General features: G+C 70.9%; 92 protein-coding genes and 1 other RNA gene (1 of these 93 running past the window's edge). 58 read left to right on the top strand and 35 right to left on the bottom strand.

Translation table 11 applies throughout. From position 1 onward, the window contains the following. Positions 1–402: 402 nt before the first annotated feature. The 6 genes from mtrA (at position 403) to ACIQVL_RS42480 (ending at position 8117) form a co-directional block, all read left to right on the top strand. Positions 403–1092 carry a two-component system response regulator MtrA gene (mtrA, locus tag ACIQVL_RS42455; RefSeq protein WP_015659998.1) on the top strand — a complete coding sequence of 230 codons (690 nt, stop codon included), beginning with the start codon at positions 403–405 and terminating at the stop codon, positions 1090–1092. Position 1093: 1 nt separating this feature from the next. Beyond that, positions 1094–3145: an MtrAB system histidine kinase MtrB gene (gene mtrB, locus ACIQVL_RS42460; RefSeq protein WP_403478147.1), complete on the top strand. Its 2052-nt coding sequence runs from the start codon at positions 1094–1096 to the stop codon at positions 3143–3145. After that, a complete protein-coding gene (locus tag ACIQVL_RS42465) occupies positions 3135–4979 on the top strand; it encodes an LpqB family beta-propeller domain-containing protein (RefSeq protein WP_403478148.1) in 1845 nt (614 codons plus the stop codon). Before mtrB ends, ACIQVL_RS42465 begins: the two co-directional genes overlap by 11 nt. 229 nt (positions 4980–5208) lie before the next feature. Continuing rightward, positions 5209–6153 carry a ComF family protein gene (locus tag ACIQVL_RS42470; RefSeq protein WP_403478149.1) on the top strand — a complete coding sequence of 315 codons (945 nt, stop codon included), beginning with the start codon at positions 5209–5211 and terminating at the stop codon, positions 6151–6153. Positions 6154–6467: 314 nt separating this feature from the next. Next, positions 6468–7160 (top strand): ribosome hibernation-promoting factor, HPF/YfiA family, encoded by a 693-nt coding sequence (gene hpf / locus ACIQVL_RS42475; RefSeq protein ID WP_403434902.1) that lies wholly within the window; start codon positions 6468–6470, stop codon positions 7158–7160. 207 nt (positions 7161–7367) lie between these two features. Beyond that, the gene (locus tag ACIQVL_RS42480; protein ID WP_403434901.1) at positions 7368–8117 is read left to right on the top strand and encodes a response regulator; all 750 of its coding nucleotides are present in this window, start codon (positions 7368–7370) and stop codon (positions 8115–8117) included. A 22-nt stretch (positions 8118–8139) separates the two neighbouring features. On the opposite strand, the gene ACIQVL_RS42485 is transcribed toward ACIQVL_RS42480, so the two are convergent. After that, positions 8140–9330, bottom strand: coding sequence for a winged helix-turn-helix domain-containing protein (locus tag ACIQVL_RS42485; protein WP_403478150.1), 1191 nt, complete (start codon positions 9328–9330; stop codon positions 8140–8142). 49 nt (positions 9331–9379) lie between these two features. Beyond that, positions 9380–9955 carry a GNAT family N-acetyltransferase gene (locus ACIQVL_RS42490; RefSeq protein ID WP_403434899.1) on the bottom strand — a complete coding sequence of 192 codons (576 nt, stop codon included), beginning with the start codon at positions 9953–9955 and terminating at the stop codon, positions 9380–9382. 291 nt (positions 9956–10246) lie between these two features. Here ACIQVL_RS42490 and secA point away from each other — a divergent pair, with 291 nt between their 5' ends. Then, positions 10247–13087 (top strand): preprotein translocase subunit SecA, encoded by a 2841-nt coding sequence (secA, locus tag ACIQVL_RS42495; RefSeq protein ID WP_403434898.1) that lies wholly within the window; start codon positions 10247–10249, stop codon positions 13085–13087. 106 nt (positions 13088–13193) lie between these two features. On the opposite strand, the gene ACIQVL_RS42500 is transcribed toward secA, so the two are convergent. Beyond that, positions 13194–13655, bottom strand: coding sequence for an Rv3235 family protein (locus tag ACIQVL_RS42500; RefSeq protein ID WP_403434896.1), 462 nt, complete (start codon positions 13653–13655; stop codon positions 13194–13196). Positions 13656–13992: 337 nt separating this feature from the next. Between ACIQVL_RS42500 and ACIQVL_RS42505 the strand changes: the two genes are divergently transcribed. The 3 genes from ACIQVL_RS42505 to ACIQVL_RS42515 all read left to right on the top strand — a co-directional run bounded on the left by ACIQVL_RS42505 (position 13993) and on the right by ACIQVL_RS42515 (position 20797). After that, positions 13993–14508, top strand: a complete 516-nt coding sequence (locus tag ACIQVL_RS42505; RefSeq protein WP_403478151.1) for a DUF6912 family protein — start codon at positions 13993–13995, stop codon at positions 14506–14508. A gap of 92 nt (positions 14509–14600) precedes the next feature. Continuing rightward, positions 14601–15266: an HAD family hydrolase gene (locus tag ACIQVL_RS42510; protein ID WP_403478152.1), complete on the top strand. Its 666-nt coding sequence runs from the start codon at positions 14601–14603 to the stop codon at positions 15264–15266. Positions 15267–15859: 593 nt separating this feature from the next. Beyond that, complete coding sequence (locus ACIQVL_RS42515) at positions 15860–20797, top strand: NAD-glutamate dehydrogenase (protein WP_403434893.1); 4938 nt, start codon at positions 15860–15862, stop codon at positions 20795–20797. A gap of 98 nt (positions 20798–20895) precedes the next feature. On the opposite strand, the gene ACIQVL_RS42520 is transcribed toward ACIQVL_RS42515, so the two are convergent. Both ACIQVL_RS42520 and ACIQVL_RS42525 read right to left on the bottom strand, forming a co-directional pair. Further along, the gene (locus ACIQVL_RS42520; RefSeq protein WP_403434951.1) at positions 20896–21759 is read right to left on the bottom strand and encodes an ABC transporter ATP-binding protein; all 864 of its coding nucleotides are present in this window, start codon (positions 21757–21759) and stop codon (positions 20896–20898) included. Between the two features lie 22 nt (positions 21760–21781). Next, positions 21782–22699: an ABC transporter permease gene (locus tag ACIQVL_RS42525; protein WP_403434892.1), complete on the bottom strand. Its 918-nt coding sequence runs from the start codon at positions 22697–22699 to the stop codon at positions 21782–21784. A gap of 380 nt (positions 22700–23079) precedes the next feature. Between ACIQVL_RS42525 and ACIQVL_RS42530 the strand changes: the two genes are divergently transcribed. The 3 genes from ACIQVL_RS42530 to ACIQVL_RS42540 all read left to right on the top strand — a co-directional run bounded on the left by ACIQVL_RS42530 (position 23080) and on the right by ACIQVL_RS42540 (position 25169). After that, entirely contained in the window at positions 23080–23706 is a 627-nt protein-coding gene (locus tag ACIQVL_RS42530) for a TetR/AcrR family transcriptional regulator (protein WP_383706698.1), read from the top strand. An 80-nt stretch (positions 23707–23786) separates the two neighbouring features. Further along, positions 23787–24164, top strand: coding sequence for a DoxX family protein (locus ACIQVL_RS42535; RefSeq protein WP_403478153.1), 378 nt, complete (start codon positions 23787–23789; stop codon positions 24162–24164). 78 nt (positions 24165–24242) lie between these two features. Then, positions 24243–25169 (top strand): RNA polymerase sigma-70 factor, encoded by a 927-nt coding sequence (locus tag ACIQVL_RS42540; RefSeq protein WP_403478154.1) that lies wholly within the window; start codon positions 24243–24245, stop codon positions 25167–25169. A gap of 7 nt (positions 25170–25176) precedes the next feature. Here the strand turns inward: ACIQVL_RS42540 and ACIQVL_RS42545 are convergent, their stop codons facing one another. From ACIQVL_RS42545 to ACIQVL_RS42555, 3 genes are read right to left on the bottom strand one after another with little or no spacing between them, the layout of a single operon-like run. Then, complete coding sequence (locus ACIQVL_RS42545; RefSeq protein ID WP_403478155.1) at positions 25177–26115, bottom strand: ADP-ribosylglycohydrolase family protein; 939 nt, start codon at positions 26113–26115, stop codon at positions 25177–25179. Positions 26116–26132: 17 nt separating this feature from the next. After that, entirely contained in the window at positions 26133–27113 is a 981-nt protein-coding gene (gene galE, locus ACIQVL_RS42550) for a UDP-glucose 4-epimerase GalE (protein WP_403434885.1), read from the bottom strand. A 53-nt stretch (positions 27114–27166) separates the two neighbouring features. Then, positions 27167–28384: a glycosyltransferase 87 family protein gene (locus ACIQVL_RS42555; RefSeq protein ID WP_403434949.1), complete on the bottom strand. Its 1218-nt coding sequence runs from the start codon at positions 28382–28384 to the stop codon at positions 27167–27169. Positions 28385–28739: 355 nt separating this feature from the next. Between ACIQVL_RS42555 and ACIQVL_RS42560 the strand changes: the two genes are divergently transcribed. Further along, on the top strand, positions 28740–30350 hold the full coding sequence (locus ACIQVL_RS42560; protein WP_403478156.1) for a glycosyltransferase family 39 protein: 1611 nt from the start codon (positions 28740–28742) through the stop codon (positions 30348–30350). Positions 30351–30420: 70 nt separating this feature from the next. Here the strand turns inward: ACIQVL_RS42560 and ACIQVL_RS42565 are convergent, their stop codons facing one another. Continuing rightward, complete coding sequence (locus ACIQVL_RS42565) at positions 30421–30921, bottom strand: MarR family winged helix-turn-helix transcriptional regulator (RefSeq protein ID WP_403434882.1); 501 nt, start codon at positions 30919–30921, stop codon at positions 30421–30423. A gap of 135 nt (positions 30922–31056) precedes the next feature. On the opposite strand from ACIQVL_RS42565, the gene ACIQVL_RS42570 reads away from it, so the two are divergent. Further along, entirely contained in the window at positions 31057–31473 is a 417-nt protein-coding gene (locus tag ACIQVL_RS42570) for an organic hydroperoxide resistance protein (RefSeq protein WP_403434880.1), read from the top strand. Here ACIQVL_RS42570 and ACIQVL_RS42575 read toward each other — a convergent pair. From ACIQVL_RS42575 to ACIQVL_RS42615, 9 genes are all read right to left on the bottom strand, one after another. Beyond that, entirely contained in the window at positions 31463–32932 is a 1470-nt protein-coding gene (locus ACIQVL_RS42575) for a hypothetical protein (protein WP_403478157.1), read from the bottom strand. The genes ACIQVL_RS42570 and ACIQVL_RS42575 overlap by 11 nt on opposite strands. Before the next feature lie 72 nt (positions 32933–33004). Next, complete coding sequence (locus tag ACIQVL_RS42580; protein WP_403478158.1) at positions 33005–34375, bottom strand: hypothetical protein; 1371 nt, start codon at positions 34373–34375, stop codon at positions 33005–33007. After that, positions 34372–36624 carry a CDP-glycerol glycerophosphotransferase family protein gene (locus ACIQVL_RS42585; protein ID WP_403478159.1) on the bottom strand — a complete coding sequence of 751 codons (2253 nt, stop codon included), beginning with the start codon at positions 36622–36624 and terminating at the stop codon, positions 34372–34374. Before ACIQVL_RS42585 ends, ACIQVL_RS42580 begins: the two co-directional genes overlap by 4 nt. A 2-nt stretch (positions 36625–36626) precedes the next feature. Next, positions 36627–38819, bottom strand: coding sequence for a bifunctional glycosyltransferase family 2 protein/CDP-glycerol:glycerophosphate glycerophosphotransferase (locus ACIQVL_RS42590; RefSeq protein WP_403478160.1), 2193 nt, complete (start codon positions 38817–38819; stop codon positions 36627–36629). A gap of 124 nt (positions 38820–38943) precedes the next feature. Continuing rightward, entirely contained in the window at positions 38944–41241 is a 2298-nt protein-coding gene (locus tag ACIQVL_RS42595; protein ID WP_403478161.1) for a CDP-glycerol glycerophosphotransferase family protein, read from the bottom strand. Positions 41242–41398: 157 nt separating this feature from the next. Then, positions 41399–42238 (bottom strand): carbohydrate ABC transporter permease, encoded by an 840-nt coding sequence (locus ACIQVL_RS42600; protein WP_403434869.1) that lies wholly within the window; start codon positions 42236–42238, stop codon positions 41399–41401. Next, positions 42235–43566, bottom strand: a complete 1332-nt coding sequence (locus ACIQVL_RS42605) for a carbohydrate ABC transporter permease (RefSeq protein WP_403434867.1) — start codon at positions 43564–43566, stop codon at positions 42235–42237. Before ACIQVL_RS42605 ends, ACIQVL_RS42600 begins: the two co-directional genes overlap by 4 nt. 7 nt (positions 43567–43573) lie before the next feature. Then, complete coding sequence (locus ACIQVL_RS42610) at positions 43574–44950, bottom strand: ABC transporter substrate-binding protein (RefSeq protein WP_403434866.1); 1377 nt, start codon at positions 44948–44950, stop codon at positions 43574–43576. 173 nt (positions 44951–45123) lie between these two features. Further along, positions 45124–48927 carry an FHA domain-containing protein gene (locus ACIQVL_RS42615; RefSeq protein ID WP_403478162.1) on the bottom strand — a complete coding sequence of 1268 codons (3804 nt, stop codon included), beginning with the start codon at positions 48925–48927 and terminating at the stop codon, positions 45124–45126. A gap of 432 nt (positions 48928–49359) precedes the next feature. Here ACIQVL_RS42615 and ACIQVL_RS42620 point away from each other — a divergent pair, with 432 nt between their 5' ends. The 4 genes from ACIQVL_RS42620 (at position 49360) to ACIQVL_RS42635 (ending at position 55028) form a co-directional block, all read left to right on the top strand. Next, positions 49360–51111 carry a serine/threonine-protein kinase gene (locus tag ACIQVL_RS42620; RefSeq protein WP_403434862.1) on the top strand — a complete coding sequence of 584 codons (1752 nt, stop codon included), beginning with the start codon at positions 49360–49362 and terminating at the stop codon, positions 51109–51111. Positions 51112–51235: 124 nt separating this feature from the next. After that, positions 51236–52471: a serine/threonine-protein kinase gene (locus tag ACIQVL_RS42625; protein ID WP_403434861.1), complete on the top strand. Its 1236-nt coding sequence runs from the start codon at positions 51236–51238 to the stop codon at positions 52469–52471. A gap of 292 nt (positions 52472–52763) precedes the next feature. Then, positions 52764–53870: a peptide chain release factor 2 gene (gene prfB / locus ACIQVL_RS42630; RefSeq protein ID WP_403434860.1), complete on the top strand. Its 1107-nt coding sequence runs from the start codon at positions 52764–52766 to the stop codon at positions 53868–53870. A 303-nt stretch (positions 53871–54173) separates the two neighbouring features. Further along, complete coding sequence (locus tag ACIQVL_RS42635) at positions 54174–55028, top strand: hypothetical protein (RefSeq protein ID WP_403478163.1); 855 nt, start codon at positions 54174–54176, stop codon at positions 55026–55028. Positions 55029–55138: 110 nt separating this feature from the next. Here the strand turns inward: ACIQVL_RS42635 and ACIQVL_RS42640 are convergent, their stop codons facing one another. Continuing rightward, positions 55139–55333: a hypothetical protein gene (locus ACIQVL_RS42640; protein ID WP_089106595.1), complete on the bottom strand. Its 195-nt coding sequence runs from the start codon at positions 55331–55333 to the stop codon at positions 55139–55141. A gap of 257 nt (positions 55334–55590) precedes the next feature. Between ACIQVL_RS42640 and ftsE the strand changes: the two genes are divergently transcribed. The 6 genes from ftsE (at position 55591) to ACIQVL_RS42670 (ending at position 60388) form a co-directional block, all read left to right on the top strand. Then, entirely contained in the window at positions 55591–56280 is a 690-nt protein-coding gene (gene ftsE / locus ACIQVL_RS42645) for a cell division ATP-binding protein FtsE (RefSeq protein ID WP_187749347.1), read from the top strand. 22 nt (positions 56281–56302) lie between these two features. Next, positions 56303–57220 (top strand): permease-like cell division protein FtsX, encoded by a 918-nt coding sequence (gene ftsX, locus ACIQVL_RS42650; protein WP_351486726.1) that lies wholly within the window; start codon positions 56303–56305, stop codon positions 57218–57220. 68 nt (positions 57221–57288) lie between these two features. Beyond that, positions 57289–58458 (top strand): S41 family peptidase, encoded by a 1170-nt coding sequence (locus ACIQVL_RS42655; protein ID WP_403434856.1) that lies wholly within the window; start codon positions 57289–57291, stop codon positions 58456–58458. A gap of 83 nt (positions 58459–58541) precedes the next feature. Next, entirely contained in the window at positions 58542–59084 is a 543-nt protein-coding gene (smpB, locus tag ACIQVL_RS42660; protein ID WP_355717281.1) for an SsrA-binding protein SmpB, read from the top strand. A 111-nt stretch (positions 59085–59195) separates the two neighbouring features. Then, positions 59196–59582: a transfer-messenger RNA gene (ssrA, locus tag ACIQVL_RS42665) on the top strand. 170 nt (positions 59583–59752) lie between these two features. Beyond that, the gene (locus ACIQVL_RS42670; protein WP_403478164.1) at positions 59753–60388 is read left to right on the top strand and encodes a hypothetical protein; all 636 of its coding nucleotides are present in this window, start codon (positions 59753–59755) and stop codon (positions 60386–60388) included. 77 nt (positions 60389–60465) lie between these two features. Here ACIQVL_RS42670 and ACIQVL_RS42675 read toward each other — a convergent pair whose 3' ends face one another. From ACIQVL_RS42675 to ACIQVL_RS42700, 6 genes are all read right to left on the bottom strand, one after another. Continuing rightward, positions 60466–61479 carry a LacI family DNA-binding transcriptional regulator gene (locus tag ACIQVL_RS42675; protein WP_403478165.1) on the bottom strand — a complete coding sequence of 338 codons (1014 nt, stop codon included), beginning with the start codon at positions 61477–61479 and terminating at the stop codon, positions 60466–60468. Further along, positions 61479–63731 carry an alpha-xylosidase gene (yicI, locus tag ACIQVL_RS42680; protein WP_403478166.1) on the bottom strand — a complete coding sequence of 751 codons (2253 nt, stop codon included), beginning with the start codon at positions 63729–63731 and terminating at the stop codon, positions 61479–61481. Before yicI ends, ACIQVL_RS42675 begins: the two co-directional genes overlap by 1 nt. A gap of 11 nt (positions 63732–63742) precedes the next feature. After that, complete coding sequence (locus ACIQVL_RS42685) at positions 63743–64564, bottom strand: carbohydrate ABC transporter permease (protein WP_403478167.1); 822 nt, start codon at positions 64562–64564, stop codon at positions 63743–63745. After that, positions 64561–65460: a carbohydrate ABC transporter permease gene (locus ACIQVL_RS42690; protein WP_403478168.1), complete on the bottom strand. Its 900-nt coding sequence runs from the start codon at positions 65458–65460 to the stop codon at positions 64561–64563. The genes ACIQVL_RS42685 and ACIQVL_RS42690 overlap by 4 nt, the downstream gene beginning before the upstream one ends. Beyond that, positions 65457–66782, bottom strand: coding sequence for an ABC transporter substrate-binding protein (locus ACIQVL_RS42695; RefSeq protein WP_403478169.1), 1326 nt, complete (start codon positions 66780–66782; stop codon positions 65457–65459). Before ACIQVL_RS42695 ends, ACIQVL_RS42690 begins: the two co-directional genes overlap by 4 nt. Before the next feature lie 118 nt (positions 66783–66900). Continuing rightward, the gene (locus ACIQVL_RS42700) at positions 66901–68220 is read right to left on the bottom strand and encodes an MFS transporter (RefSeq protein WP_403478170.1); all 1320 of its coding nucleotides are present in this window, start codon (positions 68218–68220) and stop codon (positions 66901–66903) included. 84 nt (positions 68221–68304) lie between these two features. Here ACIQVL_RS42700 and ACIQVL_RS42705 point away from each other — a divergent pair, with 84 nt between their 5' ends. The 5 genes from ACIQVL_RS42705 (at position 68305) to ACIQVL_RS42725 (ending at position 74722) form a co-directional block, all read left to right on the top strand. Then, positions 68305–69285 (top strand): LysR family transcriptional regulator, encoded by a 981-nt coding sequence (locus tag ACIQVL_RS42705; protein ID WP_403478171.1) that lies wholly within the window; start codon positions 68305–68307, stop codon positions 69283–69285. Positions 69286–69442: 157 nt separating this feature from the next. Continuing rightward, positions 69443–70537, top strand: a complete 1095-nt coding sequence (locus tag ACIQVL_RS42710; protein ID WP_403478172.1) for a hypothetical protein — start codon at positions 69443–69445, stop codon at positions 70535–70537. 125 nt (positions 70538–70662) lie between these two features. Further along, on the top strand, positions 70663–72765 hold the full coding sequence (locus ACIQVL_RS42715) for a glycosyltransferase (protein ID WP_403478223.1): 2103 nt from the start codon (positions 70663–70665) through the stop codon (positions 72763–72765). After that, entirely contained in the window at positions 72762–73961 is a 1200-nt protein-coding gene (locus tag ACIQVL_RS42720) for an acyltransferase (protein WP_403478173.1), read from the top strand. The genes ACIQVL_RS42715 and ACIQVL_RS42720 overlap by 4 nt, the downstream gene beginning before the upstream one ends. Positions 73962–74062: 101 nt before the next feature. Further along, positions 74063–74722, top strand: a complete 660-nt coding sequence (locus tag ACIQVL_RS42725) for a hypothetical protein (protein WP_403478174.1) — start codon at positions 74063–74065, stop codon at positions 74720–74722. Between the two features lie 86 nt (positions 74723–74808). Here the strand turns inward: ACIQVL_RS42725 and ACIQVL_RS42730 are convergent, their stop codons facing one another. From ACIQVL_RS42730 to ACIQVL_RS42750, 5 genes are all read right to left on the bottom strand, one after another. Then, entirely contained in the window at positions 74809–75276 is a 468-nt protein-coding gene (locus ACIQVL_RS42730; RefSeq protein ID WP_403478175.1) for a hypothetical protein, read from the bottom strand. Between the two features lie 127 nt (positions 75277–75403). Next, positions 75404–75736 carry a hypothetical protein gene (locus ACIQVL_RS42735; RefSeq protein ID WP_403434834.1) on the bottom strand — a complete coding sequence of 111 codons (333 nt, stop codon included), beginning with the start codon at positions 75734–75736 and terminating at the stop codon, positions 75404–75406. A gap of 467 nt (positions 75737–76203) precedes the next feature. Continuing rightward, on the bottom strand, positions 76204–76626 hold the full coding sequence (locus ACIQVL_RS42740; protein ID WP_403478176.1) for a DUF3592 domain-containing protein: 423 nt from the start codon (positions 76624–76626) through the stop codon (positions 76204–76206). Positions 76627–76693: 67 nt separating this feature from the next. Next, on the bottom strand, positions 76694–77125 hold the full coding sequence (locus tag ACIQVL_RS42745) for a hypothetical protein (RefSeq protein ID WP_403434832.1): 432 nt from the start codon (positions 77123–77125) through the stop codon (positions 76694–76696). 12 nt (positions 77126–77137) lie between these two features. Then, positions 77138–81742 (bottom strand): DUF6531 domain-containing protein, encoded by a 4605-nt coding sequence (locus ACIQVL_RS42750; RefSeq protein ID WP_403478177.1) that lies wholly within the window; start codon positions 81740–81742, stop codon positions 77138–77140. A gap of 372 nt (positions 81743–82114) precedes the next feature. Here ACIQVL_RS42750 and ACIQVL_RS42755 point away from each other — a divergent pair, with 372 nt between their 5' ends. The 8 genes from ACIQVL_RS42755 to ACIQVL_RS42790 all read left to right on the top strand — a co-directional run bounded on the left by ACIQVL_RS42755 (position 82115) and on the right by ACIQVL_RS42790 (position 88225). Then, positions 82115–82780 (top strand): hypothetical protein, encoded by a 666-nt coding sequence (locus ACIQVL_RS42755; protein WP_403434829.1) that lies wholly within the window; start codon positions 82115–82117, stop codon positions 82778–82780. Further along, the gene (locus ACIQVL_RS42760; RefSeq protein WP_403478178.1) at positions 82768–83805 is read left to right on the top strand and encodes a hypothetical protein; all 1038 of its coding nucleotides are present in this window, start codon (positions 82768–82770) and stop codon (positions 83803–83805) included. The genes ACIQVL_RS42755 and ACIQVL_RS42760 overlap by 13 nt, the downstream gene beginning before the upstream one ends. Before the next feature lie 40 nt (positions 83806–83845). After that, positions 83846–84169, top strand: a complete 324-nt coding sequence (locus ACIQVL_RS42765) for a hypothetical protein (RefSeq protein WP_403478179.1) — start codon at positions 83846–83848, stop codon at positions 84167–84169. Further along, positions 84169–85602 carry a putative T7SS-secreted protein gene (locus ACIQVL_RS42770; RefSeq protein ID WP_403478180.1) on the top strand — a complete coding sequence of 478 codons (1434 nt, stop codon included), beginning with the start codon at positions 84169–84171 and terminating at the stop codon, positions 85600–85602. The genes ACIQVL_RS42765 and ACIQVL_RS42770 overlap by 1 nt, the downstream gene beginning before the upstream one ends. A gap of 19 nt (positions 85603–85621) precedes the next feature. Then, on the top strand, positions 85622–86224 hold the full coding sequence (locus ACIQVL_RS42775) for a hypothetical protein (RefSeq protein ID WP_403434823.1): 603 nt from the start codon (positions 85622–85624) through the stop codon (positions 86222–86224). Between the two features lie 3 nt (positions 86225–86227). Further along, complete coding sequence (locus tag ACIQVL_RS42780; RefSeq protein ID WP_403434822.1) at positions 86228–86821, top strand: hypothetical protein; 594 nt, start codon at positions 86228–86230, stop codon at positions 86819–86821. 238 nt (positions 86822–87059) lie between these two features. Then, positions 87060–87608, top strand: a complete 549-nt coding sequence (locus ACIQVL_RS42785) for a hypothetical protein (protein ID WP_403434820.1) — start codon at positions 87060–87062, stop codon at positions 87606–87608. Further along, on the top strand, positions 87596–88225 hold the full coding sequence (locus tag ACIQVL_RS42790; protein ID WP_403434818.1) for a hypothetical protein: 630 nt from the start codon (positions 87596–87598) through the stop codon (positions 88223–88225). Before ACIQVL_RS42785 ends, ACIQVL_RS42790 begins: the two co-directional genes overlap by 13 nt. A 22-nt stretch (positions 88226–88247) precedes the next feature. On the opposite strand, the gene ACIQVL_RS42795 is transcribed toward ACIQVL_RS42790, so the two are convergent. The 3 genes from ACIQVL_RS42795 to ACIQVL_RS42805 are packed head-to-tail and all read right to left on the bottom strand — an operon-like array spanning position 88248 to position 89932. Then, positions 88248–88883, bottom strand: coding sequence for a hypothetical protein (locus ACIQVL_RS42795; RefSeq protein WP_403478181.1), 636 nt, complete (start codon positions 88881–88883; stop codon positions 88248–88250). Between the two features lie 4 nt (positions 88884–88887). Beyond that, a complete protein-coding gene (locus tag ACIQVL_RS42800; RefSeq protein WP_403478182.1) occupies positions 88888–89073 on the bottom strand; it encodes a DUF397 domain-containing protein in 186 nt (61 codons plus the stop codon). Positions 89074–89080: 7 nt separating this feature from the next. After that, positions 89081–89932: a helix-turn-helix domain-containing protein gene (locus ACIQVL_RS42805; RefSeq protein WP_403434813.1), complete on the bottom strand. Its 852-nt coding sequence runs from the start codon at positions 89930–89932 to the stop codon at positions 89081–89083. Between the two features lie 227 nt (positions 89933–90159). On the opposite strand from ACIQVL_RS42805, the gene ACIQVL_RS42810 reads away from it, so the two are divergent. From ACIQVL_RS42810 to ACIQVL_RS42835, 6 genes are all read left to right on the top strand, one after another. Then, entirely contained in the window at positions 90160–90630 is a 471-nt protein-coding gene (locus ACIQVL_RS42810; RefSeq protein ID WP_403434812.1) for an ATP-binding protein, read from the top strand. Between the two features lie 84 nt (positions 90631–90714). Then, positions 90715–91647: a hypothetical protein gene (locus ACIQVL_RS42815; protein WP_403478183.1), complete on the top strand. Its 933-nt coding sequence runs from the start codon at positions 90715–90717 to the stop codon at positions 91645–91647. A gap of 183 nt (positions 91648–91830) precedes the next feature. Further along, positions 91831–93198 (top strand): nitrate/nitrite transporter, encoded by a 1368-nt coding sequence (locus ACIQVL_RS42820; protein WP_403478184.1) that lies wholly within the window; start codon positions 91831–91833, stop codon positions 93196–93198. 88 nt (positions 93199–93286) lie between these two features. Then, entirely contained in the window at positions 93287–94450 is a 1164-nt protein-coding gene (locus tag ACIQVL_RS42825) for a uroporphyrinogen-III synthase (RefSeq protein WP_403434807.1), read from the top strand. A 522-nt stretch (positions 94451–94972) separates the two neighbouring features. Next, entirely contained in the window at positions 94973–95821 is an 849-nt protein-coding gene (locus ACIQVL_RS42830) for an alpha/beta fold hydrolase (RefSeq protein ID WP_403434805.1), read from the top strand. Between the two features lie 534 nt (positions 95822–96355). Beyond that, positions 96356–96931 carry a helix-turn-helix domain-containing protein gene (locus ACIQVL_RS42835; RefSeq protein ID WP_403478185.1) on the top strand — a complete coding sequence of 192 codons (576 nt, stop codon included), beginning with the start codon at positions 96356–96358 and terminating at the stop codon, positions 96929–96931. Here the strand turns inward: ACIQVL_RS42835 and ACIQVL_RS42840 are convergent. Next, positions 96882–97418: a peptidoglycan-binding protein gene (locus ACIQVL_RS42840; protein WP_403434801.1), complete on the bottom strand. Its 537-nt coding sequence runs from the start codon at positions 97416–97418 to the stop codon at positions 96882–96884. The genes ACIQVL_RS42835 and ACIQVL_RS42840 overlap by 50 nt on opposite strands. Positions 97419–97732: 314 nt before the next feature. Between ACIQVL_RS42840 and ACIQVL_RS42845 the strand changes: the two genes are divergently transcribed. The 6 genes from ACIQVL_RS42845 to ACIQVL_RS42870 all read left to right on the top strand — a co-directional run bounded on the left by ACIQVL_RS42845 (position 97733) and on the right by ACIQVL_RS42870 (position 105019). Continuing rightward, complete coding sequence (locus ACIQVL_RS42845; RefSeq protein WP_403434800.1) at positions 97733–98335, top strand: CGNR zinc finger domain-containing protein; 603 nt, start codon at positions 97733–97735, stop codon at positions 98333–98335. 630 nt (positions 98336–98965) lie between these two features. Then, positions 98966–99487 carry a sigma-70 family RNA polymerase sigma factor gene (locus ACIQVL_RS42850; RefSeq protein ID WP_010039908.1) on the top strand — a complete coding sequence of 174 codons (522 nt, stop codon included), beginning with the start codon at positions 98966–98968 and terminating at the stop codon, positions 99485–99487. Then, a complete protein-coding gene (locus ACIQVL_RS42855) occupies positions 99487–100308 on the top strand; it encodes an anti-sigma factor family protein (RefSeq protein ID WP_403434798.1) in 822 nt (273 codons plus the stop codon). The genes ACIQVL_RS42850 and ACIQVL_RS42855 overlap by 1 nt, the downstream gene beginning before the upstream one ends. A gap of 60 nt (positions 100309–100368) precedes the next feature. Then, entirely contained in the window at positions 100369–102720 is a 2352-nt protein-coding gene (locus tag ACIQVL_RS42860) for a HelD family protein (protein WP_403478186.1), read from the top strand. A gap of 350 nt (positions 102721–103070) precedes the next feature. Beyond that, positions 103071–104474 carry an NAD-dependent malic enzyme gene (locus tag ACIQVL_RS42865; RefSeq protein WP_403434795.1) on the top strand — a complete coding sequence of 468 codons (1404 nt, stop codon included), beginning with the start codon at positions 103071–103073 and terminating at the stop codon, positions 104472–104474. Between the two features lie 263 nt (positions 104475–104737). Continuing rightward, on the top strand, positions 104738–105019 hold the full coding sequence (locus tag ACIQVL_RS42870; RefSeq protein ID WP_089106629.1) for an HU family DNA-binding protein: 282 nt from the start codon (positions 104738–104740) through the stop codon (positions 105017–105019). 157 nt (positions 105020–105176) lie between these two features. Here ACIQVL_RS42870 and murA read toward each other — a convergent pair whose 3' ends face one another. Beyond that, positions 105177–106517, bottom strand: coding sequence for a UDP-N-acetylglucosamine 1-carboxyvinyltransferase (gene murA, locus ACIQVL_RS42875; RefSeq protein WP_089106630.1), 1341 nt, complete (start codon positions 106515–106517; stop codon positions 105177–105179). Between the two features lie 308 nt (positions 106518–106825). Here murA and ACIQVL_RS42880 point away from each other — a divergent pair, with 308 nt between their 5' ends. From ACIQVL_RS42880 to ACIQVL_RS42915, 8 genes are all read left to right on the top strand, one after another. Continuing rightward, positions 106826–107398, top strand: coding sequence for a YqgE/AlgH family protein (locus tag ACIQVL_RS42880; protein WP_217545775.1), 573 nt, complete (start codon positions 106826–106828; stop codon positions 107396–107398). A 52-nt stretch (positions 107399–107450) separates the two neighbouring features. Beyond that, positions 107451–107729 carry a DUF3039 domain-containing protein gene (locus tag ACIQVL_RS42885; RefSeq protein WP_351718250.1) on the top strand — a complete coding sequence of 93 codons (279 nt, stop codon included), beginning with the start codon at positions 107451–107453 and terminating at the stop codon, positions 107727–107729. A 234-nt stretch (positions 107730–107963) separates the two neighbouring features. Then, positions 107964–109256, top strand: a complete 1293-nt coding sequence (locus tag ACIQVL_RS42890) for an extracellular solute-binding protein (RefSeq protein WP_403434793.1) — start codon at positions 107964–107966, stop codon at positions 109254–109256. Then, a complete protein-coding gene (locus tag ACIQVL_RS42895; protein ID WP_403434791.1) occupies positions 109253–110212 on the top strand; it encodes a carbohydrate ABC transporter permease in 960 nt (319 codons plus the stop codon). The genes ACIQVL_RS42890 and ACIQVL_RS42895 overlap by 4 nt, the downstream gene beginning before the upstream one ends. Before the next feature lie 5 nt (positions 110213–110217). Next, positions 110218–111063: a carbohydrate ABC transporter permease gene (locus ACIQVL_RS42900; protein WP_403434789.1), complete on the top strand. Its 846-nt coding sequence runs from the start codon at positions 110218–110220 to the stop codon at positions 111061–111063. 10 nt (positions 111064–111073) lie between these two features. Next, positions 111074–112705, top strand: coding sequence for a beta-N-acetylhexosaminidase (locus ACIQVL_RS42905; protein ID WP_403434787.1), 1632 nt, complete (start codon positions 111074–111076; stop codon positions 112703–112705). A 302-nt stretch (positions 112706–113007) separates the two neighbouring features. Further along, positions 113008–113901 (top strand): xanthine dehydrogenase family protein subunit M, encoded by an 894-nt coding sequence (locus tag ACIQVL_RS42910; protein ID WP_093502377.1) that lies wholly within the window; start codon positions 113008–113010, stop codon positions 113899–113901. Then, positions 113898–115343 carry the 5' portion of a 2Fe-2S iron-sulfur cluster-binding protein gene (locus ACIQVL_RS42915; RefSeq protein ID WP_403478187.1) on the top strand. The gene runs 318 nt beyond the window's last position, so only the first 1446 of its 1764 coding nucleotides appear in the window; the start codon lies at positions 113898–113900; the stop codon falls past the right edge of the window. The genes ACIQVL_RS42910 and ACIQVL_RS42915 overlap by 4 nt, the downstream gene beginning before the upstream one ends.

Genomic DNA, 115343 nt, shown 5'->3' on the forward strand with positions numbered 1-115343 from the left:
GAGGCCCTGTTCTCATGCCCGCGGCCAGCTGCGATCACCCGATCGAGACTCCCGTTCGACGCACACCCCTCAAGATCGGAACGACAACAGCGTCTCAGACGCATCGTTGCCGGCGCTCCCCTGCTCTGTGGAGCGTTGCTCGGCGCGCGGGAACTCCAGCGGCAGGCTTCCAATGGCAGCGGGAAGAAGAGCCTGATGGGGCTTGCGTTCGCTCTGTGCGCTGTCGGCGTGCTGATCAGCCAGACATAGAGGCACTCCTCGTTGGCACGGCTCGGTATCCCGCGGCGGGTCAAGAGGAGCAGGTGTTCACGGACGGGGGCAGACAGTGACGGCCCCCTGCGACTATGGTCACTGGCCGGTGACCCTGGTCACCTGCGGAACCTTCACTGTTATGAGAATGGGATGATGTCGTTTATGAAGGGACGAGTCCTTGTCGTCGACGACGACACCGCACTGGCCGAGATGCTCGGCATCGTGCTGCGTGGTGAAGGTTTTGAGCCGTCTTTCGTAGCCGACGGCGACAAGGCGCTGGCCGCTTTCCGTGAGACCAAGCCCGACCTGGTGCTCCTGGACCTGATGCTGCCCGGTCGGGACGGTATCGAGGTGTGCCGTCTGATCAGGGCGGAGTCCGGGGTGCCGATCGTGATGCTCACGGCGAAGAGCGACACCGTCGACGTGGTCGTGGGCCTGGAGTCGGGCGCGGACGACTACATCGTGAAGCCGTTCAAGCCGAAGGAGCTGGTCGCCCGGATCCGGGCCCGGCTGCGGAGGTCGGAGGAGCCGGCGCCGGAGCAGCTCGCCATAGGTGACCTGGTCATCGACGTGGCCGGGCACTCGGTGAAGCGGGACGGGCAGTCGATCGCGCTGACCCCGCTGGAGTTCGACCTGCTGGTCGCGCTCGCCCGCAAGCCGTGGCAGGTGTTCACGCGTGAGGTGCTCCTGGAGCAGGTCTGGGGCTACCGGCACGCGGCGGACACCCGCCTCGTCAATGTTCACGTCCAGCGGCTGCGCTCCAAGGTCGAGAAGGACCCGGAGCGGCCGGAGATCGTGGTGACCGTCCGTGGTGTCGGATACAAGGCGGGACCGAGCTGACATGTCCGGTGACAGTGCCGCTTCGGCCCCCGGCCGGTCCGGGGACCGTCCGGAGCGGCCTGTCGGCGGGAAGCGGTTCGGTGCGCGCTGGCGGCTGCTCTTCGAGGGCGGACTGCTCCAGGGCGGGGTTCAGGGCAGTCCGGTGCTGCGCCTGTTCATGCGCTGGGTACGGCGGCCGCTGCTGCCGGTCATGCGGCTGTGGCGGCGCAACATCCAGCTCAAGGTCGTCGTCACGACCCTGCTGATGTCGCTGGGCGTCGTCCTGCTGCTCGGCTTCGTCGTCATCGGGCAGGTCCGCAACGGCCTGCTGGACGCCAAGGTGAAGGCCTCGCAGAGCCAGGCCACCGGTGGGTTCGCGGTGGCCAAGCAGAAGGCCGACGAGGCCGCGACCGGCACCGGTGACACGGCGCAGTCGGCGGACGGGCGGCAGTCGCAGAACGTCACCTCGTGGATGAGTGACCTCGTCGAGTCCCTCTCCAGCGGCGGCCAGGGCGCCTTCGACGTGGTCACGCTGCCTGCGGGCGACAACAACAGCGGCGGCGGGCGCACCCGCGCCTCCGGGCAGGTCGACCCGACGGCCAGCGTGCCCGACGACCTGCGCACGCGGATCAACGGCAATACGACGGCCGCGCAGAGCTATACCCGGATCATCTACACGGACGACAAGGAGTCGCAGCCCGCGCTGGTCATCGGCAAGCAGGTGAGCGATCCGAACAACGACCCGTACGAGCTGTACTACCTCTTCCCGCTCACCCAGGAGGAGAAGTCCCTCAGCCTGGTCAAGGGCACGCTGGCGACCGCCGGGCTGTTCGTCGTCGTTCTCCTCGGGGCCATCGCCTGGCTCGTCGTACGGCAGGTCGTGACGCCGGTGCGGATGGCGGCCGGGATCGCCGAGCGGCTGTCGGCCGGGCGGCTCCAGGAGCGCATGAAGGTCACCGGCGAGGACGACATCGCGCGGCTCGGCGAGGCCTTCAACAAGATGGCGCAGAACCTCCAGCTGAAGATCCAGCAGCTGGAGGACCTGTCGCGGATGCAGCGGCGGTTCGTTTCGGACGTCTCGCACGAGCTGCGCACGCCGTTGACGACCGTCCGGATGGCGGCCGACGTCATCCACGAGGCCCGTGAGGACTTCGATCCGGTGACCGCTCGGTCCGCGGAGCTGCTCGCCGACCAGTTGGACCGGTTCGAGTCGCTCCTCGCCGACCTGCTGGAGATCAGCCGTTTCGACGCGGGCGCGGCGGCGCTGGAGGCCGAGCCGATAGACCTCAGGGAGGTCGTACGGCGGGTGGTCAGCGGGGCCGCGCCGCTCGCGGAGCGCAAGGGCACGCACATACGCGTGCTGGGCGACCTGCAGCCCGTGGTGGCCGAGGCGGACGCCCGGCGCGTGGAGCGGGTGCTGCGCAACCTGGTCGTCAACGCCGTCGAGCACGGCGAGGGCAAGGACGTCGTCGTCAAACTGGCCTCGGCCGGCGGGGCGGTCGCGATCGCGGTGCGCGACTACGGTGTCGGGCTCAAGCCCGGCGAGGCGACCCGGGTCTTCAGCCGCTTCTGGCGGGCCGACCCGGCACGCGCGCGTACCACCGGCGGTACGGGCCTGGGGCTGTCGATCGCCCTGGAGGACGCGCGGCTGCACGGCGGCTGGCTGCAGGCGTGGGGGGAACCGGGTGGCGGCTCGCAGTTCCGGCTGACACTGCCCCGGACGGCGGACGAGCCGTTGCGGGGCTCGCCGATACCCCTGGAGCCCAAGGACTCCCGGCGCAACCGGGGGCTCGGCGAGACCGGTCTGCCGGGCACCGGCGAGGACAAGCGGGCCACCGTGCCGGTGCAGCCCGGTGGCGGCCACGCGTCGTCGCTCGCCCCGATGACGCAGCGGATGGCGGCCGTGGCCCCCACCGCCGACCCGACCGCGCTGCCCGGCAACGGCGCGCGCGTGGTGCCCCGGCCGGCCCAGGGTGTTCAGGGTGTTCGGCGTCAGGAGGGCCCGCCCGCGGCGGGGCAGGGCGACGGGGCGGACGAGTCGAACAAGCCAGGGGAGGCATTTCGTGGGCGCTGACCGCGAGGGGAGCGCCCGGCGCAGGCCGGCGCGTGCGGTGGCGTACGCCGCCTGTGGGGCCGTGGTTCTGGCGGGGTGTGCCTCCATGCCGGACAGCGGCGACCTGCGGGACGTCGAGTCGACGCCGCGACAGGACACGCAGGTGCGGGTCTTCGCCATGCCGCCGCAGCAGGACGCCTCGTCCACGGAGATCGTGCAGGGTTTTCTGGAGGCTCTGACCAGTGACGATCCGAACTACGACACGGCACGCAAGTACCTGACCAAGGCCGCCGCGAAGACCTGGCAGCCGGAGTCGCAGGCCATGGTGCTGGCGAACGGGCCGAGCATCCAGACGGACCCGCGGCCGGTCGGCCGCGAGGGCACCAGCAGCATCACCTACACGCTCCAGGGCAGCCGGGTGGCCAGCGTCGACGCGCAGCAGGCGTACACGCCCGCGGACGGGTCGTACCGCAGGAGCGTGCATCTGACGAGGGACGCCAAGAGCGGGCAGTGGCGCATCGACTCGCTGCCGCAGGGTGTCGTGATGGGCAGGTCCGACTTCCAGCGCAACTACACGTCGGTCGACAAGTACTACTTCGCCTCGGACACGTCGGCCGGGGAGACCGGCCAGCCGGTGGCTGTCGCCGATCCCGTCTTCGTGCGCAGCCGGGTGGATCCGACGACCCAGCTGGTGCGTTCACTGCTCAGCGGCCCCACCACCTGGCTCGGCCCGGTGGTCCGGTCGAGTTTCCCGACCGGTACGGCGCTGAAGAAGGGCGTGTCCGGGCTGACACCGGACGACCAGAACCGGCTCACGGTGCCGCTCAACGTCAAGGCGTCCCGGATCGGCTCCGCCAAGTGCGGCGAGATGGCGACCCAGTTGCTGTTCACGCTGCGCAACCTGACGCCCACCGTGGACTCGGTCGCGCTGCGGTCCGTCAACGGCGCCCACATGTGCGACGCCACCGAGGAGCAGGCCGAGGCGACCGCCTGGCGTGCCTCCACCAAGCGCCCCGACTACCTGTACTTCCTCGACGGCAAGCACCGGCTGGTGCGGATGGCGACCGGCGGCACCGGTACCGGCACCGGCGCGGTCGCGGTGCCGGGCCCGTTCGGCGCGGGCACCAAGCCGCTGCGGTCGGTTGCGGTCGCCCGTGACGAGCGGACGGCGGCCGGGGTCACCGGCGACGGCAGGGCGCTGTACGTCACCTCGCTCGCGTCGGACGGTTCGCTGGGTGACGCCGTGCTGACCAGCCACGGTGCCACCGAGGACGACCGGCTGACGGCGCCGAGCTGGGACGCCCGCGGTGACCTGTGGGTGGCCGACCGCGACCCTGCCAAGCCGCAGCTGTACATGCTGGCGCAGGGCGTGGGCCAGCCGGTGGCCGTGCAGATGCCCGAACTGGACGGCCGCATCGAGGACGTGCGGGTCGCCGCGGACGGGGTGCGGATCGCGCTCGTCGTCGAGAAGGACGGCAAGCAGTCGCTGCTCGTCGGGCGCGTCGAGCGCACCAAGTCCGACGACCAGCAGGAGGTCTCGGTCCTCGAACTGCGCTCCGCGACCCCCGGATCCGAGGAGGTCACCGCGATGTCCTGGGCCGGGGACAGCAGGCTCGTGGTGGTCGGGCGTGAGCAGGGCGGCGTGCAGCAGACGCGGTACGTCCAGGTCGACGGCTCGACGCCGGACGGGCCCTCGCCCGCGGCGCTCACGGGTGTCCTGGCGATCGCCGCGTCCGAGGACGACCGGGTGCCGCTGGTGGCCGACTCGCAGGACGACGGGATCGTCCGGCTGCCGTCCGGGGACCAGTGGCAGAAGGTCGTCAAGGACGGGTCGGCGCCGGTCTATCCGGGCTGAGCCCGCGCGGTCGGTGAGCGGCCGTCCCGGTCCGGCGTGGAGCCGGCGGGGCGGCCGTTTCCGTGGGCGCCGGACGAGAGCCGTCGGGTTGCCCCGGTCAACCGTTCTCCGGCGCGACAACGGTCCTTCTCACCCGTGTGGGTGACGGGCCGTGCTTCTCTCATGGAGTTGTCCACAGGCAGTCGTCCACAGGGTGGCCGGGCGGGCCGCCCGTTGGCACAGTGGGCACATGCGGGGGTGGTGGCAGGACCTCACCGACCTGGTGCTACCGGCCGAGTGCGGAGGCTGTGGGACGCCTCGCACGGTGCTCTGCGACGGGTGCCGTGCCGCCCTGAGCGGGGCCGTACCGCGCCGGGTGCGACCGGTGCCGGAGCCGTCCGGGCTGCCGGCGGTGTACGCGGCGGCGCCTTACGCGGACGAGGTACGGGCGGCTCTCCTCGCCCACAAGGAGCGCGGTGCGCTGGCGCTCGCCGGGGCGCTGGGCGCGGCGCTGGCGGGAGCCGTGCGGGCCGGGCTCCGGGACGGGCCGGGGGACGCGCTCCAGGACGGTCCGGCCGGGCTTCGGGACGGTCGGACGGTCCGGATCGTCACCTCGTGGAGCAGCGGTACGGCGGGTGGCGCCGGCGCGTCCGGGCCCGTGCTGCTCGTCCCCGTGCCGTCCGCGCCGTGGGCCGTGCGGGCACGTGGACATGATCCGGTGCGGCGGATCGCCCTCGCCGCGGCCGCGGAGCTGCGGCGGGCCGGGACCTCGGCCCGGGTGGTTCCGGCGCTGCGGCAGCGGCGGGCCGTCGCCGACCAGTCGGGGCTCAACGCCCGGCAGCGGTACGCGAATCTCGCGGGCGCGCTGGCGGTGACCGCGGGTGGTGCCCGGCTGCTGGCCGAGGGCCGGGTCGTCCTCGTCGACGACCTCGTCACCACGGGCGCCACCCTCGTGGAGGCGGCGCGTGCGATCCGGGGGATGGCAGGGGCCGAAGGGGCAGGAGAGAGGGCAATGGCTGTGTATCGGCGCGCGCCCTGGGAAGGAAGGGAGGAACGGAAGACCGGACCGGCGGAAGAGCGGGCGAAGTGGGCACGGAACGCATCGGGAATGGCCGAGGTGAACGGCCTGGCAGGGCCGGTCCGTGCCGCTGTGGTCGCGGCCGCATCGGATTCTTTCGAAATGAACCGGAACTGACCGTGGACGTACATCGTTGCAGGTAGTGACGGGGTCAATTCACCTGAATGGAGGTACGCATCAGTAGAGGGTGACGACATCCGTCCGGGCGAGATATGTTCGGTTGTGAGGGAGAAAGCCGCAGGCCATGTCTCCCCTATCCGAATGCCGTGCCGCGGGTTTTCCGCAATCATCGCGGTGCTGGGGTGCAGATCTTGCCCATGGGGGAGGAGGAGGTGAAGTCGCCGAGTCCGAGGCTCCGGGGTTCACCGGAGCTGGGTGCAAAAGGGAGATGCTCCGCAGTGCAGCGGAGTGATCCGGGAACGGAGTTCTGCGTGGACATCGTCGTCAAGGGCCGCAAGACCGAGGTGCCCGAGCGGTTCCGCAAGCACGTGGCCGAGAAGCTGAAGCTGGAGAAGATCCAGAAGCTCGACGGCAAGGTGATCAGCCTCGACGTCGAGGTGTCCAAGGAGCCCAACCCCCGACAGGCCGACCGCTGCGACCGGGTGGAGATCACGCTCCGCTCCCGCGGTCCGGTGATCCGGGCGGAGGCAGCGGCCAGTGACCCGTACGCGGCGCTCGACCTGGCGGCGGAGAAGCTGGACGCGCGGCTGCGCAAGCAGCACGACAAGCGGTTCTCCCGCCGCGGTGCGCGGCGGATCTCGGCGGCCGAGGTCCCCGACCACGTCCCGGGCGCGGCGACGCTCAACGGGAACGGCAGCCCCGTCCACCCCGAGGACGCGGACGGAGTGCCCACCAAGAAGATGGGCTCCCTCGAGGTGCAGGGCGAAGGCCCCCTCATCGTCCGCGAGAAGACGCATGTCGCCGCCCCGATGACCCTCGACCAGGCTCTCTACGAGATGGAACTGGTCGGACACGACTTCTACCTGTTCGTCGACTCCGAGACCAAGGAGCCGAGTGTCGTCTACCGGCGGCACGCGTACGACTACGGTGTCATCCATCTCAACACGGACCCGATGGTCGCCCAGGCGCAACCGCCCGCGGCCGGAGGCACGTTGGGCGGCTGACCGGCCCGGCCGGCAGGTGAGCCCGTGCCCCTGGAAGCGCTCGTGCGCCCCCAGGGGCACCGGTGTGCGACCACTTCGCGCCCCGCTCGGTCACCCCGTTGTCGCCCGGACATGGAATCATGGCCAGGGCGGCCCAACCGGTGGGCTGCTGCCTTGGGTTGGCGGATGGCACAGCACCACAGGCCACAGCCTTCAGGGGGAGGAACGATGGCGGACAGCTTCGGACCGATGCGGGACGGTGATGCCGACGGCGGCGTCGTCGGCATGGGCCCGGACGCGGGCGGTGCTCCACGCAAGGAACCGATCAGGGTCCTTGTCGTCGACGACCATGCCCTCTTCCGCCGCGGACTGGAGATCGTGCTCGCCGCCGAGGAGGACATCCAGGTCGTCGGGGAGGCGGGCGACGGCGCGGAGGCCGTCGACAAGGCAGCCGACCTGCTGCCCGACATCGTGCTGATGGACGTCCGGATGCCCAAGCGCGGCGGTATCGAGGCCTGTACCTCCATCAAGGAGGTCGCGCCCAGTGCGAAGATCATCATGCTGACGATCAGCGACGAAGAGGCCGATCTCTACGACGCGATCAAGGCGGGCGCGACCGGATACCTCCTCAAGGAGATCTCCACCGACGAGGTGGCCACCGCCATTCGCGCGGTGGCCGACGGGCAGTCGCAGATCAGCCCGTCCATGGCGTCGAAACTCCTCACCGAGTTCAAGTCGATGATCCAGCGCACCGACGAGCGCCGGCTGGTGCCTGCGCCGCGGCTGACCGACCGTGAACTCGAAGTGCTCAAGCTGGTCGCCACGGGGATGAACAACCGCGATATCGCGAAGGAGCTGTTCATCTCCGAGAACACCGTGAAGAACCATGTGCGCAACATCCTGGAGAAGCTGCAGCTGCACTCCAGGATGGAGGCGGTGGTCTACGCGATGCGGGAGAAGATCCTCGAAATTCGCTGAATCCACCGGGTGTCGGCAGAGGTCAGCGCAGCGCGGCGATCAGAGCGCGGGTCACTTCCTTGAGGAGCGGTTCGCGCAGCTCGGGGGAGTCCACGCGTTCCACGCGCACGGTCGTGCAGTCCACCCAGCTCGCCGCCTCGACCAGCGCCTCCGCCACCGCCGGGACCGCCTTCGGGCCGTCCAGCGTGACCTGGCGGGCCACCAGGACGCCGCCCGCCTCGCGCGCCGGGTCCACCCGGCCCACGAGCCGGCCGCCGGCCAGTACCGGCATCGCGTAGTAGCCGTGCACCCGCTTCGGCTTCGGGACGTAGGCCTCCAGGCGGTGGGCGAAGCCGAAGATCCGCTCCGTGCGCGCCCGGTCCCAGATCAGGGAGTCGAACGGCGAGAGCAGCGTCGTACGGTGCCGGCCGCGCGGAGGTGCGGCCAGGGCCGCCGGGTCCGCCCAGGCGGGCTTCCCCCAGCCCTCCACCTCCACCGGGACCAGACCCGAGTCGGCGATCACCGCGTCGACCTGCTCGCCCTTGAGCCGGTGGTAGTCGGCGATGTCCGCGCGGGTGCCGACGCCCAGCGACTGCCCGGCCAGCCGGACCAGGCGGCGCAGGCACTCGGCGTCGTCCAGCTCGTCGTGGAGCAGCGCGCCCGGGACCGCGCGCTCGGCCAGGTCGTACACCCGCTTCCAGCCGCGCCGCTCGACGCACACCACCTCGCCGTACATCAGCGCGCGCTCCACGGCGACCTTGGTGCCCGACCAGTCCCACCACTCGCTCGTCTTCTTCGCGCCGCCCAGCTCCGTCGCGGTCAGCGGGCCTTCGCCGCGCAGCTGCTTGATCACCTGGTCGTAGACGCCGTCGGGGAGGTCGTGGCTCCAGTGCGGGCGGTCGCGGTAGGCGCGGCGGCGGAAGGCGAAGTGCGGCCACTCCTCGATGGGGAGGATGCAGGCGGCGTGCGACCAGTACTCGAAGGCGTGCGTGTCCGTCCAGTAGGCGGCCTCGACCGCTCTGCGGCCGACGCGGCCGAGGCGGGCGTACGGGATCAGCTCGTGGGAGCGGGCGAGGACCGAGATGGTGTCGAGCTGGACCGCGCCGAGGTGGCGGAGCACGCCCCGGACGCCGGAGCGGCGGTCGGGGGCGCCGAGGAAGCCCTGTGCCTTCAGCGCGATACGGCGGGCTTCGTCCGCCGAGAGAGCGGCGGCGGGGCGCGGGAGGGTCGTCATGGGTCGGACGATAGAGGGTGGCACTGACAGCCCGGCACGAGCCGGGGTCTCAGCCCTGCGAGGGGGCCGGCAGGTAGGGCGCCGCGGACGGCAGGTCCAGGTCCGAGGGGAGCAGGGAGCCGACCCAGCAGTCGCGTCGTACGCCCTTGTTGTTGAGGGAGGAGCGGAGGGTGCCCTCGACGGTGAAGCCGGCGCGTTCCGCGACCGCGCGGGAGGCGTGGTTGCCGACCTCGGCGCGCCATTCGACCCGGTCGATCGCCATCCGCGTGAACGCCCAGCGGGCGGCCGCGAGGGTGGCCTCGGCGGTGTAGCCGTGGCCGCGGTGCTCCTTGGCGGTCCAGAAACCCACCTCGGCCGTCCCCAGGGAGCGCATGGTCAGGGCGAGCATCCCGGCCAGCCCGCCCGTCGGCAGGAAGACGCCGAAGGTGAACATCGAGCCCTCGGACCAGCCGTCGGGGACCATCTGCTCCGTGAAGCTGCGGGCGTGCTCGGCGAGGTAGGGCGAGGGAATCGTCGTCCAGCGCTGGATGTCGGGATCCTGGACGGCCGCGTACACCGCGTCGGTGTCCTGCGGGCCGACCGCGCGCAGCAGCAGACGAGGGGTGGTGAGCGTGACGGGTTCCATCGGCTGATTCTGCTCGCCAGGCCGCCCGGTACGCCATCGATTTCGCTCTCCGTGAGCAAGTGATCACATTTCGCGCAATTCCTCGCTCCGGCGCGGCACTATCCGTGTGCCCCGGCCGTTGTCCCGGGTGAAGCGTGAAACGGGCTCGCGGGGCCCGCAGGAAGGCGGCGGACGGTCGTCGGGCCGACAGGCCTCCCGACACGGCCGGGTCCTCGCATACGATGGCCGTTGCTCAGTACGTCAAATGGAAACCGACCCTCCCAGGCCCGACCGGCAAGGAGACTAACCCCCGTGTCCGTCCTCTCGAAGATCATGCGTGCAGGCGAAGGCAAGATCCTGCGCAAGCTGCACCGCATCGCGGACCAGGTCAACTCCATCGAAGAGGACTTCGTCGACCTCTCCGACGCCGAGCTGCGGGCCCTCACCGATGAGTACAAGCAGCGCTATGCCGACGGTGAGAGCCTCGACGACCTGCTCCCCGAGGCGTTCGCCACCGTCCGCGAGGCCGCCAAGCGCGCCCTCGGCCAGCGCCACTACGACGTGCAGATCATGGGCGGTGCGGCCCTCCACCTCGGCTACGTGGCCGAGATGAAGACCGGTGAGGGCAAGACCCTCGTCGGCACCCTGCCCGCGTACCTCAACGCGCTGGCGGGCAAGGGCGTCCACCTCATCACGGTCAACGACTACCTGGCCGAGCGCGACTCCGAGATGATGGGCCGCGTCCACAAGTTCCTGGGCCTGTCCGTCGGCTGCATCCTCGCCAACATGACGCCGGCCCAGCGCCGCGACCAGTACGCGTGCGACATCACCTACGGCACGAACAACGAGTTCGGCTTCGACTACCTGCGCGACAACATGGCGTGGGCCCAGGACGAGCTCGTCCAGCGCGGCCACAACTTCGCCATCGTCGACGAGGTCGACTCCATCCTGGTCGACGAGGCCCGTACGCCGCTGATCATCTCCGGCCCGGCCGACCAGGCCACCAAGTGGTACGGCGACTTCGCCAAGCTGGTCCTTCGCCTGAAGAAGGGCGAGGCCGGCAACCCGCTCAAGGGCCAGGAGGAGACCGGCGACTACGACGTCGACGAGAAGAAGCGCACCGTCGCCATCCACGAGTCCGGCGTCTCCAAGGTCGAGGACTGGCTGGGCATCGACAACCTCTACGAGTCGGTGAACACGCCTCTGGTGGGCTACCTGAACAACGCCATCAAGGCGAAGGAGCTCTTCAAGAAGGACAAGGACTACGTCGTCATGGACGGCGAAGTCATGATCGTCGACGAGCACACCGGCCGTATCCTCGCCGGCCGCCGGTACAACGAGGGCATGCACCAGGCGATCGAGGCGAAGGAAGGGGTGGACATCAAGGACGAGAACCAGACCCTCGCCACGATCACCCTGCAGAACTTCTTCCGCCTCTACAAGCGTCACGACCACAACGACAAGGAACAGCCCGGCCTGTCCGGCATGACCGGTACGGCCATGACCGAGGCCGCCGAGTTCCACCAGATCTACAAGCTCGGCGTGGTCCCGATCCCGACGAACCGGCCGATGGTCCGCAAGGACCAGTCGGACCTCATCTACCGCACCGAGGTCGCCAAGTTCGAGGCGGTCGTCGACGACATCGCGGAGAAGCACGAGAAGGGCCAGCCGATCCTGGTCGGCACGACCTCCGTCGAGAAGTCGGAGTACCTCTCGCAGCAGCTCTCCAAGCGCGGCATCCAGCACGAGGTGCTCAACGCCAAGCACCATGAGCGCGAGGCCTCGATCGTCGCCCAGGCCGGCCGCAAGGGCGCTGTCACGGTGGCCACCAACATGGCCGGCCGTGGTACCGACATCAAGCTCGGCGGCAACCCCGAGGACCTCGCCGAGGCGGAGCTGCGTCAGCGCGGCCTCGACCCCGAGGAGCACATCGAGGAGTGGGCGCAGGCGCTGCCCGCCGCCCTGGAGAAGGCCGAGCAGGCGGTCAAGGCCGAGTTCGAGGAGGTCAAGGACCTCGGCGGGCTCTACGTCCTCGGTACCGAGCGGCACGAGTCGCGCCGGATCGACAACCAGCTGCGCGGCCGTTCCGGCCGTCAGGGCGACCCCGGCGAGTCCCGCTTCTACCTCTCCCTCGGCGACGACCTGATGCGCCTGTTCAAGGCCCAGATGGTCGAGCGCGTGATGTCCATGGCAAACGTGCCGGACGACGTGCCGATCGAGAACAAGATGGTCACCCGCGCGATCGCGTCCGCGCAGTCGCAGGTCGAGCAGCAGAACTTCGAGACGCGTAAGAACGTCCTGAAGTACGACGAGGTGCTCAACCGCCAGCGCGAGGTCATCTACGGCGAGCGCCGCCGCGTCCTGGAGGGCGAGGACCTGCAGGAGCAGATCCAGCACTTCATGGACGACACGATCGACGCATACGTCGGCGCGGAGACCGCCGAGGGCTTCCCGGAGGACTGGGACCTCGACCGCCTGTGGGGCGCCTTCAAGCAGCTCTACCCGGTCAAGGTCACCGTCGACGAGCTGGAGGAGGCGGCCGGCGACCGCGCGGGCCTGACCGCCGAGTACATCTCCGAGTCCATCAAGGACGACATCCACGAGCAGTACGAGTCGCGTGAGACGCAGCTCGGCTCCGAGATCATGCGTGAGCTGGAGCGCCGGGTCGTGCTGTCGGTCCTGGACCGCAAGTGGCGCGAGCACCTCTACGAGATGGACTACCTCCAGGAGGGCATCGGCCTGCGCGCGATGGCCCAGAAGGACCCGCTGGTCGAGTACCAGCGCGAGGGCTTCGACATGTTCACCGCCATGATGGACGGCATCAAAGAGGAGTCCGTCGGCTACCTGTTCAACCTGGAGGTCCAGGTCGAGCAGCAGGTCGAGGAGGTCCCGGTCGAGGACACCGAGGCGGCGGAGGGCGTCCAGGACGCGGTGCCGGCCCAGGCGGGCTCCCGTCCCGAGATCCGTGCGAAGGGTCTTGAGGCGCCGCAGCGCCGGGGCATGCACTTCTCGGCGGCCACGGTGGACGGCGAGGGCGGCCTCGTCGAGGGCGACTTCGACTACGACGACGAGCCGGCCCGTTCCGAGGCCGACGGCCTGACGCGCGCCGAGCGTCGCAAGCAGGCGAAGAGCCGCCGCGGTCGCAGGAAGTAGTCCGGCGCCGACGAGCGCTCGCGAGGGCCGGTCACCCTGGAGAGGGGTGGCCGGCCCTTCGGCATGGGGTGTGGTCACGGCGGGCGGCCCGGCCGGGAACCGGCCGTCAGGGGCCGTGCGACGGGCGTGGGCCGCCCATCTCCACCGCCGTGCAGCGCCAGCGCAGGTCCGTGTCCTGTTCCAGGCGGAAGGCCAGCGCGCGCAGCCGGTCGCCCGCGGCGATGCGGGCGAAGACCTCCAGGGCGCCGGAGCGGGGCACGTAGTAGCCGATGTCGCGGACGACGGGGTCGGTGCCGCGGGCGCGCAGGGGGCCGCGTTCGGCGAGGCGGGCCAGGTCGTCGTAGGCCTGTCCCGCGGTGTGCCGGAGCATCCAGTGGACGGGGCGGCGGCCGCTCAGGACGGCCAGCAGACGCTCCGCGAAGAGGTCGGTGGGACGGGGGCCCGGCGGGGCCGCCGGAGGCGTGAGCGGCCGGCGGGAGGAGGGGGCGCCGGGACGGCGGGAGTCGCGGCGGCCGGGGGGCCGGGTGGCCGGGCGGAGCTGGGCGGTCCTGGTCATGACCTTGTTCATGGGGGTCCCCGTTCGGCGGGCCCGGCGGGTACCGGGCGGTAACTTTCGGTTACGGATCTTGTACGGGGGCCGGGACGGCGACAGCAAGGCGGTGGCGGTCCGTGCCGGGGGTCCGGGAATGTTCACCTATCCGAGTGGCCGGGGGTGCCGGAAACCCGCCGGGCGGGCGGCCGTACCGGGTGAATCCCGGGGCGTCGGGTGGACGCCTCCGACGTCACGGGCCGGGACTCGAAAGGGGACGCCCGCACGTATCCTGAAGGCCCTCCGGAAGGCGCCAGGCCTTCTCCGGAGGTCATGCCGAAGCAGAGTGAAGAGCCCGGAAGAGAGCGGCCCAGCCATGCGCGTCTACGTTCCCCTGACCCTCCCCGGGCTTGCCGAGGCGCACAGGACGGGCGAGCTGGGGACCGGTCCTTTCGTCGCCTACGCCGTCACGCCCGCGCTGCGCGAGTGGTACCTCTCCGACGACATGGAGGAACTGGAGTACGCCGCGCTCAGCCGGGCCGCGCTGGCTTCGGTGCGGCTGCTGGCCGCCGAGCCGGACGCGGTACGGCGCCGGGTCGTGGTCGCCGTCGACGTGCCCGACGGCGCGGCCGCGGCCGACCCGGACCGCGGGCTCGACCCGGCGGCGCTGGGCGAGGTCCGGGTGACCGGGACGGTGGCGCTGGCCAGGGCGGCCTCGGTGCACGTCGACTCCGACGACGCCGAGGAGGACGTGACGGCGGCCGCCGGGGCGCTGGCGGCGGCGGACGGCGGCGACGACGACGCGCAGTTCGTCGTGGACGGGGCCGAGGACCACGAACTGCTCTGGTACGCGACGCAGGAGATCCCGAACCTGGTGGGGTTCGGCGGCTGAGGCGAGGCCGACGAGGCCCGACGAGACAGCTGTGACCTGCGGTGATGCGCAGGCGGCCTTGATTGTCAGTGGGGGCGGGTAGCGTTTTTGGCATGGGGAAGCACGAAAGCGCACACATTGTCTGGGACTGGAACGGGACGCTGTTCCACGACAACGACGCGATCATCGGCGCGACGAACGCGGCCTCGGCCGAGCTGGGCCTGGCGCCGATCACGCTGGAGCAGTACCGGGCGCTGTACTGCGTGCCGGTGCCGAAGTTCTACGAGCGGCTGATGGGGCGGCTGCCGACGGAGGCCGAGTGGGAGGTCATGGACGTGATCTTCCACCGGTACTACGCCGAGCACCGCGCCAGGTGCGGGCTGACCGAGGGGGCGGCCGAGCTGCTGGCCGGGTGGCGTTCGGCGGGGCGCAGCCAGTCGCTGCTGAGCATGTACGTGCATGACGAACTGGTCCCGCTGGTCCGGGGGTTCGGGATCGAGCCGCACTTCACACGGGTGGAGGGGCGGGTCGGGCCGTCGGGGGGCAGCAAGGCCGAGCACATGGTGCGGCACCTGCGGCACCTGGCGGATGTGCGGCCGGGACGGACCGTGGTGATCGGGGACGCGGCGGACGACGCGGTGGCGGCACGGGCGGCGGGGGCGCAGGCGGTGCTGTACACCGGGGGGTCGCACGGCAGGGCGAGCCTGGAGGAGGCCGGGGTGCCGGTCGTGGACTCGCTGGCGGAGGCGGTGGAGGAAGCGGAGCGGTTGGTGGCGTGAGCCGGTGCCGATGGGCTGGGGCCGGTGGGTGGGGACGCTCACCGGCGCCGGCCGGGTGCCTGCCCGCAGCTGAGGAGGGCCCCGTAAGGGGCGCGGGGAACTGCGCGACCATCCCCCACGCACCCGCACCGTCACCACCTGTTTTCGGCCACCCCACCCCCTGTGTCAGCCAGGGCCGCGCAGCGCCCTGTGCAGAACGTCAAAGTTCCACCCCCTGTTTTGTACACATACGGCTCATGACGACCCCCCGGTCGGGAGCGATAGCCTTGGTGGCGTGATCAGCGCGATAGTTCGCGGGGGCATCGGTGCCCCTGCCCTGCGCCCGGTGAGCACGGAACACCTCCGTGACCGGGCGGCGGTCGCTGGTCTTCCCGGGCGGAGGGCGCCGAAGGCGGCCCAGGCAGGAGCGCTGCCGAGAGCAGCATCACACCTGCGGAGCAGCTCAAATATGGCTCAATACCCCCCGCTCGTCTCACCTTGCGGCATAGCGTCGGAGCAGACCGGAGAACCCGGCCGTGGCGTCGAGCCGCAGGGGGAAGAGCCCGTACTTCCTTCTACGTCACGCAATGGCGCGCGACAGGAGCCAGAGGACAATGCAGACCAAGCTGGACGAAGCCAAGGCCGAGCTGCTCGATCGGGCCGCCCGGGTAGCTGAGAACAGCCCGGCCGGGGGGCACCTACCGACTGGGACGACGGGAGAGGCGGACCAGGAGTCCGTCTTCGCGTTCCTCCAGCGCTACTACCTGCACACCGCACCGGAGGACCTGGCCGACCGCGACCCGGTCGACGTCTTCGGCGCGGCCGTCTCGCACTACCGCCTCGCCGAGACCCGCCCCCAGGGCACCGCGAACGTCCGGGTGCACACCCCGACCGTCGAGGAGAACGGGTGGACCTGCACCCACACCGTGGTGGAGGTCGTCACCGACGACATGCCCTTCCTCGTGGACTCGGTCACCAATGAGCTGACCCGGCAGGGGCGCGGGATCCACGTCGTCATCCACCCCCAGATCGCGGTCCGCCGCGACCTCACCGGCAACATGATCGAGGTGCTGCCCACCCCGGCCGTCGGCGAGGAACTGCCGCACGACGCGTACATCGAGTCCTGGATCCACGTCGAGACCGACCGCGAGACCGATCGCTCCGACCTCAAGCAGATCACCGCCGACCTGCTGCGCGTGCTCTCCGACGTCCGGGAGGCCGTCGAGGACTGGGAGAAGATGCGGGAGGCGGCCGTCCGCGTCGCCGAGGACCTCGGCGCGGAGCCGGTCCCCGCCGACCTGCCGCGCCCCGAGGTCGAGGAGGCCCGCGAGCTGCTGCGCTGGCTGGCCGACGACCACTTCACCTTCCTCGGCTTCCGCGAGTACCAGCTGCGCGACGACGACTCGCTGGCCGCCGTACCCGGCACCGGCCTCGGCATCCTGCGCTCCGACCCGCAGCACTCCGGCGAGGAGGGCCACCCGGTCAGCCCCTCCTTCGAGCGGCTCCCGGCCGACGCGCGCGCCAAGGCCCGTGAGCACAAGCTCCTCGTCCTGACCAAGGCGAACAGCCGGGCGACCGTGCACCGGCCGTCGTACCTGGACTACGTCGGCGTCAAGAAGTTCGACGCGGACGGCAACGTGGTGGGTGAGCGGCGCTTCCTGGGCCTGTTCTCGTCGGCCGCCTACACCGAGTCGGTGCGCCGGGTGCCGGTGATCCGCCGCAAGGTCGACGCCGTGCTGGAGCGGGCGGGCTTCTCGCCCAACAGCCACGACGGCCGTGACCTGATGCAGATCATGGAGACCTACCCGCGCGACGACATGTTCCAGACCCCGGTCCCGGAGCTGGAGTCGATCGTCACGAGCGTGCTCTACCTCCAGGAGCGCCGCCGGCTGCGGCTGTACCTGCGCCAGGACGAGTACGGCCGCTACTACTCGGCCCTCGTCTACCTCCCGCGCGACCGCTACACCACCGGCGTCCGGCTGCGGATCATCGACATCCTGAAGGAGGAGCTCGGCGGCATCAGCGTCGACTTCACCGCCTGGAACACCGAGTCGATCCTCTCCCGGCTGCACTTCGTCGTGCGCGTCCCGCAGGGCACCGAGCTGCCCGAGCTGTCCGACACCGACAAGGACCGCATCGAGGCCCGCCTGGTCGAGGCGGCCCGCTCCTGGGCCGACGCGTTCGCCGAGGCGCTCAACGCCGAGTGCGGCGAGGAGCGCGCGGCCGAGCTGCAGCGCCGCTACACCAACTCCTTCCCCGAGGGCTACAAGGCCGACCACACCCCGCGCGCGGCGGTCGCCGACCTGGTCCACCTGGAGCGGCTCACCGAGGAACCGGGCAACGACTTCGCGCTCAGCCTCTACGAGCCGGTGGGCGCCGCTCCCGGCGAGCGCCGCTTCAAGATCTACCGCAAGGGCGCGGCGATCTCCCTGTCGGCCGTGCTGCCGGTGCTGAACCGGCTGGGCGTCGAGGTGATCGACGAGCGGCCGTACGAGCTGCGCTGCGCGGACCGGACGACCGCGTGGATCTACGACTTCGGGCTGCGCATGCCGAAGGTGTCCGGCGGCGGCAACGGCGACTACCTCGGCGACGACGGCCGGGAGCGTTTCCAGGACGCGTTCGCGGCGACCTGGACCGGCCTCGCGGAGAACGACGGCTTCAACGCGCTGGTGCTGAGCGCAGGGCTGACCTGGCGGCAGGCGATGGTGCTGCGGGCGTACGCGAAGTACCTGCGGCAGGCCGGTTCCACGTTCTCCCAGGACTACATGGAGACGACGCTCCGCAACAACGTCCACACCACCCGGCTGCTCGTCTCCCTGTTCGAGGCGCGGATGTCGCCGGACCGGCAGAAGGCCGGCCTGGAGATCACCGACGCCCTCCTGGAGGAGCTGGACGCGGCCCTCGACCAGGTGGCGAGTCTCGACGAGGACCGCATCCTGCGTTCCTTCCTGACCGTCATCAAGGCGACGCTGCGCACCAACTTCTTCCAGGAGACGGCCGAGGGCAAGCCGCACTCCTACGTCTCCATGAAGTTCGACCCGCAGGCCATCCCGGACCTCCCGGCGCCCCGCCCGGCGTTCGAGATCTGGGTGTACTCGCCGCGGGTCGAGGGCGTGCACCTGCGCTTCGGCAAGGTCGCGCGCGGCGGTCTGCGCTGGTCCGACCGGCGTGAGGACTTCCGTACCGAGATCCTCGGCCTGGTCAAGGCGCAGATGGTGAAGAACACCGTCATCGTGCCGGTCGGCGCCAAGGGCGGCTTCGTCGCCAAGCAGCTGCCCGACCCGGGCGTGGACCGGGACGCGTGGCTCGCCGAGGGCATCGCCAGCTACAAGACGTTCATCTCGGCGCTGCTCGACATCACCGACAACATGGTGGCCGGCGAGGTCGTGCCCCCGCAGGACGTGGTCCGGCACGACGAGGACGACACCTACCTGGTGGTCGCGGCCGACAAGGGCACGGCGACGTTCTCCGACATCGCCAACGAGGTCGCCGGCAGCTACAACTTCTGGCTCGGCGACGCCTTCGCCTCCGGCGGCTCCGCCGGCTACGACCACAAGGGCATGGGCATCACCGCCCGCGGCGCCTGGGAGTCCGTGAAGCGGCACTTCCGGGAGCTGGGCGTCGACACCCAGACCGAGGACTTCACGGTCGTCGGCATCGGCGACATGTCCGGTGACGTGTTCGGCAACGGCATGCTGCTCAGCGAGCACATCCGGCTGGTCGCCGCCTTCGACCACCGGCACATCTTCATCGACCCGAACCCGGACGCGGCCACCTCCTACGCCGAGCGCCGCCGCCTGTTCGACCTGCCCCGCTCCAGCTGGGGCGACTACAACACCGACCTGCTCTCGGCGGGCGGCGGGATCTTCCCGCGCAGCGCCAAGGCCATCCCGGTCAACAGCCACATCCGCGAGGTCCTCGGCATCGAGGAGAAGGTCGCCAAGCTGACCCCGGCCGACCTGATGAAGGCGATCCTCGGGGCACCGGTCGACCTGCTGTGGAACGGCGGCATCGGCACCTACGTCAAGGCGTCGACCGAGTCCAACGCGGACGTCGGCGACAAGGCCAACGACGCCATCCGCGTCGACGGCGCCGGCCTGCGCGTCAAGGTCGTCGGTGAGGGCGGCAACCTGGGCCTGACCCAGCTGGGCCGGATCGAGTTCGCCCGCCAGGGCGGCAAGATCAACACCGACGCCATCGACAACAGCGCCGGCGTGGACACCTCCGACCACGAGGTGAACATCAAGATCCTGCTCAACGGCGTGGTCGCGGACGGCGACATGACGGTCAAGCAGCGCAACAAGCTGCTCGCCGAGATGACCGACGAGGTCGGCGCCCTGGTGCTGCGCAACAACTACGCGCAGAACGTGGCGATCGCCAACGCGCTGGCCCAGTCCGGGGACATGCTCCACGCCCAGCAGCGCTTCCTGCGCCACCTGGTCAGGGAGGGTCACCTCGACCGGGCGCTGGAGTTCCTGCCCACCGACCGCCAGATCCGCGAGCGCATCGGCACCGGCCAGGGCCTGACCGGCCCGGAGACGGCCGTCCTGCTGGCGTACACGAAGATCACGGTCGCCGACGAGCTGCTGGCCACCACGCTGCCGGACGACCCGTACCTGAGCAGCCTGCTGCACGCGTACTTCCCGACGGCCCTGCGCGACCGGTTCGCCGCCGCGCTCGCCACCCACCCGCTGCGCCGCGAGATCACCACCACGGTGCTGGTCAACGACACGGTCAACACCGGTGGCACGACCTACCTGCACCGGCTGCGCGAGGAGACCGGGGCCTCCCTGGAGGAGATCGTCCGGGCGCAGACCGCGGCCCGCGCGATCTTCCGCTCGGCCCCGGTGTGGGACGCGGTCGAGGAGCTGGACAACAAGGTCGACGCGGCCGTCCAGACCCGGATCCGGCTGCACTCGCGTCGCCTGGTGGAGCGCGGCACCCGCTGGCTGCTGAACAACCGGCCGCAGCCGCTCCAGCTCCTGGAGACCGTCGACTTCTTCTCCGAGCGGGTCGAGCAGGTCTGGCAGCAGCTGCCGAAGCTGCTGCGCGGCGCGGACCTGGAGTGGTACCAGCACGTGTACGACGAGCTGTCCGCGGCCGGCGTGCCCGCCGAGGTCGCCACCCGCGTGGCCGGCTTCTCCTCCGCCTTCCCGGCGCTGGACATCGTCTCGGTGGCCGACCGCACCGGCAAGGAGCCGCTGGACGTCGCCGAGGTCTACTACGACCTCGCCGACCGGCTCGGCGTCACCCAGCTGATGGACCGCATCATCGAGCTCCCGCGGGCCGACCGCTGGCAGTCGATGGCCCGCGCCTCCATCCGCGAGGACCTGTACGCGGCCCACGCCATGCTCACCGCCGACGTGCTCGCCGCGGGCAACGGCACGTCGACGCCCGAGCAGCGCTACCAGGCCTGGGAGCAGAAGAACGCCGCGATCCTGGGTCGGGCCCGCACCACCCTGGAGGAGATCCGCAGCTCGGACTCCTTCGACCTGGCCAACCTGTCGGTGGCCATGCGGACGATGCGGACGCTGCTGCGCACGCACTCGTAGCCGCGCAGCCGTAGTCGCAGCCGCACGACACGAAAGCGCCCCGGGCCGGTGAGGCTCGGGGCGCTTTCTTTCCTGCTCGTGCTTGTTCCTGCCGATGTTCAGGAGGGCTGGGCGGCCTTCGGCTGCGGCTTGGGCTTCGCCTTCGTCTTGTCGGACCTGTCGCCGGTGAAGGCCTCGTACTCGGTGAGGACTTCCTCGGTCGGCCCGTCCATGCGCAGCACACCCCGCTCCAGCCACAGCACCCGCTCGCAGGTGTCGCGGATGGACTTGTTGTTGTGGCTGACCAGGAAGACCGTGCCCGCGTGCTGGCGCAGCTCGCGGATCCGCTCCTCGGACCGCATGCGGAAGGACGCGTCACCGGTGGCCAGGGCCTCGTCGATGAGGAGGACGTCGTGGTCCTTGGCGGCGGCGATGGAGAAGCGGAGCCGGGCGCCCATGCCGGAGGAGTAGGTGCGCATCGGCAGGGTGATGAAGTCGCCCTTCTCGTTGATGCCGGAGAAGTCGACGATGTCCTGGTAGCGCTCCTTGATCTCCTCGCGGGACATGCCCATGGCGAGGCCGCCGAGGTAGACGTTCTTCTCGCCGGTCAGGTCGCCCATCAGGGCCGCGTTGACGCCGAGGAGGGAGGGCTGGCCGTCGGTGTAGATGGCGCCGTTCTCCACCGGGAGCAGGCCGGCGACCGCCTTGAGCAGGGTCGACTTGCCGGAGCCGTTGGTGCCGATCAGGCCGATCGCCTCGCCCTTGTAGGCGACGAAGGAGACGTTCTTGACCGCGTGCACCTTGCGGACGCCGGCCGCCTGCTCCGCGTGCTTGCGGCGCAGCATGCGGTTGAGGGCGGCGGTGGCGGAGCCGCGTCCGGCGCCGGTGCCGTTGACCCGGTAGACGATGTCGACGCTGTCGCAGACGACGGTGGGGACGTCGCTCACGCTGCGGGCCTCGCCCACGGTGGGGGTGTCGCTCATGCTGGGGGTGTCGCTCACGTTCTCAGCCACGGCCGTACGTCTCCTCAGCCTTCCAGAAGTAGATGAACCCGCCGACGCCGACGACCAGGGCCCAGACGGTCGCGACGATCCACACGTGCGGCGGCAGCTGGCTGCCGTGGAAGCTGTCGATCAGGGCGAAGCGCATGAGGTCGATGTAGACGGCGGCCGGGTTGTCCTTGAGTACCGGGTTCACCCAGCTCGGCAGACCGTGGTGGTTCTTGGTCAGCTTGTCGATGTTCCACATGACGCCGGAGATGTACATCCAGGTGCGCAGGATGAACGGCATCAGCTGGGCGATGTCCGGGGTCTTGGCGCCCCACCGGGCCATGATCATCGCGAAGCCGGCGTTGAAGGTGAACTGCAGGATCAGCGCGGGGATCGCCAGCAGCCAGGAGGCGGCCACCGGAACGCCGAAGCAGAGCAGGATGACGACCAGGGCGGCCATCGAGAACAGCAACTGCTGCAGCTGCTGGAGGCAGAAGGAGATCGGCAGTGCGGCGCGCGGGAAGTGCAGGGCGCGGACGAGGCCCAGGTTGCCGGAGATCGCGCGGGTGCCGACCATGATCGAGCTCTGCGTGAACGTCCAGATGAACACGCCCGTGACCAGGAACGGGATGTAGTCCGGCACGCCGCGCTTGGTGCCGAGCAGGACACCGAAGATGAAGTAGTACACCGCCGCGTTCAGCAGCGGGGTCATGACCTGCCAGACCTGGCCGAGCTTCGCCTGTGCGTACTGGGCGGTCAGCTTGGCGGTGGCGAAGGCGATGATGAAGTGCCGTCGCTCCCACAGCTGGCGGATGTACTGGGGCAGGGAGGGACGGGCGCCGCTGACCGAGAGACCGTGCCGGGCGGCGAGCGCCGCGAGGTCGTCCTCGGCCGTGACCGGGGCCGGGGGCGGTGTGTGGAGAACCTGGGTCACATCCGCTGCTTTCACTCGGAGGGTGGGGGTGCGGCGCCCGGCTGGGCGCCGGGCCCGTCATCCGGCGTTTCCTTACGCTTCTCTTTACGTTTTCTCACGTCGGAACGGGACCGTATCGTCGCAACGGGAGCGTAGGCCGAGTTGGCGTCGGAACGCAACCGTTTCGTCGTCACGGACGGATGTGTGCCGTAACACTTTCGAGGTCGGGGCGCGACCGATTCGTTGTGGTGTGCTGTGGGCGCCTGTTCGGTACGGCGGTGAGCTGGGAGGTGTTCAACCGGACCGCGTTGCGGGTGCGTTGCGGCGTTCGGGTGGCGGCTCGGTGTCGGTGCGTCGTCGGAACGCAACCGTTTCGTCGTTACGCCCCTATGCTGGGAGGCATGACGACGAACGCCGAGGAGTCCCAGACGCGTCCGCGCCGACGAGCCCCCGCCGGGGCGGCCGTCCTCCGTGAGGACGTGACCGAGGCCATCCGGGCCGCCGTCTTCGAGGAACTCGCGGCGGTCGGGTATGCCCGGATGTCCATCGAGGGCATCGCGCGCCGCGCCGGCGTCGGCAAGACCGCCGTCTACCGCCGCTGGCGCTCCAAGCTGCACCTGGTCCTCGACGTCGTCTCCGCCCTCGCCGTGCTGGGCCTGCCGGTGCCCGACACCGGCTCCCTGGAGGGCGACCTGCGGCTGCTGTACGAGGTCACGTCCCGTGCGCTGCGCCATCCGGTCGCCTCGCAGATCATCCCGGACCTGCAGGCCGAGGCGGCCCGCAACCCCGACATCGCCGAGGCCATGCAGAAGACGCTGCGCGAGGGCCAGGAGGGCGTCGCCAGCAAGATCATCGAGGCGGCGCAGCGGCGCGGCGAACTCGCCGAGGGCCTCGACGACGACCTGGCGATGGACCTGATCTCCGGCCCGCTGTACTGGCGCTCGGTGGTGATCCGCACCCCGAAGCTGCCCAAGGGGTACCTGGCGGCGCTGGCCCGCGGGACCACGGAGGCGCTCAAGGCGCTGTGACCACTCGGGCCGGGGATGTCACAGGCCGCGCGGCCGTCTCGTCGTAGAGGGCACAGGCATCCTCGAACAGGGAGTGGACGATGAACCTCGCGCTGTGGATCACCGCCGGGCTGCTCGCCGCGGTGGCACTGGCCGGCGGGATCAGCAAGACGTTCGTACCGAGGGAGAAGCTGGCCGCGGCGCACGGCGGCGGCTGGACCGGTGACGCCGGCGACGGTCTCGTGCGGACGCTCGGCGTCCTCGAACTCCTGGCCGCGGCGGGCCTGGTCCTGCCCGCCGTCACCGGCATCGCGCCGGTGCTGGTGCCGGTGACCGCCACCGCCTGGGTCCTGCTGATGATCGGCGCGATGATCACCCACGGGCGGCGCGGAGAGCGGGCGTTCGTGGCACTGAACCTCTGCTATCTGGCCCTCGCGCTGGTCGTCGCGGCGGGCCGGTTCGGCCCGGCCTCCTTCTGAACCTCCGACACTTCTGGCACTTCTGGCACTTCTGACACTGGACGGGGACACGGGGACATGGGGCACGGGGGAGTGGACATGAAGAACAGGACCGAGGAGTTCCAGGAGCTGCGGCCGCTGCTGTTCTCGATCGCGTACCGGCTGCTGGGCAGCGTCGCCGAGGCCGAGGACGCCGTACAGGAGGCCTGGCTGCGTTTCGCCGGGTCACCGACGGACGTCAGGTCGCCGAAGGCCTTCCTGTCGGCCGCCGTGACCCGGATCTCGATCGACGTACTGCGCTCGGCCCGGGTCCGGCGCGAGGAGTACGTCGGCCCGTGGTTCCCCGAGCCGCTGCTCGCCGACCCCTACGAGGATCCGGTCCGGTCGGCCGAGCTGGCCGACTCGGTGTCGATGGCGGCCCTGCTGCTCCTGGAACGGCTCAGCCCCCTGGAACGCGCTGTCTTCGTCCTGCGCGAGGTGTTCGACTTCGGCTTCCCCGAGGTCGCGTCGGCGGTGGGCCGCTCGGAGGCGGCCTGCCGCCAGCTGGCGGTCCGGGCCCGGCGCCACATGGCCGAGGGCCGCCCCCGCTTCGAGGCGGACCGCAGGGAACGCGAGGAACTGGCCGCGCGCTTCTTCGAGGCCCTGCAGGAGGGCGATGTCGCCGCCCTCCAGGACCTGCTCGCCGGCGACGCGTCGCTGGTCGGCGACGGCGGCGGCAAGGCCCCGCAGCTCGCCCGCGCGGTCCTGGGCGCCCAGCACGTGGCCCGCCTCCTCGCCGCCGTCTTCCCGGTGCTGGCCCGCATCGAGGTGACCACCGAGCGGCACGAGGTCAACGGCCAGCCCGGCGCGGTCCTCCACGACCGCGACGGCAAGGTCCTCCAGACCTTCTCCCTCGACATCCTCGACGGCCGCATCCAGACCATCCGCCTCGTCCTCAACCCCGACAAGCTCGCCCACATGGGCCCGGTGGCCGACGCCTGGGCCGTCTCCGAGGAACTCAAACAGGCCCGCAGGACCGCGGAGTGACGGGGCCTCAGGCCCCGAGGCGCCGGGCCAGCGCCGACAGGTCCGCCGCCCGCAGCACCCGGTCGCCGAACCCGGGCAACGGCACGTGCAGGACGTCCGTCCACCGTTCCGGCACGGCCCCGACGCCGTGCACGGCACCGGCCAGGGCGCCGGTGACCGCCGCGACGGTGTCCGTGTCGCCGCCCAGGTCGACGGCTGCCCGGACGGCTTCCTCGTAGGAGGAGGTGGTCCGCAACGCCCAGACCGCGGAGCCCAGGCAGGGCCACACGGCGCCGTTGTACTCGGTCGCGAGGTCGGGGTGCCAGCGGGGGGCGAGGACGGTGGCGTACCGGTCGCGGTGGCCGGGGTGGACCGCCGCCAGCGCTTCCGGAACGGCGGTCAGCGGGTCGGCTCCGGACAGGGCGACCCGCAGCAGCTCGTGCAGGATCGCGGTGCCCTCCCAGGCGGCCCGGTCCCCGTGGGTGAGCGCGGCCAGCCGGCGGCCGGCGTCCATCGTGCCGTCCCGGCCCAGGGGCGCGAAATACACCCCGGACGTCGCGGCACGCATCAACGCCCCGTTGCCCGCGGCGCGCTGACTGATCTGGAAGTGCAGGGCGGCGGCGAGATCCCACGGGTCTCCGCTGCCCAGCACGGCCTCGGTCTGCAGGCCGATGTCCTTCGGCTCGGCCGCCGCCCACCGCTGGAACCGCCCGAAGACGTCCGGGAGTTCCAGCCCGCCCCGTTCCACCAGGGACTCCCCGACCAGCACGGCCATCTGCGTGTCGTCGGTCGCCTCGCCCGGCTCCCAGCCGCCGCCTCCGCACATCTCACCCCCGTGACCCGCCCTCGGGAACCGCGCGGAGAAGGCCCCCTCGGGGCCGAACTCGAAGGGTGCGCCCAGGGCGTCACCGACGGCGGAACCGATGACGGCGCCCAGGACACGGTCGAGGCGGGACAGGCGAGGCATCTCCGCAGGGTACGGGGTCAGTCGCGGCCTGCCTCCGGGTGCAGGCGTACCCAGCCGGACCAGGCCGAGGTGATCATGTCGTGGACGTCGTGTTTGGCCTTCCAGCCGAGTTCGGTGGTGATGCGGTCGGCGGAGGCGACGACGCGGGCCGGGTCGCCGGGGCGGCGGGCGGTGACGGCCGGGGGGAGGTCGTAGCCGGTGACGGTGCTGATGCGGTCGATCATCTCGCGGACCGAGACGCCCTCGCCGCGCCCGATGTTGAGGGTGAGCGCGCGGCCCGGCTCGGCCTGGAGGGCGCGGGCCGCGGCCACGTGGGCCTCGGCGAGGTCCACCACGTGGATGTAGTCGCGGACGCAGGTGCCGTCCGGGGTCGCGTAGTCGTCGCCGAAGATGCGCGGCGGGGCGTTCTCCGTGAGCTTCTCGAACACCATCGGGACCAGGTTGTAGACGCCGACGTCGGCGAGTTCGGGGCGGGCCGCGCCGGCCACGTTGAAGTAGCGGAGCGAGGCCGTGGCGAGTCCGGTGGCCCGGCCCGTGGCGCGGACCAGCCACTCGCCCGCCAGCTTCGTCTCGCCGTACGGCGACATCGGCAGGCACGGCGTCTCCTCCGTCACCAGCTCGACGTCCGGCATGCCGTAGACCGCCGCGGAGGAGGAGAACACGAAGGACGGGACCCGGGCCTCCGTCACGGCCTGCAGCAGGACGCGCAGGCCTTCGACGTTCTCGTGGTAGTAGTGCAGCGGGCGGTCCACCGACTCGCCGACCTGCTTCTTCGCCGCCAGGTGCACGACCCCGGTCACCTCGTGCTCGGCCAGGACCCGGGCGACCTTCTCACCGTCGAGCGTGGAGCCGACCACCAGCGGCACGTCCTCCGGCAGGCGCTCCGCGATGCCGGTGGACAGGTCGTCGTACACCACCGTCCGCTCGCCCGCCTCCGCCATCGCGCGTACGACATGCGCCCCGATGTAACCGGCGCCGCCGGTGATCAGCCAGGTCATGTGTGGCCGTCCCCTCCGTGAGTTGGCCCGTGGTGTTCGTCAGCCGCGGGTCGTCAGCCGCGGTCACTCCTCAGTGAACCAGGTGCCGCCGACATCCGCGGACGGGCGAGCTGACGCACCGCGGTCATGCGGACACCGGCCGTGTCCTCGCGGCGGCGGGTGGCGCGCCACAGCCGGGTCAGGGAGAGCACGGCGGCGGTGGCCAGCAGGCCGTTGCGGGCGAGCATCAGCAGGCAGCCGGTCCAGGTGCAGTGGACGACCTCGGCGTAGAACGCGGGATAGGCGACGGCACTGAGCGCGGTCGCCGCCAGGACGAGCGCGGCGACCGGCCGCTGGGTGGTGTGCCGCGAGGTCAGGCAGACGGCGGCCAGGCCCAGCAGCCAGATCATGTACTGCGGGCTGATCACCCGGCTGGTGACGGTGAACAGGAGCACCGCGCTCAGTGCCGCGTCGTACGGGGTGGCCGGGGTCCAGTGCCGGGCCCGTACCCGCCACACGAGCAGCAGTGCGAAGGCGGCCGCGGTGAGCGCGAGGGACGCGGTCGCGACCGCGTGCACGTGCGGGCCGACCAGTTCGATGGCGCCGTACCGGTACCGGGTGGTGCCCCGCCAGCCGGCGTGCCGCGCGAGGCTCAGCGCGGTCCCGCCGAGCGACTCGACCTGCACGCCCCGGCCGCCCTGCTGGCGGAGGAACGCGAGCGGGTTGCGGAAGGACACCACGAAGACGGCCAGGGTCACGGTCCCTGTCAGGGCCGCGGTCAGCCACGCCCTGCGGGTCGGACGCCCGCGCTCCAGGCCCAGCAGCACCAGCGCCGGCCACACCTTCACCAGCGCGCCGAGCGCCGCGAGCGCACCGCACGCGCGCGTGGAGCGCTCCAGCGCCAGCAGGGAGAGCACGGCGAAGGCGGTGACCGCCACGTCGTAGCGGGCCAGCGGGAGGTGCAGCAGGAGCGGCAGGCCGCCGGTCCACAGGGCGGCGCCGAGCAGGGTGCGGCCGGGGCGCCGGCCGGCGCGGGCGAGTGCCGCCGTGACCAGGGCGTCGGTGGCCAGGGTGAGCGCCACGAACGCCTGGAAGTAGCTCAGTTCCGGCACCAGCCCCGGCGCCAGCAGCACCGCGCCGGCGCCCGGCGGGTACTGCCACAGCGTGTCGTGCGCCGGGAACGCGCCGTGCGACAGCACCCCGTACCAGTGGAAGTACAGCCGCCACACCTCGCGCGCGACCGATCCGTGTCCCAGCAGCCGCTCGTTGTTGTGGGCGAGGAGCCACAGCATCAGCGCGCGCGTGGCGGCCCAGGCGACGGCGAGGCGGAGCAGCGGTGGGAAGCGGCGCGCGGGGAGGCGCGGGGGGAGACGCGAGCCGCCGGACGGGCGGCGCAGCCGCGGGAGTCGAACAGCCGGGGCGAACGGGAGACGCGGAAGCGGAGTGCACGGGTGGCGATTCATCGACCGCGAGCGTAAGCCGCGCGGATGGTGTATCCATGCCGATACGCCGTCATTACCCGGCAAAGGTTGGCTAATCGCAAAAGATCGGGCCGTGGTGAGTATCGGGCCTCTCGTAAAAGCACATCCGCGAACGACGCGAACAGAAGACGACAGCCGGCCGGCTCCACGGAGTCGGCCGCGCCCGTTGGGCGGCCCGCCCCGGTGGCCGCGGGCCGCCCGGTTCCTCGCCGTGGCCGTCCCGGCCGCGGTGATGCTCGCCCTCGGGTTCTGGAGGCTGCGCCGCGGCGGCATGTGGCGCGACGAGGCCGTCACCTACCAGGTCGCCCGGCGCACGGTGCCGCAGATCTGGCGGCTGCTGCACGAGGTCGACGCGGTCCACGGCCTGTACTACCTGCTGATGCACTTCGTCCTCGGCGCCGACCCCGGCCACCCCGGCGAGGTCGTCCTCCGGCTGCCCTCGGTGTGCGCGGCGGCCAGCACCGCGGGCCTGGTCGCCGCCCTCGGCATGCGCCTGGCCCGGCCGCGCGTCGGCCTGTGGGCCGGGCTGCTGTACGCGGTCACCCCGCTGGTCGGCCACTACGCGCAGGAGGGCCGCTCGTACGCCCTGGTCGCCGCGGGCGCCACCGGCGCGACGCTGCTCCTCGTCCGGGCGGTGCGGGAGGAGGGGCGCCGGGTCTGGTGGTGGTACGGCGCCGTCCTCGGACTCACCTGCTGGCTGCACGAGTTCGCCGTCCTGCTGCTGCTCGCGCACGCGGGAACCCTGGCGCTGGCCCGTTCGTCGGGAAGGGTGTGGCGGAGGTGGGGCTGCGCGGCCGGGGGCGTGGTGCTGTCGCTGCTGCCGATGGTCGTGGTCTCGCACGGGCAGTCGGCCCAGGTGGCGTGGTTGCGGGAGCCGGACGTGGAGACCGCGCAGGAGTTGCTGCGCCAGTACCTCGGTCCGACCGACGGGGTGTACTGGGCGTGCCTGGCGCTCGGACTGCTGGGGCTGACGCGGCTGGTGGGCCGGCGCGGCGAGGTGACCCTCGCGGCGGTCGCGCTGCCGCTCGCGGTGCTGCCTCCGGTGGCGCTGATGCTGGCCTCGCAGTTCACACCGCTGTACGTCGACCGGTACGTGCTGTACGCGCTGGCCGGGGCGCCGTTGCTGGTGGCGCTCGGCGCGGACCAGGTCGCCCGGGTGCTCGGCCGGCTCTGGTCCCACGGCACGCAGACGGCGCCCCGGTCGCCCGCGCTCACCCTGGCCGGGGTGCTGGCGGTCCTCCTCGCCTTCACCCACCAGGTGCCGCTGCTGCGGGCGGACCGGGTGCCGGGCACCCGTCCCGACGACCTCGGGGCGGTCGCGGCGGCGGTGGCCCGGGTGCTGCGGCCCGGCGACCCGGTGCTGTTCCTGCCGGCCCACGCGCGCGGGGCGGAGCTCGCGTATCCCGCCGACTTCAAGGGCACGCGGGACGTCGCACTGGCCGAACCGGGGGCGGAGTCAGGGACGTTGTACGGGCGCGAGGCGGGGGCGGGGGTGCTGCGGCGGCGGTTGGCGGGGACCGACGAGGTGTGGGCCGTGATGGAGAAGTACGCGCTGGTGAGCGGGTATCGGCCGCGGCTGGGGACGGAGCGGGCCAAGTTCGCCGTGCTGAACCAGCAGTTCGTGCTGCGGGAGGAGATGGTGATCGACCGGATTGCGCTTCGGTTGTACGTGCGGCCGATCCGGGTGGGGGCTGCCGAGTCCGGGCTGCGAGCGGGTGGGGGCTGGTCGCGCCCAGGCGGCGGCAGCCGCACGTCGACAACAGCCCCGCGCCCCTAAAGGAATCGACGACAGCCCCCGCCCCTAAAGGAATCGACGACAGCCCCGCGCCCCTGGAAGAAGGGGCGCGTCAGCACGAGCCTTCTTCCAGAGCCGCCGCATCCAGCGTCCCCGTCAGTTGGTCGAGCCGCGTCTTCAGGTCCCGGATCTCCTCCACGTCGAAGCCCGTCGCCGCCACGATCCTGCGCGGTACCTCCAGCGCCCGCTCGCGCAGCGCGGTGCCCTCCTCCGTGAGCCGTACCTCCACCGAGCGTTCGTCGCGCGTGCTGCGTTCGCGGCGCACCAGGCCCGCCGCCTCCAGGCGCTTGAGCAGCGGGGAGAGGGTGCCGGAGTCCAGGCGGAGGTGTTCGCCGAGCTTCTTGACCGGGAGGTCGCCCTGTTCCCACAGCACGAGCATCACCAGGTACTGCGGATAGGTGAGCCCGAGGTCCTTGAGGATCACGCGGTAGACGCCGTTGAAGGCGCGGGACGCCGCGTGCAGGGAGAAGCAGATCTGGCGGTCCAGGCGGAGCCACTCCGCCTCGGGGGCGGGGCCCGGCGCGGGGCTGGGGGTCGGGGTCGTCACGGTCATGGCTCAAGCGTAGCGCTTGCGGGTCATTTAGTTGTGTGCAATTGAATTGTGTGCTCTACTTGTGGTCGTGAGGGCGGCGGGAACGGGAGCCGCCGGACACCGATACTTCGAGTACTTCGAGAGGGATGGTCTTCCATGGACGCCATCTACACCGCAGCCGCCACCGCCACCGGCCGGGAAGGACGGGCGGTCAGCTCGGACGGCCAGCTGGACCTCACGCTGGCGTTCCCGCCCGCGCTGGGCGGCAACGGCCAGGGCACCAACCCCGAGCAGCTCTTCGCCGCCGGCTACGCCGCCTGTTTCGCCAGCGCCCTCGGCGCCATCGGCCGCCAGGCCAAGGTCGACACCGGCGAGATCTCCGTCACCGCCGAGGTCGGCATCGGCAAGGACGAGTCCGACGGCGGCTTCGCGCTCAAGGTCACCCTGCGCGTCGAGCTTCCCGAGACGCTCGCCAACGAGACCGGCGAGAAGCTGGTCCACCAGGCCCACGCCTACTGCCCCTACTCCAAGGCCACCAAGGGCAACATCCCGGTCGAGCTCGTCATCGAGTAACCGATCGGGTGACCGGCGGTACCGGGGACGCATCCCCCGTCCGGGTGAGCCGCGCGAGCACCTCCCCCGTTCGCCGGCTCCAGTCCACGACCACCGCCCCCGCGGGCAGCCGCTCCTGCCGCGTCAGCAGCAGCCAGCGCACCCGGGGGCGGTGGTCGTGGCCGTCGGCCAGGGCGATGCCGTACCCGGGGAGCAGCCGCACGGCGTAGTAGCCGTCCGTGGCCACCGGTTCCCCCGGGCCGATGTGCCGGGCCGCCCAGTCGTACGACGGCCAGCGCGGCGGCTGGACGAAGCCGACCGGGTCCACCGAGCGCGGTACGACCGCCCCGGCCTGCGCGGCCAGGAAGCCCACGCAGACCCCGCCGGCCGCGGCCCAGCCCAGCACCCGCCGCCACCCGCACCAGGGCCGCTCCGCCGCCAGTTCCACGGCGAGCGCGCACTGCGGTGCCAGCAGCACGAGCCCGAGCAGCCCGGCGAGCCGCCCGCACGCCAGCACCAGGCACTCCATCGCGAACAGCAGCACCAGCGGATCACGCCAGGCCCCGGGCCCCACCGCCCCTCGCACCGGCGCCCCGCCCGCGCGCCGTGCCCGCAGCCACAGTGCCGGGAGCCCGAGCAGAGCCAGCCAGCACTGACCGGCCCACTCACCCGGCCCGGCGTACCACCCGTGAGCCTCCGGCGGCAGTACGCGCGCGTGCGTTCCGAACGCGAGCGCGGCCGCCGTCACCGTGCACAGCAGCGCCCACCGCCCCCATACCGCGGCCCGCCAGCCCCGCTGCCAGCCCGCCGCGAACGCCACCGCCCCGGCCGCCGCGCCCACCCCGGTCACCGGGTCGACCAGCGCCACCGTCCCGTAGAGCAGCCCGAGCGCCGCATACCCGGACAGGCTGCGCAGGCCGCTCGGGCCGACATAGCGCACCCGGCGCAGATCACGGGCGCGGGCGCCGGTCAGGGCCCAGGCCCAGAAGGTCAGGCCGAGGGCGAACGCGGACGGATAGCCGAGGCTGCCGGTCAGCGGCAGCAGGGCCAGCGAGCCCCCGCCCCACGCCGGCCGTGTGCCCCACAGCACGGACAGGAAGCCCAGCGCCAGCACCGGCGCCCACGCGCGCGGGGTGAGGACGCGGACCAGCCGGCCGAGGCCCGTCAGCAGCACCAGCAGGTTCAGCGGGCCGCTCACCCGCAGCAGCAGCCACCCCGTCAGCCCGGTCAGCCGGGCGAGCGCACCCTGGGCGAGTACGTAGGGGGAGACGGCGGTGTCCGTCAGGCCGGCCCGCAGCCGTGCCACCGCCGCCGCGTGCAGTCCGGCCTCGCAGCACGGCGGTACCCGCCAGTAGGCCAGGGTCATCAGCAGCCAGAACAGCAGGCCGAAGACCTGGTACGGGGTGAGTCTGCGGACGCGGCCGCCGCGCAGGGCGGTGGCGCCGGCCGTGGCGCGCCGGAGCAGGGCGCCGGTGCTCACCGGAGGAAACGGACGGGACGGACCATTTGCCAAGTGTTCCCGTCCGCCCCGACCGCGCTGCCGTCCGTCACCTCATCGAGTGACGCCGACCACCCTGGCCGTCCCCTGCACGGGAACCGGGACCGGGCGGCGCACCAGCGGTTCGAGGAGCAGCGGCACGCCCACCACCGGCAGCAGCCACGCCAGGACGATCAGCCGGTCGCCGTAGACGGTGATGTCGGGGTGCCCGGCCTGGGTGAGGATCCCGGTTCCGGCGGCCGCCAGCAGGAAGACGCCGAAGGCGGGCCGCCGCCGCGCTCCGCACGCCCCGGCCGCCAGCGCGGCCGGGAACAGCGGCTCTGTCAGCTGCCGCCGCAGCCACTCCACCCAGAAGTCGAATTCCAGATGGAGGAACTCCCGCCACGGGTGGGCCCGGTCCGGGTGGGTGTAGTGGCCGGTCAGCAGGTCCTGCACGCTCTCCGCTTCGGAGGGGTAGCGCAGCAGCCGGGCCAGGAGCAGGGTGCCCGCCACCGCCCCGCACCCCACCACCGCGATCGCGGCCACCCCGCGTCCGGGGCTCTGCCCGCGTCCGGGGCGCTGCCCGCGTCCGGGACTCCGCCCGTCACCGGGACTCCGCCCGTCACCGGGACTCCGCCCGTCACCGGGACTCCGCCCGTGCCGGCGGCGCCGCCACAGTGCGACCACCGCCGCGGCCCCGGCCAGGCACGCACCGAGAAAGAGCGTCTGCGAGTGCTTCACGGCGAACAGCGTGAGCAACGCGCCCGCCACCGAAGCCGCCCCCGCCCCCGCCCGTCCGGTGAGGACCAGCGCGCACCCCCACAGCGCCGTCAGGGTCAGGGCCAGCATCAGGCCCTCCGTCATCGGCCGCATCGCGGTCGTGCCGACCGGCAGGACGTAGTACAGGGCCTGCCCGGTCAGCGCGAGCGGCACCGGTACCGACACCGTCCGCAGCACCAGGAAGACCAGCACTCCGCCCGCGCCCGCGACCAGCACACTCGCCAGCCACACCCCCCACGTCACCCCGAACACGCCGACGAACGGCGCCAGGAACACCGGGTACCCCGGCCGCACCTCGAAGATCCCGCGCAGCCGCGGGGCCACGAACGGCACGACGTACCCGTCCGTCTGCGCGCCCCCGGCCCGCAACCGCCGCTCCACCCGCCGCAGTTCGCCGTCCCGGCACTCCGCGAACACCCGGCCCGCCGGACTGGGCGCATGGAAGCGCAGTACGTCCACGCGCTGCGCGCGCTCCGCCGCCGACGCCTTGCCGGCGCACACCCAGTCCACCGTCTCGGCCGCCGCCTCCCGCTTGCCCGCCCCGGCCAGGGTCAGCGCGTACGACACGTAGTTCTTGGAGTCCGGCGTGTCCCGGCCGGTGACAGCGGCGAGTTGCAGCACCGCGAAGACGGCGGCCAGCACCAGCACCCAGGTGCGCGGTCTCACGTCGACGCCAGCAGGTCACGCGCGCCGGCCGGACCGGGGACCCGGCCCGGCGGCTCCGGCATCGGCTCGCCGAGCAGCAGCGTCCGTACGACCCGTTCGGCGGCCCTGCCGTCGTCGAACTCGCAGAACCGGGACCGGAAGTCGGCACGCAGCCGCGCCGACTCCGCGTCCCGCCAGCCGCCCGAGCCGAACAGCCACGCCAACTCCCGGTAGGAGTGCGAGACATGGCCCGGCGCCTCGGCGGTGATGTCGAGGTAGGCGCCCCGGCTCGCGGTGTACGCGGCCCAGTCGTCGGCGTGCACGACGATCGGCCGGTCCAGGTTGGCGTAGTCGAACATGAGGGAGGAGTAGTCGGTGACCAGAGCGTCCGAGGCCAGCATCACCTCCTCGGCGTGCGGTTCGCCGGTCGCGTCGACCACGATGCCGCGCCGGTGCAGCTCGGCCAGGCCCAGCCCGCGCGCCGGACCGGTCGCGAGGGCCGGATGCAGGCGGACCACCAGGGTGTGCCCCTCGCCGAGGTCGGCGGCGAACCGGGCCAGGTCGATCCGGTCGACGTGCCCGCCCCGGACGTAGTCGCGGCGGGTAGGTGCGTAGAGCACCACGGTGTGGTCGGCCGGAATGCCGTGCCGGGCCCGGAAGTCCGTCGGGCCGCCGGTGACCAGGACGTCGTTGCGCGGGCTGCCGGTGCGGGCCGACGCGAAGTGGCAGGGGTAGGCCCGCTCCCACACCAGTTCCGAGTGGCGGTTGGCGACCAGGCTGTGGTCCCAGCGGTCGGCCCGGCGCAGCATCTGCGGCACGTCGAAGCCGAGCCGGGCGCCGGGCTTGCCCAGCAGGTCGGCGCCCAGGTACTTGAGCGGGGTGCCCCGGTGGGTGTGGACGTGCACGCTGCCGGGCCGTTTCACCAGCGTGCCGGGCCAGTTGACGTCGTTGACGAAGAACTTCGCGCGGGCGGTCAGCCGCAGGTACTCCGGGGAGTCCAGCAGTACGTGGTCGACGCCGGCCGGCAGTTCCGCGGCGACCTCCGCGTCCCGCACCACCCAGACGCCGCGCAGCTGCGGGGCGAGCTCCCGGGCCGCCCGGTACACGGCGGCCGGATCGCCGCGCAGCCCCTGGTGCGAGGCCGCCGAGTACAGGACCAGGTTCTCGTCCGGCGACCGCAGGCCGCGGAGCCCGGTCAGCGCCCGCCGGGCCCGGCCCTGCGCCGCTTGCCGCACCCGTTGCGCCTGCCGCCCGCCCGCCCGTGCGGCCCGCCCGGCCTGCTCCCGCAGCCGGTACGACGCGTACGACCCGCCGAGCACACCGAGGTCGGCCCCCGCGGCCCCGACAGTCCCGACGGCGTCCGTGGTCTCCGCGGTCGCCGTGGCCTCCGTGGTCTTCTCCGGCCGGAACGCCCGGTACAGCTCCGCCGTCCGACGGAAGAACTCGGCCCTGGCGGCGGGCGGCAGCCGGTCCGGTTTGGCGAGGATGTCCAGGCAGTGCTCGCCCATCTTCCGGTGCAGGCAGGGCCGCCAGCCGGCCAGCTCCGGGCGGCCGTCGAGGAAGGCGAAGACCCGCTTGTACTGCTCGTGGACGTCGAAGTGCTTGCGGCTGGTGGTGGAGAGGATGCTGCCCTGCCGGCGCTGGCGGTAGCTGACGCAGATCCGGTCGAGGGTGGCGATCCGGGCCGCGCTGAGCAGGACCGGGAAGGTCCAGGGGGTGTCCTCGTAGTAGCCCGGCGGGAACCGGAAGCCGTTCTCCTCGACGAAGTCACGCCGGTAGGCCTTGTTCCACACCACCATCAGCAGGTCGAGGATCTCCGGGCGTTCGGCTGCCGTGAAGACGCCGTCGGTGGCGCTCAGCACCTCCGCGAGGGCGTTGCGCCGGGTCCCGCCCCACCAGTAGGTGCGGGCGTAGTCGAAGACCAGCACGTCCGGGTCGCCGGTCTCCGCGAGCCGGTCGGCGACCGCGCGCAGCGCGCCCGGCGTGAGGCTGTCGTCACTGTCGAGGAAGAGGAGGAAGTCGCCGGTGGCGTACGGGAGTCCGGCGTTGCGGGCGCGGCCGAGGCCGACGTTCTCCGGCAGGTGCAGGACCTTCACGCGCGGGTCGCGGGCCGCGTACTCGTCGAGGATCGCGCCGCTGCCGTCCGGGGAGCGGTCGTCGACGGCGATCACCTCGATGTCGTGGAAGGACTGCTCCAGGACCGAGTCGAGGCACTCGCGGAGGAAGCCCTGCACCTTGAAACAGGGGACGATCACACTGAGTCGGGGCACGGTCAGCTCCTGACGAGGGTCGCGGCCGGGGCGGGCAGGCGTTCGGCGAGCGGGATCACCGTCGGGATCTCCTCCGGCGGCCGGCCGAGGAAGACCCGCCGCACGACCCGCTCGGCGGCCAGGCCGTCGTCGAACTGGCAGTACCGGGCGCGGAACTCGGCCCGCAGCCGCCGGGACTCCGGTCCCCGGTAGGAGCCGTCGCGGAAGATCCGGGCCAGCTCCTCGGGGGTGTGGGCGACCGGGCCCGGCGGCTCGGCCATCAGGTCGAAGCAGACGCCCCGGGTCTGTCGGTAGACCTCCCAGTCGTCGGCGTAGACCACGATCGGCCGGTCCAGGTTGGCGTAGTCGAACATGATGGAGGAGTAGTCGGTGATCAGTGCGTCCGCGGCCAGGCAGACGTCCTCGGCGGAGCGGTGCGCGGTGACGTCGATGACCCGGCCGGTGCCCGCCGCACGGCCCCGGTCGTAGAAGTAGTGCGCGCGCAGCAGCACCACGACGTCCTCGCCGGCCGCCTCGCAGAAGGCCTCCAGGTCGAGGCCGGACTCGAAGCCGGTGTGGTGGTCGCGGTGGGTGGGGGCGTAGAGCACGGCCGTCCTGCCGTCGGGGATGCCCAGCCTGCGGCGGGCCCGGACCACGTCGTGGGCGGACGCCGTGTAGTAGACGTCGTTGCGCGGATAGCCGTACTCCAGGGTCAGGTAGGAGCCGGGGAAGGCGCGTTCCCAGGTCTGGGTGGAGTGGCGGTTGGAGGAGAGGTTGAAGTCCCAGCGGTCGACGCGGCCCAGCAGCTTGGTGAAGCTGCCGGTCCGCGCGGCGACCACCGGGTACGTCGACTGGTCGACGCCCATCTTCTTCAGCGGGGTGCCGTGCTGTGTCTGGAGGTGGACGCTGCCGGGCCGCTTGACGACGCCCTCGGCGAAGTTGGCGTTGTTGACCAGGTACTTGGCGCGGGCCAGCACCTCCCAGTACCGGCGGCTGCCGATCACCACGGACTCGACGTCGGCCGGCACGCTGTCCTCCTGGCCGGCCTCGACCAGGAACACCGAGCGGAGGTGCGGGGCGAGTTCGCGGGCCACCGCGTGGATCGCGGCCGGGTTGCAGACGTACCCGCGCCCCCAGTACGCGCAGTACACGGCGAGGTTCGCATCCAGCGGGCGGCGCAGGTCGAGGGCGTACCGGAGCCGGGTGAGCGGCATGCGCGGGCGGGGCAGCCGCCCGGTGGCGCCGGACGCGATCCGGTTGGCGCCGCGCAGCATGCGGAACGCCGTGTACGCGCCCGCCGCGAGCAGCCGGTGCTGGACACCCACGCTCCCGCCCGGCATCCGGAACCCCTCCGGCCGGTGCGCGCGGTGCAGCCGGGCCGCCCGCCGGAAGAACGCCCGGTGCCCCGACGGCATCCGTTCCGGCCGCGCGGCCGTCCGCAGCACCACCGCGAAGACCTGCTCGAACAGCGCCCGCGCCCGGTCGCCCGGCAGTGCGGCGGCCCGTTCGAGGACCAGCTCCGCCTGGTCGAGGAGTTCGTGCTGGTGCGGTCCCGGCAGGTTCAGCCGGCTGCCCTGCCGGCGCAGCCGGTGCCGTACGACCACCGAGCGCAGCACCGCGATCCGCTCGGCGGCGACGGTGGTCAGGCCGCCCCAGCCGAGGTCCGTGAAGTGCCCGTCCGGAAAGCGCAGCCGGCGCTCGGTGAGGAAGGACCGGCGGTAGACCGCGCTCCAGGCCGGCAGGGCCACGCCCGTCAGCCGCGGCGCCCGGTCCGGGGCGAACGCGCCGCTCGGGGCGCCCGCCAGCACGGGGGCCGCCGGGTTGGTCGGCTCGCCCTCCCACCAGGGGGTCCGCTCGTGCTCGGCGTACAGGACGTCCACGTCACCGGTCTCGGCGAGCCGGGCGTCGAGCAGCGCCAGTGCGCCCGGGACCAGCACGTCGTCGCCGTCGAGGAAGAGCAGGTACGTGCCGTGCGCCGCCCGCATCCCGGTGTTCCGGGCTCCGCCGAGCCCGGCGGACGGCGGTGAGTGCACCGGCGCCACCCGGGAGTCCCGCTCGGCGTAGGCGGCGGCGACCTGGGCGGCCGGGGCGTCGGGCGCGTCGCAGACCGGGATCAGCTCCAGGTCGCCGAAGGACTGGGCGAGGACCGAGTCCAGCGCCTGGGACAGCCGGCCGGCGACCCCGTGGGACGGGACGATGATGCTGAAGCGGGGCATGCTGCTCTTTCTCAGGTGTGCATGCGGCCCGGCCTTCCCGTCGGCCGCCAGGTGGACGGCCGGGACGGAGTGGGCCGCGAGGTGTTGGGGGGCATGAGGGAACTCCCTGCAAGGCAAACGGCGATCAACGGCTCTCGGTGACGGGCAGATGTCCGGAAGGTTGCGGAACGGTGGCCAGCGGGGGGTGGGTGAGCCCGGCGGCCGCCGAGGGCACGGGGTGCCGTTCCGCCGGCGGAATGAACTCCGGCAGCCCGGCCGTCTCCCCGAGCACCACGTGCCGTACGACCCGCTCGGCGGCGCGTCCGTCGTCGTACCGGCAGAACCGGTCGCGGAACGCGGCGCGCAGCTGGGCGGAGCGGGAGCCGCGCCAGTGGCCGCTGGCGAAGATGTCGATCAGCTCGTCCTCGGTGCGGGCGACCGCGCCCGGCGGACTGGAGCGCAGGTCGAAGTAGGTACCGCGAGCCGCGCTGTAGGCCTCCCAGTCCCCGGTGTGCACGACGATCGGCCGGTCCAGGTTGGCGTAGTCGAACATCAGCGAGGAGTAGTCGGTGACCAGCGCGTCCGCGGCCAGGCAGAGCGACTCCACGCTGGGGTGGTCGCTGACGTCGATCACCCGGGCGCCGGAGGCGAGCGGGCCGCCGTGCCAGTAGTGGGCACGGGCCAGGATCACGAAGCGCGGGCCGAGGCGGCGCACGATCCGGTCCAGGTCGAGGGCGGGCCGCTGGGTGCGCCGGTAGTCGCGGTGGGTGGGGGCGTACAGCAGGGCGACCGCGCCCTCGGGGACGCCGAGCGACTCCCGGATCCGGGTGACGTCGGCCGAGGTGGCCTGCTGGAAGACGTCGTTGCGCGGGTAGCCGTACTCCAGCGTGCGGTAGCCGCCGGGGTAGACCCGCTCCCAGGTCAGGGTGGTGTGGCGGTTGGCGGACAGGACGTAGTCCCACTTGTCGACGCCCCGCAGCAGCTCCTCGAAGTCCATGCCGGCGGCAGCGGCGGGATGCTCCTGGAGGTCCAGGCCCATGTGCTTGAGCGGGGTGCCGTGCTGGGTCTGCACGAACACCTGGCCGGGACGCTTCTTCAGCCGCCGGTCGAAGTTGACGTTGTTGACCAGGTACTTGGAGCGGGCCAGCGCCGTCCAGTAGCCGAAGGTGCCCGGCCGCAGCCGGCGCGGGCCCGGCGGGATCGTGTGGTGGTGTTCCGGGCGGGCGATCCAGGCGGTGCGGACGTGCGGGGCGTGGGTGCGGAACGCCGCCTCCAGCGCGCCCGGGTTGCAGCCGTGCCCGCGGTTCCAGTAGGCGGCGAAGACCGCGCGGTCGGCGCGCAGCGGGAGCCGCAGCTGGATCCGGTAGTGCAGCTGGAGCAGGGCCGAGCGCAGGCCGCGGACGGTCTTCGCGCCGGCCTTGACCGTGCGGCGGCGGGCGGACATCGCCCACTGCAGGGCGCGGTAGGTGCGGTGCAGGCCGTAGCGGACGAGGCCGTGGCGGAGCCGGGTGCGACGGGGATACCCCCGCTCGAACGGAACCGAGAGTGCGGGAGGGGTCTTCGCGCCGTCCGTGTGGTAACGCCGGTAGTGGGCACGGGCCGTGCGCAGGAACTCCCCGCGGCTGCCCTTCGGAAGCCGGCCCGGACTGGTGAACACCGTCGTGAAGTGGTCGATCATGCGGCGGAACAACACCGGGCGCCAGCACGCCAGTTCGGGCCGCTCGTCGAGGAACGCGAAGACCCGGTCGTACTGGTCGAAGAGGTCGAAGTGCCTGCGGCTGGTGGTGGAGAGGATGCTGCCCTGCCGCCGCTGCCGGTAGTGCACGCAGACCCGGTCGAGGGTCGCGATCGACCCTGCGGTCATCAGGGCCGGGTAGGTCCACGGCGTGTCCTCGTAGAAGCCGGGCGGGAAGACGAGGCCGTTCTCCTCGACGAACTCCCGCCGGTACGCCTTGTTCCAGGCCACCATGAGCACCCGGAGCAGACCGGGCCGGTCCGCCAGCCGGAAGGGCGCCGGACCCTCTTCGGTCAGCTGCGGCGCGACCTTGTTGCGCTCCGCCCGGCCCGTCCAGAACGTCCGCGCGTAGTCGTACACGAGCACGTCCGGATCGCCCGTCTCCTTGATCCGGTCGGCGATCGCCCGCAGCGTGTCCGGCGTCAGCGTGTCGTCGCTGTCCAGGAAGATCAGGTAGTCGCCGCGCGCCTGGGCCGTCCCCGCGTTGCGGGCACCGCCCAGGCCCTGGTTCTCCGGCAGGTGCAGGGCCCTCACCCGTGCGTCCCGGGCCGCGTACTCGTCGATGATCGTGCCGCAGGCGTCCGGCGAGCAGTCGTCCACGGCGATCAGTTCCAGATCGGGGTACGACTGCGAGAGCACCGAGTCCAGGCACTCGGGCAGATACGCCTGGACCTGGTACGCGGGGACAATGACACTGAACCTGGGCAAGGGACATCCATGGGTCGGTCGGCGCGGGCGTTCTGCCCGGGAACGGCCAATGGAATGATTTGGTTACGGTTCGTTACGTCATGTGGGTTACGTTCCGTGAACGGGCGCGGGGGCGAGCCGGTGGCCGACCCGCCCCTCCCGGCGGCCCGTTGTGCGGTTACTTGACCGCGCCCGCCATCACCCCGGACACGAACTGCCGCTGGAACGCGAAGAACACGGCCAGCGGGATCACCATCGAGATGAAGGCGCCGGGCGCGAGGACGTCGACGTTGTTGCCGAACTGGCGTACCTGGGTCTGCAGCGCGACCGTGATCGGCTGGGTGCCGGACTTCGTGAACACCAGCGCGACCAGCATGTCGTTCCACACCCACAGGAACTGGAAGATGCCCAGGCTCGCGATCGCCGGCCCGCCGAGCGGCATCACCACCCGGGTGAACAGCCGCAGTTCACCGGCGCCGTCGAGACGGGCCGCCTCCAGCAGCTCGCGCGGGATCTCCGCGAAGAAGTTCCGCAGCAGGAACACCGCGAACGGCAGCCCGAAGCCGACGTGGAACAGGATCACCCCGAAGATCGTCCCGAACAGGCCGATCTTCCCGAAGAGTTCGGCGATCGGGATCAGCGCCACCTGGACCGGCACGACCAGCAGACTGACCACGACCAGGAACCACCAGTCCCGGCCCGGGAACTCCATCCACGCGAACGCGTAACCGGCCAGCGCCCCGATGATCACGACCAGGACCGTCGCAGGGACGGTGATCAGGACCGTGTTCCACAGGGAGTGGGTGATGTCGCCGTTCTCCAGGAGCTTCTGGTAGCTGTCGAACGTCAGCTGGGACGGCTTGCTGAAGACGTGCCACCAGCCGTTCGCGCTCATGTCCTCCGGGGAGCGGAGGGAGGACGCGAGCAGGCCGATCGTCGGCACCAGCCAGAACAGGGCGACGACGATGAGGAAGACCCGGACCAGACCGCTGTTGAGCTTCTCCAGCACCCAGCTCATCGCCGCTCCTCCCGCCGCAGCCTGCGCACGTTGAACCACATCACCGGGATGACGAGCAGCAGCAGGAACACCGCGATCGCGCTCGCGATGCCCGGCTGGCCCTCCGAGAAGCCCTTGCGGTACAGCTCCAGGGCCAGCACGTTCGCGTCGTCCTGCGAGGAGCCCGGCGCGATGATGTACACGAGGTCGAAGACCTTCAGCACGTTGATCATCAGGGTGACGGTGACCACCGCCAGGACCGGGGCGAGCAGCGGCACGGTGACCTTGCGGAACACCTGCCACTCCGTCGCCCCGTCGACCCGCGCCGCCTCCAGGAGCTCCCGGGGCACCCCGGCCAGCCCGGCGGCGATCAGCACCATCGCGAAGCCGGCCCACATCCACACGTACGACCCGATGATGGCCGGGGTGACGAGGGACGGGCCGAGCCAGTCGACGCCGTTGTAGGGCTGCTTGAAGTTGCTCGCGGGGAGGCGCAGTTGCGCGCCGTCCGCGGCGGCGGGCAGGGTGAAGGTGCCGTCGGCCGCGGCCTTGGCGGACGCCACCACCTCGCCGTTCTTCACCGCCTCGATCCGCATCCCGTCGTAGCCGAGTTCGGACGGGTCGGGGGCGCCGAGGGTGCCGACGCCCTTGCCGCGGGTGAAGTCCTGCCAGGCGGTGCCGGTGATCTTCCCCGGGTCGGCCTTCGCCGCCACCGCCTTCCTCGCGCCGTCGGGCATCTGGTCGGGGGCGACGCCGACCAGCGGGAGGGCGACGGTCTGCCCGGTGTGGACGGTCGCCGTCGTGATGAAGCCGCCCTGGTCCGGTTTCAGGGGCGACTCGCGGCCCGGGTGGGCGTTCGGGAACGCGGAGGACTGCGCGAAGGTGTCGTGGATGCCGACCCAGACCGCGTTGGCGACGCCCTTGTCCGGGTCCTGGTCGTAGACGAGGCGGAAGATGATCCCGGCGGCCAGCATCGAGATCGCCATCGGCATGAAGACGACCAGCTTGAACGCCGTGCCCCAGCGGACCCGTTCGGTCAGCACCGCGAAGATCAGGCCGAGGGCCGTGGAGACGGTCGGCGCGAACACCACCCAGATCACGTTGTTCTTCAGGGCGGTGCGGATGCCGTCGTCCGTGAAGATCGCCTTGTAGTTGTCGAAGCCGGCGAACCCGTCCCCGTTCGCGGTGTAGAAGCTGCGGATCAGCGAGTACCCGATCGGGTAGACCACGAGCGCGCCGAGCAGCACCAGGGCGGGCAGGAGGAAGAGCACCGCCACGCTCCTGCGGGTGCCGGTCACGCTTCTGCGGCGGCCCGGTGGAGCGGGGGCCGTGGTCGAGGGTGCGGCCATCGCCGGGTCAGCTTCCGCTGCCGTAGGCGGCCGCCGCGTCCTTCTCCAGTTTCGCCTGGGTGCCCGCGACGTCCGTGGGGTTCTGCAGGAAGTCCTGGAGGTCCTTCCACTCGCCCTTGCCGGGGGTGCCGCCGAACGCCTGCGGGGCCTGGTCGGACATGTCGAAGCGGAAGTCGTCACCGGACGCGATCAGCGACTTGGCGATCGTGCGCTGCACCTCGTTCGGGTAGGCCGAGTTCGGCACGCTCTTGTTCGGCGAGAGGTAGCCGCCGAGCTTCGCCTGGATCGTCGCCGCGTCCGGGGAGGCCAGGAACTTCGCCAGCGCCTGGGCGCCCTTGGAGTCCTTGAAGATCACCGCCGCGTCGCCGCCGGAGACCACGGGGGCCGTGGAGCCGACCGCCGGGAACGGGAACACCTTGGCGTCCGTGCCCACCTTCGCCTTGGTCTCGCCGATGTTGACCTGCACGAAGTCGCCCTCGTACACCATGGCCGCCTTCGGCTGGTCGCCGCCGGTGAAGGTCTGGGTCACCGAGGCCGGGAACTCCGTCTGCAGCGCGCCGGACGCGTTGCCCGCGACGTACCCCTTCTTGCCCCAGACCTGGGCCAGCGTGGTCAGGGCCTGTTTCACCGACGGGTCGGTCCACTTGATCTTGTGCTGGGCGAGCTGGTCGTACTTCTCCGGGCCGGCCTGGGAGAGGTAGACGTTCTCGAACCAGTCGGTCAGCGTCCAGCCGTCGGCGCCGCCGACCGAGAACGGGGTGACGCCCGAGTCGTACACCGCCTGCGCCGTCGTCAGCAGCTCCGGCCAGGTCTTGGGCTCCTTGGCGCCCGCGTTCTCGAAGACCTTCGCATTGTACCAGACCAGCGACTTGTTGGCGGCCTTGTAGTAGACGCCGTACTGCTTCCCGCCGACCTTGCCGATGTCCTGCCAGCCCTGCGAGTAGTTCTTCTGCACTTCCGTGATCGTGTCGGCGCTCAGCGGTTTCGCCCAGCCCTTCTGGACGGCCTGCTTGATCGCGCCGGGCTGCGGCAGCAGCGCGATGTCCGGCGGCTGGCCGCCCGCGATCTTCGATCCCAGGAAGTTGATGATCGGGTCCTGGGCGGGCACGAAGGTGACCTTCGCACCGGTGCGCTTCTCGAACTCCGCGAGCACCTGCTTGAAGTTCTTCTGCTCCTGCCCGGTCCAGACGGCGGCCACCTCGAGGGTGGTGCCGTCGAGCTTCGGGAGGCTGAGGGTGCTGGTCCCGGTGGCACCGGTGCTGGTGTCGCCGCCGGACTTCTTGTCGTTGCTTCCGCACGCGGCGAGCGCGAGGGATCCCGCCAGCAGGGCGGCGAGTGTGGCGAGGGCCCTGTGTGTCCGGATGGTGCTGCTGTTACCGCGCATCACTTCCCCGTTCGTCGTTCCTCGTTGAACGTCAGAACTCTGTCCCGTGCGCTCCGGTGTACGCGGGGGCCGCGTACGCGGCAAGTGGGCCGACAGGTCAGCGCGGGGGATCGTGATCGCGTTGTGATCAGCGACCAGGGGGACGCGGGACGGGCCGAAGGAGGTTTCCCCGCTCACAGAAGCGAAGGAACCTCCGCTGCAGAAACCTCCTTCGCCGCCCGCTCCACCGCGCTCGCCAGCAGGGCCAGGTCGGTCGGGCCGTTGCCGAGTTCGCGGATCGGGCGGCGGGTCGGGGGGTCGCCCATGCGGTGCCAGTCGAGGGGGACCACGGTGGGGCGCTGGGTCGCCGTGCGCGGGATGCGGCCGGTGACCCGGCCGGTCTGGAACGCCGTGGTGCGGCCGTCCGGGGTGGTCAGACGGCCGCGGCCCGGCGCCGGTTCGTCGGGGCCGTCGGCCGGGGTGTCCAGGGTGATGCGCAGGGTGGCCTGCCGGGCCGGTTCCGTCTCCGCGGTACGGCCGCCGGTGCCGGCCGCCGCGGCCAGATGGACGCCGAGCCGCTCGCCCTCCTTCGCCACCGCCTCCAGCGCCCGCATCACGGAACCGGCGGCCGGACGGCCCGGTGAACCGAGCGCGGGGGCGACCAGGGCGTCCAGGTCGTCGACCACCACCACGAGCCGGGGGAGCGGGGGCGGCGGCGCCTCCGTACGGCCACGGGCCGCGGCACCGGACGACGGGCGCAGCCGGAGCGTCGAACTCGGCGGGGCGTCTATGTCGGCGGCGCCCGAGGCGGCGGGGCGGGAACGCTGCGGGACGATACGGCCGGAGACCTCCCGCCGGGCGTGCCAGTCGGTGAAGTCGGAACGGCCCAGCAGCTCGGCCCGCCGCTTCAGCTCGGCGCTCAGGGACTGCGCCAGCTCCCGCATCCGCACCGGGTCGTTGGCGGTCAGGTGGGTCGTGACATGCGGTATGTCCGTGCAGACCCGCAGGCCCTCGCCGTGCCCGGCGCCGGTGCCGACGCCGTCACGGCCGTCGATGAGGACGATCCCGAGCCGGTCGGGGCGCTCGGCGGCGGCCAGCGAGGCGACCACCGCCCGCAGCAGCTCCGTACGGCCGCTGCCGGGCGGGCCCTCGATCAGCAGATGCGGTCCCTCGGCCACCAGGTCGGCGGTGAGCGGGCCGCGCGGTCCGGCGCCGAGTACCGCCCGGGCCCGGCCGCCCAGCGACTCGGTGTCGTCGGCCGCGTCCGCCCAACGGGCCATCAGCGAGGCCGGGGTGGCCCTCGCCAGCCCCAACTCGTCCAGCAGCCGGGCGGACTGGGGGAGGGGGGCGGCCATGCGCGTGTGCCGGTCGGCGCCGGGGCCGTCGGGGCGCAGCGGGGCCAGCGCCCGCGCGAACCGCTCGGCCCAGGCGGGGGAGACGGCGTCCACCGCGGCCAGGGTGCCGGGACCGACCGGGCCGACCGGATCGGCCTGGCCGGGGCGGCCGCCGGCGGAGACCCGCATGAGGTGCAGCGCCGTCGCCACGTCGCCGCTCAGCAGGGCCACCGCCCCGCACTCCCGGAACGTCGGCGTCACCGCGCACGCCTCCTCGTAGGTCCGGTCGACCGGGGAGGTGGGCGAGGTGGGGGCCGTCTCCGCCAGACAGACGACGTGCACTCCGGCACGCGGTCCGGCCACGGTCAGCCGCGCCACCGCCTCGCGCAGTGCGGAGCCGCCGGGATCGCCGTCCACGACGACGACCGTGTACGGGCCCGGGAAACCGCCCTTGCCGTCGTCGTCGGCGCCCAGGTCGTGGCGGGCCCAGGAGGGGCCCCTGGCGGCTTCGGGGGACGCGGCGTCCGCTGCCGTACGTGCCGGGGCGGGGACCGGCGCGGATGCGGTGCGGTCGGACGGGGCGGCCGGTCTGCGGGGGGCGGACGGCTCCTCCGTCCGCCGCAGCAGCTCCTCGACGCGGGCCGCCGCCTGTTCACGGTCGTAGGCCAGCAGCAGGCGGCAGTCCTGGCCGTGCCCCGGGCGGACGTGCGGGAGCCAGCCGAGCCAGGACCATTCGGCCGTGCGCTCCTCCAGGGGGCGGGCCCGGTCCGCGCTGATCAGGACGATCTCCAGCAGGTCGGGCGAGTGCAGTGCGGCGAGCTGGGCCAGGACCGCGCGGGCCAGGCCGGCCAGGCGGGTGCGCGGACCGGCCAGGCCGAGGGCACCGGCCTCGCGCAGATCGGCGGTGACCGGGACGGCGGGCAGCACGCCCGAACCGTCGGACGTCGGGCGGTCCGCCGTGCCGAGCCGGACGGTGAGCGCCTCCGGATGGCCGGGGCCGCGCTCCCAGAGGCGGGGACCGGGGCCGAGCGCGGTCAGCAGCAGGGCGGCGGGGTCGGGCCAGGTCTCCGGCTGCGCGGGCACACCGGCGGACGCGGCGCCGCCGTCCTGCGCCGCCGTCACGTCGTCGGCGGCCGACGGGGGCTCACCGCGCCCGCCGGCCAGCCGCCGGGCCCAGGCCCCGAGCCCGCCGCGCCTGCGGGCGCCGGGCAGGGCGGGGGCTTCGGTTCCGCGGAGGGGGGTGCCTTTGCGCCTGCCGGAGGGGGCGGGGGCGTCGGCGGGGTCGGGAACGAAAACGGTGCCGTCGGCGGGGTCGGGGGCCGTGGGGCGGGGGGCGGTGCTTCCCGCGCCCGTGGCGCCTCGGCTGCTTGCGCTGTCTCCGGCACTGCCGGAGCGGCCCGGGTGACCGCCCAGCGCTCCGGACCGGCCGGCGTGCGTGTCGCCCGAGCCGTGCCTGACGGCGGAGCCGGGGGCGGTGCCGGGGCCCTGCGCCGCGTCGGGGCCGTATGCGGCGCCTGTTGCGTGCGGCGCACCGGCGTCGTACGCGGCCCCGGACGCGTGCGCGGCGCCCGAGTCGTACGTGGCGCCCGAGTCGTACGCGGCGGCGGCGTCGCGCGGACCCGGCAGGGTGCCGCGATTCGCGGTCGACGGGTATCCGTGCCGGTCACCGTCGTGCCCGCGGTCGGCCGACGGCGGCTCGGTCCGCTGCCCTGCCGACGACGGGAACCCGCCCGCGTGTCCGCCGGCCCCGGCGCCCCGGTCGTGCTGTACGCCGGGACGCAGCGGCTGCCCGCCCCGGCTCTCGATCCTCGGCGCGTCCCCCTGAGCCGGTACGACCGGTGGTTCCGCCAGGCCGTGCTCCTGGCTCCCGGCCGCCCCGCCCGCGGCTCCCCAGCCCGCCGTGCCGTAGGCGTGGTGGGTACGGCCGGCCGGCGCGGCCGTACCGCTCCCGACAGCGCCGGAACCCTCGTCGTAGGTCTCCGTGCCGCCCGTCAGCACCCGCACGCACCCGTCTCCGTCGGGTGCCGTGCCCACCCGGGCCCCCGGTCCCCCGGACGGCGTAAGCCGCAGGGCCGATTCCCCGATGCGCAGGAGCGAGCCCGGGGTGAGGCGGACCGGGCGGTCGGTGACGCGGGTGCCGTCCAGGGCGGTGCCGTTGGTGGAGTGCAGGTCGGCGACCGAGACCCGGCCGTCGGCGGCGACCGTGACCGCGCAGTGCAGCCGGGAGACGTCCGGGTCGTCGAGCGGGACGTCGGCGTCGGCGGAGCGGCCGACGGTGATCTGGCCGCCGTGCAGCAGGTGGACCCCGCCCGCGTCCGGTCCGGCGATCACGTGCAGCTGGGTCGGGGCGTCGTCCAGCTCGGGATGCGGCTCGGGGGCCGCGGGGGCGCCCAGGGACAGCACGGCGCCGTCGACCAGCGGGGGCTCGCCCAGGATGCGGCGGCGGGCGTCCAGCCGCTCCGTCCCCGCGTACAGCACGACCGGGGCGCCGCTCGGCTCCCGGCCGCCCAGGCTGCCGTCCCCGGTGACCGCCGAGGCCAGCCCCGACGCCACCGCGGCCAGGTCCGTGCCCGAGGGCGCCGTCACCAGCACGTCCCGGCTCGCGGCCCGGCCCCGCTGCGCGGCAGGGCCCAGCGGGTCTACGACGGTCAGCCGGATCTGCATCGCCGTCAGCGGTCCCTTCTGCGCGGGCGCGGAATTCCCCCCACCGCCACGAGCACGTCGGCCAGTTCTGCTGTCAAGCGCATCCTCGCACCTGCCACTGACAACGCGCCCACGCCCCGATGGTAAGTGATCTTGATTGGTCAGCTCTGCCCCCAAAAGTGCCTGACCAATACCGTGCGGGCGATCACTTGAGATCGGTCACGTCCGAGCCCGGCAACCAGCGGACCGAAGCGAGCGTCTTTCCATCGAACGCAAGCCGGAACGCCAACGTATGGGGATACGTCGGGACGCTTATCGGCGCCCTACCGGGGAGGGGAAAGCACAGCCGGACGACAGGCCGGTCCCAGGCACCACAGCACTAGAGTGGGTCGGACACACGGGTCGGAGACACTCCGCAAGCAGCCGTTCAGCAAGCAGCAGGGAGCGAATGACGTGCGGCCGGTAGGCAGCAAGTACCTCCTGGAGGAGCCGCTGGGACGCGGCGCCACCGGTACCGTCTGGCGTGCCCGCCAGCGGGAGACCGCGGGCGCCGAGGCGGCGGTTCCCGGCCAGCCCGGCGAGACCGTCGCGATCAAGGTCCTCAAGGAAGAGCTCGCGAGCGACGCCGACATCGTGATGCGCTTCCTCAGGGAGCGCTCCGTCCTGCTCCGGCTCACCCACCCGAACATCGTCCGGGTCCGTGACCTCGTTGTGGAGGGCGATCTCCTCGCGCTCGTCATGGACCTCGTCGACGGTCCCGACCTGCACCGCTACCTGCGCGAGAACGGCCCCTTCACACCCGTCGCCGCCGCCCTGCTCACCGCCCAGGTCGCCGACGCGCTCGCCGCCAGCCACGCCGACGGCGTGGTGCACCGCGACCTGAAGCCCGCCAACGTGCTGCTCGCCCAGTACAACGGCCAGATGCACCCGATGCTGACCGACTTCGGCATCGCCCGCCTCGCCGACTCCCCGGGCCTGACCCGCACCCACGAGTTCGTGGGCACCCCCGCCTACATCGCCCCGGAGTCCGCCGAGGGCCGCCCGCAGACCGGCGCCGTCGACATCTACGGCGCGGGCATCCTGCTGTACGAGCTGGTCACCGGCCGCCCGCCGTTCTCCGGTGGCAGCGCCCTGGAGGTACTCCACCAGCACCTCAGCGCCGAGCCCCGCCGCCCCTCGACCGTCCCCGACCCGCTGTGGACGGTCATAGAACGCTGCCTGCGCAAGAACCCCGCCGAACGCCCCAGCGCCGAGAACCTCGCGCGCGGCCTGCGCGTCGTCGCCGAGGGTGTCGGCGTGCACGCGAACTCCGCGCAGATCGCGGCGGCCGAGGGCGTCGGCGCGCTGCTGGCCCCCGACCCGGCATCGCCGGCCGTACCGGGCGCGGCCGACCCGACCCAGGTGCTGCCGAACACGGGCACGCCGATGGGCGCGTACGACCCGAACGCCGCGACCAGCGTCCTGCCGCACACCGGCCAGCCGGGCCCGTTCGGCGCCGCCGACCCGACCGCCGTGCTGCCGAACACCGGTGCCGCCGACCCGACGGCCGTCATGCCGCCGATGCCCCAGGGGCAGCCCGGCCAGCCGGGGCAGTCCGGCCAGCAGCAGCCCGAGCAGCCGCACCCCTGGCAGACCCAGCTCCGCGCGGCCCGCGACCGCAACGAGCAGACCCAGGTCCAGTACCTCGACCCCGGTGAGGACCCCCTCCGGCGCCGCCCGCAGCGCCAGGTGGCCCGGCCGCAGCAGCAGCCGCCGCGCCAGGCCCCGCAGCAGCAGCCGGTACGCCGGCCGCAGCCGCGCGGGCAGGGCGGGCCGCAGGGCGGCCAGGGCGGGTACGGCCAGCAGCCCGCCGGGTACGGCCAGCAGCAGCCGGCCGGGTACGGCGGCGGCCGGCCGCAGCAGCAGTACGCCCCGCCGCCGCAGCAGCCCCAGCAGCGGTACGCGCCCCCCGCCGAGCCGCAGCAGCGGGCCCCGCGCGAGCCGCGGCAGCGCAGCGCCAACCCGATGCGGATTCCCGGGCTCGGCTGCCTCAAGGGCTGCCTGTTCCTGGTCGTCATCCTGTTCGTCGCGGGCTGGCTGATCTGGGACCTGACCCCGGTGCACACGTGGGTGGGGCAGGGCGAGGGCTACTGGAGCCAGCTGAAGGACTGGACGAAGTCGATCGGCAGCTTCATCAGCGACCTGGGCAACGGCTCCGGCAACTGACGGCGGGAACCGACCGCGAGTTTGGGGATTTGTCGACACCTGGCGGGTGATTTCCGCCTCGGTGGTGAAGGTTGGCTCGTCGGACGCGTACTTTTGTCGGCAACACGCGTCTGTAGGAGCAGTCTTGGCACGGAAGATCGGCAGCCGGTACACCGCCAACCAGATCCTGGGGCGGGGCAGCGCCGGCACGGTGTGGCTGGGCGAGGGGCCGGAAGGGCCCGTCGCCATCAAGCTGCTGCGCGAGGATCTCGCGTCCGACGAGGAGCTGGTGGGCCGTTTCGTGCAGGAGCGCACGGCGCTGCTGGGCCTCGACCACCCGCACGTGGTGTCCGTCCGTGACCTCGTCGTCGACGGCAACGACCTCGCCCTCGTCATGGACCTGGTCCGCGGCACGGACCTGCGCACCCGCCTGGACCGGGAGCGGCGGCTCGCGCCCGAGGCGGCCGTCGCGATCGTCGCGGACGTCGCGGACGGGCTGGCGGCGGCGCACGCGGCGGGGGTCGTCCACCGGGACGTGAAGCCGGAGAACGTCCTCCTCGACATGCAGGGCCCGCTGGGCCCCGGCGGCTCCCACCCCGCCCTGCTCACCGACTTCGGCGTCGCCAAGCTCATCGACTCCCCGAAGCGGACCCGCGCCACGAAGATCATCGGCACCCCGGACTACCTGGCCCCGGAGATCGTCGAGGGCCTGCCGCCCCGCGCGTCGGTGGACATCTACGCGCTCGCGACGGTCCTGTACGAGCTCCTCGCGGGCTTCACCCCGTTCGGCGGCGGCCACCCCGGCGCGGTGCTCCGGCGGCACGTCACCGAGACCGTCGTCCCCCTTCCCGGCATCCCCGAGGAGCTCTGGCAGCTGCTCGTCCAGTGCCTGGCGAAGGCGCCGGCGTCCCGCCTGCGGGCCTCCGAGCTGGCCGCGCGGCTGCGGGAGCAGCTGCCGACGCTGACCGGGATGCCGCCGCTGGACGTCGACGAGCCGGAGACGGAGGCGCCGGAGGAGACCGAGGAGCCGTCGGCCGCCGCCGCGCCGGCCGCGGAGGAGCAGCGGGCACGGCGCCGGGGAGCCGTCTCCCTGGTGCCGGGCGCGAAACCGGACTCCAACCGGGACACGCACACGTCGATGCGGGTGCCTGGCCCCGACGAGCTGGCGGGCGGCGCCCGGGGGACGGCGCGGGCGCCCAGGGCGTCGGGGGCACCGCGGCCGGGGTCGGCGCGGCACCGGGTCGCGGCACGGCGACGGAGGGTGACGTTCGCGGTGGCGGGGGTCGCAGTGGCGGTGGCGGTGGGCGTCGGGGCTTGGCTGGCGTCGTCGGGGGACGACTCGGCTCCGCCGCAGGAGACGCACAGCTCGTCAGCGCCGTGACCTGCCGGTGGCTCCGCCGATTTCTTTTCCCACCCACCCACCCACCCGACTCGGTAGGCGACAACGTGACCGCCACGGGGCTCCGCCCCGGACCCCGCACCAGGAGGGAGGCGGACGCCCGGCCACCCGGCTCGGCAGGTGACGACCGCCACGGGACTGCGCCCCGGACCCCGGGGGGAGGCGGACGCCGGGGGAGGGTGGGCGCCGGCGGAGGGCGGGCCCCCGCCGGGACCCGAGCGGGTGGCGATGCCCGTCGGCCATCCTCGGTTGGCGGAGCCGTTACGCTGGAGGCGTGGCAGTCGTCGATGTATCCGAAGAGCTCAAGTCCCTCTCCTCGACCATGGAGTCGATCGAGGCCGTTCTGGACCTCGACAAGCTGAGGGCAGACATCGCCGTGCTCGAGGAGCAGGCGGCCGCGCCGTCCCTGTGGGACAACCCGGACGAGGCGCAGAAGATCACCAGCAAGCTGAGCCACCTCCAGGCCGAGGTCAGGAAGGCGGAGGTGCTGCGCGGACGGATCGACGATCTCGCGGTGCTCTTCGAGATGGCCGACGAGGAGGACGACCCGGACACCCGTGCCGAGGCCGAGTCCGAGCTCGGCGCCGTCAAGAAGGCGCTGGACGAGATGGAGGTCCGCACCCTGCTCAGCGGGGAGTACGACTCCCGGGAAGCGCTCGTGAACATCCGCGCCGAGGCCGGTGGCGTCGACGCGGCCGACTTCGCCGAGAAGCTGCAGCGCATGTACCTGCGGTGGGCGGAGCAGAAGGGCTACAAGACCGAGCTCATCGAGACGTCGTACGCCGAAGAGGCCGGCATCAAGTCGACCACCTTCGCCGTCCAGGTGCCGTACGCCTACGGGACCCTCTCCGTGGAGCAGGGCACGCACCGGCTCGTCCGCATCTCGCCCTACGACAACCAGGGCCGCCGGCAGACTTCCTTCGCCGGGGTCGAGGTGCTCCCCGTGGTCGAGCAGACCGACCACATCGAGATCGACGAGTCCGAGCTGCGGGTCGACGTGTACCGCTCCTCCGGGCCCGGCGGCCAGGGCGTCAACACCACCGACTCCGCGGTGCGCCTCACCCACCTCCCCACCGGCATCGTCGTCTCCTGCCAGAACGAGCGCTCGCAGATCCAGAACAAGGCGACCGCGATGAACGTCCTCCAGGCCAAGCTCCTGGAGCGGCGCCGCCAGGAGGAGCAGGCCAGGATGGACGCCCTCAAGGGCGACGGCGGCAACTCCTGGGGCAACCAGATGCGGTCGTACGTGCTGCACCCGTACCAGATGGTCAAGGACCTGCGGACCGAGTACGAAGTCGGCAACCCCGAGGCCGTGTTCAATGGCGAGATCGACGGCTTCCTGGAGGCCGGAATTCGCTGGCGCAAGCAGCAGGAGAAGTAACTTTGTCGACTTGCCCACGGTGAGTCGACCGACCCGGAACTGCCGCCCCAGTGGCGGCAGTTCTCGTATGTCTGGGTTTTACGTCACACTCACACGCTTCAACTCCCGGCATTGGGTGCGCAACTGGACATCGCGCGCGCAACGGCCTTGACGTGCCCCTGGAAAATCGGAAGGGTGAAGTGTGGCATGCGTATCTCTGGGGCGCATGTGAACCGGGGGCCTTGAACATTCGTAGCTGTCTCCGTCGAGCACCGGCCCCGAGCGCCGCCGCACAGACGATCAGCTACTGGGGGTAGCAACCATATGACGAAGAAGACGCGTCTCCGCGTCGCGCGGATAGCCGCCGGCGCAGTGATCGCAGCCGGCGCCTCTCTCACGGCTGCCGGTGCCGCTTCCGCCCTGGACATCGGCGTGAGCGTGACCGACAGCGGTGTCAGCGCGACCGTCGACACCGGCGATGACGACGGCGGCACTGGCGCGCCGTGCGACATCGTCGTCGACCCGACCTGCGACGACGGTGGTACCACCGGCACCGGTGGTACGGACACGGGTGGCACCGACACCGGTGGCACCGACACCGGCGGTACGGACACCGGCGGTACGGACACCGGTGGCACTGACACCGGCGGTACCGACACGGGTGGTACGGACACGGGCGGTACGGACACCGGTGGCACCGACACCGGCGGTACCGACACCGGCGGTACCGACACCGGTGGTACGGACACGGGTGGCACCGACACCGGTGGCACCGACACGGGCGGCTCGACCACCGGCGGTTCGACCACGGGCGGCGACACCGGCGGCTCGACCTCGGGTGGCTCGTCCACCGGTGGTTCGACCTCGGGCGGCTCGACCTCCGGCGGCTCGACCTCCGGTGGTTCGACCTCGGGCGGCTCGTCCACCGGCGGCTCGACCTCCGGCGGAACCGGCACCGACGGCAACTCCGGCACCTCCGCGCAGGAGGCCGGTACCTCGGCGCTCACCGACACCGGGTCCTCGAACACCGAGGCCCAGGGCGGTGGCAAGCAGCTCGCCGAGACCGGTGCCGGGCAGACGGCCTTCCTCCTCGTCGGTGCCGCCACGATGATCGCCGGCGGTATCGGCTTCCGCATCCTGCCGCGCCTCGTGGGCGGCCGCGGCGGCGCTGCCGTCTGACGGTAGCCGTCCGCTCGCGGAGCGTATGCGCATCGCAACGGACGAAGGGCCCTGAGCAGCGGCTCAGGGCCCTTCGGTCGCTCTTCGGTGAGCTTCGCGTGTGAGCTTCGTTACGCGGTCTGGTGTGCCGCCAGGAGCGCCACCGCGGCGATCAGTACCGCCAGCAGCCCGATGAGTGCCATCGGGTTCAGACCGCCGAGGAAACTCTCCTGCTGAAGACGCTCGCGATTGGCGCGGCACACGGGGCACCGGCCCTCGCTCACGGGCGCCGCGCAGTTCGCGCACACCAACCGGTCGTACGTCATGCGCTCGCCCTCCTTGCACCGGCCATCAACCACACAACGTTCCGCGGAACGAGAACGTTCCCCTCCCACTGTGCCAGGTTCCCCCGGAAAGAGCGCGGCCGTCCGCAGACCTCGCCCCGGCACTCCCGGGCGCTCCGGAAAGACTGCCCCGGAACAAAACCGCACAAGCCTCACCCAACCGTGACCGGCGCCTGCGCTTCCTCACCCGACTCGCGTATGGTCACGCTCATCTACCCCCGGCGACCCGTGGTGCATCCGTGATCCGATTCGACAATGTCTCCAAGGTCTACCCCAAGCAGACCCACCCCGCACTCAGGGATGTGTCCCTGGAAGTGGAGAAGGGCGAGTTCGTCTTCCTGGTGGGGTCCTCCGGCTCCGGAAAGTCCACCTTCCTGCGGCTGATCCTCCGCGAGGAGCGGTGCAGCCACGGCCAGGTGCACGTCCTCGGCAAGGACCTCGCCCGGCTGTCCAACTGGAAGGTGCCGCAGATGCGCCGCCAGCTCGGGACGGTCTTCCAGGACTTCCGCCTGCTGCCCAACAAGACGGTCGCCGAGAACGTGGCCTTCGCCCAGGAGGTCATCGGCAAGTCGAAGGGCGAGATCCGCAAGTCCGTGCCCCAGGTGCTCGACCTCGTCGGGCTCGGCGGCAAGGAGGACCGCAGGCCCGGCGAGCTGTCCGGCGGTGAGCAGCAGCGGGTGGCCATCGCGCGTGCCTTCGTGAACCGGCCCAAGCTGCTGATCGCGGACGAGCCGACGGGCAACCTCGACCCGCAGACCTCGGTCGGCATCATGAAGCTGCTGGACCGCATCAACCGGACCGGCACCACCGTGATCATGGCCACCCACGACCAGAACATCGTCGACCAGATGCGCAAGCGCGTCATCGAGCTGGAGAAGGGCCGCCTCGTCCGCGACCAGGCCCGCGGCGTCTACGGCTACCAGCACTGACGGAAAGGCATAACCCGACGCCATGCGCGCCTCGTTCGTAATGTCGGAGATCGGAGTCGGTCTCCGCCGGAATCTGACGATGACCTTCGCGGTCGTCGTCTCGGTCGCCCTGTCCCTGGCGCTCTTCGGCGGCTCGCTCCTGATGAGCGACCAGGTCAACACCATGAAGGGCTACTGGTACGACAAGGTCAACGTCTCGATCTTCCTCTGCAACAAGAGCGACGCCGAGTCCGACCCCAACTGCGCCAAGGGCGCGGTGACCGAGGACCAGAAGAAGCAGATCCAGGCCGACCTGGGCAAGATGTCGGTGGTCGAGAAGGTCACGTACGAGTCGCAGGACGAGGCGTACAAGCACTACAAGGAGCAGTTCGGCGACTCGCCGCTCGCCGACTCCCTCACGCCGGACCAGATGCAGGAGTCGTACCGGATCAAGCTCAAGGACCCGGAGAAGTACCAGGTCGTCGCGACCGCCTTCGACGGCCGGGACGGGGTCCAGTCGGTCCAGGACCAGAAGGGCATCCTCGACAACCTGTTCGGCCTGCTCAACGGCATGAACTGGGCGGCCCGCATGGTCATGGCGCTCATGCTGGTGGTCGCGCTGATGCTGATCGTCAACACCGTGCGTGTCTCCGCGTTCAGCCGTAGGCGCGAGACCGGCATCATGCGCCTGGTCGGTGCCTCGGGCTTCTACATCCAGGCCCCGTTCATCGCGGAGGCCGCGGTCGCCGGCCTGATCGGCGGCACGGTCGCCTGCGGATTCCTGGTGATCGCCCGGTACTTCATCATCGACCACGGCCTGGACCTCTCCCACAAGCTGAACTTGATCAACTTCATCGGCTGGGACGCGGTGTTGACCAAGCTCCCGCTCATCCTCGCAACGAGCCTCCTGATGCCCGCGCTTGCCGCGTTCTTCGCGCTGCGCAAGTACCTGAAGGTGTGACGCACGCCAAGAGGGCCGTACGGGCAACAGCCCGTGCGGCCCTCTTGCCTTGTCCTAGACTCACCGGCATGTCAGGCCGAGAGCTGTTCTGTCAGCCCCGCCGGGTTCGCCGGGGGGCGGCTCTGACGTTGGTGTTCGCAGGGCTGTTGGTGACCGGGGCGGCCACCGGGGCGTTTCCCGACCCCGGGCAGTCCGACCGGAAGACGCCCGCCGGGGCCGCCCGCGCGACCGCCGGGCACGAGGACGTGGCGAAGGCGGCCGCCGACGCGATGGCCGACGGCAAGTCCCCCATGGAGGCGGCGGAACGGGCCGTGAGCCGCAGCGGGGACCGGTGGGCCGCGGTCTACTCCGAGGGCGAGTACCAGGAGTTCGAGGAAGCACTCGACGGCCAGTACACGGGCGTCGGGCTGTGGGCCCGGCGGACGGCGGACGGCCGGATCGACGTGACCAAGGTGCAGGCCGGCTCGCCCGCGGCCGAGGCCGGCATCAGGAAGGGCGACCGGCTGCGCAGCATCGACGGCGAGGACGTCGACGGGCGGCCCGTCACCGACGTCGTCTCGTTACTGCGCGGCGACGCCACCGACGCCCGCGCCGGTACGACGGTCACCCTCGGTCTCGAACGCGGCACGCGCGCGTGGAGCGAGACCCTGCGCCGGGCGCTGCTCTCGACGGACTCGGTGACCGTCCACAAGCTGACCGCCGGCATCACCGTCATCAGGATCTCCGCCTTCACCAGGGGCTCCGGCGACCTCGTGCGCACCGCCGTCCGGCAGGCCCCGGCCGACGGCGGGATCGTCCTCGACCTGCGGGGCAACTCCGGCGGCCTGGTCAGCGAGGCCGTCACCGCCGCCTCCGCCTTCCTCGACGGCGGCCTGGTCGCCACCTACGACGTCGACGGCGCCCAGCGCTCCCTGCACGCCGAGCCGGGCGGCGACACCGCGAGACCCCTGGTCGCACTGGTCGACGGCGGCACGATGAGCGCGGCCGAGATGCTCACCGGCGCCCTCCAGGACCGCGGCCGCGCGGTCGTCCTCGGCTCCCGCACCTTCGGCAAGGGCTCCATCCAGATGCCCACCCGCCTCCCCGACGGCTCGGTCGCCGAGCTCACCGTCGGCCACTACCGCACCCCCTCGGGCCACACCGTCGACGGCCGGGGCATCACCCCCGACCTGGACGTGTCCTCCGGGGCGCTGGAGCGGGCGGAGACGGTCCTGAGCGGCCTGGGCGATCCGTCGTAGGGGCGGCCGCGGAACCCGCGGCTAATCCGCTTCCCCCGCATCCCCTCCGTGGTGCGAAAATGGAGAGCACTATGGCCAAGGGAATGTACGTACCGAAAGAGTCCCAGCAGAAGCAGCAAGGGACGGCCGCCAAAGCCAGGGACGGCGAGAAGGGCGGCAAGCGCAAGATCGTCGCGCAGAACAAGAAGGCGCGGCACGACTACGCGATCGTCGACACCTACGAGGCCGGCATCGTGTTGTTCGGCACCGAGGTGAAGTCGCTGCGTGAGGGACGGAGCTCGCTGACCGACGGCTTCGTCCAGATCGACCGGGGTGAGGCGTGGCTGCACAACGCCCACATCCCCGAGTACCACCAGGGCAGCTGGACCAACCACTCCGCGCGCCGCAAGCGCAAGCTGCTGCTGCACCGGGAGGAGATCGACAAGCTGGAGGTCAAGTCCCAGGAGACCGGTCACACGATCGTGCCGCTCGCGCTGTACTTCAAGGACGGCCGTGCCAAGGCCGAGATCGCGCTCGCGCGAGGCAAGAAGGAGTACGACAAGCGGCAGACCCTGCGGGAACAGCAGGACCGGCGGGAGTCGGACCGCGCGATCGCGGCGGCCAAGCGCAGGCAGCGGGGCGCGTAGGGCGGAACACCGCCGGAATACGGTGGCCACGTCGCTCGTTGTTCACGTACGATGGCACTGCACCTCACAGCGGGTGCGCACCCTCCTCGGAGGGGCTTGAAAAAACAACATGGGGATGATCGGTTTCGACAGCGGCTGTCGAAGCAGGGGAAGCGTGTCGAGGAAGCGGCAATGATCTCGTTAACCATATGTCGCAACCAATAATCGCCAATTCCAAGAGCGATTCCCGCGCCTTCGCCCTCGCTGCCTAATAAGCAGTGAGTGAAGGCCCTAACGGGTGTCAGACCGGGGATGTTCCCGACCCGGACCCTGGCATAATCTAGGGGACTAAACCATCCGGCCCGGTCACGGGGTCGGATGGGAAATCAAACAGTGACTGGGCCCGTCGGCGACTTGTTCGCGTGATTGCCGGGGCCGAGAAAATCACAGCGAACTGCACACGGAGAAGCCCTGATTCCGCACCGTTGGACGCGGGTTCGATTCCCGCCATCTCCACAATCTCCATGTTGCGAGGGCCCGGTGGTCACAGACCACCGGGCCCTCGTCGTGTGCGCGGGGCCGCGGAGCGGTGATGTGAAGATTGATCCCGGCAGGTCAAAAACTCTTCACAGATGTCGCAGTACTCCCGGCGTTCCCGGTCTGATTCCCTGCTCAGGAGGTGAGGGCAAGTGCACCGCACAGACGAATTCGATTTCGGCGTGACCTGGCTGATGAGCCAATTCCACGAGGACTGGTCGCACAACGGCCCTACGGCCGTCGCGGCGGCCGAGTACCACCTGTGGGACGGACTGGCCCCGGATGCTGTTTTCGCGGTCCGGAAAGACGCCCGTTTGCTGGGGCGCCTTCCTTCGGGGACGATCGAGGCGCTGTGGCAGGCCGGAACGGCGACGGGACCGGTCTTCTTCTCCGGAGGGCCCACAGGTGTCTCGTCGGGGAAGCAGTGGATGGAGGCCCTCGTCGCGCTTTGTGACGCGTGGCTGGCCAGGAACGCGGTGGATGGCGTCGACCCGTCCGCCGTACCTGGCGCGACTGACGGTGAGGAGTTGGCGGACGCGATCCTCGCCGAGATCGGAGCGGCCCGGTTCGTACCGGACGAGGTCCGGCGCGACCTGGCCGAGTGCGTCCGTCACTGCACACCGGACCTTGCCTTCCGGCTGCTGCTGCGGGTGATGGCAGAAGCCGGTGCCCAACGCGACTCGGTGCTCTCGCCGGAGCACTACGCGCGGCTGGAGGAACTCGGATCGGCCCTCCACTACGGCGAGTACGTGGTGGACGCCGTCAAGTTCATGGTCGACGAGAGCTAGTCGGCGACCCGGTTCCGCGCTGACGGCGTTCCGCTCCGGGGTCACTCCCGGAGCGGAACGCCGTTTCGTGTGTGCTGTCAGTGTGCCTCGCGCGGCGCCGTGCTCGCCCGCTCCGTCAGCCGGGGCGGGAGCAGTGTCGCCTCGGGCACGTCCGGGTCCCCGTCCAGCTTGCGCATCAGCAACTCCGCAGCCCGCTCACCGAGTTCCGCGGCCGGCAGGGCGACCGACGTGACCGGTACGCGTAGCCCCGCCGCGAGTTCGTCCGGGCAGATCGCGGTGATGGACAGATCGGCCGGGACGCGCAGGCCCAGCTGCTCGAAGGCGTCGATCAGGGGCTCCAGGATCGCCTCGTTGTGGACGACGACCCCGGTCAACGCGGGCTGCTCCCGAAGCAGTTGCTCCGCGACCTGGCGGGCCGCCGCCGGCGTCGACTCGCACGGGTGGACGGAGGACGCCATCCCGTTGCGGCCGGCGGCGGCCGTGAAGCCCTGGACCACCCGCTGGGCGAACGCGGTCTCCCGGACGTACACCTCGGGAGGCGAGCCGACCAGCGCCACCACCCGGTGGCCCAGCCCCGCCAGCCGCTCCACGCACAGTTCGCCGGCCGCCCTGAAGTCCAGGTCGACGCAGGTCAGGCCGGCCGCATCAAAAGGAAAGCCGATCAGTACCGACGGCCGTTCCAGGGTACGTAGGAGTGGCAGCCGGGGGTCGTGGAGCCGGACGTCCATGACGATCAGGGCGTCGACGAGTGCCGTGTCGGCGACCCGGCGCAGGCCCTCCTCGCCCTCCTCCTGGGTCAGGAGCAGCACGTCGTGGTCGTACCGGCGGGCCGTCGTCACCACCGACACCGCGAACTGCATCACCACCGGGACATGGATGCCCGCGCGGAGCGGGACGACCAGGGCGAGGACGTTGGCGCTGCTGCCGGCGAGGGCGCGGGCGCCGGCGTGCGGGCGGTAGCCCAGTTCGCGGACGGACGCCTCGATACGGCGCCGGGTCTCGTCGGAGATCGGGCGCTTGCCGCTGAGCGCGTAGGACACGGTGCTGGGGGAGACCCCGGCGTGCCGGGCCACGTCGGTGATCTTCACCATCAGCCCAGCTCCAGGGAGAGGAACCCGGTGCCGGCCGCCGCCCGCGCCGTTCGCTCCCCGGCCGCCAGCGCCCAGGGCGCCGTAGGGTCGCTGCACGAGGCCCGCAGGGTGTCCCCTTCGCGTACGACGGTGAACGTGACGTCCCCGACCGGGACCGTGACCTGGGCACCCCGGTCGAGGCCGAACGCCCGCAGGGTCACCCCGTCGGCGTGGTCGTAGTCGGGGTGGTCGGCCACCGCGCCGACCGGGATCACCGCGCCGGGACGGACCAGGAGGGGGACGCTGAGGAAGTCGTGGTGCTCGCGGACCCAGCCGGGGCCGGTGACCGTGCGGCCGGTCAGGAAGTGGGTCCAGGTGCCTCGCGGACAGTAATATGTGACATACCCCCCGTCGTCGAACACCGGCGCCACCAGCACATCCGCCCCCAGCATGTACTGCCGCTCCACATGCGCGCACCCCGGATCGTCTGGGAACTCCAGCACCATCGCCCGCATCACCGGCACCCCCTCCGCCGAGGCGGTGCGCGCGGCCTCGTACAGGTAGGGCATCAGGCTCAGCTTCAGCCGCGTGAAGTGCCGCAGCACGTCCACGGCCTCCTCGTCGAACAGCCAGGGCACCCGGTACGACGACGAGCCGTGCAGTCGGCTGTGCGAGGAGAGCAGCCCGAAGGCCAGCCACCGCTTGAACAGCGCCGGGGTCGGGGTGCCCTCGAAGCCGCCGATGTCATGGCTCCAGTAGCCGAAGCCGGACAGGCCCAGCGAGAGCCCGCCGCGCAGTGACTCGGCCATCGACTCGTAGGTCGCCTCGCAGTCGCCGCCCCAGTGCACCGGGAACTTCTGGCTCCCGGCCGTCGCCGACCGCGCGAAGACGACCGCCTCCGCCTCCCCCCGGTGCTTGCGCAGCACCTCGAAGACGGTCCGGTTGTACAGGTACGTGTAGTAGTTGTGCATCCGCTCCGGGTCCGAGCCGTCGGACCAGGCCACGTCGACCGGGACCCGCTCCCCGAAGTCGGTCTTGAAGCAGTCGACCCCCTGGGCGAGCAGCGCCTCCAGCTTGGCCGCGTACCAGTCGCGCGCCGCCGGCGACGTGAAGTCCACCAGCGCCATCCCCGGCTGCCACAGATCCCACTGCCACACGCTCCCGTCCGGTCGCCGCAGCAGGTGTCCCAGCTCCTTCCCCTCGGCGAACAGCGGCGACCGCTGCGCGATGTACGGGTTGATCCACACGCACACCCGCAGCCCGCGCTCGTGCAGCCGCCCCAGCATCCCCTCGGGGTCCGGGAACACCCGCGGATCCCAGCGGAAGTCGCACCAGTTGAACTCCCGCATCCAGAAGCAGTCGAAGTGGAAGACGGAGAGTGGGAGTTCGCGCTCCCGCATGCCGTCGATGAAGGACGTGACCGTCTTCTCGTCGTAGGAGGTGGTGAAGGAGGTCGACAGCCACAGGCCGAAGGACCAGGCGGGCGGGAGGGCCGGGCGGCCGGTCAGGGCCGTGTACTTGCGCAGGATGTCCTTGGGGGTGGGGCCGTGGATGACGTAGTACGTCAACTGCTGCGACTCCACGCTGAACTGGACCCGCGACACCGCCTCCGAACCGACCTCGAACGACACCTTCCCCGGGTGGTCGACGAAGACGCCGTAGCCCGCGTCCGTGAGGTAGAACGGGACGTTCTTGTAGGCCTGTTCGGTGGCCGTGCCGCCGTCGGCGTTCCAGATGTCGACGACCTGGCCGTTCTTGACCAGCGGGCCGAAGCGTTCGCCGAGGCCGTAGACCGAGGTGCCGACCCCGAGGCCCAGCTGCTCCCGGAGATAGTGGGCGCCCGTCGCCGCGTCCCGCATGATGCCCATGCCCTTGGGGCCGCTGGAGGTGAGGGTGCGGCCGCCGGAGCGGAAGTCCAGCCGCCAGGGGGCCGTACGGCTCAGCCGCAGGGTCAGCGAGCCGGAGGTCAGGGTCGCGTACTCGTCGTCGTACGACACCTGGGAGGCGAAGTCGGCCCGCCGCAGCTCGAACTGCGGGCCGCGCGGCTGCTCGCCCTCGAAGTGGGTGAAGGTGACGCCGATGACGTCGGGCATCGGGGTGTGCGCGCTGATCGTCAGGACCGGTCCCTTCAGCAGGTCGCCGCGGTGGCGGATGGGCTGGGTCGGCGCGTGGATCTCCAGGGCGCCTTCCGTGGCCGTGACGTCGAGGACCTCGACCGGGTGGGCGGCGGTGACGCCCTCGCGCAGCAGCCAGTAGCCGTCGGTGAACTTCACGCACGAGCCTCCTATTTGACGGCTCCCACGGCGATCCCCCGGGTCAGCGTCCGTTGGAAGACGAGGAAGAAGACGACGGCCGGGAGGATGCCGAGCAGGGCGGCCGCGTTGGTCATGGTGGCGTCCATCAGGCGCTGGCCCTGGAGGACGCCGAGGGCGACGGACACCGTCTGGTTGTCGTTCGAGACGAGCATGACCAGCGGGAGCAGGAACTCGTTCCAGGTCCAGACGAAGAAGAAGACCAGGAGCACGCCCAGGGTCGGCCGACTGACCGGGACGATGATCCGGACCAGGATCTGCCACTTGTTCGCGCCGTCGATCCGGGCCGCCTCGACGATCTCGCGCGGGAACTGCCCGAGGACGGCGGAGAGCAGGTACGTGCCGAACGCCGACTGGATCACCGTGAACACGATGATCACGCTGAGCCGGGTGTCGTAGAGGCCGGCCTGCTTGCTCAGGTAGTAGAGCGGGTAGACCAGCGCCTCCTGCGGCAGCATGTTGGCGAGCACGAAGAAGGCCAGCACCCAGGTACGGCCGCGGATCCGGCCGATGCCGATCGCGTAGGCGTTCAGGACGGAGAGGGCGGTGCCGAGCAGGGCCACCGAGCCGCTGATGAGGACCGAGTTGACGAGTTTCTGGGTGTAGTCGACGCGCTGCCAGAAGTCCCTGAGGCCGTCGAGGTAGAGGCCGTGCGGGAGGCTCAGCGGCCCGTTCTGCGCGTACTCCGCCGGGGACTTCACCGCGTTGACCGCCACGATCAGGAACGGGACGACCATGAAGAGGGCGGCGAGGCAGAGGGCGAGGAGGACCGGGTAGCGGCGCAGGGCGGTCATGCGGCCTCCCCGTCCTCCGCGCGGCCCTGCAGCTTCAGGCCGAGCACGGCCAGGGCCAGGATGATCACCGTGAGGACGGTGGAGATCGCCGAGCCGTAGCCGACCTGGGTCTTCTCGAAGAACGTGGTGAAGGAGAAGTAGGACGGCACGTCGGTGGCGCCGCCCGGACCGCCCTTGGTCAGGACGTACACCGCGCCGAAGACCTTGAGGGCGGCGATCGTGCACCAGGTCAGGACGACGTACACCTCGGGGCGGAGCTGCGGCAGGGTGACGTGCCGGAAACGGCGCAGCCAGCCGGCGCCGTCCAGCTCGGCCGCCTCGTACAGCTGCGGGTCGACGCGGCCGAGCCCGGCCATGAACACGACCAGCGGGAAGCCGAGCTGGACCCAGACCAGCACGCCCATGACGGTGTAGAGGGCGAGGTCCGGGTCGCCGAGCCAGTCCTGCTGCCAGGAGCCGAGACCGACCGCCTTGAGCAGGGCGTTGAGGGAGCCGTCGTCCGGGGCCAGGATCCAGCTCCAGACGATGCCGGCGACCGCGACCGGCAGCACCTGGGGGAGGTAGAAGCAGGCGCGGAGCACCGCCGCGATCCGGGGGCCGAAGTGTTTGCCGACATAGTCGAACAGAGCCGCGGCGAGGAGGAGCCCGAGCGCGGTCGGGAGCGCGGCCATCGCCACGACCATGAAGAGGCTGTGCCGGAACGACGCCCAGAACTCCGTGTCGTGCAGCAGCTCACGGTAGTTGGCGAGCCCGGACCAGTGCGGGCTGCCCACGCCCTGCCAGTCGGTGAAGCTCACGCCCGTGTTCATCAGGAACGGGACGACGACCACGGCGAGGAAGGCGAGGGCGCCGGGGAGGAGGAAGGGGGCGTACGAGTCCCGGCGCACCACCCTCACTTGGTGCCCTTGTCGTACGCCCTCTGCAGGTTGCTCAGGTAGGCGTCCGGCTTCTCGCTGCCGGTGATCAGCTTCTGGGTCTCGGAGACGAGGGTGTCGTAGAAGCCGGCGACCGGCCAGTCGGGGTAGAAGGCGAGGCCGTCGCGCTTGCTGACGGTGTTGAAATCGGCGATGAGTTCCTTGGACTTGGGGTCGGTGACGGCGCTCGCGTCGGCGGCGACCGGGACTCCGCCCTTGTTGCCGAGCAGGTTCTGGATCTTCTTCGACATGGTGATGTCGATGAAGTCGTAGGCCAGGTCCTTGTTCTTCGAGTTCTTCGGTACGACCCACAGGTTGCCGCCGGAGCCGAGGGTGAGGTCCGAGCCGGGCCACAGGAAGCTGCCCCAGCCGAACTTGGCCTCCGACTGGAAGCGGCCGTACCACCAGCTGCCGGAGAACAGGATCGGCGACCTGCCCTGGATGAAGGAGACCCCGGCCTGCTCGGCGGTCGTACCGGACGACGTCTTCGCGATGTAGCCCTTCTTCACCCAGTCGGCGAAGGTGGTCGCGGCGTACGTCCAGGCCTGGTCGTGGAAGTCGACTTTCCCCTTGTACAGCTCGTAGGCGTCGACCCACGAGCGGTCGGCCTTCGAGAGCGCCAGCTGGTAGAGGTACTGCTGGGCCATGTACTCGGAACCGGCGTCGGCGAGCGGGGTGATCCCCTTCGCGACGAACGTGTTCATGGCCGCCGTCAGCTCGTCGAACGTCTTCGGCTCGGCGATCCCGTACTTCTCGAACAGGTCCTTGTTGTAATAAACCATGGTGTATTCGGCGTAGTTGGGCACCCCGTACCACTTGCCGGAGCCCATCACACCGTCGGCGTCGTACTGGCTGGTGGTGCGCACGCCCGCGCTGAGTTCCGTGCCCCAGCCGCGCTTGGCCGCCTCGGCGGTCAGGTCGGTGAGCAGGCCCTGCTTGGAGAGCAGGCCCGCCGTCGCGTTGCCCTTGTTGTACTCCATGATGTCGGGGGCGTCGGAGGAGTTCAGGACCATCTGCGCGGTCTTCTGGATCTGCTCGAAGCTCTTCTCCTCGTACTTCACCTTCACGCCCGGGTGGGTCGCCTCGAACTCCTTGATGGCCTCGTTCCAGGCGATGCCCATCGCGCTGGTGGGCCCCTCGTAGTGCCACAGCCTGAGCGTCTTCCCGTCGGACGTGCTGCCGCCCGAGCCGCCGCAGGAGGTGAGGAGCAGCGAGCCGGCGAGGATCGCCGCCGCGGACGTGGTCGCGGTGCGCCCTCGCCTTCGTGTCCGGGTCGTCGCCGTGCGCCTTCGTGCCGTCAACATCCAGTGCCTCCGGGGGAGTCGGATGGATGGTGCATGGTGCTCGTCCCGCGTCGAATCGGTTCGGGACGGGATGTCGAAGCGCTTCGACGCAGGACGCTAGGTGCGGGCTGTGCAGGCGTCAATGGGTGTGGCGGGAATTGAGCGAAGCGATTCGACTGACGGCGCTGACGGCGAGGGCGGCGGCCGCCGCCGCGGCCGGGGTGACGAAGGCGGCCGTCGGCGAGACGTGGTCCGCCGCCCAGCCGCCGAGCGCGGAGCCGCAGGCGATGCCGGTCAGCAGGGCGGTGACGACCAGACTCATCCCCTCGTTCAGGCGGCCCCCGGGGGTGCGGTCCTGGACCAGGGTCATCGCGGTCACCATGGTCGGGGCGGTCGCCATGCCGGCCACGAGCAGGGCGGGGGCCAGGGCCCAGAGGCTGTCGAACGCACGCGCGGCGAGCAGCGGCAGGGACATCAGGGCCGCCATCGCCAACAGGCAGGCGGGAAGCCTGCGTTCGGCCGGTCCGGCCGGTCTCAGCGCCCCGTACAGCAGGCCCGCCGCGCACGAACCGGCCGCCTGCAGGGCGAGCACGGCACCGGCCGCCGAACGGTGGCCCTGGGCGTCGGCGTAGGCGATGGTGACGACCTCCATCGAACCGAACACCGCGCCGGTCGCGACGAAGCAGACCAGCAGCGGGCCGATGCGCAGCGGTGTACGCGCGGTGGCCGACCCGGGCCGGGGCGGCGGTTCGGTGGCCCGCTGGGCGGCGAACAGCAACGCGCCGGTGAGCAGCAGCACCGCGCCCGCCAGCGTGCCGGCCTCCGGGAAGAACGTGCCGGTCAGGAAGGAGGCGAGGACCGGCCCGAGCATGAAGCACAGTTCGTCGGCGGCCTGTTCGAAGGAGTTCGCGGTGTGCAGGGCGCCCGGGTCGTCGCGCAGCAGGTGGGCCCAGCGGGCGCGGGACATGCCGCCGAGGTTGGGGGTGGTGGCGGTGGCCGCGTAGGCGGCGAACAGCGTCCAGTCCGGGGCGCCGTAGCGGACGCAGAGCAGCAGGGCGAGGCTGCCGAGCACGGCGGTGACTGTCGCGGGCACGGCGACCCGGGCCTGCCCGTACCGGTCCACGAGCCGGGCGATCCAGGGCCCGGCGAGACCGGTGGCGGCGAGGCCGGTCGCGGTCACGGCACCGGCGAGGGCGTACGAGCCGCGGGACCCGGCGATCATCACGACCGCGCTGACGCTGAACATGCCCATCGGGAGCCGGGCCAGCAGGTTCCCTGCGGTGAAGGCCCGGGTGCCGGGGAGGGCGAAGAGACGGCGGTAGGGGCCGGGCGGGCGGCGGGGGTGGGGACGGGGCCGGGAACGGCCGTCGAAGCGGGGGCTGAAGTCGACGGTGACGAGGGAGTCCGCCGTGACGGTGTGGAGGGGCTGCCGGGAGGTCGGTTCGGTCGGTTGCGGCATGGGCACCACCGTCACCCCGGACCGGTCAAGGGGTCCAACACCTGCTCGGGGCCGATTCACGCACCTGTGTTGTAAGTTCGCGGGATGCCAGCGCCCGCCTCGCCCGCCCACATCGAACCCCGCCTGCTGCGCGTCTTCGTCACCGTCGCCGAGGAGTTGCACTTCACCCGCGCCGCCGCCCGGCTGTACGTCGCCCAGCAGGCGCTCAGCCGTGACGTGCGGCGACTGGAACGGGAGCTGGGCGCCGAACTGTTCCTCCGCAGCACGCGGCAGGTCGCCCTCACCGCCGACGGCACCCGGCTGCTGCCGTACGCCCGCCGGGTGCTGGCCGCCCAGGACGCCCTGCTCGCCGCGTTCGGGCAGGCCCGCCCGCTGCTGGTGGACCTCAACTCCCCGGGCCTGGAGACCGCCCGCCGCGTCCTGCACCGGGCCCGCGAACTCGCCCCCGACTGCGAGCTGATGGCCCGCTACGAGAGCGGGCTCACCGGAGCGGCGGCCGAACTCCTCGCGGGGCGGCTCGACGTGTCCTTCGGGCGGTTCGCGGGACTTGATCCGGCGCTGCGCTCCGGACTCGAACACCAGCCCGTGCGATTCGAACCCATGGCCGTAATTCTCCCCTCCGAGCACCGGCTCGCGACCCTGGACGCGGTGCCGCTGGCCGCGCTCGCGGGCGAGACGGTGTACGCCGGCGCCGGGAACGAGCGCACCCTGGAATGGACTGACCTGGCCTTTCATCTCTTCGAGAGCCGAGGCATCGCCGTCGCGCCGCCGCTGCCGCTGGCCGTCGGAGAGGAGGAGTTCCAGCGCGTCATGGCCAAGGACCGGTATCCGATCCTCGCGGTAGTGGGATTTCCGGCCATACCCGGAAGCGTGTTGCGGCCGCTGGTCGATCCGGTCCCGTTGTCGCCTGTGTCGCTCGTGTGGCGAAAGGGGCTGGTCCATCCGGGAGTCGACGCGTTGCGGCGGGCGGCCACCGAGATCGGGCGGGCGGAACGGTGGCTTCAGCGGCCGGTCGACGGATGGGTTCCGGCCACTGATCAAGAGGTGATGGACGACCACAAATGACACATCGGGAACACGGATCTCCCCCGTGCGCTAGCTTCATGGCCCCGAGTGCGGAGAGTTGCAAGGGGGCGCTCGGAGCGGGTGGGGGCCCGTTCCGTTGACGTGTGCTCGGGTTCGTCAGTGCGCCCGGAACACTCCCGTGGGGGGATGTACGCGCGTGAAGAATTGGCGAGAAGAAACCCAACCCGAACTGCCGCAGGTGGCCCTGGACGCCCGGGATGTGCCGGTGGCGGGGGACGACGGGGTGGAGGCGGGCATACCCGACGCCGGCGGTGGCGCCGGCGGTGGCGGTGGCGGTGGCGGTGGCGCCGGCGGTGGCGGTGGCGCCGGCGGTGACGAGGGTGCGTCGGCGGGAGCGGGTGGCGCCGGCGGGGCGACCGAGGTGCTGCGGACCGCGGCGTTACGGGACCCGTGGAGCGTGGTCCAGCCGCCGACCCCGGTGTTCCTGCGCGACCGGGCCACGGACCTCGTCCACGACCCGGACGAGGTGACCGTCCAGAACGACGTCGGTGTCGTACGAATACGGCCGACGTGGCCGACACGAGCGGCGGGACCGGTGGGGCCGACAGGACCGGTGGGACCGGCCGGGCCGGCAAGGTCTGCCGCGGCGGAGGCCGCCGGCGCTTCGGGGGGCGTGGACGCTTCGGAGGGCTCGGCCGCTCCTGACGTCCCCGTCCCCGTCTTCGTGGACGCGTCGGGGCGCCGCAGCCGCCGGTTCCGCAGGCTCGGGATGGCCCTCGGTCTCGCCTGTGCGGTCTACGCGGTGGTCATCGTCGTCACCCTGCTGTCCGGGAGTTCCGACGCGCCCTGGCTGCCGGTGCCGGGGCAGAACGCCGACCGGCCGGCCGGCAAGGTCGACGACTCGCCGCGGCCCGCGCACTCGCCTCCGACCTCGGACGACGGCGCCTCGGTGGCGGGCCCGGCCGTGAGCGGCGGCACGACCCCGTCGGCCGGCGCCTCCTCCCGGGCGCCGGGGAGCGGAAAGGGGTCCGCCGGGCCGAGCGCGTCGTCGTCCGCGCGGCCGACGTCGTCCGCGGGGGTGACGGTCTCCTCGCCGGAGCCGGGCTCGTCGTCCGCGTCCGCCGCGCCGTCCACGGTGCCGCCCTCCTCGGACCCGCCCTCCTCTCCCGCCTCGTCGCCGCCCCCGGCCTCGCCCAGCGAGTCGGCCGCCCCGACCGGCGGCCCGGTCGCGCAGGGCGCGCACGGGCACACCCGCACCGGTGGCGCTTCCACTCCCGCCCCCGTCCTGTGACGGCGCCGCGCACCCGGCGCCGTTCGACCACCGCCGACGCCTCCGGGCGCCGGTCCACCACCACCGAGGCGTCCCGGCGCCGGTCCACCACCGCCGACGCCTCCCGGCGCCGCCGCCGCTTCTCCATGCGCCTGACGCTGCCCGTGCTCGTCCTCGCCGCCCTGATGGCGATGCTGATGCTGCGCGGCTACGTCCACAGCGAGATCCTGGCCGACCACCGAGTCCGCCCCGAGGCCGCCACCGGCAAGGTCCCGGCGAAGATCCTGGACGGCGGCCCGGTCATCGACACCCGCGACGGCCGAACGACCTCCCTCCGCATCCCCGACCACCATCTGGTCCTCACCTTCGACGACGGCCCCGACCCGACCTGGACCCCGAAGGTCCTGGACGTCCTGAAGAAGCACCACGCGCACGCCGTCTTCTTCGTCACCGGCACCATGACGTCCCGCCACCCGCAGCTGGTCCGGCGCATCGTGGCCGAGGGCAACGAGGTCGGCGTGCACACCTTCAGCCACCCCGACCTGTCGTACCAGTCCGAGCGGCGCATCGACTGGGAGCTCTCCCAGACCCAGCTGGCGATCACCGGCGCGGCCGGTATCCGTACCTCCCTCTTCCGCCCGCCGTACTCCTCCTTCGCCGACGCGATGGACAACCGGTCGTGGCCGGTGACGGAGTACATCGGCACCCGCGGCTACATCACGGTCGTCAACGACATCGACAGCGAGGACTGGCGTAAGCCGGGCGCCGGCCGGATCATCCGCAACGCCACCCCGCGCGACGGCAGGGGCGCGATCGTCCTGATGCACGACTCGGGCGGCGACCGCCACCAGACGGTCGAGGCCCTGGACAGGCTCCTGCCCCTCCTGCAGAAGCAGGGCTACACCTTCGACAACCTCACCGAGGCCCTGCACGCCCCGAGCGCCCACACCCCGGTCACCGGCCCCGACCTCTGGCAGGGCAGGGCCTGGATCTTCCTGGTCCAGGCGGCGGACGGCATCACGGGCGTGCTGGTGTTCGGCCTGGCGGTGGTCGGCGCGTCGGTGCTGGCCCGCTTCGCCCTGATGCTCTGGCTCTCCGCCCTGCACGCCCGCAGGGTCCGCCGCAGGGGCTTCCGCTGGGGCCGCCGCCCGGTGACCGAACCGGTCTCCGTCCTGGTCCCCGCCTACAACGAGGCCAAGTGCATCGAGAGCACGGTCCGTTCACTGACCGCGAGCGAGCACCCCGTCGAGATCCTCGTCGTCGACGACGGCTCGACGGACGGCACGGCACGGATCGTCGAGAACCTGCGGCTGCCGCGCGTCCGGGTGATCCGCCAGGAGAACGCCGGGAAGCCCGCCGCCCTCAACCGGGGCCTGCGCAACGCCCGTCACGACATCGTCGTGATGATGGACGGCGACACCGTCTTCGAACCGGCCACGGTACGGGAACTGGTCCAGCCCTTCGGCGATCCCGCCGTCGGGGCGGTCGCGGGCAACGCCAAGGTCGGCAACCGGGATTCGCTGATCGGTGCCTGGCAGCACATCGAGTACGTGATGGGCTTCAACCTGGACCGCCGGATGTACGACGTGCTGCGCTGCATGCCGACCATCCCCGGGGCGGTCGGCGCGTTCCGGCGTACCGCCCTCGAACAGGTCGGCGGTATGAGCGACGACACCCTCGCCGAGGACACCGACATCACGATGGCGATCCACCGCGTGGGCTGGCGGGTGGTCTACGCGGAACGGGCGCGGGCCTGGACGGAGGCCCCGGAGTCGGTCTCCCAGCTCTGGTCGCAGCGCTACCGCTGGTCGTACGGCACGACGCAGGCGATCTGGAAACACCGCGGCGCCCTGCTGGACCGCGGCCCGTCCGGCCGCTTCGGCCGGGTGGGCCTCCCCCTGGTGTCGTTGTTCATGGTCGTGGCCCCGCTCCTCGCCCCCCTGATCGACGCGTTCCTCCTCTACGGCATCGTCTTTGGTCCGACGCAGAGGACGATCGGCGCCTGGCTGGGGATCCTCGCGGTCCAGGCGGTCTGCGCGGCCTACGCCTTCCGCCTGGACCGCGAACGCATGACCCACCTGATCTCGCTGCCGCTCCAGCAGATCCTCTACCGCCAGCTCATGTACGTCGTACTCCTCCAGTCCTGGATCACGGCGCTGACCGGCGGCCGGCTGCGCTGGCAGAAGCTGCGGCGGACGGGCGTGGTGGGGGCCGCACCGGGCACCACGGGGGAGAGGCCGGCGGCATGACACAGGCAGCGGCGACCCCGGTCGCCCCCGACAGGTCCGGCACCGGCGGCGCCCGGGACCGCTACCTCGACCTCCTCCGTTCCCTGGCCCTGCTCCGCGTGGTGATCTACCACCTCTTCGGCTGGCCCTGGCTGACCGTCCTCTTCCCCTCCATGGGCGTGATGTTCGCGCTGGCCGGCTCCCTGACGGCCCGCAGCCTGAACCGCCCGGCGGCCGACGTGATCCGCTCCCGGCTCCGCCGCCTCCTCCCACCCCTCTGGCTCTTCGGCGCCGTCCTGCTGACGATGATGCTCACGGCAGGCTGGAACCCGCTCAAGGACCCCGACCTGGGCACCGGTTGGACCGGCCGCGCCCAACTCCTCGACTACGTCCTCCCGGTCGGCGCCCCGCCGTACCCCGAACACCTCGGCTCGGCGTCGGGCCTGCTGGACGACACCTGGGCGGAACAGGCGGCGGGCCCGCTCTGGTACCTCCGGGCATACCTGTGGTTCGTCCTGCTGTCGCCGTTGCTGCTGCGGGCGTTCCGCAGGGCTCCGCTGCCGACGGTCCTGGCCCCCTTGGCGCTGACGGCCGTCCTGGCCACCGGGCTGCTGAGGATCCCCGGCGAAACGGGCAACGCCGTCACGGACTTCGCCGTGTACGGCGGCTGCTGGATCCTGGGCTTCGCCCACCAGGAGGGCACCCTGGCCCGCGTCCCCCGCTACGCGGCCGTCTCCCTCTCCTGCCTGGTGATGGCGGTGGGCCTGTGGTGGGCATCGGGCCACCAGGGCCCCGACGGCTGGGACCTCAACGACATCCCGCTCGCTCAGGCATGCTGGTCGTTCGGGGCGGTCGTGCTGCTGCTCCAGTACTCCCCGTCCTGGCGGGAGTTGCCGGCCCCCCTCCGCCGCTGGGACAGCTGGATCACCCTCTCCAACAACCGCGCCGTGACCATCTACCTCTGGCACAACATGCTCATCATGGCCACGGTCCCGATCATCGACGAGGCCTACAACCTGCCGTTCCTGGCCTCGGACCGGGCGTCGGGCCTGCTGGACTCCACTTACGGCTTCTGGATGTTCGCGGTGGTCTGGCCGCTGATCGCGGTGGCGGTGGTGGCGTTCGGGTGGGTGGAGGACGTGGCGGCGGGGAGACGGGCGCGGGTGTGGCCGAGCGGGCCGGAGAGGCGACGGGCGGCTTCGCGCCGCAGGGCGTGAGTCAATTCCGCTGCCCCCTGACCCCTTTGCTCCCGTGCGCGACCACCTGGCTACGGTGTCAGTTGCTTCTCCGGCATCACCTACCTCACCAGGAGTCAACCGTGCCTCGCCGCCTGCGTCCGCTCACGTTTGCCACAGCAGGACTGTCGGCCACACTGCTGCTGGCCGGCTGCGGAGGTGGCTCGACGTCAGACGACGGCAGGAGCACGGACGCGAAGACGGTTGTGCCGGCGTCGGCATCGGCGTCGGTCGGTGCCTCCGCGTCCGCTGCCGCCGCTGGCCGCCCGAAGATCACGTTGCCCGGCGACGACGTTCTCACGTTCACTCCGCAACAGGATTCCGACCCGGTCAAGGATGCGATCCTCAAGGACAACGCGGAGTTCGTCCGGGCGCTCGACGCGGCCATCGTTGCTCAGAACCCTCGTCTTCCCGCTCTGGAGTACTACACGGAGGGCGAGGGCGCCGTGGCGGCTCAGGACTGGGTTCAGTCGTTCAAGAAGGCAGGCTGGACCGTCACCGGAACCGTGCGCTACACGCACCGCCAGGTCAGCGTCGAGTCCGGGGACAAGGCTTCGCTGACCTACTGCGGGGACGAGAGCAAGGGGTACACCAAGGTCATCAGGACCGGGGTGGTCGAGCAGACAAAGGTCACCAGGAACAGCTACGTCGCCTACGGCGCTCAGGTCCAGAGGAACGACAAGGGGGTCTGGGAGCTCGTCAAGATCGCCTCTACCCGGGGCGCCGACAAGTGCCAGCCATGACGGCGGCACCGCTCGGCCCGGCGAAGGGCACCGTCGGTCTCCGGGGGCCAGGACCAATACCAGGACCGGCTCCGCTGCCGGTCGGCTCAGCCGCGGCGTCGCCGCAGGGCCCGCCAGGCATCGCCGATCGCGTCCTGGACGCGATGCCACCAGTACCCCAGCTTGTTGCGTACGGTCACATACACCCACCGGCGTTTGAACCACGGTGGCAGATCCCGGAAGGGGACGAAGGCCAGCGTGTCCCTGATGGGGTGCTCGGCGACCCCGCCGAGACCCTCGGTCCGCAAGGCCGTGAACAACTCCGGGGTCAGACCGCGGTTCAGCCGTGCCGCGTGGCCCGTCGCGACGAAGGCGTTCGCGCGCTGAAGCCCGTCCGGCAGCCGCATCGCCTTGACGATCCGGGGTGAGGCCTCCTCCAACGAACAGTGGAACGCCAGCCCGATCACCGCTATGCCGAGATGAGGCTCACCGCGGTCGTAGGCGCCATCCCACTCTCCGGGGTCGTCGAAGGCCAGCAGACCCTGGCCGTTCTGCCAGTCCCACTTGGACGTCATGCTTGATCTTGCCCCTGCCCGTCATTCGTCGCACGCGGTGTGGCCGGCCCCAGCCGAAGTGGCTTCTTCCTGCCGCATGTCGTTGGTTTCCCTCGACGATTCTGCTGGTCCACATGCTCAGCTGCGCTCAGGCCCTGAGTGTCCAGTAGGGGGAGCCCTTCGGGGGCGCGGGGCGGACGCGCAGGGCGGACACGTCGAAGCCCTCGTCGTCGTCCTCGTCGCCGGTGGGCAGGCGCCCGGACTCATTCGGGTAGTAGTACAGGCCGTACGACCAGTACTCCGGGTACTCGTGACACATGAGATCGGGGTACGCAGAGATCTCCGCGTCGTGATACCGCTCGTTGATCCTGGCCACCGCTTCCGCCCGAGAAACACCGAACCGCGAGACCATCTCGTTCGCGATGTCGCGGAAGTACTCGGCCATTCCCTCGTCGAGATCCATCAGGAATTCCGTTGTCATTGTGCCGGAGGTCCTATCGCGAGCATCGAAGCAGATGTAGACCGCACCGTCCGGCGCGATCCCCGGGCAGCTTTTCCGTAAGCATTCAGAAGGAATGCGGCTGATCGGTGACGGCGTGTGAGAAGTCCTGGCCAGATGGCCTGCGCGATGGGGAGCATCCAGAGGTTGCCGGTGAAGGCCCGGTGGATGGCGTCGAACGCGCTCAGGCCGTGCTTGCGGGCGGGGTCGAGGTAGCTCGCATTCCACGACCGCGAGTGAGGCTTCGAACTCCTTCAATTCCACCATAAACACCATGAGGCCTGGCGGTGCGTCCCTCGACAAGATTGCCCCTTACAGCAGCTTCCGGGGCGGCCGCGGGAACATGGTTTGGTCAACAGTGGTCAGAATAACGGCCAGGACAGGGCCACTATCACGATCCCCGTGGCGAACAGCGTCATTCCGCCATGCCCTGGCTGCTACCAAAATGCTCAGAAGAACGGGCGAGACAGAGCCACCATCACGATCCCCGCCACGAAAAGCATCAACCCGCCATACCCCATGAGGAACACAGCCAGGCGTTCGCCACGGTAATCGATATCTTTGCGTCCACCGGTTTTCGCACGCGTTGGATTTTCCGGGTCATAGATGACAGGCACCACGTCACCCGGCGAGCCGACCGGATCCAGCATGACCTCGGAAAACTCGACCGCGGCCCCGCCCTCCTGCAGAGGAGCCTGCAAGTAGAGGCGCGTCTGCCCCCCTACGGGTTCCCAGCGGGCTACGGTTGCCCAACCCTCCACGCCGCTCCGCTCCAACTTCCGCAGGCGCCGGTAGACCCAGAAACTGTTCAGTTGAATGAGCAGACCACCCGTTCCCAGGAATATGAAAAAAATTCCCAGCAGATCGACCACACCGCCTGGCCTCACCGAGACACCCTCCTTCACGCAACCGCGAACTCAGAAAAAACTGGATCAGCGCTCAGAGCGGTGCCAGGTCGTCCGAGAAGGGGGCGGTGTCGTCTCCCCATTGGAAGGTGTATCGCCCCTGCACGGTATCGAAGGTCGCCCGGAGTCCGCGGTCCGGTAGGTCGAACTGATGCCTGAGCCAGCCGTCCATGGCCAAGGCCCCCACTTCCGACCGGAAGTGGGCGAGGGGATAGGTGAACGATGTCACCCTCAGGGTCATGCCACCGGGATGCCGCGACATCAGGGCGGGTGCGTGTGCCGCCAAGCCGTAGGCCAGCCACGACGCGTCCCGCCAGTGCATCCCCGCGGGCAGCGCCAGGCGCACCTGCCGGTCGATCTGCAGGAAGAACTCGCCCTCGGCACCCGTCTGGGTGCACTCGGCTGTCAGGTCGGCGGCGAGCCCGCCCAGCGGGCTGCGGAAACGGTACTTGAAGGTGCTGCTCACGTCGGATTGATCCTAGAATTTCAGGAGATGGAAGACTGATTTGCTGAAAATATTCTCTGCTTGGCCCATGCCGGTGGGTGCCCGCACATAGTCGTAGTCGTGCGGAAGGCCATCACCCCAGAGTCGACTGTGTTTGTCCGCGAATTCGGTTGCCGCGTCCTCGCCGATCTCGTGCAGGTCGATCTTCTTCATTTTGTCGAAATCATCGGCACTGACCCTGAACGGCATGACCTCCACTTCGGCGCCGCGTCCCCGAAGCCGTTCGGCGTAACGTTCGGCGTCAGCGCGGGATTCCCACGAGTAGACCCCCTCCCCGTAATGGCCGCGGTTCTCGGCCGTGGGCCACGGCGTTCCGTCGCCGCGTAGACGTCTGGCGTTCTCCGCATCCTGGACGGTGAAGAACTCATGGTAATCAGGTGCCAGTCCGAGGCTGTCGGAGTGGGTGTGCGGAGTGGGGACGTAGGCGAGGGGGTTCGGCGCGGGTTCGAGGCCCAGCGGATCGGGGGACAGATAGCGAGCACTTTCCGGGTCGTAGTGCCGGAAGTAGTTGTAGTGCAGTCCCGACTCCGGGTCGTAGTACTGCCCAGGGAAACGAAGCGGTGTGTAGGCGGGGCTGTCTGCGGCCCACGCAGTGGTTCCCCACACGGTCGTGCGTGTCCGCCAAGCTATCTCGCCGCTCTCGTCCACGAGTTCCCGAGGCGCACCGATGAGGTCGGTGACAATGGCGAAGAAGCGCTGGTCGATGTTCTCCTGCGGGTCCTCGTCCGTCGGCGGCGCTCCGGCCCGCTCGGTCTGGCAGACCGGTCGGCGCCCTTGATGATCCCAGGTGAGTGTGACCGCCTGCTGCAGATCGTCGCTGACGGTGGTCTGTTCACACAGGGTCGTACCGTCCCAGGCGAAGTCGGTGCGCTCGCACACCCGTTCACCGGCCGTGTCCATGCGCATCTTGGCGATGCGGCGACCCAGCGGGTCATAGACGTAGCGCCATAGTGTGCCGTCGGGCGTGCGCACCGCGGTCAGGCGGTCCTCCGCGTCCCAGGTGTAGTGCCAGGTGTCGGGCTTGCGGGAGAGCCGGATCCGCTGCCGCAGGACGACTCGGCCGAGGGCGTCGTGTTCGTACCGGACGCGGCCCGCGTGAGTGATCCTGGTCCCGTCGTAGGCGCGTTCGCCGGTCGCCTCGTGCCGCGGATGCGTGTCTGGCCAATCGGCATGAGTCTGGTTTCCCGCCTGGTCATAGGCGTACGACTCGGACCAAGCGGATGCATGCACGGCGAGAACCCGGCCCAGTGGATCCAGATCGAACCGCTGTGGACCGGCGAGCTGCTCGTCGATACCGGTCAACGCACCGTCCGCGCGGTAGGTGTACGAACGCCGCTGCACTGACGCGCCGTCACGGCCGGTGACCAACTGGACGGTGAGACGTCCCAAGGGATCGAAGGCATGCGTAAGCGTGAGCCCGTCCCCGAACCGTCTGCTTGTCTCGCGACCGACCTCGTCGTATCCGAAGTCGATGGTCCGGCCCGACGAAGTGAGCCGGGCGGGCCGGCCGGCTTCGTCATAGGCCCATGAACTCACAGCGCCACCAGGCGTTGTCCGGAGAGTGCGCCGCCCCAACTCGTCGTGGGCATGGGTGACTGTGCGTCCGTTGACACTCTCGGAGAGCAGCCGACCCAGCGAGTCCCGGCGCAGCACCACCGTCGCGTCAGGGCCTACCGCCTCGACGAGCTCGCCGAAGGCGTCGTAGGCGAATGTCGTCACCCGGCCGTGGGCGTTCTTGCGAGTGACCCTTCCCTGGACGTCTCTGCCGTAGCGTGTCGTCCGGCCCAGGGCGTCGGTTCGGGACGAGAGACGGCCCGCGGCGTCATGGGTGTAGCTGAGGACCCGGTCGTCGAAATCCTTCTCCGACACGAGTCGTCCGGCTGGGTCGTAGTCGTAGGTCCAGAGCAGCCCCTGGGGGTTTGCGACCTTCGTCAGGCGCAGTCCGGCGTCGTACGAGAACTCGTATCGCGCTCCGTCGGGACCGGTGCGCGCGGCGAGAAGGTCGAAATGCGTGTACTCGTAGCGGGAGACCGCGCCGGTGCGGTCGACGTGGACGGTTCGGTTGCCCTCTCCGTCGAACTCCCAGAACTCGGCCGAGCCATCCGGAGCAATCCGCTCGGCCAGACGCCCCTCCACTGTCCACCTGAGCCGTGTCACGGCGCCCGTCGCGTCGGTGATCTTCACCGGCCTGCCGAAGGCGTCCCGTACGCAGCTCGTCACCGTGCCCGAGGGATCGGTGGTCGACAGCGGCAACCCGGCCGCATCGCAGCGCACCGCCGTGACCTGGCCTCGGGGACCGACAACAGTGGAGAGGCGGCCCTGCCCGTCGTAGGCGAAGCGTGTGGTGTTGTTCGCCGGATCGGTGACAGAAGCGCGGTTGCCGCGTTCGTCGTAGGTGAGTTGGTGAGCCAGCCCATCAGGGCCTGTCACGGTCACAGGGAGAAGGAGTTCGTTGTATTCCGCCCAGGTCTCGTGGCCGTCTGGGCGTACGACTCCGAGAACTTGGCCGTACTCGTTGTTCGTGAACCGTGTGGTGTGGCCGAGGGCGTCGGTCCAGGACAGCAGTCGGTGGTGTTCGTCGTACTCGGTACGGGTGGTGTTGCCGAGGGGGTCGATCTCGGCGATGACCTGGCTGTTGCGGTTGACGACGAAGTGGGTGGTGGCGCCTTCGGCGGTGGTGAGGGTGGTGATGTGGCAGTCGGGCCAGGCAGGGTCGGTGCCTTCGTATTCGAGAGTGATGGTGATGTGGCCGGCTTCGCCGCCCTCGGCGCTGCAGCGGTCGCGGTCGTCGTAGGTGTAGGCGTAGCGACTGCTGTTCGTGTCGGTCCAGGAGGTGACGCGCAGCCGGTCGTCGTAGGTGAAGCGCAGGGGGAGGCCGGAGGAGTTGACGGTCTCGGTGAGATTGCCGTCGGTGTAGCCGTAGCGCTTGATGACGACGTCCGAGCCGTCCTCGGCTGCCTGGGCCAGGGAGAGGGCGGTGACGCGGCCTTCGTCGGTGGTGAGCTTGAGGTGGTAGCCGCCGGAGTGGCGGATGGCGAGCGGAGCGCCGTGCTCGTCGTGGTCGAAGGCGATGGTGTGCTGGTTGCGGTCGGATATCTGCGTGAGCAGGGCGGTGCCGTCGGCGGCGGGACGCGTGAAGTGGCGGGTGCGGCCGGTGAGGGGGTCGGTGATTCGGTAGCCGCCGTCGTCGTGGCGGGTAAGGGGACGGCGGGGGCCGGCCTCCGGCATGACCGGGATGTGCGGTGCGGCGGGGTGGGGGTAGGCGAGGAGCAGGCCGTCCTCGGTGACGTGGACTACGCCTTGCTCGTCGACCTCCAGACGCTCGTCGAGTGTCGAGGCCCAACTCGGTCCGAACCACCAGCCGCAGCGGTAGTCGGAGGCGACGCGGCGGGTGAAGGCCAGCGGCAGCAGGCCGGGCAGCTCGATGTCGCTCTGCGGGAGGTACATCGTGCCGGTGGCCATGTCGACGGGGTCGCTGCCCTTGGAGCGGACGACGCTCTTGAGCCGGTTGAACGCACCCTCTGCTCCGTCGGCGAGCATGCCTCGGGCGTTCTTGCCCAGGCCGCGGACGGCGAGGCTCATGGCCTTCATGCCGCCGCGGAGGTTCTTCATCTCCTTCAGCCCCTTGGCGAGTTTGCCGAGGCTGGTGATGCCCTTGCCGCCGGGTATGCAGTCCAGGGCGGCGAAGGCCACGTCCCATAGCGAGGCCTGGCCTTGTGAGTATTTGTAGAGGGTGTCGGCGAGGACGACGAGGGCGGCCACCAGTACGATCGCGCCGAGGATGGGCCCGCCGATGATCATCGCGATGATCCCGACGACCGCGACGACGACCTTGCAGACCGTGACGATGGTGTCCCAGTTGTCCTCGAACCAGTGGCCGACGTCCTGCCACCAGTGCCGGTTCGGGATACCGGCATCGGAGGCCTCGTCGATCTTCCGCTTCGCCTCACCCGCCGCGTCGTCGCGCATCTTCCGGGCGTCCTCGGCCATCTTCTTCGCGGCGTCGAGGGCGCTCTGGGCGGTGGTGACGTCCGACTGGGCCTGGGTGTGCGCGGACTTGGCGCTCTGCACGTCCCGGGTGGCAGCCCGGACCTTGCCCTCGTCCGGCTTGTCGGCGTCCGACTTGCTGCCGGTGGGGTCGTCCTTGTACTTGTCGGCTTCCTTCGTCGCCCGCGTCACCCACGAGTCGGCGGAGGAGAGCCGGGACTTGGCGGAGGACAGGTCCGACTGGGCGTCCTTCGCCTTGGCCAGGGCCTTGTCGGCCAGCGCCTGGGCGCGCTCCAGCTTGGGCCAGTAGTCCGCGAGGGCGTCACCGCACAGCTCGTAGGACTTCTTCAGCTTCTTCAGGTTCTTCGGGACGTCCTTGAACTGCTCCTTGAACACCTCCGCCGACTTCCCCGCCCACTGCAGCAGGGTGTCCTCGCCCGCCATGCCCTTGACCAGGCCGAGCGCGTCGGAGACATCGTCGGCGAAGGCGTGCAGCTGCGTGGCCAGGGTGCGCACGCGCTGCGGGTCGCCCGGGGTCGGGTCCCGGTCCAGGTCGAGTGGATGCCAGTCCGCCGGTCGGTACCCCGCCATGATCCCGCAACCCCCGTCGCGTACGCCCCGTCAACAAACCTGTGCACACGTGAAGTTACAGGTCCGGTCGGTTTGAAGTGAAGGCGGCTCCGCGATCCAGGCCTGGATGCGGGCCCCGGCGGAACGCGTGGGGCATCCGGCCATCCGGGCGCCTGATCCGGCCAACGGTCTTTGCGGAGGCCAACCGAGGGTCGCGGCGATGTCACGGGACGGCACCAAAGCTGAGATGGGAGCGGTGAGTTGCCCGGCTATGGTCTGTCGTGCGTGTTTCGTTCGGCCGGGTCGCAGCAAATCGCTCTGGTGCGTTCCGGATGGACCTCGATACCGTATTCGCTGCTTCGCAGACCCCAACCGCCCCACCAGGAGCCCACCGTGACCCGCCGTTCCCGCCGCCTGCTCACGACAGCCACCGCCGGTGTGACGGCCGCACTGCTGCTTGCCGGGTGCGGCGGAGGCGGTGGAGACAAGTCCGACTCGAACGGGAAGATCGCGGGGGCGGACACGGGGGCGCCGACCTCGGCTTCCCCCAGCGCTTCGGCTTCGGCGGTTGAGTCGGGGCGGCCGAAGATCACGCTGCCGTCGGATGTGACGTTGACCTTTGAGGGTGGCCAGACCGGTGATGCGGTGAAGGACGCCGTGCTCGCGGACGGCGCGGAAAGGGCGCGGGCGGAGGACGCTGCTATCACCGGCACGGATCCCAAAGGCGAGGGACTCGCGTACTACAACACGGGTAAGGCTCTTGAGGCCACGCTGTCCTGGGTCGCGCAGTTCAAGAAGGCAAATGTCACGATCACCGGCGTTGTCCGATACTTCGACCGCAAGGTGACGCTCAGGAGCAAGACATCGGCCATCCTCACGTTCTGCGGTGATGAGAGCAAGGGCTTCAGCAAGAACAAGAAGACCGGAAAGATCAACAAAACGCCTGTCAACAAGGACAGCTACGTCTCGTACAACACCAGGCTCGACAGGAACTCCGACGGCGTTTGGCAGACATCGCAGATCATTTCCATCAGGGGGGCAGCTCAGTGTCAGCCGTAGCCAGAGGAACCGCATGTGCATTCCTTGTTGGCATTGTGTTGTGGACCTCCGGGGCGGCGGCCTGGGCCACTGTCACTCCTGGCGGGGGTTCTGGCACCAATGGCACCAACAGCCAGGTGAACGGTGATCAGAAGAACGGTGAGCTTTCCGCGACCGCCGGTGCCGTCGTCTACGACCTCTCCAAGAACGGCTCCGGGGCATCGACCGGCGCGGTGACGCCGACCTCGACCTGGACCCCGCCGGCCTGCTATTACGCGCCCAAATACTCACCCGACGCACTCGAGGCCTACCTGACACCGATCTGGGCGGCAGACTCGACCGGCTACGAGTGGGATGCCACGCAGCGTGACCGCTACGTCAACGGGAAGCCGTACACGGACTTCAACAAGGACAAGGCCGGCAAGGGCTACTGGTGGGACTCGTACGTCACGCCGGGGCGTGAGGGAGATCCTGGCGCGCTCGACTGCACGAAGCCCATTTTCTGGGTGGACACCGGTGACAAGCCACCGGCGGACATACCCCAGGCGGTCACCCCGGAGATCCTCTCCCAGCTCGCCTACAACCAGATCCGCGTTCCCGGTACGAAGGTGACCCTGGCCCCGGCGGACAAGACGAAGGTCAACCTTCCCACCTGGGCGTGGCTGAACGCCGCCGAGTTCAAGCCGGTCTCCGTCACCGCGTCCGTGCCCGCGCTGGGCATCAGCGCTACGACCACCGCCACGCCGCACTCCCTCAAGATCGACCCGGGTACCTCGGACGCGGTGACGTATCCCGCCTCGGGCGTCTGCGAGATCAAGAACGGCAGCATCGGCGAGGCCTATGCCAAGGGGAAGGCCGGTGAGACGCCACCCTGTGGGGTGAAGTACTTGCACTCCTCGGGCACGGGCTCGTACCCGCTCAAGGCCACGATCACCTGGAACATCAGCTGGAAGGGCACGGGAACGCCGGGCGGGCCCCTGGATGACGGCACCTTCGGGGCCACTCAGGATGTCATCGTGCAGGAGATCCAGTCCGTCAACAGGTGAGCGATGAGCCGGCCGGAGCCTTCCGGTTGTAGGGGGCGCCATGAGTGACAGGACCAGGATCGACGATCTCGATGTGCTCAAGAGCGTTTCCACGGGCATCGAGAAGATCGTCGAGGAGTTGCAGGGGCTCGACGACAAGGACAAGTACGGCTGGAGCCGTGAGGTCGTCGGTCACGAGGAGCTCACGGACCGGCTCGACGACTTCGCTGACAACTGGGACTACAAGCGCGGGAAACTCGAAGGGGAGTTGGCCAAGCTCGCGGCCATCACCAAGGCCGCGGCTCAGGCCTACGAGCAGATCGACACCGACCTCGCCAATGCGGTCCGCACACAGGAGAAGAAGCCCCAGAGGCAAGGGGGATGATGTCCCGACCGAAGGACTGGTCACCGGTCGAGCTGGACTCCGATCCCGTGTCCGGGGACCCGGAGGCCGTGGCGAAGCTGGGCCGGCGGTTCCGCTCGGTGGCCGACGCCATCAGAAGGCAGACGGGCAACATCGAAGCCCTCTGTGGAGTGGACGGCTGGCAGAGTGACGCCGCGGACGAGTTCCGCAAGACGGCCGAGGGAACCGTCGGCCGGCTGAAGAAGGTCCTGGACCGTTTCGAGACGGCTGCCGACCTTCTCGGTGAACAGACGGACCAGCCGGACGAGAAGTACGCCTCCGTCCTCGCGTCCTCCCAGCAGGCGGCGGACAAGGCCCGTAACGACGCCGAGCGCGACCGCGAGGAGCGGGACCGTCTCGACAAGTCGCTCGATGCCCTGGACAAGGCCGCGAGCGACTACGAGCAGCGGAAGCACGACCTGACCACGAAGCGAGACGAGGTCGACGGCCGTGTCAACGACGCCATCAAGCGGGTCCATGACGCCAAGAACGCCCGCAACCGGGCCGGGGAGAAGGCGGCCCGCGCTCTTGAAGCGCTCATCGACCACGACAAACTGAAGGACTCCACCTGGGAGAACATCAAGGGAGCGCTCAAGACCATCGCGGACATCGCCGGCTGGGTGGCTACGGCCTGCGCCCTCGCCTCGCTGCTGGTGGGCTGGATCCCGGTGATCGGCTGGGCGCTGGCCGGCGTACTGGACGCGATCGCGCTGCTCGCGACCGTGGTCTCCCTCGCCTGTCACCTGGTGCTGGTCTTTTCGGGAGACGCAAGCATCGCCGACCTGGTCCTGGACGGGGTGGCCCTGCTCACGCTGGGGCTGGGCCGTGCCGCGCTGAGTGCGGGCAAGGCGGCCGCGGCGGGCGTGCGCGGGGTGCAGACGGCGAGTCGATCCGCCCGGGCGGACTTCCTCGCGGCCAACTCGTTGTCCGGCAGGTCGGCGAAGGCCGCCAACACTCTGAAGGGCAAGGCCACCAAGGTCGCGAACCAGGCCGCAGAAGAGGCGTCGCAGAGACTCGCGGGCGACTTGCCGGGAGCCTTCGGGAGGCTCGGGGAGTTCAAGCACGTCCTGAATCCCAAGGTGATCTACCAGGACACGGCGGACGCCGTGAAGGGCCTCAAGGACTTCAAGGACGTGGGGAAGCTCTTCGGAAGGGATGCCTGGCGGGGGGCCCGGCCCTTCGGTAATCCGGAGTGGGTCGAGTCCAGCAAGGCGCTCCACGAGGTTCCGATTCTCGGCAAGTTCGAAAGCATGGGCGGGGTGAAGTTCACCGACTATGTGCGATCCGCCGGGCAGAGGTGGCTCGGTTACACCGCCGCGGCGACTGCCATCGACGGGAATGACAAGCTCCACGGCCTCACGGAATGGGACAATCCGTACAACAAGTGGAAGACCGCTTGGACGGTGGGTTCGTGACGGCCAGGAGGAATTCCGAGTGAGTGACGACGTGACATGGCAGTGCCTGATCTCCGAGCCCGAGGGCAGTATCAGGCTGCCCGTGGGGGAGGGCGTGGAGTTCGGGGAGTGGGCCAGGCAGGCCGCTCGGCAGCACCTGGGCGCAGATGCCCCGCGCAGCGAGATCCGCGAACTGGCCGCGGTACTGGCCCGGGTGGCGGCCACGGCCGATCTGGGCGATCCCACCTTCGCCTACGCCTATGTGATCGACGCAGCGAAGGCGTTGACCGCCGTCTACGAGGTCCACGACTACGACGGCGACGGATACCGGTCCACGGACCGCCTTCCTGCTCTCCTGGAGGCTGTCCTCCCCACGTCTCCCGAGCGCCGTGGCGTGACCGAGGTGAACCTTCCGGCCGGGCCCGGTGTACGAGTCCAGGAACTCCTCTCCGTCGAGACCGGATCGCTCTTCAAAAAGAAGACGATGATGGAGACGGCCACCTACGCGGTGATTCCGCCGCAGGTCGACAACATCCTTGTCCTCCGGATGTCGTGGACGAATCTCGTCTTCAGCGAGGCGCTGTTGGAGCTGGCACAGACGCTGGCCGAGTCCCTGGAGCTTGCCGAGATCAAGGAAGGCTGAGCAGTGTCAGACGTCCTCGTCGACGGCCATGCCGACGGAGAGATCGCCCCGCCGGGCGACTACGGTCTGCTCGTTCCGGACGGCTGGTTCAGGATTCCGCTCGAACCCGGCAGCTGGAAGGCGCCCGTTCGCGCACTGGCCGAGCGGGTCTTCGACGGCCAGGACGACGCCGTGCTTCTCAAGCGGGAATTCATCAAGGCCGTAGCTGCGCGAGCGGAAGAAGGCCACGAGAACGGCGGCGTCGAACTCTACATCTCGACGGCCTCCATCGGCCCGGTACCGCTCTCCTCCTCGCTCCTCGTCACAGTGGCCCCGGCCGAGGAGGACATCCGCCTCGAAGCGAAGGGCCGGTCCCAGGAGATCACCGACGTCGTTCTCCCGTTCGCCGGGCCCGCGACGATGCGGCGCACCCGTAAGGTCCCGGATGCCGAGGATCCGACCGGCAACCAACTGCCGGTGACCGTGGTGGACTACGCGGTCAGGGTGCCGAACACCCGGGCGGTCCTGCTGCTCACGTTCTCGACGTCCTTGGACATGTACGCCGATGCCATGGTCGATTTGTTCGAGGCGGTCGCCAAATCGCTGCACTGGAAGTGACCACCGCCGATCCGACGGCCCCGGTTCTGCACAGCAGTCGACACGGGACCGACGAGCAAGGCGTCCGGATCACCGAGACGTTGACATCACAGAGGGGGAGCGCCGCGTGCCGGCTTTGAGCTCACGTATTCCATGCCCGCTCATCACGGGGGCCGCCGGCGCCGCCGTAGCCGTATTCCTGCTCACGGGATGCGGAGACGGCGGCGGAGATGCGAAGGCGGGTGGCAAGAGTGCAGGGGTGGCGAACTCGATCTCGGCATCACCGACTTCCGCACCGCCGACCGCCTCCCGGACCGCCGCCACCGGACGTCCGGAGATCGCGCTTCCCGGTACCGCCAAGAACGTCTTCGAGGACACGAAGACCGGAGACGCGACGAAGGACGCGGTTCTCGCGGACAGCGCGCTGAGCGTGAACTCCGTGGACGAGGCGATCCTCACGGGGAGCACGAGCACGAAGGCCCTCGGTTTCTACAATACCGGCAAGGCTCTGAACGCCTCGATCACCTTCATCAACGGTTACCTGAACAAGAAGGACACCTGGATCGGGGAGACCCGGTTCTTCGACCGCAAGGTGACCCTGTCCGGGACCGACAAGGCATACGTCACCTATTGCTCCGACGAGAGCAAGTCCTTCATCAAGAACAGGACGACCGGAAAGGTCGACAGAACCCCGACCACTTCGCAGTCCTACGTGCTCTACCACACCGCTCTCGCCAAGAACGCCGACGGCGTCTGGCAGACCAGCGACATCGTTTCGAACAGGGGTGACAAGGCATGCCAGCCGTAGCGAGGGCCGTCGGTCTGGGCGTGGCAGGTGTGCTGCTGCTTGCCGGATGTGGTGGTGAGGAGTCGGACGGGACCGGGGAAGGGGCGGGAGCCGGAGCTTCGGACTCACCCGGTCCCACCGCCACGGCCGCCGCGGATCGGCCGGTGATCGAAATGCCGTCTGATCTGTCGTACCGCTTCGACTGGCCCAGGACCGGTGAGGCGGACAAGGATGCCGTGCTGGCGGACAGCGAGCGGTCCATCAAGGCGGTGGACCTCGCGATCGTTCATCAGGACGCGTTCGACGAGGCCTATCGATATTACTACGAGGGTGAAGCCGCGGCAGGCACGCAGAAGTTCGTTCAGAACTATGTGGATCACAAGGCCGGCATCACCGGCGCGTATCGCTTCTACGATCCCGAGGTCGCCGTCGCGAAGGACGGAACCGCATCGTTGAGCTACTGCGAGGACCAGGGCAAGGCCTACGTCGAATACCTCACGACCGGCAAGGTCCGGAAGACCAAGGTCACAGCGAAGAGTTACGTCAGCTACCGGACCGAGCTGAGCAAGAACGCGAAGGGTGTCTGGGTGATCAGCAGGATCACTTCCGAGATCGGTAGTGCCGCCTGCCAACCGTGACAACGGCCACTTGAGGAGGCCGTCACTCGTCGAACCACGCCACCAGCCGTACGTTCCCCTCCCCGTGCACCCCCGCCAGGGTCTCCATCACCGTCCACACCGGCGCCCACGGGCCGTCCTCCGGGACCGCGTCCCGGCGGCGGGCGCGCTCGGCTCGGTAGAGCGTGGTGCCGGTGGTCCACTCCGTGCCTTCGGGGTGGAGGCCGGCCAGGTCCGCCGGGGACGTCGTGAGCGTGTTGATGCCGCTCGCCCGGCCGAAGCCTCTGCTCCAGTCGTGGTGGTGGACCAGGCGGAGGGTGCCGTCCGGGGCGCGGTGGTAGCGGGTGATGTGGGTGGTGCGGGGGACTGCCGGTTCCGTCCAGTCGATCGCCCTCGCCTCCGGCCAGGCCAGCCAGGTCTCGGCGAAGGCCGAGGCCGCCCAGGTGGCGTGTTCCTCGCGGACCTCGGGTGAGGTGTCCGGCGGCAGGCCTCGGTTCGCCGCCACCGGGTGCCAGGTGGCGTCGAAGTCGCGCACACCGAAGAGGCAGGCGAAGCCGTCGTAGTCCCTCGGCATCCCCAGCATCGGCAGACTGATCGCCGGGGACCAGGCCGTCTCGTCGTAGGGCAGTCCCTCGCGCCAGGTACGGCACTCGATCCAGCCGTGGATGTCCGTTCCCATACGGTCACCGTGACCGGGGCTGTACCAGGCCGGAGGTGAAGTGGGTCCAGGCGGAGCCGCTCACCGTGAGGCGGGGGCCTGCGGGGTGCTTCGAGTCGCGGATGTGGACGGCCGTGGGGGCGGTGGCTATCTCGACGCAGTTCGAGGCGTCGGGGCTGTAAGTGGACTTCTGCCAACGGAGTTCGGACACGGTTTCCTCAGATGGTCTTGGCGATACGGTGGATCAGGTCAAGGGATTCTGCCGGGTCGAGAGCGTTCTCTTCCATGCGGTCGAGAACGAGCCGGTACTTCTCCAACTGGGCCTCGGCGTCCAGGAAGTCACACCCGTGGTGGGTGTCCAACTGAACGGTGTCGAGCTGGGGTACCGCCCCGACCAGATAGTCGACGGACTGTCCTGTACCGGGGAAGGAGCCCTTGCCGAACGGGATCACCCGGACGGTCACATGTTCCAGCTCGCTCATGTCCAGCAGGTGCCTCAGCTGAGCACGCACCGTGGCGGAGCCTCCGTACCCCATGTGCAGTGCGCACTCGTGGATCACCGCTGTGTAGGGCGGGGGACTCTCCCGGTGCAGGATTTCCTGTCGCTTGATCCGGTGACTGACCCGATGCTCGATCTCGTACTGCCGCAGGGCTGGTACGGCCTCCTTGAAGAGTGCCCGTGCGTGGTCGGTCGTCTGGAGCAGCGCGGGGATGTGGATCACCAGGGCAACGCGCAGTGCTGTCGCGTGGTACTCCAACTCGGCAAGATCGACCAGGCCGACCGGCAGCTGGTCGCGGTAGCTGTCCCACCAACCGCGGGTACGCCGACCTGTCATCGAGACCAGCGCGTCGACGAGTTGTCCGTCGGAGCAGGCGTAGGCACGTGCCATGGACCGCAGCCGGTCGGCGCCGATGGGGGAGCGGCCGGTCTCGATCATGCTGACGCGCGCCTGATTGACGCCCAGGAGGTTGCCGGCGCCGGTGGCCGTGAGTCCGGCCCGCTCCCTCAGTTTGCGCAGCTCGGCGCCCAGCCGTCGCTGTCGGAGCGTAGGGCTGTCGGTGGGCGGCACGCTGTCCCCTTTCCTGGCCGCGACGCGGCACTGCACTCCCTCACACGAGTGAAGCGCGGATGCTTTCCATGGATTTAGTTAGATGCATCTAACCATTTGCTCTACCGTGTTTACACGTAGCCCAACTCCCCGCGCCCATAAGCCGGAAGCGCACCCCTACGGCAGAGCCACCGCCCGGTGCGGCCGTTGAGCCAGCTCCACCTCCCTTTCTCTCGCTGGAGGTCTCCATGGGAACCGTATCCCTGCCCGACACCTGGACGTACGCCCTTCGCCTGCCCCATGATCCGCGCGCGGCACGCGTCGCACGCATGACCGTACGGGCGGCGCTCAGCGGCCATGGCAGGGGCGAAGTCCTCGACATCGTCGAACTGTTGACGTCGGAGATGGTCACCAATGCCTACCGGCATACGTGCGGCCCCGCCTCCCTCCGGCTGACCGCCCTGCCCGGCGGCAGGCTGCGGGTCGGTGTCTGGGACAGCCACCCGCGTATCCCGGCCCCTTTCGGTACCCCGCCCCGGGACCGCGTCCCGCTCACCCCACTGGGTGCCGAAGACGGGCGCGGGCTGCACCTCGTGCAGGCGTACGCGGACTCGTGGGGCGGTTGGCCCGTCGGGGACGGTGGTCCGCTGGACCGCGGTGCCGGGAAGCTGCTGTGGTTCGAGGTGAGTGGGTCAAGGTCCGGTCAATCCGCCAGGTAGCCGGCTCCTCGTGGCATGTCCCGTGAAAAACTTCCCAGGTTGCGAAAGGCAAACGAGTTGCTCGACCGACGGGGAGTGGATGCTGTGAGCGCGCGGCAAGTACGGAAGATGTTCCAGTTGATGGCCAGCGGCGAGCCCGTCGAGCTCACCAATGCCTGGTCCTCCGTGAAGAAGCTCGCCCGGCTCGCCTTCGTCGCCCAGCAGTTCGGGTACGAGTACGCCGACGCCCGGCACACCGGCTCCCGCAACAACGTGCTCAAACTCCTGATCGTGCCCGACCACAGCCCCCAGGGGCGGGCGCGGGCCGCGCAGAACTGGGCGCAGTACCCGAATGCCGGGGACGGGGTGTCGCTGCCCCCGCTCGTGCCCGACGCCGTCGAACTCCTCAAGGCCCGGATCCAGTTCGACCTCACCGGGAAGAACGCCGAGAAGCGGATGCTGCTCGGCGCCGGTGGCATCACCCTCGGGCTGGTGCTGGCCGCGGCGCGCGCCGGCGGGAGTGCGGGCGCATTCGTCGTCTCCGGTGTCGTATGGGTTCTCCTCATGGCGGTCATGGGGCTCGGGTTCTTCGTCACGCGCGGGCGCAACGCCAAGTTCGCGCAGCGGCTCCAGGCGGCCGGGTTCGTGCCGGTGACGGATCAGGGCGGCCGGGTGCGGTACCTGCCGCCCGGTACGCCCGTGCCCATGCAACAGGGGCCCATGCAGCAGCCCCAGTTTCAGCAGCCTCAGTACCAGCAGCTCCCGCAGCAGCCCGGACCCTACGGCCCGTACGGCGGCCAGGGAGGCCAGGGCAGTCAAGGCGGCCAGAGCGGCCCCTACGGCGGCCAGCCCCCCGCCGCCCCCGCCCCCACCCCCGCCGGTTACGGACAGCAGCCCCCCGCCCCCTACGCCCCCGGCCCCTACGCCCCGCCCCAGCAGCCCACCGGGCCGTACGCGCCGCCCCAGCAGCCGACCGGCCCCTACGCCCCCGGCCCCTACCACCAGCAGCCCCCGCAGCCGCCGTACCCCTCCCGCTGACCCGGCTCGCCCCTGCCCCGGATCGCCCCCGACCGCCTCCGACCTCTCACCCGCCCTCCCTCCGGGGTGAGAGCAACGTTCCCTTCCGGTCACCCACAGCCACAGCGCGGAAACGACGCCTCCCTACCTTCGTGGCCTAGTCACTCGTAGCAGACCGAGCACGCGGAGCACCGTGGAGGCGTCATGACAGCCCCAGCCCCTACTTCCCGTAGTCGCTGGATCCAGGAGTGGGATCCGGAGGACGAGACCTTCTGGAAAGAGACCGGGGAGAAGATCGCCCGCCGCAATCTGTTCTTCTCCGTGCTCTCCGAGCACATCGGGTTCTCGATCTGGACCCTGTGGTCCGTGCTGGTTCTCTTCATGGGGCCGGAGTACGGGCTGACCCCGGCCGACAAGTTCCTGCTGACGTCGATGGTGACCCTGGTCGGTGCCGTCGTGCGCGTGCCCTACACCTTCGCCGTCGCGATCTTCGGCGGGCGGAACTGGACGATCATCTCGGCCAGCCTGCTGCTCATCCCCAGTGTTGCCGCGTTCGCCGTCATGAAGCCGGGGACGTCGTTCGACACCTTCCTGTGGATCGGACTCCTCGCCGGCATCGGCGGAGGCAACTTCGCCTCCTCCATGACCAACATCAACGCCTTCTTCCCGCTGAAGAAGAAGGGGTGGGCCCTCGGGCTCAACGCGGGCGGCGGCAACATCGGTGTGGCGGCGATCCAGCTGGTGGCCCTCGCCGTCATCGGCGCGGGCGGCGGGCCGCGGGTGCTGCTGGGGATCTACATCCCGCTCATCGTCGTCGCCGCGGTCCTCGCCGCGCTCTTCATGGACAACATCGAGAACGTCAAGAACGACACCGGTGCCGCCAAGGACGCCGCGAAGGACGCCCACACCTGGATCATGTCCCTCCTCTACATCGGGACGTTCGGCTCCTTCATCGGCTACAGCTTCGCTTTCGGCCAGGTGCTGACCAACCAGTTCGGCCGTACGCCGCTGCAGGCCACGTACCTCACCTTCATGGGCCCGCTGCTCGGCTCGCTGATCCGGCCCGTGGGCGGCTGGCTCGCCGACAAGTACGGCGGCGCGAAGATCACCCTCTACAACTACATCGCCATGGCCGCGGCCACCGCCGTCCTGGTCGTCGCGAGCATGCAGAAGTCGCTGCCGCTGTTCGTCGTCGCGTTCGTGGTGCTGTTCTCGCTCACCGGAATCGGCAACGGCTCCACGTTCAAGATGATCCCGGGCATCTTCCAGGCCAAGGCCCTCGCCAAGGGGCTGGCGGGTGAGGAAGCGGTCAAGTACGGGCGTCGGCTCTCCGGTGCCTCCATGGGCCTCATCGGCGCGGTCGGCGCGCTCGGCGGCGTCGGTATCAACCTCGCCTTCCGGCAGTCCTTCCTGTCCTACGGGTCCGGCACCGGCGCCTTCGTCGCCTTCCTGGCCTACTACGGCCTCTGCTTCGCCATCACGTGGGCCGTATACCTTCGCCGGCCGGCCGCGCAGCAGCGGGCCGCGACCGCCACCGAGGCAAAGGCGCAGCTCAGCTACGCCGAGGTGTGACGTAACACTGGTGACATGAACCCGAACCGAGCCTGTCACGCACCGTTGACAGGCTCGTTCGGCATGCGGGTCAGCTAGGAGAGCAGTCATGGACGAGGAACAGCAGCAGCGGCCGGAGCCCGGTCCGCACGGCCCTCTCGCGGGGTTCACCGTGGGGGTCACGGCCGCGCGCCGCGCCGACGAGCTCGGGGCACTGCTGCAGCGGCGCGGTGCCGTCGTGCTGCACGCCCCCGCCCTGCGCATCGTGCCGCTCGCGGACGACGGAGAGCTGCTCGCCGCCACCAAGGAGATCATCGACCAGGCGCCGGACATCGTGGTGGCGACCACCGCGATCGGGTTCCGGGGCTGGGTCGAGGCCGCGGACGGCTGGGGTTTCGGCGAGGAGCTGCTGCAAAGGCTGCGGAACGTCGAGCTGCTCGCCCGCGGGCCCAAGGTCAAGGGGGCGATCCGGGCCGCCGGGCTGACCGAGGAGTGGTCGCCGTCCTCCGAGTCCATGGCCGAGGTGCTCGACCGGCTCCTGGAGGAGGGCGTGGACGGCCGCCGGATCGCCGTGCAGCTGCACGGGGAGCCGCTGCCGGGGTTCGTGGAGTCCCTGCGGGCGGCGGGTGCGGAGGTGGTGCCGGTGCCGGTGTACCGATGGATGCCGCCGGAGGACCTGGGCCCGGTGGACCGGCTGCTGGACGCCGTCGTCTCCCGCTCGGTCGACGCGATCACCTTCACCAGCGCGCCCGCCGCGGCCTCCCTCATCTCGCGCGCCGAGCACCGCGGGCTGCTCGCCGACCTGCTCGCCGCCCTCGGCCACGACGTCGTCCCCGCCTGCGTCGGGCCGGTGACGGCGCTGCCGCTGCAGGCCCTCGGCGTCGACACCGTCCAGCCGGAGCGCTTCCGGCTCGGTCCCCTCGTACAGCTGCTCTGCCAGGAACTGCCCTCGCGGGCGCGGGCGTTGCCGATCGCCGGGCACCGTGTCGAGATCCGGGGGCACGCGGTCCTCGTCGACGGCGATCTGAAGCCGGTGCCGCCGGCCGGGATGTCCCTGCTGCGGGTGCTGTCGCGGCGGCCGGGCTGGGTGGTGGCCCGTGCCGAACTGCTCCGGGCCCTGCCGGGTGCCGGGCGCGACGAACACGCGGTGGAGACGGCGATGGCCCGCCTGCGTACGGCGCTCGGCGCGCCGAAGCTGATCCAGACCGTCGTCAAGCGGGGGTACCGGCTGGCGCTGGACCCGGCGGCGGACGCGAAGTACGCGGACGCCTGAGCCGCCGGCCCCGCCCCCTGGCCGCCTGCCGCCGGCCCCGCCCCCTGGCCGCCTGCCGTCGGCCGCCTGCCGTCGGCCGCTGTCCGCCGGCAGGTCCGGCGCGGTCGGTCACGGATCACGGGCCAGGGGACATCGGCCACAGGCCGCGGGTCACGGGCCGCGGGTCACGGGCCGCGGGTCACGGGCCGCGGATCGTGGGCCGTGGGTGATGGGCTATGGGTCATCGGCCATGGGTCATCGGCCATGGGTCATGGCTCATGCAGGGGATGGCGTCGCGCCCGTCGGGCCGTCGGCGCCGGAATCTACGTCATATGACGGGTGCCGCCGCAAAAGTGCTCTTCGTAGTGTCCAAGGCGTGCCGCATCGATCAAATTCGGCCGTGCGCGGCCGAATCGGCCGACCGCACTGAAGTCCTGACGGCACGTCCGCTCAGGTGGCGCCCTGCCGCCCGCGCGCATCCGTTCGGCGGCGGACTCTCCGTCAGATCCCTTCGCTCCCTTGACCCACTGTGTGAGGAGTTCCATGAGTACCGAGGTTTCCCGCCGCAAGGTATTGGCCGCCGGAGCGGCGCTGGCCGGGGCGGCGGCGGTGACAGCCGGCTTGGAAGGAACGGCCGTCGCGGCCGCCCCGGCCGGTACCGGTGAGGAGAGGTCGAAGGCGAAGCCCACGATCGTGCTGGTGCACGGCGGTTACGCCGATTCGTCCTGCTGGAACGCCACCATCGGTGAGCTGCAGGCCAAGGGCTACACCACGGTCTGCGGCTCGAACCCGCTGAGAGGCATTCCGACCGACGCCCCGTACATCGCCAGCCTGCTGGACTCCATCAGCGGACCGGTCGTGCTGGTCGCGCACTCCATGGGCGGAACGGTCATCACGAACGCAGCCGCCGGGAAGAGCAACGTCAAGGCGCTGGTCTACATCGCGGCGTTCGTGCCCGACGTGGGCGAGACGCAGGGCGATCTCATCGGCAAGTTCCCCGGCAGCGAGGTCCTGCCGGTGAGCGTGCCGGTGCCGTACACGAAGGCCGACGGCACCACCGGAACCGACCTGTACCTGAGCAAGGACGGCCAGGCGGCCTTCGCCGCCGACATCTCCGCCGCCGACTTCGGGGTGCTGCAGGCCACGCAGCGGCCGTTCGACGCCGATTCCTTCACCTACCCGACCACGGCCGCGGCCTGGAAGACGATCCCGGTCTGGGGGCTGGTCGCCGGCCAGGACAAGGCGATCCCCCCGGCCTGCGAGCGCTGGATGTACAGCCGTGCGAACGCGCGCAAGGTCGTCGAGGTGCCCCACTCCTCCCACGTCGCGATGATCAGTCACCCCAGGATCGTCGCCGGTCTCATCACGGACGCCGCCAAGGCGGTCTGCTGACACTCGCGGAGACGGCCGGCCGACGCGCACGAAGGCGGCCGGCCGAGGCACACGGCAGGCGCCCCGGTCCACCGTCATGGACCGGGGCGCCTGCCGTCACCGCGCACCCGGGGTGGTTTCACCGTCGAGTACTGCGAAGCGCTCGACGAGGTCGGGTACGCCGGGTTCGCCGAGGCGTTCCGTATCGACGGGACGCCGGGCGAGGGGGCCGAGGTGTTCTCCCTCATGCGGGAGAGCGGGCCGCCGCCGGGGGAGTACGTACGGCGGTTCTTCGCCACCGGCGACGAGCGGACCGGCTGACCGGCTGTCCGGCGTACGACGTTCTGTGGAGCCGCTTCCGGCAGCGTGCCGTAGGGCGCGGCTCGCCGCCCGCCACTCGGGCCCGTTCCTTCCCGGGCGCGCCGCGCCGCCCCGTGCGGCCGCGCGCGTGCGACGGGCCGTGCCCCGCTCTGCGGGCGTGCGCTCTGCCGGACCCCGGCCGGCGGGCGGCACGCTGGCGCCGGTACCACGGCACACGGGGGACGGGGACGGAACATGACACGCTGGCAGCCCCTGCCGGCCAGGCTGCCGCGCGAGGCCCGGCACCTGGTCGAGCAACTGCGGGTCCTGAAGGGCCGTACCGGGCTCAGCCTCGCCGGACTGGCCCGGCGTACCGCGTACAGCAAGTCGTCCTGGCAGCGCTATCTGAGCGGTGACCGGCTGCCGCCGCGGGCCGCCGCGCAGGTGCTGTGCCGGCTGGCCGGCGGCGACCAGGCGCGGGTCCTGGCGCTGTGGGAGCTGGCCGAGCAGGCGTGGCCGCAGGGTGCGGCGGAACCGGCGGCCGAAGCCAGGACCGAAGCCAGGGCCGATGCCGGGGCCGCAGGCACGGGTGAAGGCACGGGTGAAGCGGCGCCGGGGTCCGTGGCGACCGCCGGGCCGCCCAAGTCCTCCACACGTCAGCGGCGATGGCGGATCGTCGCCGTCGCCGCGTCCGTCCTCGCCGCGGTGCTGGCCGCCGGGCTGCTGTGGGCGCTGCCCCGCAGGGCGGACGGCTCCGCGGCCGCCCGCCTTCGGGCCGTGCTCAGCCCAGCTGGTCGTAGTACGCGATCCTCCAGGAACCCGTGCCCTTGATCCGCACCCGGTACTTGCCGCTGACCCGCTTCAACGTGGCGTTGTGCGCGGTGCCGTGGAAGGTGACGACGCCGCCCGCGGCCGGGCCGGTGAGCCGCTGCTGGGCGAAGGTCCAGCTCTGCTCGGTGACCACGCCGTCGTTGTCCGACAGGCCCAAGTGCTCCTGCCACCACTGGGTGGCCGATTCGGTCTCGGGGCCGAACGAGCCGTCGATCTTGCTCTTCTCGAACGGGTGCAAGTCGCCGTCGTCGTCCTGGTACTGGGCGCCGTCGGCCCACAGGACGGTCTCCCACAGGGCCGTCGCGTTGCTCGTGGCGTAGTCGTCGACGCCGAGGTTCTCCTCGTCCTGCCAGTCGTCGAGGACCGTGCCGCCGCCGTCGATGCCGTGGTACGGCGCCGCGGCGCTCGCGGCCGGTGCCAGGGCCAGGCCGCCGGCGCCCAGCAGTACGGCCGTCGCCGCCGCGACGACCCGGATGCGCATGCTCATGAACGTGTCCTTTCTGAACCGCCGTCCCTCGCGGGTCCCCCCTGGGGCGGCTCGCTGTGCGTTCGCAGGACAAAGGGTCGGGGCCCGCGGCGGCGGACGGCGAGGCCTGCCGGGGTATCCGGGCCGAACGGGGACGGCCCGCGCGCCGGGCACCGGCGGCCCCGCCCGCAGCGGGGTCGCCCGGGAACTCCGTGGAACGGCGGGACACCGGTACGAGGACCAACGGCGGAACACCGGTACGAGGACTTCCGGCCGCCCGCCGCACCGGGCACTGTGAACAGAACGGTTCCCCTGTCCTAGGCGGTGACAGGCACATGGCACTGGGTACGGCCGCGACCGCGTCCGCGCACGAGCTGCGCTTCGACGCCGGGCGGATCTGTCTCGATCTGCTCGCGACCACGCATCCCGGCGAACGGCTCGACGGGCTCGAACCGCTACGGGCCTGGATCACCGGATCCGGACTCGTCCCGCCGGGCACCCCGCTGGCCCACGCCGACGCCGGCTGGCTGGCCGGCTTCCGGGAACTACGGGGATGCGTCGGGCAGTTGGTGCGCGGCACGAACACCCCGGGGGTGCGGTCGTACGGCCTCGCGCTCGCCCGCGTCAACGACGTCGCCCGCGCCGCGGCGCCCCCGGCCCCGCGTGCCGTGCCCGGCGAGGACGGGTACCTGGTCCGGGAGTTGGCCGGGCCGCCGGGCTGCGCGGCGCTGCTCGCCGCCGTCGCCCGGGACGCGGTGGAGCTGCTCACCGACCCGGTCGCGCGGGCGGCGGTCAGGGAGTGCGAGGGCGACAACTGCCCCCTGGTGTACCTCGACACCTCCCGGGGGCGCAGGCGCCGCTGGTGCTCCAGCGAGGTCTGCGGGAACCGCGAGCGGGTGGCCCGGCACCGGCGCCGCGCCGCCCTGGCCCGTGCGTGAACCACTCCGCGTCCGTGCGTGAACCACTCCTGGCCCGTGCGTGAACCACTCCGCGTCCGCGCGTGAACCACTCCTGGCCCGTGCGTGAACCACTCCGCGTCCGCGCGTGAACCACTCCTCGCCCGTGCGTGAACCACTCCGCGTCCGCGCGTGAACCACTCCTCGCCCGTGCGTGAACCACTCCTCGTCCGTGCGTGAACCACTCCTCGTCCGTGCGCGAGCGACGGTGCGCGCGCGGACGCCTGTGCACGCGCGAGCGTCTGTGCAGGCGCGTGACCGCCGTCACTCCGCCTGCCAACTCCCGTCCCATTCGCGGCTTCTGCCGGATCTTCATCGAAGCTCCGCGAAAGTGATTTCGACAACACTCCGTTTGGTGACCGGCGAGTACGGGCAGCCCGGCCGCCTTCGACGTTGTGTCGGAAATGTAAAGATCACGCGGTGGGAATGTGGGGTCATGTCCCGCTCGTCATGTCACCTCGCGGAAAAATGTGGGGTCTTGTTGAACACACCGCGAGTCACTTCCGTACCGGTGGGGGAGCGACCGACTGGGGGAACCCCCGGACACCGGAGGTGGGCGTGCGCAAGGATGCGGCCGTGGCCAATGAACGTGGATCGAGGGCCCGACATCGCATGTCCCAGCCCTCGGAGCCTGATGAGGAGCTGATGCGTGCCCTCTACCGAGAGCACGCCGGACCTCTCCTTGCGTATGTCCTTCGGCTGGTCGCCGGTGATCGGCAACGCGCCGAGGACGTCGTGCAAGAGACACTCATCCGTGCCTGGAAGAACGCCGGCCAGCTCAATCGAGCGACCGGATCTGTACGCCCCTGGCTGGTGACGGTCGCTCGCCGCATCGTCATCGACGGTCACCGCAGCCGGCAGGCCCGGCCGCAGGAGGTCGATCCGTCGCCGCTGGAGGTCATCCCCGCGGAGGACGAGATCGACAAGGCGCTGTGGCTGATGACGCTGTCGGACGCGCTCGACGACCTGACCCCGGCCCACCGGGAGGTGCTCGTCGAGACGTACTTCAAGGGGCGTACCGTCAACGAGGCGGCCGAAACGCTGGGTATACCCAGCGGCACCGTCCGTTCGCGGGTGTTCTATGCCCTCAGGTCGATGAAGCTGGCACTGGAGGAGCGGGGGGTGACGGCGTGATGAGTGTGTACGGGGGGCACGGCGGGTTCGGCACAGGTGGTTCGGGTATGTCTGGTGCTATGCAGGAATCTCCGGTGCCCAATGAGCACGAGACTGTCGGCGCGTATGCGCTCGGGATTCTCGACGACGCCGAGGCAACCGCTTTCGAGGCTCATCTGGCCGGGTGCGAATGGTGCGCCCAGCAGCTCGACGAGCTGGCCGGAATGGAGCCCATGCTCGCGGCCCTGGCGGATCTGCCGGGCTCCGGAAGCAATCCGTCCATCGGCGAGTCGCTGTCCGCGAAGCCCAGCCCGCGGATGGTCGAGAAACTCGTCGTCGAGGTCTCCGAGAAGCGGAAGGTCCGCAGCAGGCGGAACATCTTCGCACTGGCCGCCTCGGTCGTGCTGATCGCCGGCGGCACGGCGGCCGGCGTGGCGCTGAGCGGCTCCTCGGACAGCGGCACCGCGGACATGGCCATGGGACCGGCCCAGGCGGCCTTCCAGACCATGACCGACAAGAAGACGGCCACGGACCCGACGACCCACGTCACCGCGACCGTCGCCCTGGAGAAGAAGGACTGGGGCACCCACGCGGTCCTCCAGCTCAAGAACGTCACCGGCCCGAAGAAGTGCTCGCTGATCGCCGTGGGCAAGAACGGCGAGCGCGAGACGGTGACCTCCTGGTCCGTCCCGACCTGGGGATACGGCATCACCGACGCCGCGTCGGCGAAGGCCAAGGAGCCCCTCTACGTGCACGGCGGGGCCGCCTTCACCCCGAACCAGATCGACCACTTCGAGGTCATGACCTTCGACGGGAAGAAGCTCGTCTCGGTCAGCGCGTAGCTTCGACGGGTCCCCTTCGCGTACGGTTGACGGCTGCCCAGCACGTCAGAAGGGGGCCCGGTGGCCGCTCAGGCTCAGCAATCCGCGGTCGGCTCTCACGGCTCGGATCGGGATGCCGCACAGGACTCCGTCCAGGACTCGCTCCGGGACGCGGACCAGGACTCCGTCCGAGACCGTGAGATCAGCGTTGAACAGGTACACCTCGACCGGGTGTACCGCCGTCTCGAGGAGAAGATCCACGAGGCGGAGTTCCTGGTGGAGGACGCGGCCAAGCGCGGCCAGGTAGGCACACCCGGCGCGCTCGCCGAACGCGACGCGCAGGTCTTCCGGGCGGGCATCCACCTGAACCGGCTCAACAACGAGTTCGAGGACTTCCTCTTCGGCCGCATCGACCTGCTCCTCGGCAAGGACGGCAAGAAGGGCCCCGACGGCGCCTACACCGCCGTGGAACCCGCCGAGGGCGCGGTGCGCGGCGACAACACCGCCGACATCGCCGAGACCCTGCACATCGGCCGGATCGGCGTCCTCGACGAGGACTACGCCCCGCTGGTCATCGACTGGCGGGCCCCGGCCGCCGCGCCCTTCTACCGGTCCACCCCGGTCGATCCCGGGCGTGTCGTACGGCGCCGGGTGATCCGCTCCAAGGGCCGCCGGGTCCTCGGGGTCGAGGACGACCTGATGCGCCCCGAGCTGACCGCCTTCCTCGACGGCGACACGCTGCCCGTCATCGGCGACGGCGCGCTGATGGCCGCCCTCGGCCAGGCCCGCAGCCACACCATGCGGGACATCGTCGCCTCCATCCAGGCCGAGCAGGACCTGGTCATCCGCGCCCCCGCCGCCTCCGTCACCTACGTCGAGGGCGGCCCGGGGACCGGCAAGACCGCCGTCGCCCTGCACCGCGCCGCCTACCTGCTCTACCAGGACCGGCGCCGGTACGCGGGCGGCATCCTGATCGTCTCCCCGACCCCGCTGCTCGTCGCGTACACCGAGGGCGTCCTGCCGTCCCTCGGCGAGGAGGGCCAGGTCGCCATCCGCGCCATCGGCTCCCTCGTCGACGGCGCCGAGGCCACCCTGTACGACACCCCGGCCACCGCCCGCGCCAAGGGCTCCTCCCGGATGCTCCGGGTGCTGCGCAAGGCCGCCCGCGGAGCCCTGGAGCTGAACGGTGCACCGACCCGGCTCAGGGTCGTCGCCTTCAACCGCCGCCTGGAGCTGGAGGCCGAGGAACTCGACCGCATCCGGCACAACGCGCTGAGCGGCACCGCCCCGGTCAACCTGCTCCGCCCCCGCGCCCGCAAGCTCCTCCTGGACGCCCTGTGGGCCCGCTCCGGCGCGGCCGGCCGGCACACCGACCCGGAGCTCGCCGCCGAACTGCGCTCCTCCTTCGACGAGGACATCCTCACCGAGGACCCCTTCATCGAGTTCCTCGACGCCTGGTGGCCCGAGCTGACCCCGCAGGCCGTCCTCGCGGCGATGGCCGACGAGCGGCGCCTCGGCCGCTGGGCCCGCCGCATCCTCAACCCCGGCGAGATCCGCCGGGTGGCCCGCTCCCTGAGGCGGGACGGCCGCACCGTCCACGACATCGCCATGCTGGACGAGCTCCAGGCCGTCCTCGGCACCCCGGCCCGCCCCCGGAAGAAGCGCGAGCTGGACCCGCTGGACCAGCTCACCGGCCTGGAGGAGCTGATGCCGGTGCGCGAGGAGTCGCAGCGCGAGCGCGCCGAACGGCTGGCCGCCGAACGGGTCGAGTACGCCCACGTCATCGTCGACGAGGCGCAGGACCTCACCCCGATGCAGTGGCGGATGGTCGGCCGCCGCGGCCGGCACGCCACCTGGACGGTCGTCGGCGACCCGGCCCAGTCCTCCTGGTCCGACCCCGACGAGGCGGCCGAGGCCCGCGACGAGGCCCTGGGCACCCGCCCGCGCCGCCGCTTCGAGCTCACCGTGAACTACCGCAACCCGTCCGAGATCGCCGAACTCGCGGCCAGGGTCCTGGCCCTCGCCATGCCCGGCTCCAAGGCGCCCTCGGCGGTCCGTTCCACCGGCGTCGAGCCCCGCTTCCGCGCCGTGGGCGACTCGCTGGAGAAGACCGTGCGGGCCGAGGCCGAGCGGCTCCTCGACCTGGTCGACGGCACGGTCGGCGTGGTCGTGGCCATGGACCGGCGCGCCGAGGCGGCCCGCTGGCTGGCCGGGCTCGGCGACCGGGTGGTGGCCCTCGGCAGTCTGGAGGCCAAGGGCCTGGAGTACGACGCCACGGTCGTCGTCTCGCCCGCGGAGATCGCCGACGAGTCGCCGGCCGGGCTGCGCGTGCTGTACGTGGCCCTCACCCGGGCGACGCAGCAGCTGACGGTGGTCTCCGGGGAACGGGACGTGCCGGACGCGGCGGGGGTGCCGGACCTGCTCAGGGACTGACGGCGGACCGCGGGGGCAGGCCCGTTCGGCTGGTTCCGCCGGGGTTTTCCTGTGAAGTCCCCGGACGGGAATGGCCGCGCGGGATCTGTTTGTTAGCCTTGTCGTGACACCGGCTCGATCCAAGCCCCCGGGCCCAACCTTCGTCGCTACGAGCGACCACTTGCCGCGAGGCGAGCATGGCGGGTCGGTGTCATGAACGTAGGAAGAGGCCCACGTCACTTGTGACGTGGGCCTCTTTTTTGCGCGAACAATACGTACGTAATCAGGCCCGGCTAACGCCTACCCGGCGGTAGGTGCGACGATCGGACGGCAAAACCAGCGACACGGTGAAACAACGAAGGAAGTCGGCCATGGCAACGGCGCCCAGCGTCTCCTACTCGATGACCATCCGGCTGGAGGTGCCCGCGAGCGGAACCGCCGTCTCGCAGCTCACCACCGCCGTGGAGTCCTCCGGAGGCTCGGTGACCGGCCTCGACGTCACCGCGTCCGGCCACGAGAAGCTCCGTATCGACGTCACCATCGCGGCCAGCTCGACCGCCCACGCCGACCAGATCGTGCAGCAGCTGCGCGGCATCGAGGGCGTCACCCTCGGCAAGGTCTCGGACCGTACGTTCCTCATGCACCTCGGCGGCAAGATCGAGATGCAGGCCAAGCACCCCATCCGCAACCGTGACGACCTCTCCATGATCTACACCCCGGGCGTGGCCCGCGTGTGCATGGCGATCGCGGAGAACCCCGAGGACGCGCGCCGCCTCACCATCAAGCGCAACTCCGTTGCGGTCGTGACCGACGGCTCCGCGGTCCTGGGCCTCGGCAACATCGGCCCGAAGGCCGCCCTGCCGGTCATGGAGGGCAAGGCGGCCCTCTTCAAGCGGTTCGCCGGCATCGACGCCTGGCCGCTGTGCCTCGACACCCAGGACACCGACGCGATCGTCGAGATCGTCAAGGCGATCGCCCCCGGGTTCGCCGGCATCAACCTGGAGGACATCTCCGCGCCGCGCTGCTTCGAGATCGAGGCCCGGCTGCGCGAGGCCCTGGACATCCCCGTCTTCCACGACGACCAGCACGGCACCGCGATCGTCGTCCTTGCCGCCCTCACGAACGCACTTCGCTGCACGGGCAAGGCAATTGAGAACATCCGGGTCGTCATGTCCGGCGCCGGCGCGGCCGGTACGGCCATTCTCAAGCTGCTGCTCGCGGCCGGCGTGAAGAACGCCGTCGTCGCCGACATCCGCGGTGTCGTGCACTCCGCCCGCGAGGACCTGGTGGACGCCGCCGCCGACTCGCCGCTGCGCTGGATCGCCGACAACACCAACCCCGAGAACCTCACCGGCACCCTCAGGGAGGCCGTGCGCGGCGCCGACGTCTTCATCGGCGTCTCCGCCCCGAACGTCCTCGACGGCGACGACGTGGCCGCCATGGCCGACGACGCGATCGTGTTCGCACTCGCGAACCCGGACCCCGAGGTGGACCCGGCGATCGCCCGCCAGACGGCCGCCGTGGTGGCCACCGGCCGCTCCGACTTCCCGAACCAGATCAACAACGTGCTGGTCTTCCCGGGTGTCTTCCGCGGTCTCCTGGACGCCCAGTCCCGTACGGTGAACACGGACATGATGCTCGCGGCCGCGAAGGCCCTCGCCGACGTGGTCACGGAGGACGAGCTGAACCCGAACTACATCATCCCGAGCGTCTTCAACGAGAAGGTCGCGGGAGCGGTGGCGGGCGCGGTCAGGGAGGCCGCGAAGGGCGCCTGAAGGTTTTTTGGGGGTGCCCGAGGAAGTGCGCGAGCAACCCTCACCGGGCCGCACCCGAAACCCAACCCAGGCAAACGTTTGTGAAACTTGCCACGCCATCCGATCGGCGCGTCGTGAAACCCCCCCTTCGGCCCACCCGTAGGGTATTGGCGGCACCCGGATTGGCGTTCCCGCCGCAGGTGGGGGCAGGATGCGTCCCGGCCCAACATGCGGCTCCGCCGCGTGGCACGCCTCAATGGCAAGAAGAACACGGGAGTAACAACATGAACCGCAGTGAGCTGGTGGCCGCGCTGGCCGACCGTGCCGAGGTGACTCGCAAGGACGCCGACGCCGTGCTGGCCGCGTTCGCCGATGTCGTCGGCGACATCGTCTCCAAGGGCGACGAGAAGGTCACCATCCCCGGCTTCCTGACCTTCGAGCGCACCCACCGTGCCGCTCGCACCGCGCGCAACCCGCAGACCGGCGAGCCGATCAACATCCCCGCCGGCTACAGCGTGAAGGTCTCCGCGGGCTCGAAGCTCAAGGAATCCGCGAAGGGCAAGTGAGCCCAGGCGCTCCGCTGGAGCGCCGTGGGTGACTGCGGGCCCGCTCTTGCTGGTCGCGCAGTTCTTCCCCCAGCGCCCCCACGGGGCGCGTGCGAGCCGAACATGACGATGGGGCGGCCCCTCCACCAGGGGCCGCCCCATCGTCGTACGAGAAGGGCTATCCGAGCGCCTTGCCCGGGAGTTCCACCTTCGCGCCCAGCTCCACGAGCTTCTCCATGAAGTTCTCGTAGCCGCGGTTGATGAGGTCGATGCCGTGGACGCGGGAGGTGCCCTGGGCCGCGAGGGCGGCGATCAGGTACGAGAAGCCGCCGCGGAGGTCGGGGATGACCAGGTCGGCGCCCTGCAGCTTGGTCGGGCCGGAGACGACCGCGGAGTGCAGGAAGTTGCGCTGGCCGAAGCGGCACGCCGAGCCGCCCAGGCACTCGCGGTAGAGCTGGATGTGAGCGCCCATCTGGTTCAGCGCGGAGGTGAAGCCGAGGCGGGACTCGTAGACCGTCTCGTGGACGATGGAGAGGCCGGTCGCCTGGGTCAGGGCGACGACGAGCGGCTGCTGCCAGTCGGTCTGGAAGCCCGGGTGCACGTCCGTCTCCAGCGCGATGGACTTCAGCTGGCCGCCGGGGTGCCAGAAGCGGATGCCCTCGTCGTCGATCTCGAAGGCGCCGCCCACCTTCCGGTAGGTGTTCAGGAACGTCATCATCGAGCGCTGCTGGGCGCCCCGGACGTAGATGTTGCCTTCCGTCGCCAGGGCCGCCGACGCCCAGGACGCGGCCTCCAGGCGGTCCGACAGGGCCCGGTGGGTGTAGCCGCCGAGCTTGTCCACGCCGGTGATGCGGATCGTGCGGTCGGTGTCGATCGCGATGATCGCGCCCATCTTCTGCAGCACGCAGATGAGGTCCTCGATCTCCGGCTCCACGGCCGCGTTCGACAACTCCGTGACGCCCTCGGCGAGTACGGCCGTCAGCAGCACCTGCTCGGTCGCGCCGACCGACGGGTACGGCAGCTGGATCTTCGTGCCGCGCAGCCCCTTCGGCGCCTCCAGGTACTGCCCGTCCGCGCGCTTCTCGATGGTCGCGCCGAACTGCCGCAGCACGTCGAAGTGGAAGTCGATCGGCCGGCCGCCGATGTCGCAGCCGCCGAGGCCCGGGATGAAGGCGTGGCCGAGACGGTGCAGCAGCGGGCCGCAGAACAGGATCGGAATCCGGCTGGACCCGGCGTGGGCATCGATGTCAGCGACGTTCGCGCTCTCCACGTACGTCGGATCGAGCACCAGCTCACCGGGCTCCTCGCCCGGACGCACCGTCACCCCGTGCAGCTGCAGCAGGCCGCGTACGACCCGCACGTCACGGATGTCCGGAACGTTGCGCAGCCGACTGGGTGCACTGCCCAGCAGGGCGGCGACCATGGCCTTGGGTACGAGGTTCTTCGCACCGCGGACACGGATCTCGCCCTCCAGCGGGGTGCCGCCGTGGACAAGCAGGACATCGTCGTTGACGGTCATGAATCTCGCGTTCCATGGAGTTGGGCAGGGCAGGAAAGACAGAGTAATCGCCCATCGGCCCCCTCCCGTAAGCCCACGGACCACCCAGCTAGGTCATAGCTGTGTCACAACACGAACGGTGCCTAACCGGACACATGGGGTCACCACTCGTGACCGTGCGCCCGGGGGCGCTTCCTTCCGCCCTCCCGTCTCCCACCACCACCCTCGAACGAGGCCTTATCAGGCCGCTCCTCCAAATCATGGCTGCATTCACCCGGGGGCCCGGATTGGCTCCCCATGCGACGGGAAGATGCGGGATCATGTCAGGCATGACCGAGGTGTCCTCGCTCACAGGGCGGCTGCTCGTGGCCACGCCCGCCCTGGCGGACCCGAACTTCGACCGTGCGGTGGTGCTCCTTCTCGACCACGACGAGGAGGGCTCCCTCGGTGTCGTCCTCAACCGCCCCACCCCGGTGGACGTCGGCGACATCCTGGAGGGCTGGGCCTCCCTCGCGGGCGAGCCGGGGGTCGTCTTCCAGGGCGGCCCGGTCTCCCTGGACTCCGCGCTCGGCGTAGCGGTCATCCCCGGCGGGGCCAACGGCGACCGGGCCCCGCTCGGCTGGCGCCGGGTGCACGGCGCGATCGGCCTGGTCGACCTGGAGGCCCCGCCGGAGCTGCTCGCCTCGGCCCTCGGCTCCTTGCGGATCTTCGCCGGTTACGCCGGCTGGGGCCCCGGCCAGCTGGAGGACGAACTGGTCGAGGGCGCCTGGTACGTCGTCGAGTCCGAACCCGGCGACGTCTCCTCCCCGTCGCCGGAAAGACTCTGGCGCGAGGTCCTGCGCCGCCAGCGCAACGAGCTCGCGATGGTGGCCACCTACCCGGACGACCCCTCGCTCAACTGACGGACGGCCTTCTCGCAACCGTTGTCCGGGCGCTTCAGTACCCTTGGCACTTATGAGCACTCTTGAGCCCGAGCGCGGGACTGGTACGGGGACCCTCGTAGAACCGACACCGCAGGTGTCCCACGGCGACGGCGACCACGAGCGCTTCGCCCACTACGTCCAGAAGGACAAGATCATGGCGAGCGCCCTCGACGGCACCCCCGTCGTGGCGCTGTGCGGCAAGGTGTGGGTGCCCGGCCGCGACCCGAAGAAGTACCCCGTGTGCCCCATGTGCAAGGAGATCTACGAATCCATGGGCGCCGGCGGCGACGGCGAGGGCCAGGACAAGTAACCCGCAGGTTCGACAGCTCGGCTCTCGAAGGCCCCGGGCACGCTTTGGCGTGCTCCGGGGCCTTTGTCGTACCCGCGCGTTGCACGGAGTGCGTCACGCGGTCACAGAGTGGTTGAGACCTCTTGTCGGCATGTTCATGTTGTCCCTAGCCTCCGTGGTGTTGTGCAGAGCGAAATAGCCGTTGCACATACTGCAACGCTCCCGTGCTTGAGCGCGCTCCCGGAGGGTCACTCCATGAAGCTCCCCGTCCCCGCACTCCTCGTCGGCACCCTGTTCCTCGCCGCCGCGTGCGCCCCGCAGACCTCCTCCAACTCCGCCTCCGACAAGGACGACAAGAGCGGCACCCTGCGGGTGTGGCTCTTCCAGGAGGTCGGCAACGACCCGAAGCAGAAGGTCGTCGACTCCGTCGTCACCGCCTTCGAGAAGGCGCACAGCGGCACCAAGGTCGACGTGGAGTACATCCCGGTCGACACGCGCGCCCAGCGCGTCAAGGCCGCCTTCAACGACCCGGCCTCGGCCCCCGACGTCATGGAGTACGGCAACACCGACACCGCCGGTTACGTCCACGACGGCGGACTCCTCGACGTCACGAAGGACTTCGCCGCCTGGAGCGAGGCGAAGGACACCGACCCCACGGCCAAACAGTCGGTGACCGTCGGCGGCAAGGTCTACGGCGCCCCCTTCTACGTCGGCGTCCGCGCCCTCTACTACCGCACGGACGTCTTCGGGGAACTCGGCCTGAAACCGCCGGCCACCCTGGCCGGGCTGGCCGCCACCGCCCGCAAGATCCGCGCCGCGAAGCCCGGCCTGTACGGCCTGGTCGTCGGCGGCGCCTACACCTACGGTGCGATGCCCTTCATCTGGGCCGAGGGCGGCGAGCTGGCCACGGACAAGGGCGGCTCGTACACCTCGGCGATCGGCAGTGCGGCCGCGCAGAAGGGCATCAAGGAGTACACGTCCCTCTTCGGCGACGACAACTGTCCGGCCGCCAAGTGCGCGGGCTTCGGCGGCAACGACACGGTCACCGCGTTCGCCGCGGGCAAGGCGGGCATGGCGATCGGCGGCGACTTCAGCCATGCCGCCGTGGAGGCGGGGAGCGTCAAGGGCAAGTACGCGGTGGTGCCGCTGCCGGGGGTCACGGCCGGCTCGGTCGCGCCGGCCTTCGCGGGCGGCAACAACATCGGGGTGCTGAAGAGCACCACGCACCGCACGCTGGCCGTCCGGCTGATGGAGGAGCTGACCTCCAAGAAGACGCAGGCTTCGATGTTCGACGCGATGGGTTTTCTGCCGACGTTCAAGGACGTCCGTGACCAGGCGGCCGCGAAGGAGCCGTTCGTGAAGCCGTTCGTGCAGACCCTGGCCGCCGGGACGAAGTTCGTGCCCGCCTCGGCGGGGTGGTCGCAGATCGACTCGTCGCTGGTGCTGCCCACGATGTTCCAGGAGGTCGTCAGCGGCAAGAAGAGCGTGGGGGCGGCTTCGCAGGAGGCGGCGAAGAAGATGGACGCGGCGTTCGGCTCCGCCGGATGACGCCCAACGGGGTGGGGGTCGCGGTTCGTTCGCGGGTGCGGGTGCGTGGGGGCTGTTCGCGCAGTTCCCCGCACCCCTGTAGGGGCGCCGGGTGGCACCCTTGGCTGTATCTCGCGCCCGCTCTGGTCGTCCTCGGGGGATTGCTCGTCTACCCCGTCTATCAGCTCGGGCTCATCTCGGTCTTCCGGTACACCCAGGCTCAGGTCAGTGGCGGTGAGCCGACCGCGTTCGTCGGGTTCGGGAACTACGCGGACGTCTTCCGGGACGACCAGTTCTGGACCGTGCTGCTGGCCACCGTCGGGTTCGCCGCCGCCTGTGTCGTGTCGACCCTTGCCGTCGGGTGTGCGCTCGCCGTGCTGCTGACGCGGGTGCGGGCGGTGCCGCGGCTGGCGCTGATGCTGGCGGCGCTGGGGGCGTGGGCGACCCCGGCCGTCACCGGGTCCACGGTCTGGCTGTTCCTCTTCGACCCGGACTTCGGACCGGTGAACCGGCTGCTCGGGCTCGGCGACCACTCCTGGACGTACGGGCGTTACTCCGCCTTCTTCCTGGTCCTGCTCGAAGTGGTGTGGTGCTCCTTCCCGTTCGTCATGGTCACCGTGTACGCCGGGATCCGCGCCGTACCGTCCGAGGTGCTGGAGGCCGCCGCGCTGGACGGCGCCTCGCAGTGGCGGATCTGGCGGTCGGTGCTGGCGCCGATGCTCCGGCCGATCCTCATGGTCGTCACCGTCCAGTCGGTGATCTGGGACTTCAAGATCTTCACGCAGATCTACGTGATGACCGGCGGGGGCGGCATCGCCGGGCAGAACCTGGTGCTCAACGTGTACGCCTACCAGCAGGCCTTCGCCTCCTCGCAGTACGGGCTGGGCGCGGCCATCGGTGTCGTCACGCTGCTGGTGCTGCTCGCCGTGACCCTGGTCTACCTGCGGCTGCTGCGCCGGCAGGGAGAGGAGCTGTGACCGTCGTGAATCTTGTGCGCGGGTTCGTACGGCGGCCGGGGCGGCTGGCGGCCGAGGGGGCGGCGCTGGCGATCGCCGTACTCGTCGCCTTCCCGCTGTACTGGATGGTGCTGGGCGCCTTCAGACCGGCCGGGGAGATCGAGTCGGACCGGCCCCGGCCGTGGACCCTCTCGCCCTCTCTGGACTCCTTCCGGCGGGTCTTCGGGCAGCAGGAATTCGGCCGCTACTTCGTCAACAGTCTGGTCGTCGCGGGCAGTGTGGTCATCGTCTCGGCGCTGATCGCCTTTCTCGCGGCGACCGCCGTGACCCGATTCCGGTTCCGCTTCCGGACCACCTTGTTGATCATGTTTCTGGTGGCCCAGATGGTGCCCGTGGAGGCCCTCGCCATCCCCCTCTTCTTCCAGATGCGGGACTTCGGTCTGCTGAACACGCTGGGCTCGCTGATCCTGCCCCACATCGCCTTCTCGCTGCCCTTCGCGATCTGGATGCTGCGGGGGTTCGTGAAAGGGGTGCCTCAGGCACTGGAGGAGGCCGCGTACATCGACGGCGCGAGCCGGTCGCGCTTTCTCTGGCAGATCCTTTTTCCGCTCGTCCTGCCGGGCCTGGTGGCCACGAGCGTGTTCTCCTTCATCTCCGCCTGGAACGACTTCCTGTTCGCCAAGTCCTTCATCATCAGCGACACCTCGCAGTCCACGCTGCCGATGGCGCTCCTGGTGTTCTTCAAGCCGGACGACCCCGACTGGGGCGGCGTGATGGCGGCCTCCACGGTGATGACGATTCCGGTGCTGGTGTTCTTCGTACTCGTACAGCGACGCCTGGTCTCCGGACTGGGCGGAGCGGTTAAGGACTGACGTGACTGACGTGACTTCAGAGACCGATCTGATTCCGGCACCGCGCGCCGTCGAGGGGCCGATGCGGTGCGGTGTCCTGTTCGACGAGGGCACCACGCTGTGGGCGGCCCCGGGAACCGAGGGGACGGAACGCTGGCTGCGCGCCACCCTCGGCGCGGCCCTGGGGCTGCCGCTGCGGCCGGGTCCGCAGGACGCCCGGGACTCCGTACGGCTGCTCCTGGACGACTCGCTGGAGCCCGAGGCGTACCGGCTGAGTGCCGTCGCCACCTGGGGCGTCGAGATCCGGGGCGGCGGGCCGGCCGGCGTCTTCTGGGGCGCCCAGACCCTGCGTCAACTGCTCGGCCCGGAGGCGTTCCGGCGGGCCCCCGTGCGGCCCGGCATCCGGTACGGGGTCCCGCACCAGATCATCGAGGACGCCCCCCGGTTCCGCTGGCGCGGCCTCATGCTCGACGTGGCCCGGCACTTCACGCCCAAGGAAGGCGTCCTGCGCTACCTCGATCTCATGGCGGCGCACAAACTCAACGTCTTCCACTTCCACCTGACGGACGACCAGGGCTGGCGGATCCAGATCGAGCGGTACCCCCGGCTCACCGAGGTCGGCTCCTGGCGCAGCCGCACGAAATTCGGTCATCGGGCGTCACCCCTGTGGGAGGAGAAGCCGCACGGCGGTCACTACACCCGGGACGACATCCGGGAGATCGTCGCCTACGCGGCCGAGCGGCATATCACGGTCGTCCCCGAAATCGACGTGCCGGGACACTCGCAGGCCGCCATCGCCGCGTATCCGGAACTCGGCAACACCGACGTCATCGACACCACCGCCCTCTCCGTCTGGGACTCCTGGGGGATCTCTCCGAACGTACTCGCCCCCACTGACAACACCCTGCGCTTCTACGAGGGGGTGTTCGAGGAAGTGCTGGAGCTGTTCCCCTCGGAGTTCATTCACGTCGGCGGCGACGAATGCCCCAAGGAGCAGTGGCGGGCGTCCCCGGCCGCCAAGGCGCGCATCGCGGAACTCGGGCTGGCCGACGAGGACGAGTTGCAGTCGTGGTTCATCGGCCACTTCGCGAAGTGGCTTTCCGCGCGCGGGCGTCGGCTCATCGGCTGGGACGAGATCCTGGAGGGCGGGATCGCCGAGGGCGCGGCCGTCTCGTCGTGGCGCGGTTACGGCGGCGGGATCGCGGCCGCGCGGGCCGGACACGACGTCGTCATGTGCCCCGAGCAGTACGTGTACCTGGACCACCGGCAGGCCGGCGGCGCCGACGAACCGGTGCCGATCGGATACGTCCGCACCCTGGAGGACGTGTACCGGTTCGAGCCCGTTCCGGCGGAGCTGGACGAATCCCAGGCGCGGCGGATCCTCGGCACCCAGGCCAACGTCTGGACCGAGGTCATGGAGGACCACGCGCGCGTGGACTACCAGGCCTTCCCCCGGCTCGCCGCCTTCGCCGAGGTCGCCTGGAGCGCCCTGCCGGCCCCGGGGGAGCGGGACTTCGCCGACTTCGAGCGGCGGATGACCGCCCACTACGGGCGGCTCGACGCGCTCGGCGTCGCCTACCGGCCGCCGGCCGGCCCCCTGCCGTGGCAGCAGCGCCCCGGCGTCCCCGGCCGTCCCCTCGACGGGCCGCCCCCGAACCGCTGACCCGGCCACCCCCTGTCCCCGCTGCCCCCGCTGCCCCTGCCCCTGCCCCGCCCCACGTCCCCGCTCCGAACGCGTAATGGAAAAAGACCCCAAGGATCACCGAAGAGTGTCAATCGGTACGCACCGGCGATGGTGGAAGAAAACGGACCAAGTCGCCGATGAGGTGGGCGAATGCCTCCTAGCGGACCCGTGCGTTCGAGGCTTGCGAAGATGTGCCAGAGTTGCCACGTCCGCCCTGTGAGCACGTACCGTACGGCCACACAGGTGGGACCAGGTGGGGCAGCGGGAAGGGGCAGCCGGTTTTGACCACGCACGCACCGCAGGCGGGGCAGTCCGTCACGCTGCCCACGACGCTGAACGAGGCCGTGGCGGCCCTCACCGACATGCCCGCCGCCGTCCCCGTCGCGGGCGGCACCGACCTGATGGCCGCCGTCAACTCCGGACAGCTCAGGCCCGCCGCCCTGGTCGGCCTCGGCCGGATCAGCGAGATCCGCGGCTGGCAGTACCAGGACGGCAACGCCCTGCTCGGCGCCGGCCTCACGCACGCGCGCATGGGCCGCCCCGACTTCGCGGCCCTGATCCCGGCGCTCGCCGCCGCCGCGCGGGCCGCCGGTCCGCCGCACATCCGCAACGCCGGCACCCTGGGCGGCAACATCGCCACGGCCGCGCCCACCGGCGACGCGCTGCCGGTGCTCGCCGCCCTGGAGGCGACGCTGATCATCGCGGGACCGGGCGGATCCCGCCGGGAGATCCCGGTGTCGCACCTGCTGGCCGGCGTGGAGATGCTCCGCGCGGGCGAGCTGATCGGCTTCGTGCGGGTGCCGCTGCTGCACGCCCCGCAGGTCTTCCTGAAGGCGACCGGGCGCACCGGGCCGGGCCGCTCGGTGGCCTCCGTGGCGCTCGTCCTCGACCCCGCCCGGCGCGGGGTCAGATGCGCCGTCGGGGCCATAGCGCCGATGCCGCTCAGGCCCCTGGACGCCGAGCAGTGGGTGGCCCGGCTGATCGACTGGGACAACGACCGCGCACTCGTCCCGGAGGCGCTGGCCGCCTTCGGCGAGTACGTCGCGGCCGCCTGCATCCCGGACCCGGCCCCCGAGCCCGACGGCTCGGTGCCGGCGCTTCCGCCCGCCGTACTGCACCTGCGGCGCACCGTCGCCGCGCTGGCCCGACGAGCACTGGGGAGGGCGCTGTCATGACCGACGACCAGCACGGAGAGGGCGCGCCCGCGAACGGGGGCGGCCGCCGCTGGGACCCGCTGCCCCAGGGCGACTACGACGACGGTGCGACCGCGTTCGTGAAGCTTCCCGAGGGCGGCATCGAGGCCCTGCTGTCCGCCGACAGCCCGCTGGCCGCGCCCGGACACGGCTATGTGCCGCCGCAGATAGCGGCCGCTCCCGGCACCGACACCTGGGGCGCGCCGGCCGACGGCGCCCGGTGGCCCGACCCGAACGCGGTCCCGCAGGAGCGGCTGGCCGACGACCGGTTCACGTACAACCCCGCCTCGACACAGCAGTGGACGTACGAGGAGCCGCAGCCCGCGCCCGGCCACGATGTGACCGGCCAGTGGTCGATCCCGGTCGCGAGCGGCGACTCACCGGACGAATCGGGCGAGTTCACCACATCCGCCCTCATGGAGCAGTGGGGCGGCACGCCGCCGGCGACCCTGCCGGGCGGTGCCTCCGCGCCGTGGGTGACGGAGACCGGGAGCTGGGAACACCCCGCGGAGGCCCCTGGGGCGCCCGCTGAGCCCTCTGCGGGTCGCGGCGACACGCCGCCCGCTCGGCTCGCCTCCCAGGCCGTCGGTGCGCCGCCTGTGGCCGACGTGTCGAGCAGGGGCGAAGGGGGCGAACGGGGTGAAACGGGGGAGATCGGCGAACCGTACACGGTCGGCCGGCCGTCCGACACCGGCGAACTGCGCGCCGTCGGCGGCCCGCCCGGCGCCGGCCAGGCCGACGCGCCCCGCGACACGACCGGCTCGCACCCCGCCCACGACCCGCAGGCCGCCGACGGCGAGTCCGCCCCGCAGGGGCCACCCGCACCCGACGACGAGAGCGGCACGGGCGGCGCGGCCGACAACCGACACGCCGAGGGCGAGGCCGAGGCGGTCGACGACCACCCGCTGGCCTCCTACGTCCTGCGCGTCAACGGCGCCGACCGCCCCGTCACCGACGCCTGGATCGGCGAGTCCCTCCTGTACGTCCTCCGCGAGCGCCTCGGCCTCGCCGGTGCCAAGGACGGCTGCTCGCAGGGCGAGTGCGGCGCCTGCAACGTCCAGGTCGACGGCCGCCTGGTCGCCTCCTGCCTGGTCCCCGCGGTGACCGCCGCCGGCAGCGAGGTCCGCACGGTCGAGGGCCTGGCCCAGGACGGCCGCCCCTCGGACGTGCAACGCGCCCTGGCCCGCTGCGGAGCCGTCCAGTGCGGCTTCTGCGTCCCCGGCATGGCGATGACCGTCCACGACCTGCTGGAGGGCAACCCGGCCCCCACCGAGCTGGAGACCCGCCAGGCCCTGTGCGGCAACCTCTGCCGCTGCTCCGGCTACCGGGGCGTCCTGGACGCCGTCGACGAGGTCGTCGCCGAACGCGAGGCACACGCCGCCGCCGGCGCTGAGACGGACGGCGACGAGGCCCGTATTCCGCAT

Origin of the sequence: Streptomyces sp. NPDC090499, assembly GCF_044769305.1 — a bacterium.
Lineage (GTDB): Bacteria > Actinomycetota > Actinomycetes > Streptomycetales > Streptomycetaceae > Streptomyces.

What these genes read in the sequence shown, in the direction of transcription:
- mtrA (WP_015659998.1), top strand. Translation starts at nt 403, where the DNA reads ATGATGTCGTTTATGAAGGGACGAGTCCTTGTCGTCGACGACGACACC.
- mtrB (WP_403478147.1), top strand. Translation starts at nt 1,094, where the DNA reads ATGTCCGGTGACAGTGCCGCTTCGGCCCCCGGCCGGTCCGGGGACCGT.
- ACIQVL_RS42470 (WP_403478149.1), top strand. Translation starts at nt 5,209, where the DNA reads ATGCGGGGGTGGTGGCAGGACCTCACCGACCTGGTGCTACCGGCCGAG.
- ACIQVL_RS42480 (WP_403434901.1), top strand. Translation starts at nt 7,368, where the DNA reads ATGGCGGACAGCTTCGGACCGATGCGGGACGGTGATGCCGACGGCGGC.
- ACIQVL_RS42485 (WP_403478150.1), bottom strand. Translation starts at nt 9,330, where the DNA reads ATGACGACCCTCCCGCGCCCCGCCGCCGCTCTCTCGGCGGACGAAGCC.
- ACIQVL_RS42490 (WP_403434899.1), bottom strand. Translation starts at nt 9,955, where the DNA reads ATGGAACCCGTCACGCTCACCACCCCTCGTCTGCTGCTGCGCGCGGTC.
- ACIQVL_RS42500 (WP_403434896.1), bottom strand. Translation starts at nt 13,655, where the DNA reads ATGAACAAGGTCATGACCAGGACCGCCCAGCTCCGCCCGGCCACCCGG.
- ACIQVL_RS42505 (WP_403478151.1), top strand. Translation starts at nt 13,993, where the DNA reads ATGCGCGTCTACGTTCCCCTGACCCTCCCCGGGCTTGCCGAGGCGCAC.
- ACIQVL_RS42510 (WP_403478152.1), top strand. Translation starts at nt 14,601, where the DNA reads ATGGGGAAGCACGAAAGCGCACACATTGTCTGGGACTGGAACGGGACG.
- ACIQVL_RS42515 (WP_403434893.1), top strand. Translation starts at nt 15,860, where the DNA reads ATGCAGACCAAGCTGGACGAAGCCAAGGCCGAGCTGCTCGATCGGGCC.
- ACIQVL_RS42520 (WP_403434951.1), bottom strand. Translation starts at nt 21,759, where the DNA reads ATGAGCGACACCCCCACCGTGGGCGAGGCCCGCAGCGTGAGCGACGTC.
- ACIQVL_RS42530 (WP_383706698.1), top strand. Translation starts at nt 23,080, where the DNA reads ATGACGACGAACGCCGAGGAGTCCCAGACGCGTCCGCGCCGACGAGCC.
- ACIQVL_RS42535 (WP_403478153.1), top strand. Translation starts at nt 23,787, where the DNA reads ATGAACCTCGCGCTGTGGATCACCGCCGGGCTGCTCGCCGCGGTGGCA.
- ACIQVL_RS42540 (WP_403478154.1), top strand. Translation starts at nt 24,243, where the DNA reads ATGAAGAACAGGACCGAGGAGTTCCAGGAGCTGCGGCCGCTGCTGTTC.
- ACIQVL_RS42545 (WP_403478155.1), bottom strand. Translation starts at nt 26,115, where the DNA reads ATGCCTCGCCTGTCCCGCCTCGACCGTGTCCTGGGCGCCGTCATCGGT.
- galE (WP_403434885.1), bottom strand. Translation starts at nt 27,113, where the DNA reads ATGACCTGGCTGATCACCGGCGGCGCCGGTTACATCGGGGCGCATGTC.
- ACIQVL_RS42555 (WP_403434949.1), bottom strand. Translation starts at nt 28,384, where the DNA reads ATGCTGTGGCTCCTCGCCCACAACAACGAGCGGCTGCTGGGACACGGA.
- ACIQVL_RS42565 (WP_403434882.1), bottom strand. Translation starts at nt 30,921, where the DNA reads ATGACCGTGACGACCCCGACCCCCAGCCCCGCGCCGGGCCCCGCCCCC.
- ACIQVL_RS42570 (WP_403434880.1), top strand. Translation starts at nt 31,057, where the DNA reads ATGGACGCCATCTACACCGCAGCCGCCACCGCCACCGGCCGGGAAGGA.
- ACIQVL_RS42590 (WP_403478160.1), bottom strand. Translation starts at nt 38,819, where the DNA reads ATGCCCCGCTTCAGCATCATCGTCCCGTCCCACGGGGTCGCCGGCCGG.
- ACIQVL_RS42600 (WP_403434869.1), bottom strand. Translation starts at nt 42,238, where the DNA reads ATGAGCTGGGTGCTGGAGAAGCTCAACAGCGGTCTGGTCCGGGTCTTC.
- ACIQVL_RS42605 (WP_403434867.1), bottom strand. Translation starts at nt 43,566, where the DNA reads ATGGCCGCACCCTCGACCACGGCCCCCGCTCCACCGGGCCGCCGCAGA.
- ACIQVL_RS42610 (WP_403434866.1), bottom strand. Translation starts at nt 44,950, where the DNA reads ATGCGCGGTAACAGCAGCACCATCCGGACACACAGGGCCCTCGCCACA.
- ACIQVL_RS42615 (WP_403478162.1), bottom strand. Translation starts at nt 48,927, where the DNA reads ATGCAGATCCGGCTGACCGTCGTAGACCCGCTGGGCCCTGCCGCGCAG.
- ACIQVL_RS42635 (WP_403478163.1), top strand. Translation starts at nt 54,174, where the DNA reads ATGACGAAGAAGACGCGTCTCCGCGTCGCGCGGATAGCCGCCGGCGCA.
- ACIQVL_RS42640 (WP_089106595.1), bottom strand. Translation starts at nt 55,333, where the DNA reads ATGACGTACGACCGGTTGGTGTGCGCGAACTGCGCGGCGCCCGTGAGC.
- ftsX (WP_351486726.1), top strand. Translation starts at nt 56,303, where the DNA reads ATGCGCGCCTCGTTCGTAATGTCGGAGATCGGAGTCGGTCTCCGCCGG.
- ACIQVL_RS42655 (WP_403434856.1), top strand. Translation starts at nt 57,289, where the DNA reads ATGTCAGGCCGAGAGCTGTTCTGTCAGCCCCGCCGGGTTCGCCGGGGG.
- smpB (WP_355717281.1), top strand. Translation starts at nt 58,542, where the DNA reads ATGTACGTACCGAAAGAGTCCCAGCAGAAGCAGCAAGGGACGGCCGCC.
- ACIQVL_RS42675 (WP_403478165.1), bottom strand. Translation starts at nt 61,479, where the DNA reads ATGGTGAAGATCACCGACGTGGCCCGGCACGCCGGGGTCTCCCCCAGC.
- ACIQVL_RS42685 (WP_403478167.1), bottom strand. Translation starts at nt 64,564, where the DNA reads ATGACCGCCCTGCGCCGCTACCCGGTCCTCCTCGCCCTCTGCCTCGCC.
- ACIQVL_RS42695 (WP_403478169.1), bottom strand. Translation starts at nt 66,782, where the DNA reads ATGTTGACGGCACGAAGGCGCACGGCGACGACCCGGACACGAAGGCGA.
- ACIQVL_RS42700 (WP_403478170.1), bottom strand. Translation starts at nt 68,220, where the DNA reads ATGCCGCAACCGACCGAACCGACCTCCCGGCAGCCCCTCCACACCGTC.
- ACIQVL_RS42705 (WP_403478171.1), top strand. Translation starts at nt 68,305, where the DNA reads ATGCCAGCGCCCGCCTCGCCCGCCCACATCGAACCCCGCCTGCTGCGC.
- ACIQVL_RS42715 (WP_403478223.1), top strand. Translation starts at nt 70,663, where the DNA reads ATGCGCCTGACGCTGCCCGTGCTCGTCCTCGCCGCCCTGATGGCGATG.
- ACIQVL_RS42720 (WP_403478173.1), top strand. Translation starts at nt 72,762, where the DNA reads ATGACACAGGCAGCGGCGACCCCGGTCGCCCCCGACAGGTCCGGCACC.
- ACIQVL_RS42730 (WP_403478175.1), bottom strand. Translation starts at nt 75,276, where the DNA reads ATGACGTCCAAGTGGGACTGGCAGAACGGCCAGGGTCTGCTGGCCTTC.
- ACIQVL_RS42735 (WP_403434834.1), bottom strand. Translation starts at nt 75,736, where the DNA reads ATGACAACGGAATTCCTGATGGATCTCGACGAGGGAATGGCCGAGTAC.
- ACIQVL_RS42750 (WP_403478177.1), bottom strand. Translation starts at nt 81,742, where the DNA reads ATGGCGGGGTACCGACCGGCGGACTGGCATCCACTCGACCTGGACCGG.
- ACIQVL_RS42765 (WP_403478179.1), top strand. Translation starts at nt 83,846, where the DNA reads ATGAGTGACAGGACCAGGATCGACGATCTCGATGTGCTCAAGAGCGTT.
- ACIQVL_RS42770 (WP_403478180.1), top strand. Translation starts at nt 84,169, where the DNA reads ATGTCCCGACCGAAGGACTGGTCACCGGTCGAGCTGGACTCCGATCCC.
- ACIQVL_RS42790 (WP_403434818.1), top strand. Translation starts at nt 87,596, where the DNA reads ATGCCAGCCGTAGCGAGGGCCGTCGGTCTGGGCGTGGCAGGTGTGCTG.
- ACIQVL_RS42795 (WP_403478181.1), bottom strand. Translation starts at nt 88,883, where the DNA reads ATGGGAACGGACATCCACGGCTGGATCGAGTGCCGTACCTGGCGCGAG.
- ACIQVL_RS42810 (WP_403434812.1), top strand. Translation starts at nt 90,160, where the DNA reads ATGGGAACCGTATCCCTGCCCGACACCTGGACGTACGCCCTTCGCCTG.
- ACIQVL_RS42820 (WP_403478184.1), top strand. Translation starts at nt 91,831, where the DNA reads ATGACAGCCCCAGCCCCTACTTCCCGTAGTCGCTGGATCCAGGAGTGG.
- ACIQVL_RS42825 (WP_403434807.1), top strand. Translation starts at nt 93,287, where the DNA reads ATGGACGAGGAACAGCAGCAGCGGCCGGAGCCCGGTCCGCACGGCCCT.
- ACIQVL_RS42830 (WP_403434805.1), top strand. Translation starts at nt 94,973, where the DNA reads ATGAGTACCGAGGTTTCCCGCCGCAAGGTATTGGCCGCCGGAGCGGCG.
- ACIQVL_RS42835 (WP_403478185.1), top strand. Translation starts at nt 96,356, where the DNA reads ATGACACGCTGGCAGCCCCTGCCGGCCAGGCTGCCGCGCGAGGCCCGG.
- ACIQVL_RS42840 (WP_403434801.1), bottom strand. Translation starts at nt 97,418, where the DNA reads ATGAGCATGCGCATCCGGGTCGTCGCGGCGGCGACGGCCGTACTGCTG.
- ACIQVL_RS42845 (WP_403434800.1), top strand. Translation starts at nt 97,733, where the DNA reads ATGGCACTGGGTACGGCCGCGACCGCGTCCGCGCACGAGCTGCGCTTC.
- ACIQVL_RS42850 (WP_010039908.1), top strand. Translation starts at nt 98,966, where the DNA reads ATGTCCCAGCCCTCGGAGCCTGATGAGGAGCTGATGCGTGCCCTCTAC.
- ACIQVL_RS42855 (WP_403434798.1), top strand. Translation starts at nt 99,487, where the DNA reads ATGAGTGTGTACGGGGGGCACGGCGGGTTCGGCACAGGTGGTTCGGGT.
- ACIQVL_RS42865 (WP_403434795.1), top strand. Translation starts at nt 103,071, where the DNA reads ATGGCAACGGCGCCCAGCGTCTCCTACTCGATGACCATCCGGCTGGAG.
- ACIQVL_RS42870 (WP_089106629.1), top strand. Translation starts at nt 104,738, where the DNA reads ATGAACCGCAGTGAGCTGGTGGCCGCGCTGGCCGACCGTGCCGAGGTG.
- murA (WP_089106630.1), bottom strand. Translation starts at nt 106,517, where the DNA reads ATGACCGTCAACGACGATGTCCTGCTTGTCCACGGCGGCACCCCGCTG.
- ACIQVL_RS42880 (WP_217545775.1), top strand. Translation starts at nt 106,826, where the DNA reads ATGACCGAGGTGTCCTCGCTCACAGGGCGGCTGCTCGTGGCCACGCCC.
- ACIQVL_RS42885 (WP_351718250.1), top strand. Translation starts at nt 107,451, where the DNA reads ATGAGCACTCTTGAGCCCGAGCGCGGGACTGGTACGGGGACCCTCGTA.
- ACIQVL_RS42890 (WP_403434793.1), top strand. Translation starts at nt 107,964, where the DNA reads ATGAAGCTCCCCGTCCCCGCACTCCTCGTCGGCACCCTGTTCCTCGCC.
- ACIQVL_RS42895 (WP_403434791.1), top strand. Translation starts at nt 109,253, where the DNA reads ATGACGCCCAACGGGGTGGGGGTCGCGGTTCGTTCGCGGGTGCGGGTG.